Annotated in this window: 120 protein-coding genes; 118 read left to right on the top strand and 2 right to left on the bottom strand. The window is 44.4% G+C overall.

Going from position 1 to position 115,343, the window contains the following annotated elements:
* Positions 1 to 87 precede the first annotated feature (87 nt).
* The 31 genes from EV146_RS10775 to pyrE all read left to right on the top strand — a co-directional run bounded on the left by EV146_RS10775 (position 88) and on the right by pyrE (position 29,402).
* Positions 88 to 879, top strand: a complete 792-nt coding sequence (locus tag EV146_RS10775) for a cell division protein FtsQ/DivIB (protein WP_121609343.1) — start codon at positions 88 to 90, stop codon at positions 877 to 879.
* Positions 869 to 1,561, top strand: a complete 693-nt coding sequence (locus EV146_RS10770; RefSeq protein WP_241993885.1) for a DUF881 domain-containing protein — start codon at positions 869 to 871, stop codon at positions 1,559 to 1,561. The genes EV146_RS10775 and EV146_RS10770 overlap by 11 nt, the downstream gene beginning before the upstream one ends.
* A gap of 54 nt (positions 1,562 to 1,615) precedes the next feature.
* Positions 1,616 to 2,344 (top strand): DUF881 domain-containing protein, encoded by a 729-nt coding sequence (locus EV146_RS10765; protein WP_132005887.1) that lies wholly within the window; start codon positions 1,616 to 1,618, stop codon positions 2,342 to 2,344.
* 2 nt (positions 2,345 to 2,346) lie between these two features.
* Positions 2,347 to 2,697, top strand: a complete 351-nt coding sequence (locus EV146_RS10760; protein ID WP_121609341.1) for a small basic family protein — start codon at positions 2,347 to 2,349, stop codon at positions 2,695 to 2,697.
* A 120-nt stretch (positions 2,698 to 2,817) separates the two neighbouring features.
* Positions 2,818 to 4,101, top strand: coding sequence for a cell division protein FtsA (ftsA, locus tag EV146_RS10755; RefSeq protein ID WP_121609340.1), 1,284 nt, complete (start codon positions 2,818 to 2,820; stop codon positions 4,099 to 4,101).
* 41 nt (positions 4,102 to 4,142) lie between these two features.
* The gene (gene ftsZ / locus EV146_RS10750) at positions 4,143 to 5,288 is read left to right on the top strand and encodes a cell division protein FtsZ (protein WP_132005714.1); all 1,146 of its coding nucleotides are present in this window, start codon (positions 4,143 to 4,145) and stop codon (positions 5,286 to 5,288) included.
* 111 nt (positions 5,289 to 5,399) lie between these two features.
* Positions 5,400 to 5,531 (top strand): hypothetical protein, encoded by a 132-nt coding sequence (locus tag EV146_RS28140; protein ID WP_277873211.1) that lies wholly within the window; start codon positions 5,400 to 5,402, stop codon positions 5,529 to 5,531.
* A 116-nt stretch (positions 5,532 to 5,647) separates the two neighbouring features.
* Complete coding sequence (gene spoIIGA / locus EV146_RS10745) at positions 5,648 to 6,583, top strand: sigma-E processing peptidase SpoIIGA (protein WP_132005711.1); 936 nt, start codon at positions 5,648 to 5,650, stop codon at positions 6,581 to 6,583.
* A gap of 44 nt (positions 6,584 to 6,627) precedes the next feature.
* The gene (gene sigE / locus EV146_RS10740) at positions 6,628 to 7,347 is read left to right on the top strand and encodes an RNA polymerase sporulation sigma factor SigE (RefSeq protein ID WP_121609336.1); all 720 of its coding nucleotides are present in this window, start codon (positions 6,628 to 6,630) and stop codon (positions 7,345 to 7,347) included.
* 153 nt (positions 7,348 to 7,500) lie between these two features.
* On the top strand, positions 7,501 to 8,280 hold the full coding sequence (gene sigG / locus EV146_RS10735) for an RNA polymerase sporulation sigma factor SigG (protein WP_121609335.1): 780 nt from the start codon (positions 7,501 to 7,503) through the stop codon (positions 8,278 to 8,280).
* Between the two features lie 112 nt (positions 8,281 to 8,392).
* Entirely contained in the window at positions 8,393 to 8,662 is a 270-nt protein-coding gene (locus EV146_RS10730) for a YlmC/YmxH family sporulation protein (RefSeq protein WP_121609334.1), read from the top strand.
* Between the two features lie 64 nt (positions 8,663 to 8,726).
* Positions 8,727 to 9,554 (top strand): peptidoglycan editing factor PgeF, encoded by an 828-nt coding sequence (pgeF, locus tag EV146_RS10725; RefSeq protein ID WP_132005708.1) that lies wholly within the window; start codon positions 8,727 to 8,729, stop codon positions 9,552 to 9,554.
* Entirely contained in the window at positions 9,555 to 10,226 is a 672-nt protein-coding gene (locus EV146_RS10720) for a YggS family pyridoxal phosphate-dependent enzyme (protein WP_132005705.1), read from the top strand.
* A gap of 13 nt (positions 10,227 to 10,239) precedes the next feature.
* Entirely contained in the window at positions 10,240 to 10,680 is a 441-nt protein-coding gene (locus tag EV146_RS10715) for a cell division protein SepF (RefSeq protein ID WP_121609331.1), read from the top strand.
* 6 nt (positions 10,681 to 10,686) lie between these two features.
* The gene (locus EV146_RS10710; protein ID WP_121609330.1) at positions 10,687 to 10,947 is read left to right on the top strand and encodes a YggT family protein; all 261 of its coding nucleotides are present in this window, start codon (positions 10,687 to 10,689) and stop codon (positions 10,945 to 10,947) included.
* Between the two features lie 76 nt (positions 10,948 to 11,023).
* Positions 11,024 to 11,797, top strand: coding sequence for a YlmH family RNA-binding protein (locus EV146_RS10705; RefSeq protein WP_132005702.1), 774 nt, complete (start codon positions 11,024 to 11,026; stop codon positions 11,795 to 11,797).
* Between the two features lie 88 nt (positions 11,798 to 11,885).
* Positions 11,886 to 12,407: a DivIVA domain-containing protein gene (locus tag EV146_RS10700; protein ID WP_121609329.1), complete on the top strand. Its 522-nt coding sequence runs from the start codon at positions 11,886 to 11,888 to the stop codon at positions 12,405 to 12,407.
* 418 nt (positions 12,408 to 12,825) lie between these two features.
* On the top strand, positions 12,826 to 15,591 hold the full coding sequence (ileS, locus tag EV146_RS10695; protein WP_132005699.1) for an isoleucine--tRNA ligase: 2,766 nt from the start codon (positions 12,826 to 12,828) through the stop codon (positions 15,589 to 15,591).
* 194 nt (positions 15,592 to 15,785) lie between these two features.
* The gene (locus EV146_RS10690; RefSeq protein ID WP_121609327.1) at positions 15,786 to 16,070 is read left to right on the top strand and encodes a hypothetical protein; all 285 of its coding nucleotides are present in this window, start codon (positions 15,786 to 15,788) and stop codon (positions 16,068 to 16,070) included.
* An 88-nt stretch (positions 16,071 to 16,158) separates the two neighbouring features.
* Positions 16,159 to 16,647 (top strand): signal peptidase II, encoded by a 489-nt coding sequence (lspA, locus tag EV146_RS10685; RefSeq protein WP_132005696.1) that lies wholly within the window; start codon positions 16,159 to 16,161, stop codon positions 16,645 to 16,647.
* Positions 16,622 to 17,533, top strand: coding sequence for an RluA family pseudouridine synthase (locus tag EV146_RS10680; protein WP_132005694.1), 912 nt, complete (start codon positions 16,622 to 16,624; stop codon positions 17,531 to 17,533). Before lspA ends, EV146_RS10680 begins: the two co-directional genes overlap by 26 nt.
* Positions 17,534 to 17,711: 178 nt before the next feature.
* Complete coding sequence (gene pyrR, locus EV146_RS10675; protein WP_132005691.1) at positions 17,712 to 18,254, top strand: bifunctional pyr operon transcriptional regulator/uracil phosphoribosyltransferase PyrR; 543 nt, start codon at positions 17,712 to 17,714, stop codon at positions 18,252 to 18,254.
* A 176-nt stretch (positions 18,255 to 18,430) separates the two neighbouring features.
* Positions 18,431 to 19,729, top strand: coding sequence for a solute carrier family 23 protein (locus tag EV146_RS10670; protein ID WP_132005688.1), 1,299 nt, complete (start codon positions 18,431 to 18,433; stop codon positions 19,727 to 19,729).
* Positions 19,730 to 19,953: 224 nt separating this feature from the next.
* Positions 19,954 to 20,835 (top strand): aspartate carbamoyltransferase catalytic subunit, encoded by an 882-nt coding sequence (locus tag EV146_RS10665; protein WP_241993894.1) that lies wholly within the window; start codon positions 19,954 to 19,956, stop codon positions 20,833 to 20,835.
* Complete coding sequence (locus tag EV146_RS10660; protein WP_132005682.1) at positions 20,798 to 22,084, top strand: dihydroorotase; 1,287 nt, start codon at positions 20,798 to 20,800, stop codon at positions 22,082 to 22,084. The genes EV146_RS10665 and EV146_RS10660 overlap by 38 nt, the downstream gene beginning before the upstream one ends.
* Positions 22,081 to 23,178: a carbamoyl phosphate synthase small subunit gene (locus EV146_RS10655; protein ID WP_132005679.1), complete on the top strand. Its 1,098-nt coding sequence runs from the start codon at positions 22,081 to 22,083 to the stop codon at positions 23,176 to 23,178. Before EV146_RS10660 ends, EV146_RS10655 begins: the two co-directional genes overlap by 4 nt.
* Positions 23,165 to 26,377 (top strand): carbamoyl-phosphate synthase large subunit, encoded by a 3,213-nt coding sequence (gene carB, locus EV146_RS10650; protein ID WP_132005676.1) that lies wholly within the window; start codon positions 23,165 to 23,167, stop codon positions 26,375 to 26,377. Before EV146_RS10655 ends, carB begins: the two co-directional genes overlap by 14 nt.
* On the top strand, positions 26,371 to 27,147 hold the full coding sequence (locus EV146_RS10645; protein ID WP_132005673.1) for a dihydroorotate dehydrogenase electron transfer subunit: 777 nt from the start codon (positions 26,371 to 26,373) through the stop codon (positions 27,145 to 27,147). The genes carB and EV146_RS10645 overlap by 7 nt, the downstream gene beginning before the upstream one ends.
* Positions 27,144 to 28,085 (top strand): dihydroorotate dehydrogenase, encoded by a 942-nt coding sequence (locus tag EV146_RS10640; protein ID WP_132005670.1) that lies wholly within the window; start codon positions 27,144 to 27,146, stop codon positions 28,083 to 28,085. The genes EV146_RS10645 and EV146_RS10640 overlap by 4 nt, the downstream gene beginning before the upstream one ends.
* Positions 28,057 to 28,773 (top strand): orotidine-5'-phosphate decarboxylase, encoded by a 717-nt coding sequence (gene pyrF, locus EV146_RS10635; RefSeq protein WP_132005667.1) that lies wholly within the window; start codon positions 28,057 to 28,059, stop codon positions 28,771 to 28,773. Before EV146_RS10640 ends, pyrF begins: the two co-directional genes overlap by 29 nt.
* Positions 28,770 to 29,402: an orotate phosphoribosyltransferase gene (pyrE, locus tag EV146_RS10630; protein ID WP_132005664.1), complete on the top strand. Its 633-nt coding sequence runs from the start codon at positions 28,770 to 28,772 to the stop codon at positions 29,400 to 29,402. The genes pyrF and pyrE overlap by 4 nt, the downstream gene beginning before the upstream one ends.
* A gap of 165 nt (positions 29,403 to 29,567) precedes the next feature.
* Here the strand turns inward: pyrE and EV146_RS10625 are convergent, their stop codons facing one another.
* Positions 29,568 to 31,280, bottom strand: coding sequence for an Rqc2 family fibronectin-binding protein (locus tag EV146_RS10625; RefSeq protein ID WP_132005661.1), 1,713 nt, complete (start codon positions 31,278 to 31,280; stop codon positions 29,568 to 29,570).
* Positions 31,281 to 31,498: 218 nt separating this feature from the next.
* On the opposite strand from EV146_RS10625, the gene EV146_RS10620 reads away from it, so the two are divergent.
* The 17 genes from EV146_RS10620 to spoVM all read left to right on the top strand — a co-directional run bounded on the left by EV146_RS10620 (position 31,499) and on the right by spoVM (position 49,279).
* Complete coding sequence (locus EV146_RS10620) at positions 31,499 to 34,189, top strand: calcium-translocating P-type ATPase, SERCA-type (RefSeq protein WP_132005658.1); 2,691 nt, start codon at positions 31,499 to 31,501, stop codon at positions 34,187 to 34,189.
* Between the two features lie 109 nt (positions 34,190 to 34,298).
* Positions 34,299 to 35,174, top strand: a complete 876-nt coding sequence (locus EV146_RS10615) for a YicC/YloC family endoribonuclease (RefSeq protein ID WP_132005655.1) — start codon at positions 34,299 to 34,301, stop codon at positions 35,172 to 35,174.
* A gap of 57 nt (positions 35,175 to 35,231) precedes the next feature.
* Complete coding sequence (remA, locus tag EV146_RS10610) at positions 35,232 to 35,495, top strand: extracellular matrix/biofilm regulator RemA (protein WP_121609311.1); 264 nt, start codon at positions 35,232 to 35,234, stop codon at positions 35,493 to 35,495.
* A gap of 10 nt (positions 35,496 to 35,505) precedes the next feature.
* Complete coding sequence (gene gmk, locus EV146_RS10605) at positions 35,506 to 36,120, top strand: guanylate kinase (RefSeq protein ID WP_132005652.1); 615 nt, start codon at positions 35,506 to 35,508, stop codon at positions 36,118 to 36,120.
* Position 36,121: 1 nt separating this feature from the next.
* The gene (rpoZ, locus tag EV146_RS10600; RefSeq protein ID WP_132005649.1) at positions 36,122 to 36,346 is read left to right on the top strand and encodes a DNA-directed RNA polymerase subunit omega; all 225 of its coding nucleotides are present in this window, start codon (positions 36,122 to 36,124) and stop codon (positions 36,344 to 36,346) included.
* Between the two features lie 158 nt (positions 36,347 to 36,504).
* Positions 36,505 to 37,719, top strand: coding sequence for a bifunctional phosphopantothenoylcysteine decarboxylase/phosphopantothenate--cysteine ligase CoaBC (gene coaBC / locus EV146_RS10595; protein ID WP_132005646.1), 1,215 nt, complete (start codon positions 36,505 to 36,507; stop codon positions 37,717 to 37,719).
* Positions 37,716 to 40,130 carry a primosomal protein N' gene (gene priA, locus EV146_RS10590; protein ID WP_132005642.1) on the top strand — a complete coding sequence of 805 codons (2,415 nt, stop codon included), beginning with the start codon at positions 37,716 to 37,718 and terminating at the stop codon, positions 40,128 to 40,130. Before coaBC ends, priA begins: the two co-directional genes overlap by 4 nt.
* A 73-nt stretch (positions 40,131 to 40,203) precedes the next feature.
* The gene (gene def / locus EV146_RS10585; protein WP_132005639.1) at positions 40,204 to 40,689 is read left to right on the top strand and encodes a peptide deformylase; all 486 of its coding nucleotides are present in this window, start codon (positions 40,204 to 40,206) and stop codon (positions 40,687 to 40,689) included.
* A complete protein-coding gene (gene fmt, locus EV146_RS10580) occupies positions 40,686 to 41,642 on the top strand; it encodes a methionyl-tRNA formyltransferase (RefSeq protein WP_132005636.1) in 957 nt (318 codons plus the stop codon). The genes def and fmt overlap by 4 nt, the downstream gene beginning before the upstream one ends.
* On the top strand, positions 41,632 to 42,984 hold the full coding sequence (gene rsmB, locus EV146_RS10575) for a 16S rRNA (cytosine(967)-C(5))-methyltransferase RsmB (protein WP_132005633.1): 1,353 nt from the start codon (positions 41,632 to 41,634) through the stop codon (positions 42,982 to 42,984). The genes fmt and rsmB overlap by 11 nt, the downstream gene beginning before the upstream one ends.
* A 1-nt stretch (position 42,985) precedes the next feature.
* On the top strand, positions 42,986 to 44,077 hold the full coding sequence (rlmN, locus tag EV146_RS10570) for a dual-specificity RNA methyltransferase RlmN (protein ID WP_121609304.1): 1,092 nt from the start codon (positions 42,986 to 42,988) through the stop codon (positions 44,075 to 44,077).
* Between the two features lie 5 nt (positions 44,078 to 44,082).
* A complete protein-coding gene (locus EV146_RS10565) occupies positions 44,083 to 44,832 on the top strand; it encodes a Stp1/IreP family PP2C-type Ser/Thr phosphatase (protein WP_132005630.1) in 750 nt (249 codons plus the stop codon).
* A 4-nt stretch (positions 44,833 to 44,836) separates the two neighbouring features.
* Positions 44,837 to 46,804 (top strand): Stk1 family PASTA domain-containing Ser/Thr kinase, encoded by a 1,968-nt coding sequence (gene pknB / locus EV146_RS10560; protein WP_132005627.1) that lies wholly within the window; start codon positions 44,837 to 44,839, stop codon positions 46,802 to 46,804.
* A 61-nt stretch (positions 46,805 to 46,865) separates the two neighbouring features.
* Positions 46,866 to 47,747, top strand: a complete 882-nt coding sequence (gene rsgA, locus EV146_RS10555; protein ID WP_121609302.1) for a ribosome small subunit-dependent GTPase A — start codon at positions 46,866 to 46,868, stop codon at positions 47,745 to 47,747.
* A gap of 2 nt (positions 47,748 to 47,749) precedes the next feature.
* A complete protein-coding gene (gene rpe, locus EV146_RS10550) occupies positions 47,750 to 48,394 on the top strand; it encodes a ribulose-phosphate 3-epimerase (protein WP_132005624.1) in 645 nt (214 codons plus the stop codon).
* Positions 48,395 to 48,448: 54 nt separating this feature from the next.
* Positions 48,449 to 49,096 (top strand): thiamine diphosphokinase, encoded by a 648-nt coding sequence (locus tag EV146_RS10545; RefSeq protein WP_132005621.1) that lies wholly within the window; start codon positions 48,449 to 48,451, stop codon positions 49,094 to 49,096.
* A gap of 102 nt (positions 49,097 to 49,198) precedes the next feature.
* Positions 49,199 to 49,279: a stage V sporulation protein SpoVM gene (gene spoVM / locus EV146_RS10540; protein ID WP_046522178.1), complete on the top strand. Its 81-nt coding sequence runs from the start codon at positions 49,199 to 49,201 to the stop codon at positions 49,277 to 49,279.
* Between the two features lie 179 nt (positions 49,280 to 49,458).
* Here the strand turns inward: spoVM and rpmB are convergent, their stop codons facing one another.
* The gene (gene rpmB, locus EV146_RS10535) at positions 49,459 to 49,647 is read right to left on the bottom strand and encodes a 50S ribosomal protein L28 (RefSeq protein WP_121609299.1); all 189 of its coding nucleotides are present in this window, start codon (positions 49,645 to 49,647) and stop codon (positions 49,459 to 49,461) included.
* Between the two features lie 305 nt (positions 49,648 to 49,952).
* On the opposite strand from rpmB, the gene EV146_RS10530 reads away from it, so the two are divergent.
* From EV146_RS10530 to tsf, 70 genes are all read left to right on the top strand, one after another.
* A complete protein-coding gene (locus tag EV146_RS10530; protein ID WP_121609298.1) occupies positions 49,953 to 50,315 on the top strand; it encodes an Asp23/Gls24 family envelope stress response protein in 363 nt (120 codons plus the stop codon).
* A 16-nt stretch (positions 50,316 to 50,331) separates the two neighbouring features.
* Positions 50,332 to 51,999: a DAK2 domain-containing protein gene (locus tag EV146_RS10525; RefSeq protein ID WP_132005618.1), complete on the top strand. Its 1,668-nt coding sequence runs from the start codon at positions 50,332 to 50,334 to the stop codon at positions 51,997 to 51,999.
* 813 nt (positions 52,000 to 52,812) lie between these two features.
* Positions 52,813 to 54,861 carry an ATP-dependent DNA helicase RecG gene (recG, locus tag EV146_RS10520; RefSeq protein ID WP_132005884.1) on the top strand — a complete coding sequence of 683 codons (2,049 nt, stop codon included), beginning with the start codon at positions 52,813 to 52,815 and terminating at the stop codon, positions 54,859 to 54,861.
* A 143-nt stretch (positions 54,862 to 55,004) separates the two neighbouring features.
* Positions 55,005 to 55,574 carry a transcription factor FapR gene (gene fapR, locus EV146_RS10515; protein WP_132005615.1) on the top strand — a complete coding sequence of 190 codons (570 nt, stop codon included), beginning with the start codon at positions 55,005 to 55,007 and terminating at the stop codon, positions 55,572 to 55,574.
* A gap of 12 nt (positions 55,575 to 55,586) precedes the next feature.
* Entirely contained in the window at positions 55,587 to 56,603 is a 1,017-nt protein-coding gene (gene plsX, locus EV146_RS10510; RefSeq protein WP_132005612.1) for a phosphate acyltransferase PlsX, read from the top strand.
* A 2-nt stretch (positions 56,604 to 56,605) separates the two neighbouring features.
* Positions 56,606 to 57,556 carry an ACP S-malonyltransferase gene (gene fabD, locus EV146_RS10505; RefSeq protein WP_132005609.1) on the top strand — a complete coding sequence of 317 codons (951 nt, stop codon included), beginning with the start codon at positions 56,606 to 56,608 and terminating at the stop codon, positions 57,554 to 57,556.
* Complete coding sequence (gene fabG, locus EV146_RS10500; protein ID WP_132005606.1) at positions 57,553 to 58,296, top strand: 3-oxoacyl-[acyl-carrier-protein] reductase; 744 nt, start codon at positions 57,553 to 57,555, stop codon at positions 58,294 to 58,296. The genes fabD and fabG overlap by 4 nt, the downstream gene beginning before the upstream one ends.
* A 107-nt stretch (positions 58,297 to 58,403) precedes the next feature.
* Positions 58,404 to 58,637 (top strand): acyl carrier protein, encoded by a 234-nt coding sequence (locus tag EV146_RS10495; protein ID WP_121609291.1) that lies wholly within the window; start codon positions 58,404 to 58,406, stop codon positions 58,635 to 58,637.
* 158 nt (positions 58,638 to 58,795) lie between these two features.
* Positions 58,796 to 59,569, top strand: a complete 774-nt coding sequence (rnc, locus tag EV146_RS10490) for a ribonuclease III (RefSeq protein ID WP_121609290.1) — start codon at positions 58,796 to 58,798, stop codon at positions 59,567 to 59,569.
* Positions 59,570 to 59,597: 28 nt separating this feature from the next.
* Positions 59,598 to 63,164 (top strand): chromosome segregation protein SMC, encoded by a 3,567-nt coding sequence (smc, locus tag EV146_RS10485; RefSeq protein ID WP_132005603.1) that lies wholly within the window; start codon positions 59,598 to 59,600, stop codon positions 63,162 to 63,164.
* A gap of 17 nt (positions 63,165 to 63,181) precedes the next feature.
* Complete coding sequence (gene ftsY, locus EV146_RS10480) at positions 63,182 to 64,168, top strand: signal recognition particle-docking protein FtsY (RefSeq protein WP_241993884.1); 987 nt, start codon at positions 63,182 to 63,184, stop codon at positions 64,166 to 64,168.
* Between the two features lie 107 nt (positions 64,169 to 64,275).
* Positions 64,276 to 64,605 (top strand): putative DNA-binding protein, encoded by a 330-nt coding sequence (locus EV146_RS10475; RefSeq protein WP_132005597.1) that lies wholly within the window; start codon positions 64,276 to 64,278, stop codon positions 64,603 to 64,605.
* Between the two features lie 14 nt (positions 64,606 to 64,619).
* Positions 64,620 to 65,972, top strand: coding sequence for a signal recognition particle protein (gene ffh / locus EV146_RS10470; protein ID WP_121609286.1), 1,353 nt, complete (start codon positions 64,620 to 64,622; stop codon positions 65,970 to 65,972).
* A gap of 98 nt (positions 65,973 to 66,070) precedes the next feature.
* Positions 66,071 to 66,343 carry a 30S ribosomal protein S16 gene (rpsP, locus tag EV146_RS10465; RefSeq protein WP_046522165.1) on the top strand — a complete coding sequence of 91 codons (273 nt, stop codon included), beginning with the start codon at positions 66,071 to 66,073 and terminating at the stop codon, positions 66,341 to 66,343.
* Between the two features lie 11 nt (positions 66,344 to 66,354).
* Positions 66,355 to 66,585, top strand: coding sequence for a KH domain-containing protein (locus tag EV146_RS10460; RefSeq protein WP_121613724.1), 231 nt, complete (start codon positions 66,355 to 66,357; stop codon positions 66,583 to 66,585).
* A 157-nt stretch (positions 66,586 to 66,742) separates the two neighbouring features.
* Positions 66,743 to 67,135, top strand: a complete 393-nt coding sequence (locus EV146_RS10455) for a YlqD family protein (protein ID WP_132005594.1) — start codon at positions 66,743 to 66,745, stop codon at positions 67,133 to 67,135.
* 6 nt (positions 67,136 to 67,141) lie between these two features.
* Positions 67,142 to 67,660: a ribosome maturation factor RimM gene (rimM, locus tag EV146_RS10450; RefSeq protein ID WP_132005591.1), complete on the top strand. Its 519-nt coding sequence runs from the start codon at positions 67,142 to 67,144 to the stop codon at positions 67,658 to 67,660.
* Positions 67,660 to 68,400 carry a tRNA (guanosine(37)-N1)-methyltransferase TrmD gene (gene trmD / locus EV146_RS10445; RefSeq protein ID WP_181215854.1) on the top strand — a complete coding sequence of 247 codons (741 nt, stop codon included), beginning with the start codon at positions 67,660 to 67,662 and terminating at the stop codon, positions 68,398 to 68,400. Before rimM ends, trmD begins: the two co-directional genes overlap by 1 nt.
* A gap of 128 nt (positions 68,401 to 68,528) precedes the next feature.
* On the top strand, positions 68,529 to 68,873 hold the full coding sequence (gene rplS, locus EV146_RS10440; protein WP_132005585.1) for a 50S ribosomal protein L19: 345 nt from the start codon (positions 68,529 to 68,531) through the stop codon (positions 68,871 to 68,873).
* 192 nt (positions 68,874 to 69,065) lie between these two features.
* Positions 69,066 to 69,617: a signal peptidase I gene (lepB, locus tag EV146_RS10435; protein WP_132005582.1), complete on the top strand. Its 552-nt coding sequence runs from the start codon at positions 69,066 to 69,068 to the stop codon at positions 69,615 to 69,617.
* An 84-nt stretch (positions 69,618 to 69,701) separates the two neighbouring features.
* Positions 69,702 to 70,574, top strand: coding sequence for a ribosome biogenesis GTPase YlqF (ylqF, locus tag EV146_RS10430; RefSeq protein ID WP_132005579.1), 873 nt, complete (start codon positions 69,702 to 69,704; stop codon positions 70,572 to 70,574).
* An 89-nt stretch (positions 70,575 to 70,663) separates the two neighbouring features.
* Complete coding sequence (locus EV146_RS10425; RefSeq protein WP_132005576.1) at positions 70,664 to 71,440, top strand: ribonuclease HII; 777 nt, start codon at positions 70,664 to 70,666, stop codon at positions 71,438 to 71,440.
* Positions 71,441 to 71,455: 15 nt separating this feature from the next.
* Positions 71,456 to 72,757 (top strand): hypothetical protein, encoded by a 1,302-nt coding sequence (locus EV146_RS10420; RefSeq protein WP_132005573.1) that lies wholly within the window; start codon positions 71,456 to 71,458, stop codon positions 72,755 to 72,757.
* Entirely contained in the window at positions 72,754 to 73,050 is a 297-nt protein-coding gene (locus EV146_RS10415) for an EscU/YscU/HrcU family type III secretion system export apparatus switch protein (RefSeq protein WP_132005570.1), read from the top strand. The genes EV146_RS10420 and EV146_RS10415 overlap by 4 nt, the downstream gene beginning before the upstream one ends.
* 297 nt (positions 73,051 to 73,347) lie before the next feature.
* Positions 73,348 to 74,508: an ADP-forming succinate--CoA ligase subunit beta gene (sucC, locus tag EV146_RS10410; protein WP_121609276.1), complete on the top strand. Its 1,161-nt coding sequence runs from the start codon at positions 73,348 to 73,350 to the stop codon at positions 74,506 to 74,508.
* Positions 74,509 to 74,529: 21 nt separating this feature from the next.
* Positions 74,530 to 75,432, top strand: a complete 903-nt coding sequence (gene sucD / locus EV146_RS10405; RefSeq protein ID WP_121609275.1) for a succinate--CoA ligase subunit alpha — start codon at positions 74,530 to 74,532, stop codon at positions 75,430 to 75,432.
* Between the two features lie 85 nt (positions 75,433 to 75,517).
* Positions 75,518 to 76,378 (top strand): DNA-processing protein DprA, encoded by an 861-nt coding sequence (gene dprA / locus EV146_RS10400; RefSeq protein WP_132005567.1) that lies wholly within the window; start codon positions 75,518 to 75,520, stop codon positions 76,376 to 76,378.
* 280 nt (positions 76,379 to 76,658) lie between these two features.
* Entirely contained in the window at positions 76,659 to 78,734 is a 2,076-nt protein-coding gene (gene topA, locus EV146_RS10395; protein WP_132005564.1) for a type I DNA topoisomerase, read from the top strand.
* Positions 78,735 to 78,906: 172 nt separating this feature from the next.
* Positions 78,907 to 80,214: an FADH(2)-oxidizing methylenetetrahydrofolate--tRNA-(uracil(54)-C(5))-methyltransferase TrmFO gene (gene trmFO / locus EV146_RS10390; protein ID WP_132005561.1), complete on the top strand. Its 1,308-nt coding sequence runs from the start codon at positions 78,907 to 78,909 to the stop codon at positions 80,212 to 80,214.
* Positions 80,215 to 80,240: 26 nt separating this feature from the next.
* The gene (xerC, locus tag EV146_RS10385; RefSeq protein ID WP_181215842.1) at positions 80,241 to 81,179 is read left to right on the top strand and encodes a tyrosine recombinase XerC; all 939 of its coding nucleotides are present in this window, start codon (positions 80,241 to 80,243) and stop codon (positions 81,177 to 81,179) included.
* Positions 81,180 to 81,199: 20 nt separating this feature from the next.
* On the top strand, positions 81,200 to 81,742 hold the full coding sequence (hslV, locus tag EV146_RS10380) for an ATP-dependent protease subunit HslV (protein WP_132005558.1): 543 nt from the start codon (positions 81,200 to 81,202) through the stop codon (positions 81,740 to 81,742).
* A gap of 13 nt (positions 81,743 to 81,755) precedes the next feature.
* Positions 81,756 to 83,159 (top strand): HslU--HslV peptidase ATPase subunit, encoded by a 1,404-nt coding sequence (hslU, locus tag EV146_RS10375; RefSeq protein ID WP_132005556.1) that lies wholly within the window; start codon positions 81,756 to 81,758, stop codon positions 83,157 to 83,159.
* Positions 83,160 to 83,278: 119 nt separating this feature from the next.
* Positions 83,279 to 84,058: a GTP-sensing pleiotropic transcriptional regulator CodY gene (gene codY, locus EV146_RS10370; RefSeq protein ID WP_121609269.1), complete on the top strand. Its 780-nt coding sequence runs from the start codon at positions 83,279 to 83,281 to the stop codon at positions 84,056 to 84,058.
* Between the two features lie 744 nt (positions 84,059 to 84,802).
* Entirely contained in the window at positions 84,803 to 85,195 is a 393-nt protein-coding gene (gene flgB / locus EV146_RS10365) for a flagellar basal body rod protein FlgB (RefSeq protein ID WP_132005553.1), read from the top strand.
* A gap of 3 nt (positions 85,196 to 85,198) precedes the next feature.
* Positions 85,199 to 85,648, top strand: coding sequence for a flagellar basal body rod protein FlgC (flgC, locus tag EV146_RS10360; protein ID WP_132005550.1), 450 nt, complete (start codon positions 85,199 to 85,201; stop codon positions 85,646 to 85,648).
* 12 nt (positions 85,649 to 85,660) lie between these two features.
* Positions 85,661 to 85,975: a flagellar hook-basal body complex protein FliE gene (gene fliE, locus EV146_RS10355; protein ID WP_121609266.1), complete on the top strand. Its 315-nt coding sequence runs from the start codon at positions 85,661 to 85,663 to the stop codon at positions 85,973 to 85,975.
* A 73-nt stretch (positions 85,976 to 86,048) separates the two neighbouring features.
* Positions 86,049 to 87,638: a flagellar basal-body MS-ring/collar protein FliF gene (gene fliF, locus EV146_RS10350; protein WP_132005879.1), complete on the top strand. Its 1,590-nt coding sequence runs from the start codon at positions 86,049 to 86,051 to the stop codon at positions 87,636 to 87,638.
* Between the two features lie 12 nt (positions 87,639 to 87,650).
* On the top strand, positions 87,651 to 88,667 hold the full coding sequence (gene fliG, locus EV146_RS10345) for a flagellar motor switch protein FliG (protein ID WP_121609264.1): 1,017 nt from the start codon (positions 87,651 to 87,653) through the stop codon (positions 88,665 to 88,667).
* Positions 88,660 to 89,421: a flagellar assembly protein FliH gene (gene fliH / locus EV146_RS10340; protein ID WP_132005547.1), complete on the top strand. Its 762-nt coding sequence runs from the start codon at positions 88,660 to 88,662 to the stop codon at positions 89,419 to 89,421. Before fliG ends, fliH begins: the two co-directional genes overlap by 8 nt.
* Positions 89,422 to 90,735: a flagellar protein export ATPase FliI gene (fliI, locus tag EV146_RS10335; protein ID WP_132005544.1), complete on the top strand. Its 1,314-nt coding sequence runs from the start codon at positions 89,422 to 89,424 to the stop codon at positions 90,733 to 90,735. It begins immediately after the preceding gene.
* 5 nt (positions 90,736 to 90,740) lie between these two features.
* Entirely contained in the window at positions 90,741 to 91,184 is a 444-nt protein-coding gene (gene fliJ / locus EV146_RS10330; RefSeq protein WP_132005541.1) for a flagellar export protein FliJ, read from the top strand.
* Between the two features lie 8 nt (positions 91,185 to 91,192).
* On the top strand, positions 91,193 to 91,783 hold the full coding sequence (locus tag EV146_RS10325) for a MotE family protein (protein ID WP_132005538.1): 591 nt from the start codon (positions 91,193 to 91,195) through the stop codon (positions 91,781 to 91,783).
* A 16-nt stretch (positions 91,784 to 91,799) separates the two neighbouring features.
* Positions 91,800 to 93,131, top strand: a complete 1,332-nt coding sequence (locus EV146_RS10320) for a flagellar hook-length control protein FliK (protein WP_132005535.1) — start codon at positions 91,800 to 91,802, stop codon at positions 93,129 to 93,131.
* Between the two features lie 9 nt (positions 93,132 to 93,140).
* Positions 93,141 to 93,563, top strand: coding sequence for a flagellar hook assembly protein FlgD (gene flgD, locus EV146_RS10315; RefSeq protein ID WP_121609258.1), 423 nt, complete (start codon positions 93,141 to 93,143; stop codon positions 93,561 to 93,563).
* A gap of 17 nt (positions 93,564 to 93,580) precedes the next feature.
* On the top strand, positions 93,581 to 93,973 hold the full coding sequence (locus EV146_RS10310) for a TIGR02530 family flagellar biosynthesis protein (RefSeq protein ID WP_132005532.1): 393 nt from the start codon (positions 93,581 to 93,583) through the stop codon (positions 93,971 to 93,973).
* A 74-nt stretch (positions 93,974 to 94,047) separates the two neighbouring features.
* Positions 94,048 to 94,842 (top strand): flagellar basal body rod protein FlgG, encoded by a 795-nt coding sequence (flgG, locus tag EV146_RS10305; RefSeq protein ID WP_132005529.1) that lies wholly within the window; start codon positions 94,048 to 94,050, stop codon positions 94,840 to 94,842.
* 91 nt (positions 94,843 to 94,933) lie between these two features.
* Entirely contained in the window at positions 94,934 to 95,155 is a 222-nt protein-coding gene (locus EV146_RS10300; protein WP_132005525.1) for a flagellar FlbD family protein, read from the top strand.
* Positions 95,145 to 95,573, top strand: a complete 429-nt coding sequence (gene fliL / locus EV146_RS10295; RefSeq protein WP_121609254.1) for a flagellar basal body-associated protein FliL — start codon at positions 95,145 to 95,147, stop codon at positions 95,571 to 95,573. Before EV146_RS10300 ends, fliL begins: the two co-directional genes overlap by 11 nt.
* Positions 95,574 to 95,614: 41 nt before the next feature.
* Positions 95,615 to 96,613 carry a flagellar motor switch protein FliM gene (gene fliM / locus EV146_RS10290; protein WP_132005522.1) on the top strand — a complete coding sequence of 333 codons (999 nt, stop codon included), beginning with the start codon at positions 95,615 to 95,617 and terminating at the stop codon, positions 96,611 to 96,613.
* The gene (gene fliY, locus EV146_RS10285; protein ID WP_132005519.1) at positions 96,603 to 97,853 is read left to right on the top strand and encodes a flagellar motor switch phosphatase FliY; all 1,251 of its coding nucleotides are present in this window, start codon (positions 96,603 to 96,605) and stop codon (positions 97,851 to 97,853) included. The genes fliM and fliY overlap by 11 nt, the downstream gene beginning before the upstream one ends.
* 20 nt (positions 97,854 to 97,873) lie before the next feature.
* Positions 97,874 to 98,236 (top strand): response regulator, encoded by a 363-nt coding sequence (locus EV146_RS10280; protein WP_121609251.1) that lies wholly within the window; start codon positions 97,874 to 97,876, stop codon positions 98,234 to 98,236.
* A 31-nt stretch (positions 98,237 to 98,267) separates the two neighbouring features.
* Entirely contained in the window at positions 98,268 to 98,930 is a 663-nt protein-coding gene (locus EV146_RS10275) for a flagellar biosynthetic protein FliO (protein WP_241993883.1), read from the top strand.
* Positions 98,927 to 99,592, top strand: a complete 666-nt coding sequence (gene fliP, locus EV146_RS10270; RefSeq protein WP_121609249.1) for a flagellar type III secretion system pore protein FliP — start codon at positions 98,927 to 98,929, stop codon at positions 99,590 to 99,592. The genes EV146_RS10275 and fliP overlap by 4 nt, the downstream gene beginning before the upstream one ends.
* 14 nt (positions 99,593 to 99,606) lie before the next feature.
* Positions 99,607 to 99,876, top strand: a complete 270-nt coding sequence (gene fliQ / locus EV146_RS10265; RefSeq protein ID WP_121609248.1) for a flagellar biosynthesis protein FliQ — start codon at positions 99,607 to 99,609, stop codon at positions 99,874 to 99,876.
* Positions 99,873 to 100,655, top strand: a complete 783-nt coding sequence (gene fliR / locus EV146_RS10260) for a flagellar biosynthetic protein FliR (RefSeq protein ID WP_132005513.1) — start codon at positions 99,873 to 99,875, stop codon at positions 100,653 to 100,655. Before fliQ ends, fliR begins: the two co-directional genes overlap by 4 nt.
* Positions 100,656 to 101,741: a flagellar biosynthesis protein FlhB gene (flhB, locus tag EV146_RS10255; protein ID WP_132005510.1), complete on the top strand. Its 1,086-nt coding sequence runs from the start codon at positions 100,656 to 100,658 to the stop codon at positions 101,739 to 101,741. It abuts the gene before it with no gap.
* Between the two features lie 53 nt (positions 101,742 to 101,794).
* Complete coding sequence (gene flhA / locus EV146_RS10250; RefSeq protein WP_132005507.1) at positions 101,795 to 103,831, top strand: flagellar biosynthesis protein FlhA; 2,037 nt, start codon at positions 101,795 to 101,797, stop codon at positions 103,829 to 103,831.
* The gene (flhF, locus tag EV146_RS10245) at positions 103,828 to 104,982 is read left to right on the top strand and encodes a flagellar biosynthesis GTPase FlhF (RefSeq protein ID WP_132005504.1); all 1,155 of its coding nucleotides are present in this window, start codon (positions 103,828 to 103,830) and stop codon (positions 104,980 to 104,982) included. The genes flhA and flhF overlap by 4 nt, the downstream gene beginning before the upstream one ends.
* On the top strand, positions 104,969 to 105,832 hold the full coding sequence (locus EV146_RS10240; protein WP_158287070.1) for a MinD/ParA family protein: 864 nt from the start codon (positions 104,969 to 104,971) through the stop codon (positions 105,830 to 105,832). The genes flhF and EV146_RS10240 overlap by 14 nt, the downstream gene beginning before the upstream one ends.
* Positions 105,829 to 106,908: a protein-glutamate methylesterase/protein-glutamine glutaminase gene (locus tag EV146_RS10235; RefSeq protein WP_132005498.1), complete on the top strand. Its 1,080-nt coding sequence runs from the start codon at positions 105,829 to 105,831 to the stop codon at positions 106,906 to 106,908. Before EV146_RS10240 ends, EV146_RS10235 begins: the two co-directional genes overlap by 4 nt.
* A 20-nt stretch (positions 106,909 to 106,928) precedes the next feature.
* The gene (locus EV146_RS10230; protein ID WP_132005495.1) at positions 106,929 to 108,971 is read left to right on the top strand and encodes a chemotaxis protein CheA; all 2,043 of its coding nucleotides are present in this window, start codon (positions 106,929 to 106,931) and stop codon (positions 108,969 to 108,971) included.
* 54 nt (positions 108,972 to 109,025) lie between these two features.
* Positions 109,026 to 109,454 carry a chemotaxis protein CheW gene (locus EV146_RS10225; RefSeq protein ID WP_121613721.1) on the top strand — a complete coding sequence of 143 codons (429 nt, stop codon included), beginning with the start codon at positions 109,026 to 109,028 and terminating at the stop codon, positions 109,452 to 109,454.
* Positions 109,455 to 109,482: 28 nt separating this feature from the next.
* Positions 109,483 to 110,130, top strand: coding sequence for a chemotaxis protein CheC (locus EV146_RS10220; protein ID WP_121609241.1), 648 nt, complete (start codon positions 109,483 to 109,485; stop codon positions 110,128 to 110,130).
* Positions 110,123 to 110,620 carry a chemotaxis protein CheD gene (locus tag EV146_RS10215; protein ID WP_132005492.1) on the top strand — a complete coding sequence of 166 codons (498 nt, stop codon included), beginning with the start codon at positions 110,123 to 110,125 and terminating at the stop codon, positions 110,618 to 110,620. The genes EV146_RS10220 and EV146_RS10215 overlap by 8 nt, the downstream gene beginning before the upstream one ends.
* 17 nt (positions 110,621 to 110,637) lie before the next feature.
* Positions 110,638 to 111,399, top strand: coding sequence for a FliA/WhiG family RNA polymerase sigma factor (locus tag EV146_RS10210; protein WP_121609239.1), 762 nt, complete (start codon positions 110,638 to 110,640; stop codon positions 111,397 to 111,399).
* 13 nt (positions 111,400 to 111,412) lie between these two features.
* On the top strand, positions 111,413 to 111,784 hold the full coding sequence (locus tag EV146_RS10205; RefSeq protein ID WP_132005489.1) for a flagellar assembly protein A: 372 nt from the start codon (positions 111,413 to 111,415) through the stop codon (positions 111,782 to 111,784).
* A gap of 4 nt (positions 111,785 to 111,788) precedes the next feature.
* The gene (locus tag EV146_RS10200; RefSeq protein WP_132005486.1) at positions 111,789 to 112,778 is read left to right on the top strand and encodes a FapA family protein; all 990 of its coding nucleotides are present in this window, start codon (positions 111,789 to 111,791) and stop codon (positions 112,776 to 112,778) included.
* Positions 112,779 to 112,800: 22 nt separating this feature from the next.
* Positions 112,801 to 113,307, top strand: coding sequence for a hypothetical protein (locus tag EV146_RS10195; protein WP_132005483.1), 507 nt, complete (start codon positions 112,801 to 112,803; stop codon positions 113,305 to 113,307).
* A 152-nt stretch (positions 113,308 to 113,459) separates the two neighbouring features.
* Positions 113,460 to 114,173, top strand: coding sequence for a 30S ribosomal protein S2 (gene rpsB, locus EV146_RS10190; protein ID WP_121609236.1), 714 nt, complete (start codon positions 113,460 to 113,462; stop codon positions 114,171 to 114,173).
* A gap of 141 nt (positions 114,174 to 114,314) precedes the next feature.
* Positions 114,315 to 115,199, top strand: a complete 885-nt coding sequence (gene tsf / locus EV146_RS10185; protein ID WP_132005480.1) for a translation elongation factor Ts — start codon at positions 114,315 to 114,317, stop codon at positions 115,197 to 115,199.
* Positions 115,200 to 115,343 lie beyond the last annotated feature (144 nt).

Below are 115,343 nucleotides of genomic sequence, written 5' to 3'. Positions count from 1 at the left end.
TTGGCAGCTCTTCTTTGATTTTTGATTTCCTTGCAGGAAGGTTTGACCTGCCAAGGTATCGATTTGCTTTGAAAGAGGTGATGGGGAATGGAAAAAGAAAAAATTGTTTCAATTGAGGAGCGAATTCCCAAACTGAAACTCCAAAGGAGAAAAAAAGCAAATAGAAGACTGATCATCATGTTGATTTTATTTTTCACACTCATCCTTTGCATCATTTACTTCCAATCCCCGTTAAGCAAGGTTAAATCGTTCTCCGTTCATGGAAATGATTCCTACACTGCCGATGAAATATTGAAGTTCAGTGAAATTTCAAGCCAGTCAAATATTTGGAAGATAAATAGAAACGAGGCAGAAAGCAAGCTGGAAAAGCTTCCGGAGATTAAAAATGCGGAGGTTACTGTCCGCCTTCCAAATACCGTAAAGATTGAACTTAAAGAATACGAAAAGCTGGCCTATCTTTCCAAAGGGAAGGATTTCTTCCCTGTATTGGGAAACGGTGAAATACTTGGGAATGATTTGTCAGATGATATGCCTGTCAATGCCCCCATCCTGATTGGGTTCAAGGAGGGCAAGGCTCTTGACGAAATGATTTCTTCTCTTGAACGTCTGCCGGATGAAATCCTCAGTTCCATTTCAGAAATTCATTATAAACCTTCAAAAACGGATGCCTACCGAATAAATCTCTTCATGAATGATGGATACGAGGTTAATGCAACATTAAGGAATTTTACAGAAAAGATGACCCATTATCCTTCTATTATCAGTCAGCTGGACCCTGCTCAAAAAGGGGTCATTGACCTGGAGGTAGGCTCGTATTTTAAAGCGTATCAAGCAGAGGAAGCTGAAGAAGTTGAGCTTAAAAAAGAAAGTGAAGACTAACCGTGTTGTATTGTCATTGGTTTGTATTGTGCTCGGATTCATGATTGCCTTTTCATATCGGATTAATCAGAATGAGAGAAGCAAAGGCATGATCACTGACAGGCAATGGGAGCAAAATATCAGCCTCCGAAATCAGCTGATTGAGCAGGAAGAGACAAATCGGGCTTTACAGAAGGAATTGAACGAAAAGCAGGAAATGGTAAGGAATTACGAAGCCGAGCTGGCAAAGGAAGCGGAAATCTATTTTAACCTCGCTGAAGATGCCGAGAAATACAGGATGTTTCTTGGGAAGGTAAAGGTTAAGGGAAATGGTGTAAAAGTTACCCTTTCAGATGGGGAATATAATCCGAATGAAGAAAACATCAATAATTATCTTGTCCATGAGCATCACGTATTTAAAGTGATAAATGAATTATATATATCCGGTGCTACAGCGGTGGCGATAAATGGGCAGAGGCTGACCCACAATTCCTATATTATCTGTGATGGCCCTGTCATTACAGTTGACGGCTATCAGCATCCGGCTCCTTTTGAAATAACCGCAATTGGCGACCCTGAAGTGCTTGCATCTGCCCTGAACATTACCGGCGGGGTCAAGGATCAATTGGTAAACGACGAGATTATATTTTCCCTGCAGGAACAAGATGGGATTGTCATGGACCCAATTGTCGGAAAAAAATAAAGGTGATGGACAAGCGTTGCCATGGCAAGACTTTAATAAGGATAGGTGAGTGTGATGCGCAGCCAAAAGAACTTCTACTTTGCCTTGACGGCCGCAATAATTGGCTTTATGGTTGCCATCCAATTCAGGACAGTAAGCGAACCTGTTGTCAGGGATACCCGGGATACATGGGAGCTGAGGGAAGACCTGATGGCTGAAAAGGAAATTCAGTCCCAATTGCTGCTCGAGATTCGTTCGAATGAAGAAAAACTCACAAAATATAAAAATGAACGCCAGCAAAGCAAAGCAATGGTTCTTAAGGATACATTAAGTGAGTTGAAATCAGAGGCGGGTTTAACGAAGGTTTCTGGCCCGGGAGTGATTCTGACGCTATATCCCATTGGTGAAGAGCTTGGGGCAGAGGTGCCTGTCAGCTATGTTTCCCCCAGCTTGCTAAAAAGGCTGTTAAATGAATTAAATTTGAACGGGGCCATACATGCAGCTGTGGATGGCCAGAGGGTCATTAATACTACGGTCATCCGTGACATTAATAAAGAAACAAAAATTAACGGCCGTTCGTTAAAAAGATTCCCTTTGGAAATAAAGGTCATTGCAGCAAGTGCACAGGATGCGGAGAAGCTATACAACCGGATGCAGGCTTCCCAGGTGATTGAAGATTTCTTCATCGATAATCTGCAGGTCAGCATCAAGAAACCTCAAACAGATATTGAAATTCCAGCCTATGAAGATACAGTGAGGATCCGGTTCATGGAGCCTGTGGAAACAGCAAAAGGAGGCGGGTAATAATGTGGCTTCCTTTTATGGGGCTCGTCATTGGAGTCATCATTGGATTGTTGACGGATATCAGAATTCCCGAGGAATATTCTAATTATCTGTCGATTGCGATACTGGCTGCATTGGATACAATGTTTGGAGGAATAAGGGCCCAGCTTCAAAATATTTATGATGAAAAAGTATTTGTTTCAGGTTTCTTTTTTAATATTCTGCTTGCCGCAAGTTTAGCTTTTCTAGGTGTTCATCTTGGTGTAGACTTGTATTTAGCAGCTGTATTTGCCTTTGGGGTAAGGCTGTTTCAGAATATTGCCGTTATTAGGAGAATCCTTTTGGCTAAATGGTCCTCAAACGGTGAAAAATAGAAAAAAAAATGATATTTTAAAAGGGAATCATTTAATTGTGACGAATAAGGTCTATGTAATAAAGAGGAGAGAATCGGTTGTTGTTCTAAAAGATGTAATTGTTGAAGGAGGTGCCACAGAATGAACAGCAATGATATATATGTCAGTCTTGACATCGGTACATCCAGTGTAAAAGTTATCATTGGGGAAATGGTCAACGACTCTTTAAATATAATTGGTGTTGGCAACGTTAAGTCTGAGGGCTTAAGGAAAGGCTCTATTGTTGATATAGATGAAACCGTTCATTCTATTAAACAGGCAGTGGAACAGGCTGAAAGAATGATAGGCATGGAAATACGCCGGGTGATCGTGGGAGTAACCGGGAACCATGTATCCCTTATGCCCTGCCATGGTGTAGTTGCCGTATCCAGCGAAAACAGGGAAATCACAGATGAAGATGTCGCCAGGGTAATTGACGCTGCCCAAGTGGTTTCGATTCCACCGGAACGGGAAATTATTGATGTCATTCCAAGACAGTTTATTGTCGATGGATTGGATGAAATAAATGATCCTCGAGGCATGATTGGTGTCCGGCTTGAAATGGAAGGGACAATCATAACTGGTTCAAAAACCATCTTACATAATACACTTCGCTGTGTGGAACGTTCGGGTCTTGAAGTGCTGGATATCGTCCTGCAGCCCCTGGCAGCCGGGGCATTTGCCCTTTCCAAGGATGAAAAGAATATGGGTGTCGTGCTTATTGACATGGGAGGCGGCTCCACCACACTTGGGTGGTTCGATAATGGGCAGCTCGCTGGCACTTCAGTCATCCCGGTTGGAGGGGAGCATATCACCAAGGATTTATCAATCGGTCTCCGAACTTCGACAGAAGATGCTGAAAAGATTAAAATAAAACATGGGCATGCGTTTTATGACCATGCTTCCGAAGATGAGGTTTTTAGCGTTGGCATCATTGGCAGTGACCAGCAGCAGCAGTTCAATCAGCTTGAGATTGCCGATATCATTGAGGCCCGTATTGAGGAAATTTTTGAATTGGTTCAAAATGAACTGAGGGCGCTGAAGGTTCGTGATTTGCCAGGAGGATTTGTCCTGACCGGCGGTGTTGCCAATATGCAGGGAGTGCTGGAACTGGCACAGGATATGTTCCAGAGCCGTGTAAGATTAGCGGTTCCGGATTATATTGGCGTACGTGAACCGCAGTTCACAACAGCTGTAGGCCTTATTAAATTTGCTTATAAAAATGCTAAACTGCAAGGCAGAAAAATGGAAGCTACTTTTGGAGAACAGGAATTCAAAGAGAAACGGGTTCAAAAACAGCCGCATCCAAAAGCGAAGCCGGAAAAACAACCGGAAGAAAAGGCATCATCAAGAGTTAAGAAATTTCTTGGCTACTTTTTTGAGTAACCAATGCTATCCGGAATTTCGACGAATTAGGAGGATTTGTCATGTTGGAGTTTGATACAAATTTAGATTCACTAGCAACGATAAAAGTTATCGGCGTTGGCGGCGGTGGGAATAATGCGGTTAACCGAATGATAGAGCATGGGGTGCAGGGTGTTGAATTTATCGCAGTCAATACAGATGCACAGGCATTGAATCTTTCCAAAGCGGAAATTAAAATGCAGATCGGCGGCAAGCTCACAAGGGGACTGGGAGCCGGTGCAAATCCAGAGGTAGGCAAAAAAGCAGCTGAAGAGAGCAAGGAGCAGATTGAAGAAGCTCTAAAAGGGGCTGACATGGTATTTGTAACTGCCGGAATGGGAGGCGGTACAGGTACAGGAGCGGCTCCTGTCATTGCACAAATTGCCAGGGATTTAGGCGCTTTGACTGTCGGCGTAGTAACTCGTCCGTTTACGTTCGAAGGAAGAAAGCGGGCTACTCAAGCGGCTGGCGGAATAGGTGCTATGAAAGAAGCAGTGGACACGCTGATTGTCATTCCTAATGACAGACTTCTTGAAATTGTTGATAAAAGCACTCCGATGCTTGAAGCATTCCGTGAGGCGGACAATGTCCTTCGTCAGGGTGTTCAGGGGATCTCAGATTTGATTGCAGTCCCAGGGCTAATCAATCTTGACTTTGCCGACGTTAAAACAATTATGTCCAATAAAGGTTCTGCTTTGATGGGCATCGGCGTTGCAGGCGGAGAAAACAGGGCTGCAGAAGCTGCGAAAAAGGCGATTTCATCTCCATTGCTTGAAACATCCATCGATGGAGCTCAAGGTGTACTGATGAATATCACCGGAGGAAGCAACCTTAGCCTGTATGAAGTACAGGAAGCAGCTGACATCGTGGCATCGGCTTCGGACCAGGAAGTAAATATGATTTTTGGTTCAGTTATCAATGAAAATTTGAAAGACGAAATCGTTGTAACGGTTATTGCCACCGGCTTTAATGATGTACCGGTTCAGCAAAAGCCTTCGCGTCCCGTATTTGGCGGACAGACTAAACCGTCTGTAGGTGCCGTTAAGAGGGAGCCAAAGCGTGAGGAACCTCAGCATGAAGCTCCAAGATCCAACCCGGCACCACAGCAGCAGGTCGAAGATACATTGGATATTCCAACCTTCCTGCGCAACAGAAATAGAAGAAGATAAACAACAAACACGGCGATCCAGCCGTGTTTTTTTTATGCTTTTTTTAAATACAGCCTATAAAACAGGCGGGGGAAAAGTGACAAAATCCGAATAGAAAAGTTAAAATTTCCAATGTTTTGTATACAGAAAGTGACACACTTCCTAAATGGATGTACGTTATACTTTGTCGTAACAGAGAAAAGCGGAGGCGACTGTTCAGTCCCGACAAGCGGTGCAGGGCCGGCCGATGAAGTCGTTCTTTGACTTCAACGGCAGGACCGAAGCGATCGAGGGACTAGGAGCCGGAGCTGAACAGAGAAAAGCGGAGGCGACTGCCTGGCAGAAGAAAACGGGTGTAAAGGTTTTTAAGGGGGGTAGGAATGGTTGTCTATCTTGATATTATTTGGGCCTTAAATCTGTTTTTTGATGCCTTGCTGCTTTATTTAACATCACTGATTTTAAAACGCGGGGTAAAACCCTGGCGCGTGTTCCTGGGGGGATTGATCGGCTCGCTGCTGATCCTGCTAACCCTGACGCCATTTGAACATACAGGGCATCCTGTGGTAAAACTGATTTTCTCCGTCATGATGGTTCTATCTGTATTTGGCTATAAGCGATTTCCATTCTTTTTCAAGAGCCTGATGACTTTTTATTTGGTTACCTTTTTAATCGGTGGTGCTCTGACAGGTGTTCACTACTTTATCCGATTTGATATGGATTTAACATCATCCGTTGCAGTAGCCAACATCCAAGGCTTTGGCGACCCTGTCAGCTGGCTGTTCGTGCTTTTGGGTTTTCCACTCGCCTGGCATTTTTCCAAACAAGGTATCGAACAGATTGATATGGTAAAAATCCAATACGATCAAATTGTCGAAGTTAAAATTGAAATCGGCGAGCTGAGGCTGGAATTGAAGGGGTTAGTTGACAGCGGAAACCAGTTGTATGATCCCATCTCGAGGATGCCTGTGATGTTTGTGTCTTTGAAATCGATCCAGGATATCATTCCTGATCCCATTAGGCGGATCGCGGAGAACCCTGATTTAATCTTGACCGGAAGTGAAACTATTCCAGAGGATTTTGAAAGCAGGATGAAAATCATTCCCTGCCGGGTTGTGGGACAAGAGCATCAGCTCGTCGTTGCAATGAAGCCCGACTTCCTGTCAATTAACCGCAAGGGAAATATTCATGCAGTAGAAAGGGCTTTGGTAAGCTTTACCGCTCAGCAGCTTTCTGCCGATGAAAGCTTTCACTGCATCGTACATCCCAAAATGCTGGCTGGCATATCCAGTGAAGAAACGGGAGTAAGAGTAAGTTAATATAACTATACTCAGCAAAACATAATTTAGAAGGAGGACAATTCATGAAAAGTTTACGGCTGCGCTTATCCTATTACTGGTATAAATTAATGTTAAAGCTCGGAATCAAAACGGATGAAATATACTATATCGGCGGAAGCGAAGCGCTGCCTCCTCCTTTAAACAAAGAAGAAGAAGAACTCCTGCTAAAAAAACTCCCAAATGGCGATAAAGCAGCACGGTCCATCTTAATTGAAAGAAATCTCAGGCTTGTCGTATACATTGCAAGAAAGTTTGAAAACACTGGAATAAATATAGAAGACCTGATTTCCATTGGAACCATCGGCCTTATAAAAGCAGTAAATACATTTAACCCGGAGAAAAAAATTAAGCTTGCTACTTATGCCTCGCGATGTATTGAAAATGAAATTTTAATGTATCTCAGAAGAAATAATAAAATTCGATCCGAAGTTTCATTTGATGAACCATTAAATATCGACTGGGACGGAAATGAATTGCTGTTGTCAGATGTACTGGGAACTGATGACGATATCATTACGAAAGACCTGGAGTCAAACGTCGATAAGAAGCTCCTGATTAAGGCTCTTCAGCAGCTTTCTGACCGCGAAAAACAAATCATGGAGCTTCGCTTTGGTCTTGGAAGCGGGGAAGAAAAGACACAAAAAGATGTCGCAGATATGCTTGGTATTTCACAGTCCTATATTTCCCGGCTTGAAAAAAGAATCATTAAGCGGCTCCGTAAAGAATTTAATAAAATGGTTTAAAAATTTTTTTCAGCTTTAATATCCAATAACGACACCGTTTTGTCGACAATTCATGACTAATTTGGAAATCACGCCCAGTTCCAATGTGCATATTTTTCCTTCCTGCGGAGATACTGAATTTTGTACAGCAGCTCCTGTAAGGAGGGAAAATGATTGACTCGAAACAAAGTGGAAATTTGCGGTGTAGATACTTCAAAATTGCCAGTTTTGAAAAACGAAGAGATGAGAAAACTTTTCAAACAAATGCAAAGCGGTGAGTTATCAGCAAGGGAGAAACTTGTAAATGGAAACCTGAGGCTTGTTTTAAGTGTTATACAGCGCTTTAACAACCGGGGGGAATTTGTTGACGATCTATTCCAGGTTGGCTGTATTGGACTCATGAAATCCATAGATAATTTCGATTTAAGTCAAAATGTAAAGTTTTCAACCTACGCTGTTCCAATGATTATTGGAGAGATTAGAAGGTATCTCAGGGATAACAATCCAATCAGGGTTTCCCGATCGCTAAGAGACATTGCTTATAAAGCATTGCAGGTGAGGGAAAAGCTGATGAGCCAGGTTTCAAGGGAACCGACTGCTGAAGAAATTGCCAAAGTGCTTGAAGTGCCGCACGAAGAAATTGTTTTTGCTCTAGATGCTATCCAGGATCCCGTCTCCCTTTTTGAACCAATTTACAATGATGGCGGAGACCCGATCTATGTAATGGATCAGCTTAGTGACGAACGCAATAAGGATACAAATTGGATTGAAGAAATAGCACTCAAAGAGGGTATGCGCCGCCTGAATGAACGGGAAAAACTGATTTTGAGGAAACGTTTCTTCCAGGGGAAAACGCAAATGGAGGTAGCCGAGGAAATAGGCATATCTCAAGCCCAAGTGTCAAGGCTGGAGAAAGCAGCCATAAAACAGATGAATAAAAATATCCAGAATTAATAAAGGAGCTGCCTGCAGGGCAGCTTTTATTTTTGTGGCCGGAAATAAAGCTATCATGAAAATTCGTCCTGCTTTCATATATTCTAATAAGTGATGGCAGGGAGGAAGATACATGCTGAAAGTCTCTGAGTTTCAAATTAAGGATGTTGTGAATGTTTCGGATGGGAAAAGATTAGGAAATATTGAAGATATCGAAATAAATCTAAATACCGGGAGAATTGAAGCTGTTATCATCGGCGGTGCCGGAAAGGTCCTGGGCCTTTTTGGGAAAGATGAAGAAGTGGTAATTCCCTGGCAGAATATCCTGAAAATAGGAGAGGATGTAATCCTTGTAAGGTTTAGAGATTACGGAGAAATAAAGGAAGTAAAGGACAATGAATAGGGGCTTTTGTTTCCCCCGGAAACGCTTGTTATGCTACACTAAAGAAAATGACTAGGGGTAGGGTATGGAACCATTTAGCTTAACTTCAAAAGAATTCTTTACGATTGAATCATGGATGGAACAATCACCAGGTTTACTCGCAGGATTTTCAACCAAAAACGGCGGAATAAGCAATGGGGATTATTTCGGATTAAACTTTGGGTTTCATGTTGGGGACGCGGAAAAAGCAGTGTGCGGGAATCGCGTCCTTTTCTCGGAAAAGGTCGATTTCCCATTAACCTGCTGGATTGGAGCCGAGCAGACACACGAAGTCTATATCCAAAAAGTGTCAAAAGCCGACAGAGGAAGAGGAGCTAATAATTACCATACTTCATTCAAGGCGACTGACGGATTTTATACAAGGGATAAAGGCACACTGCTGACTCTTTGTTTCGCCGACTGTGTCCCGCTTTATTTTTTTGATGTGAAAGCTGGCATCATTGGACTTGCACATGCCGGCTGGAAAGGGACAGTTGCAGGTATTGGAAAGGAAATGATATCGCTTTTTGTGAAAAATGGAAGTTCACTGGAGAATATTTCTGTGGTCATTGGCCCATCTATATGCAAAAAATGTTATATTGTAGATAGAAAAGTTATCGATTTAGCAGAAAAAATACTAGTAGGTGTCGAAAAAAAACCATATAATCAAATTAGCGAGGGCCAGTATTCTCTTGACCTCAAAGAAACTAATAAACTAATACTTATGAGTGCTGGCATTAAAGAGGATAACATTTTGCCAACGAATTTATGTACTAGCTGCAATAGCAACCATTTTTATTCTCACCGGAAGGATGGGGGAAATACAGGTCGCATGATTGCTTTTATCGGTTGGAAGGAGGATTTTCATCCATAAATGAGCGTGAAGGTAAATTTGGATAGGGTAATGGATTCTATAGCAGCCGCGTGTAAGGCTGCAGACCGTAACCCTGAAGAAGTGAAAATAATTGCTGTGACGAAGTATGTAAGCATTGATCGGGCTGCTGAAGCTGTTGAAGCCGGAATCATTGATCTGGGTGAGAACCGGGATGAAGGGCTGGTTGAAAAATGGGGACACCTTGGAGACAAGGCTGTTTGGCATTACATAGGAACCCTTCAAACCCGCAAGGTCAAAAATGTAATTGATAAAATCAGCTATCTTCATTCTCTGGACAGGCTGTCACTGGCCAAAGAAGTTGACAAACGGGCAGCTTCGCCCGTCAATTGCCTGATTCAGGTTAACGTATCCGGCGAGGAATCCAAGCATGGACTTGAACCTGATTCCGTCCTGGATTTTGTGAGGCAGCTAAGGGAGTTCCAGAATATTCGTGTAGCAGGATTGATGACCATGGCTCCCCATACAGACGATGAAAAAGTATTGAGGAATTGTTTTCGGAAATTAAAAACTTTACAGCAGGAAGTACAGGAGTTAAAGCTTGATTATGCTCCTTGCAGCGAGCTTTCAATGGGAATGTCCAATGATTATCATGTAGCTGTTGAAGAAGGAGCTACAATGGTCCGCATAGGCACTGCTTTGGTTGGTAAATAGGAGGTGCAGGAAAATGAGCCTGAAATCAAAAATTAAGACATTTTTCTTTCTTGAAGATGAATATGACTATAATGATGAGGAAATGATCGAAGAAGAAAGTCAGCCGGTAAAACCATCAAAGCAGCAGCCAGCCCAGAAACAGAATGTTGTAAGCCTGCAAAGTGTGCAGAAATCTTCAAAGGTCATCCTGATGGAACCAAGGGTCTACGCGGAAGCACAGGATATTGCCGATCACTTGAAGAGCAGGCGTGCAGTGGTTGTAAACCTTCAGCGAATTGAAGCGGACCAGGCCAAAAGGATAGTCGACTTTCTTAGCGGGACTGTGTATGCCATTGGGGGAGATATCCAAAAGATTGGTACAAATATCATTTTGTGCACCCCGGACAACGTAGAGGTATCAGGCAATATTTCTGAACTGATGCAGGAACGGGATTTTCAGGAGTCGAGGTGGTAGGAGTTAATGGATTTTTTGCTTTCAATATTGCTTAATTTAATACAGCTTTACCAATGGGCGCTGATTATTTATATTTTCATGTCCTGGTTCCCTAATGCAAGGGAGACCGCAATCGGACAGTTTCTGGCACGAATTTGTGAACCGTATCTCGAGCCGTTCCGAAGGTTTATTCCATCACTTGGCATGATTGATATCTCGCCTATTGTTGCATTTTTAGTGCTGCGCTTTGCCAGCGGTGGATTGATTCAATTGTTTAATTGGATTTAACAAATAAAATAATGGACATTAGGGTCTTGTTCAAGGCCCTTTTTGTTTTATGAACATACTTAAGGAGCAATCATGCATGAATATTTATCAGCATTTTCGCCCGGAGGAACGGGATTTTATCGACCAGGCTATCGGCTGGAAGGAATATGTGGAACATTCGTATGCCCCGAAGCTGACAGATTTCCTCGATCCCAGGGAACAGCAGATTGTTAAAACGATCATTGGCAGCCATTCGGAGGTAAAGTGGAAATTATTCGGCGGGAATAACGGTGCGGAGCGTCAGCGTACCCTTATCTATCCTGAGTATTTGGAACCTGACACGGAAGATTTCCAAATTAGTTTATTCGAACTCGTTTATGCTAAAAAGTTTATCTCCATCGAGCACCGGCAGGTTTTGGGAAGCTTGATGTCTTTAGGTCTGAAACGGGGAAAGTTCGGTGATATCCTGTTAAAAGGGGATCAGGTACAATTTTACGCTGCAGCTGAAATAGCCGACTATGTCAGGATGAATCTCGAGAGTATAGGCAGAGCTGGAATCAGCCTCAAAGAAATTTCGCTTTTAGATGCTATTCAACCTGAAGAGGTTTGGAAAGAGCTTTCAGTAACAGCGTCCTCACTGAGGCTTGATACCATGATTTCTGCTCTGTATAATATCTCCCGGCAAAAATCGCAGCTCTATGTTCAACAGGGTGCAGTTAAAGTGAACTGGACAAAAATTGAAAATCCAGCCTTTGAATGCGGGGAAGGCGATATTATTTCAGTACGCGGCCTAGGGCGTTCGAAAATTGCGACAATCGAAGGAAAAACAAAAAAAGAAAAATGGCGGGTTATTGCCGGAAGACAAAAATAAAGATATAGTAGAAAATAGCAGGATTTTTAGTTTTCTTGTCGAATTATTCTTCTATACATACTAGTTAAACTTAATGGGAGGTGGCGTCATGCCTTTAACGCCGTTAGATATACACAACAAAGAATTTAGTAAAGGATTTCGTGGTTATGATGAGGACGAGGTCAATGAGTTCCTGGACCAGGTGATCAAAGATTATGAAATGCTCATACGTGAAAAAAAAGAGCTTGAAGAGAAGCTTAATGACATGAATTCCCGTCTTGGCCACTTCACCACTATTGAAGAAACTTTGAATAAATCGATCGTAATTGCACAGGAAGCGGGAGAAGAAGTTAAAAGAAACGCCCAGAAAGAAGCGAAGCTGATCATTAAAGAAGCGGAAAAGAATGCAGATCGCATCATCAACGAGTCATTGTCCAAGGCCCGTAAAATCGCACTGGAAATTGAAGAATTGAAAAAACAATCCAAAGTCTTCCGTAATCGGTTTAAAATGCTGGTTGCGGCGCAGCTTGACATGCTTGATAATGATGACTGGGATCACTTGCTTGAATACGAGCTTGATGCAACTGAACTAAAATCGGCTGCAAGAGAAGAAGAAGATTCATTGGCTTGACGCTGCCATGAATATTGGCATATAATTTCTTAAAAGTGCTATACATGATTGAAACGGTGACAGGGACAGTACGATTTTCTTTACACTTATGGAAAAGCGAGCCGGGGATGGTGGGAGCCCGGGATAAGTGGAAAATCCGAAGATCACCCTGTAGTTCCCAACTGAACATTCCGCATGGGATAATTAAGTGCAGGCGAATCATTCACGTTAAGAATGCTAAAGCGGACTATTCCTGCAAGTGCAGAAATGTCCAATTAGGGTGGTACCACGGGAAAAAACCTTCTCGTCCCTTTCTGGGATGAGAAGGTTTTTTTATTTATTTAGGCTCTTGTTAAAAGGTATCGTGTTTAACAGAGGTTTTATGAAATAACACTTCAGATCATGTCTAGTTGCAAGTTAACTGTAGGAGGAAAAAAGAATGGATTTCAAAGATACATTGCTGATGCCGAAAACGGATTTTCCAATGCGCGGGAATCTTCCTAAGCGGGAACCGGATATCCAGGCGAAGTGGGAAGAAACGAATATTTATGAAAAAGTACAGAAGAGGACCGAGGGACGGCCACACTTTATTCTGCACGATGGACCTCCATATGCAAATGGAGACATTCATATCGGGCATGCCTTAAATAAAATCCTCAAGGATTTCATTGTCCGCTATAAATCCATGACAGGCTACTCCTCTCCATACGTTCCTGGATGGGATACTCATGGACTTCCTATTGAACAGGCTTTAACAAATAAAGGCGTTAAGCGGAAAGAAATGACCGTCGCTGAATTCCGCAAGCTGTGTGAAGAATATGCTTACGGCCAGATTGAAAGCCAGAGAACCCAATTTAAGCGTCTTGGAGTACGTGGAGACTGGGAAAACCCATATATCACATTGAAGCCTGCGTATGAAGCGCAGCAAATTAAAGTGTTTGGAGATATGGCCAAGAAGGGCTATATCTATAAAGGGCTAAAGCCGGTTTACTGGTCCCCTTCCAGCGAATCAGCACTGGCTGAAGCTGAAATTGAATATCAAGATAAGCGTTCCGCTTCGATTTATGTAGGCTTCAAGGTGAAGAACGGCCAGGGAGTCCTGTCAGATGATATTGAGATTGTTATCTGGACAACAACTCCTTGGACTATTCCGGCGAACCTTGGTATTTCTGTCCATCCTGAATTAACATATGTCGTTGTTGAAGAAAGCGGAAAGAAATACCTTGTTGCGGAGGCACTGCTAGAGAGTGTTGCGGCTGAAATTGGCTGGGAAGATCCAAAGGCAGTTCAAAAAGTGGAAGGAAAAGAACTTGAAAATATCGTGGCAGAGCACCCGCTTTACGGCCGTGATTCCCTTGTCATGCTAGGTGAACATGTTACAACCGATGCAGGAACAGGCTGTGTCCATACGGCACCAGGCCACGGGGAAGACGACTTTTATGTTGGTCAAAAATACGGCCTCGGAGTGCTGAATCCTGTAGATGATAAAGGGTATATGACGGCAGAAGCTGAAGGTTTCGAAGGCCTGTTCTATGATGAAGCCAACAAACCGATTACAGAGAAGCTCCAGGAAAAAGGCGCCTTATTAAAGCTATCTTTTATCACGCACTCCTATCCGCATGACTGGAGAACAAAGAAGCCTGTTATCTTCAGGGCAACAGCACAATGGTTTGCTTCAATTAAAGATTTCAGGACTGACCTTCTTCAGGCGATTAATGATACAAAATTTGTTCCGGCGTGGGGAGAAACGAGACTTTATAATATGGTCCGCGACCGCGGAGACTGGTGTATTTCAAGACAGCGTGCATGGGGTGTGCCAATCCCGGTGTTTTATGCTGAAAATGGAGATCCGATCATCACAGACGAAACCATTGACCATGTATCAAATCTATTTAGGGAAAATGGGTCTAATATCTGGTTTGAACGGGAAGCCAAGGATTTATTGCCTGAAGGATTTACACATGCAGGCAGTCCAAATGGACAATTTACGAAAGAAACCGATATTATGGATGTTTGGTTTGATTCCGGTTCATCTCATCAGGCTGTTCTTGAAGAGCGGGATGACCTTGAGCGTCCGGCAGACCTTTACCTTGAAGGATCTGACCAGTACCGCGGCTGGTTCAACTCTTCGTTGTCCACTTCTGTGGCCGTTACAGGGAAAGCACCGTATAAAGGAGTACTAAGCCACGGATTCGTCCTCGATGGCGACGGCCGAAAAATGAGTAAATCACTTGGGAATGTAGTAGTTCCTGCAAAAGTGATGAACCAGCTTGGGGCTGATATCCTGCGTCTGTGGGTAGCATCTGTAGACTATCAGGCAGATGTCCGCGTATCGGATGCGATTTTAAAGCAGGTTGCCGAGGTTTACCGTAAAATCCGCAACACCTTCAGGTTCCTGCTTGGAAATCTTTCTGATTTTAATCCTGCAACTGATGCTGTCCCATTTGAGGAACTTCGCGAAGTTGATCAATTTATGCTCGTTAAGCTGAACAAGCTGACTAAGCATGTCCGCGATTCCTATGAAAAATATGAATTCGCAGGTGTCTACCATGCAGTCAATAATTTCTGTACACTGGATCTGAGTGCGTTCTACCTTGATTTTGCGAAGGATATCCTGTATATCGAGGGAGTCAATCATCCTGACCGCCGTGCCATTCAGACTGTTCTGCATGAGAGCCTTCTATCGCTTGTTAAACTGGTTGCTCCAATTCTTTCCCATACGGCTGATGAGGTCTGGTCATTTATCCCGTCTGTGACTGAAGAAAGTGTCCAGCTGACTGATTTGCCGGAAGCGAAGGAAATTCCTAATGAGAAAGAGCTCGAAGATAAGTGGAATGCATTCTTAAACCTGCGCGATGATGTCTTAAAAGCATTGGAAGAAGCACGTAATGAAAAGGTAATTGGAAAGTCCCTGGCTGCGAAAGTTTCTCTTTATGTAAACGGCAGGACAAAGGAACTTCTGGATTCGATTGAAGAAAATCTGGGCCAGCTCTTTATTGTCTCTGGCTTTGAAATTGCCGGATCCTACGAAGAAGCTCCTGAAAATGCGGTTAAGCTTGAACATGCTGCTATCGTGGTAACAAAGGCTGAAGGCGAAACTTGCGAACGCTGCTGGGTTGTCACTCCAGAGGTGGGAAAAGTGGAAGAATTCCCAACTGTTTGCCCGAGATGTGCCAGTGTATTAAAAGAACATTATTCCAATTAAGAGTGATCTTCCAAGTTGCTCCAATTGAATTAAATAAAACGAAGTAATTGTATGACTCCGGCTTGGTGCCGGGGTCATTTTTTTTTAAATATTTCCTTCTCCGACAATTCCTGTACTGCTTGTCAAAAGTTTAAGCGTGTTGAAGGGAAACTACAGGCAATAATAGCTTTAAACAGGAACGGAGGCAGCGATATATGAAGAAATATCACTTTATCTATGAAGAGCTCCGTCGAACCAAAGAAGAACTGTTAAGCTGCATAGAGAATGCGGAGCACAATAGTACCATTCTGTTGTATATTAAAGCGGAGCTGGATGATGTAGAAAGAGCCCTGTCGAAAATTGAATCAGGCCAGTTTGGAAAATGTGAAATGTCCGGAGAATTGATTCCGGATGGCTTGCTCGGGATGGTGCCTACCGCCCGGACGGAAGAGGATTTCAGGCAAATGGGGTTCTTCCTGCGCAAACCGCTCTATTCTTAAACGGAAAATGCAGAATCACTGTCGTTTTCCAAAACATTATGCTAAAATGCAAAAGTAATGATTTCCAGCCGATATGGAGGTTGCTTTTGTGTTTTATTACATAATTGCCTTATTTATTATTCTGCTTGATCAGCTTACTAAATGGCTGATTGTAAAAAACATGGAACTTGGTGAAAGTATCCAGATCATTGAGAACTTCCTGTATATAACTTCCCATCGGAATCGTGGCGCAGCATGGGGAATTTTAGAGGGACAAATGTGGTTTTTTTATATTATTACTTCTATAGTGGTGGTTGCCCTGGTTTATTACATTCAGAAAGAAGCGAAGGGCAAACGGCTATTGGGTACTTCTCTTGCATTTATGCTTGGAGGGGCAATCGGCAATTTTATCGACAGGATTTTTCGAGGCGAAGTTGTTGATTTTATTAACACCTATATTTTTGGTTATGATTTCCCGATTTTTAACATTGCGGACTCTGCACTTGTGATTGGTGTTGGGATATTAATGCTGCAAATGCTAAGGGAAGAGAGAGAGGCGAAAAAGAAGGCATATGGAGAAAATAATACGAAAAATTGACGAAAGTCTGGCCGGCGAGCGGATCGACAAGGCGATTTCTTCCATGAATGGGGAATGGTCCCGAAGCCTTGTCCAGCAATGGTTAAAAGATGGACAGGTCCTTGTTAATGGAAAGGCCGTAAAGGCTAATTATAAATGCAGCTTGAACGATGAGATTGAGATAGAGATTCCAGAACCAGAGGAGCTTGATGTCGTCCCAGAAGATATGGACCTGGAAATTTTTTATGAAGACAGTGATGTTCTGGTGGTCAATAAACCAAAAGGGATGGTTGTACATCCGGCACCTGGCCATATGTCAGGAACGCTAGTCAACGGCTTGATGGCTCACTGCAAAGATCTTTCAGGCATCAATGGTGTTCTTCGTCCGGGGATCGTCCACCGAATCGACAAGGATACTTCGGGGCTTTTAATGGTTGCTAAAAATGATTTAGCCCATGAAAGCCTTGTGAATCAGCTGGTGGCTAAAACTGTAACCCGGAAATATAAGGCGATCGTCCATGGAACCATTCCGCATGATTACGGGACCATTGAAGCGCCGCTTGGTCGTGATCAGAAGGATCGCCAGAGCATGGCTGTAGTGGATAATGGAAAACATGCAGTAACCCATTTTAATGTACTTGAGCGCTTTAAAGATTTTACATTTATTGAATGCCAGCTTGAAACAGGCAGAACCCATCAAATCCGTGTCCATATGAAATACATCGGCTATCCGCTGGCAGGGGATCCAAAGTACGGACCGCGGAAAACGCTTGACATTGGAGGTCAGGCGCTTCACGCAGGCGTGCTTGGATTCGAGCACCCACGGACAGGGCAATACCTTGAGTTTGAAGCTCCTCTGCCTGCATATTTTGAGCAGCTTCTGGAGGACCTTGAAAATAATCATTGACTTTTCCACTTGGATGACATACGATTACTATAGTTAAATAAGACCTTTAAGACAGTCCCGTGAGGCTGGGAAGGTGACGGAAAACGGCAGCAGGCACACTTTAAGCCTGTTTAAATGTAGAATTCCTCTACCCTCTCACCCAAACGGTGAGAGGGTTTTTATTTTAAGGAGAATAACAATGACGGAAAAAGCGACAGTTTTAGATGAACAAGCAATTCGCCGGGCATTGACAAGAATTGCCCACGAAATCATAGAACGAAACAAGGGGATAGAGGATTGTGTCCTTGTTGGCATCAGGACCCGGGGCATCTATATTGCCAACCGCCTGGCAGAACGAATTGAGCAGATTGAAGGAAATGCCATTGAAGTGGGTGAACTTGATATCACCCTTTACCGGGATGATCTTTCTGTTAAAACTTCGAATCAGGAGCCGCAGGTGAATGGATCAGACATTCCCGTAAGGATTGCCAATAAGAAGGTTATCCTGGTTGACGATGTTCTGTATACAGGAAGGACCGTACGTGCGGCAATGGACGCGTTGATAGACATTGGGCGCCCGGCAGCCATACAGCTTGCGGTGCTTGTGGACAGGGGGCACAGGGAGCTTCCCATCCGGGCAGACTTTGTCGGCAAGAACATCCCAACGTCAAGTGCCGAACAGATAGTGGTTGAACTTGCAGAGGTTGACCAGCAAGATCGTGTCTCCATTTATGAAAAATAAATATTGCCCTTTTTAAAACAGTCCAGAGAGGCTGAAAAGGGGGGACGTACAGAAGAATGCTCCTGTGCAGACATTCGTGCCCTCTTTGTGTATAGACAAAGAGGTTTTTTTGTAAAATAAGATAGTTTACCATTTCATTCCTTTACACTTTAATGCAACAGGGGGAGCTAACAACAATGAATAAAATCATATTAGATGTAAAAGACGTCCCATCTCCCGTTCAATGGGTCACACTTAGCCTGCAGCACTTATTTGCCATGTTTGGCTCAACTATTCTAGTCCCTTACCTTGTCGGGCTGAGTCCTGCAATAGCGCTGATATCAAGCGGACTTGGAACCATTGCATTTCTTCTTATCACAAAATGGCAGGTTCCTGCCTATCTCGGTTCATCGTTCGCATTTATCGCTCCAGTCATAGCGGCCAAGGCCAGTGGAGGCCCGGCCGGTGCGATGATAGGCACCTTCCTGGCAGGCCTTGTTTACGGGATAGTAGCACTGGTAATCAAAAAGGCAGGCTACCGCTGGATTATGAAGCTTCTTCCTCCCATTGTAACTGGGCCAGTGATTATAGTAATCGGGCTGGCTCTTGCCGGCACAGCCGTCAGCATGGCAATGAACAACCCGGCAGGGGAATATAGCATCCTTCACTTTTCAGCTGCCCTTGTCACGCTTGCTGCAACCATAATTTGCTCTATATACGCCAGAGGAATGTTAAGCATGGTTCCAATCCTGATCGGGATTGTTGTTGGATACCTTTACTCCCTGGCCGTCGGGATTGTAGATTTCAGTCCTGTAAAAGAAGCAAACTGGTTTGAAATGCCGGACTTTATCATCCCGTTTGTAGATTATGAAATAAATGTAACGCTCGATCTCGCTCTGCTGATGGTTCCTGTGGCAGTCGTCACGCTCTCCGAACATATCGGCCATCAGCTTGTGTTAAGCAAAGTAGTCGGCAGGGATTACATCAAGGAACCTGGTCTCCATCGCTCCATTCTTGGAGATGGAACAGCCACAATCATTTCGGCTCTCATCGGCGGACCTCCCAAAACTACTTACGGGGAAAACATCGGTGTCCTGGCCATCACCCGAGTGTACAGTGTATATGTCCTGTTCGGGGCAGCGGTGGCAGCAACCCTGTTTGGATTTATCGGAAAAATAACAGCCCTTATCGGGACGATTCCTACTCCGGTTATGGGCGGGGTATCCATCCTCCTCTTCGGAATAATTGCATCTTCTGGCTTGAGGATGCTGGTTGATAGCAAAATCGATTTTGGGGATAACCGAAACCTGGTTATTGCTTCTGTAATCCTGGTTCTTGGGATTGGCGGGGCCTATATCCAAGTATCCGATCAATTCCAAATACAGGGAATGGCTCTTGCGGCAATCATCGGAATAATCCTGAATCTCATCCTTCCAGGCAATAAAGAAGGAGCCGAAGAAATGTTTGATAAAGAAGATAAAAATAGCATAGCGTAATCACCTTTTAATACTGGTCCAGAGAGGCTTGAAAGGGTGTAGATGTGTTTTTCGCAACAGTTTTGCACTGTCCGGATTCCACATCGCGGGGGAGCACCCCTGTTAAGCACCCTGATACCCTCAGGGTGCTTTTTTTACGGAAATAAAAGGAGGCGGACACATTGAAAAAAGATTTGCTGACAACAACTGAACTTTCGACAGGCGAAATAGCCAGGATCCTGGATATGGCTCAAAGTTTTGCTGAAGGAAAAGAATGGCGCCCAAAAGGGCTGAGGTTTGTGGCCAATCTGTTCTATGAACCAAGTACCAGAACAAAATCCAGCTTTGAAGTAGCAGAACGTAAACTTGGCCTTGAGGTCATCCCGTTTGAGGTCCAGACATCAAGCGTCCAGAAAGGGGAAACCCTTTACGATACGATCAAAACACTGGAGTCCATTGGAGCTGATGCGGTTGTTATCCGCCACAGCATCGACAACTATTTTGAAGAGCTGAAGGGAAGGCTGAAAATCCCGGTGATCAATGCGGGTGACGGGTGCGGCCACCATCCTACACAATCACTGCTCGACCTGCTGACCATACGTCAGGAATTTGGAGGTTTTCAGGGCTTAAAGGTGGCTATCGTTGGTGATATAGCCCACAGCAGGGTAGCGAGATCCAACGCGGATGCATTAACCCGGCTTGGTGCAGAAGTCGTGTTCTCCGGACCGCCTGAATGGTTCGATCAGGACGCCCACTCAAAAGGATACCGATTCGTAAACATTGATGAGGCGGTTTCGAGTTCAGACGTAGTGATGCTATTGCGCATTCAGCACGAGCGTCACGGGGGGAATGAAAATGTCTATTTGGACAGCTACCACCGGCATTTTGGACTTACTGCCGCCCGGGAAAGAACAATGAAAAAGGGAAGCATCATTATGCATCCGGCACCAGTCAACCGCGGCGTGGAAATCGACGATGCGCTGGTAGAATGCAGCCGTTCACGCATTTTTAAACAAATGCAGAATGGAGTTTTTGTCCGGATGGCAGTTTTACAAAGAGCTTTAGAAAATAAAGAAGGGGGAAATAAATATGTCATTGCTAATCAAAAATGGCCGGTTGCTTACTGAAACAGGGGAAATTAGCCAAATTGAAATTTATATAGAAAATGGAACAGTTTTAGAAATTGGAAATGAACTGAACAGGGCAGCAGCGGAGACCATTGATGCAGCAGGGATGCTGATCGCCCCGGGCCTGGTTGATCTGCACGTCCATCTTCGTGAACCGGGCGGAGAGAAAAAAGAAACAATCGAAACAGGTACGAAGGCAGCAGCCAGGGGCGGTTTTACAACAGTAGCCGCGATGCCAAATACACGACCAGTGCCGGATTCAGCAGAGCAGCTTAATAAACTTCAGGAAAGAATCGCCGAAACGGCTGCAGTGAGGGTTTTGCCATATGCTTCAATAACTGTAAGAGAATTAGGCAAGGATTTGACAGACTTTGAAGCCCTAAAGGAAGCCGGAGCTTTTGCATTTACAGATGACGGTGTCGGGATTCAGGCTGCAGGGATGATGCTTGAAGCAATGAAACAGGCGGCTAAGGTCGACATGGCCATTGTTGCTCATTGTGAGGACAATACTCTTATAAATAAAGGATCGCTTCATGAAGGGAAAAAGTCTGCCGAACTAGGTATCAACGGAATTCCTTCAGTATGTGAAGCTGTACATATTGCGAGGGATGTCCTGCTTGCCGAACAGGCAGGGTGCCACTACCATGTTTGCCATATCAGCACGAAAGAATCTGTCCGTGCCGTACGCGATGCAAAGCGCCATGGAATTAGAGTCACAGCAGAGGTCACTCCGCACCATTTATTATTGAATGAAGATGATATTCCAGGGCATGACACAAATTATAAGATGAACCCGCCATTAAGGGCCAGGGAAGATCAGCAGGCTTTGATTGAAGGACTGCTGGATGGCACTATTGATTTCATTGCCACAGACCATGCTCCTCATACGAGCGAGGAAAAAGCCGAAGGGCTGGAGCTGGCACCATTTGGGATTGTCGGCCTGGAGACAGCTTTTCCGCTGTTGTATACAGGTCTGGTCGAAAAAGGAGTCATCACCCTGAAACAGCTGATTGACTTTTTGACCATCAAGCCGGCAGAAGCCTTCTCCCTTCCATATGGAAGACTGGAGGAAGGTTCACCAGCTGATCTAGTATTGATTGACATAACTCACGAAGAAAAAATTGACCCTTCCAAGTTCTTGTCAAAAGGGAAAAACACGCCATTTGCTGGCTGGAGCTGCAAAGGCTGGCCTGTACTGACAATTGCTGAAGGAAAAATAGTTTGGAGCAAAGGGAGTGTAACAGCATGAAAAGGCTGCTGATTTTAGAAGATGGAACAGTTTTTGCCGGTGAGGCTTTTGGGAGCAATTCAGCCATTATTGGAGAGGTGGTCTTTAACACAGGAATGACTGGATACCAGGAAATCCTTTCGGATCCATCGTATTGCGGACAGATTGTGACATTGACTTATCCATTGGTGGGCAACTACGGAATCAATCGCGATGACTTTGAATCTATTAATCCAGCAATTGCAGCGTTTGTTGTAAAAGAAGCAGCGGATTTCCCTTCCAACTGGAGAAGCGAAATGTCCCTTGATGAATATTTGAAAATGAAAAATATCCCGGGGATTTCAGGAATAGACACTAGAAAATTGACTAAAATAATCCGCCATTACGGAACGCTGAAGGGGGCAATTTGCAGCGCAGAAGAGAAAGTGGAGGAAGTAATCGAAAAGCTTCGTGCTTCCAAGCTACGGAACGACCAGGTCAAACAGGTATCCACAAGAAGGCCGTTTCCAAGCCCAGGGAGAGGGAGCAGGATCGTGCTTGTCGATTTTGGAATGAAGCACGGTATTCTCAGAGAATTGAATGATAGGAACTGTGATGTGATCGTGGTCCCTTATAACTCCACAGCACAGGAAATTTTAAGCCTTAGCCCAGATGGAGTGATGCTCTCAAACGGACCTGGGGACCCAAAGGATGTCCCTGAAGCGATTGAAATGATTAAAGGGATTCTTGGCAAGGTGCCATTGTTCGGAATCTGTCTGGGACACCAGCTGTTTGCACTGGCTTGCGGAGCAGACACAGCCAAGATGAAATTTGGCCACAGAGGATCCAATCATCCGGTTAAGGATTTAAAGACTGGGAAAGTAGCCTTAACATCACAGAATCATGGTTATACGGTAGAAGAAGACTCCATCTCAGGAACAGACCTTGAAATTACCCACATTGCCCTGAATGACGGGACAGTCGAAGGGCTTGCACACAAGAGTGCACCTGCCTTCACGGTGCAGTACCATCCAGAGGCGTCACCAGGACCTGAAGATGCCAATGGTTTGTTCGAACAGTTTTTAAGTTTAGTAGAGACAGAAAAACAGGAGGGTACAGTTTATGCCAAAGCGTAAAGACGTCAAAAGTATTCTAGTCATCGGGTCCGGCCCAATCATCATCGGCCAGGCCGCAGAGTTTGATTATGCAGGAACACAGGCATGCATTGCCCTCCGTGAAGAAGGCTATAAAGTAATCCTAGTCAATTCCAATCCGGCAACCATCATGACGGATACAGAAATCGCCGATGTTGTTTATATAGAACCGATCACGCTTGAGTTCGTCAGCAGGATTATCCGCAAAGAGAGACCGGATGCCATCCTTCCAACCCTGGGAGGCCAAACAGGCCTTAATATGGCAGTAGAGCTTGCCAAGGCAGGGATATTGGAAGAATGCGGTGTTGAAATCCTTGGTACAAAATTAGATGCTATCGAGAAAGCAGAGGACAGGGAGCTTTTTAGAAACCTGATGAATGAATTGGGTCAGCCGGTTCCGGAGAGTGAAATCATCCATAACCTTGCAGAAGCCTATCAATTTGTTGAGCAAGTAGGATACCCTGTCATCGTCCGTCCTGCCTACACCCTTGGAGGAACAGGCGGAGGAATCTGCAGCAATGAACAAGAATTGATTGAGATTGTTACAAGCGGTTTGAAATACAGTCCTGTAACACAATGTCTGCTGGAGAAGAGCATTGCAGGATTTAAAGAGATTGAATATGAAGTAATGCGCGATTCAAATGACAACGCGATCGTTGTATGTAATATGGAAAATTTTGACCCGGTTGGAATCCATACTGGAGATTCGATTGTCGTTGCTCCAAGCCAGACCTTAAGTGACAGGGAATACCAGCTTCTGAGAAATGCCTCGTTAAAAATTATCAGGGCATTAAAAATTGAAGGAGGCTGCAACGTGCAGCTAGCTTTGGACCCGAACAGCTTCAACTATTATGTTATTGAGGTAAATCCAAGGGTCAGCCGGTCATCAGCTCTTGCATCAAAGGCAACAGGCTATCCGATCGCCAAGCTTGCAGCAAAGATTGCGGTCGGGCTGACGCTTGATGAAATGATGAATCCTGTTACCGGACGCACTTATGCTTGTTTTGAACCAGCCCTTGATTATATTGTGACGAAAATCCCGCGCTGGCCGTTTGATAAATTTGAATCAGGTAACAGGACTCTGGGCACACAGATGAAAGCCACAGGAGAGGTAATGGCGATTGGCCGCACCTTTGAGGAATCGCTTTTAAAAGCAGTCCGTTCACTTGAAGCAGGTGTATATCATCTGGAATTAAAAGACAGTGCGGAATTCAACGATGCTTTAATCGAGAAAAGAATTAGAAAAGCAGGGGATGAGAGGCTCTTTTATATCGGGGAAGCTCTTAGAAGAGGGGTCAGCATCCATACCATACATGAATGGAGCAAAATCGATCTGTTCTTCCTTCATAAGCTTGATAAGCTGATCAGGTATGAGGATGACCTTAAAATGAAACCTTTTGATGAAGAAGCAGGAAAGAAAGCCAAGACGCTGGGGATTGCAGATTCCATTCTTGCAGCGCTGTGGAATACAAGCGAAACAGAGGTATACAAATGGCGCCTGGAGGCAGGAATTGTTCCAGTTTATAAAATGGTGGATACCTGCGCAGCGGAATTTGAATCAGAGACACCTTATTTTTACAGCAGCTATGAGGATGAAAACGAATCTGTCCGAACAGACCGGGACAGCGTCGTTGTTCTTGGATCCGGCCCAATCAGGATCGGGCAAGGGGTCGAATTTGATTATGCAACCGTTCATTGCGTCAAGGCAATAAAAGAGGCAGGATACGAAGCAATCATCATCAATAATAATCCCGAGACGGTTTCTACAGACTTCAGTATTTCTGACAAACTATATTTTGAGCCTTTGACTGTCGAAGATGTAATGAGCGTGATCAACTTGGAAAAACCTGTTGGTGTTGTAGTCCAGTTTGGAGGGCAAACCGCTATCAATCTTGCAGCAGGGCTTGCTGCAAAAGGCGTGCGCATCCTGGGAACATCGCTTGAGGATGTGGACCGGGCAGAAAACCGCGATAAATTTGAACAGGCTATGACAGAGCTGAATATCCCTCAGCCGACAGGAAGCACAGCAATGTCGGTCTCCGAGGCCTCTGCAATTGCAAAAGAAATTGGTTACCCGGTATTGGTAAGACCGTCTTATGTTCTTGGCGGAAGGGCAATGGAAATTGTTTATAAAGAGGAAGAATTACTCCACTATATGGAAAATGCTGTGAAGGTGAATCCGGAACATCCTGTGCTGATTGATCGTTACTTAACTGGGAAAGAAATCGAGGTAGATGCAATCTGCGACGGTGAAACAGTTGTGATCCCAGGAATTATGGAACACATTGAGCGCGCTGGTGTCCACTCCGGAGATTCCATTGCGGTATATCCTCCTCAAAGCCTGAGTGTGGATATAAAGGAAAAGCTAGTCTCTTATACGGAAAGGCTGGCAAGAGGGTTAAATATTATTGGACTGCTTAATATTCAGTTTGTTGTCTCAAAGGGTGAGGTGTTTGTGCTTGAAGTGAATCCGCGCTCAAGCCGTACAGTGCCTTTCCTGAGCAAGATTACCCATGTGCCGATGGCGAAAATTGCAACAAAGGCGATACTCGGGCAATCAATCGCATCCCAAGGCTACAGTTCCGGCCTTGTTCCTGAACAAGAAGAAGTCTATGTAAAAGTTCCGGTATTCTCTTTTGAAAAACTAAGAAGAGTAGATATCACGCTTGGACCGGAGATGAAGTCAACTGGAGAAGTAATGGGCAAGGACATCACTTTGGAAAAGGCGCTTTATAAAGGCATGGTTGCAGCGGGAATGAAATTTAAGACGTTTGGAACAGTCCTGATGACAGTAGCTGACAAGGATAAAGAGGAAGCCCTTCACCTGGCAAAGCGCTTTGTCGAGATTGGATACCAGCTATTCGCTACAAGTGGTACGGCCAGCTATCTTCAGAATGCCGGGGTTAAAGTAAAAACAGTTGGAAAAATTGGTTCAGAAGGACCTGATTTGATTGATGTCATCCGCGGCGGGCAGGCTCAGCTTGTTGTCAATACGCTGACCAGAGGAAAACAGCCAGAGCGTGACGGCTTCAAAATCCGCCGGGAATCGGTTGAAAATGGAGTGCCATGCCTGACTTCCCTTGATACTGCTGAAGCCATCCTGAGAGTCATTGAATCCATGACATTCTCTGCAGGGTCCATCCAGCCAGCATCAAGCAAAGAGGGTGCCGGGGTATGTTAAAAGAGCATTGTTCAGTGGTCAGCCATACTTGTATTGCCGATTCTGTATATGAACTGGTACTGGAAGGCGAAATGACTAAACAAATGCAACAGCCCGGACAATTTGTCCATGTAAAAGTTTCGGATGGACTCGATCCAGTGCTTAGAAGGCCGATTTCAATTGCTAATATCAACCAGGAAAAGAGCCAGTTTACGCTTATATACAGAAAGCAGGGGAGGGGAACCTCCCTTCTTGCTGAAAAGAAACCCGGGGACCAGGTCGATATCCTTGGTCCGCTTGGCAATGGTTTCCCTGTCGCAGAAGCAGGGAAAGGGAATCTCGCTGTACTGGTTGGCGGCGGCATAGGAGTTCCTCCGCTGTACGAACTGGCAAAGCAGCTGGTCAGCAAGGGAGTAACAGTGATCAATATTCTCGGATTCCAGACACAGGGATCTGTTTTCTATGAAAGCAAGTTTGCGGAGTTAGGCCAGACCTATGTAGCAACTGTCGATGGGACACACGGGACAGAAGGCTTTGTCACGAGCGTACTGAATAACGAAAAGTTTCATGCGGACATTGTCTATTCATGCGGGCCTACTCCCATGTTGAGAGCAGTAGAAGAAGGGGAGTTTGCAAAAAAAGTTTACCTGTCACTGGAAGAGCGGATGGGCTGCGGAATAGGGGCCTGCTTTGCATGCGTCTGCCATTTGAAAGATGATCCTGAAGGCTATTCCTATAAAAAAGTATGCAGCGATGGACCGGTATTCCGCGCTGGGGAGGTGGCAATATGAGTATGTTGAATATAGACCTGCCAGGTTTGTCATTAAAAAATCCCGTCATGCCAGCTTCTGGGTGTTTCGGCTTTGGAAAGGAATTCAGCAATCTGTTTAACCTCGACATTTTAGGTGCAATTATGGTGAAGGCAACAACACCTGAGCCAAGGTTCGGAAATCCGACTCCCAGGGTGGCAGAAACACCAGGAGGGATGCTGAATGCCATCGGACTGCAAAATCCGGGACTGAAAAAGGTCCTTTCCGAAGAGCTGCCCTGGCTTAAACGGTTTGATGTACCCATCATTGCAAATGTAGCGGGATCGACAGAAGAGGACTATGTGCAAGTTGCCAAAGAAATCTCCCATGCTCCCAATGTTCATGCGCTGGAGCTGAATATTTCCTGCCCGAACGTCAAGACCGGCGGCATTGCTTTCGGTACCGATCCTGAGATGGCGAAAAGCCTTACTCAAAAGGTAAAAGCAGTTTCGAGTGTGCCCGTATATGTCAAGCTTTCTCCAAATGTCACGGATATTGTGAGCATAGCGAAAGCAGTGGAGGCCGGCGGGGCCGACGGTCTGACGATGATTAACACTCTTTTAGGGATGAGGCTTGACCTTCAGACTGCCAAACCGATATTGGCCAACCGGACAGGAGGATTGTCAGGTGCAGCTGTAAAGCCTGTTGCCCTAAGGATGATTTATGAGGTAAGCCAGCAGGTTTCCATTCCAATCATCGGGATGGGCGGAATTCAATCGGCGGAGGATGTGATTGAATTTTTCTACGCAGGGGCCAGTGCTGTTGCTGTCGGAACTCAAAACTTTGTGGACCCTTTTGTATGCCCATCGATTATTGAAGAACTCCCGGCACTTTTAGCAAAGCTCGGTTATAGCCATATTTCTGAATGTACAGGAAGGAGCTGGAAGAAAGTTGAACAATTCGCTCATCATCGCGCTTGATTTTCCAGATAAAAGGACGGTTGTTGATTTTCTGAAACCCTTTGAAGAAGAAAAGCTGTTCGTAAAAGTTGGAATGGAATTGTTCTATGCGGAAGGGCCGGGAATTGTCCAGTATCTGAAAGAACAAGGCCATGAAGTCTTTCTTGATTTGAAGCTCCATGATATTCCAAATACCGTTCAAAGCGCCATGAAGAGCCTGGCCAGGCTTGGAGCCGATATGGTGAATGTTCATGCAGCCGGGGGACGGGAAATGATGGAAGCTGCTCTTGAAGGGCTGGAAATCGGTACAGCTGCCGGAAGCAGCCGCCCGCTCTGCATTGCTGTCACTCAATTAACGAGTACATCAAAGGCACAGATGAAAAGTGACCAGCTGATTTCGGTTCCTCTTCAGGAATCCGTCCTGCATTATGCAAAAAGGGCTCAGCAATCAGGACTTGATGGGGTTGTATGTTCAGCCCAGGAAGTGAGCCTGATTCGTTCAGGATTAGGAGCAGGCTTTCTGACTGTAACACCAGGCATTCGCCCGTCCGGGAACCAGGAAGGTGACCAGAAAAGGGTAGCCACTCCGCGATTTGCAAAAGAAGCAGGGGGATCTGCCATTGTAGTCGGGCGCCCGGTAACAAGATCTGCTGCTCCGCTGGAAAGCTATTATACGATAAAAAATGAATGGGAAGGTGTATTGCAGTGAAAAAAGAAATTGCCTCAAGATTACTAGAAATTGAAGCCGTCAGTTTAAGGCCCAATAATCCTTTTACATGGTCTTCCGGTCTTCAATCACCGATTTATTGTGATAACCGCCTTACCCTGTCTTATCCGGAGGTCCGGAGAGAAATTGCCAATGGTTTAAAGGAATTGATTTTAGAGCACTTTCCTGATGCTGAATCTGTTGCCGGGACGGCAACTGCGGGAATCCCGCATGCAGCCTGGGTGAGTGAATTGCTATCTTTGCCAATGTGCTATGTCCGGTCGAAAGCAAAAGGGCATGGGAAAGGGAACCAGATTGAGGGAAAAGTAGCGCCCGGTCAAAAGGTTGTTGTGGTAGAGGATTTGATTTCCACAGGCGGAAGTGTCATCAATGCGGTTGAAGCATTAAGAGAAGCGGGCTGCGAGGTTCTTGGTGCAGTCGCCATTTTTACATATGAGCTTGATAAAGGCAGAGATCTTCTTGACCAAGGGGGAGTAGAGGTGTATTCATTGACTGATTTCACGACGCTTGCTGAAGCAGCGAGCGAAAGAGGGGATATTGCCAATGAAGACCTGGAAACGCTGGCACAGTGGCGCAAAGACCCTGCACAATGGGGAGCGGTAAAAAGGTAACACAGAGAAATCTAATAAAAAAACAGATTAATTTGCTTAAGGCTGCAGCCGGGTAATTGGGCCCCTAGTATAATATAAAATTCTATTAAAAATAGGGGTTCGGAATGTTATCTTTCCGAACCCCTTTTGTCTACAAATTGAAGCAGCAGATTGATGCCTTTTTGATCAGCTTTCTTTTAGAGCGAGGACCATTTCTTCATCTGGGGTCACATATACCGTCTGCTGGTGATCATAGATGACAAAGCCAGGTTTAGCTCCTGCAGGCTTTTTGACATGGCGCACCTTTGTAAAATCGACAGGGACAGAACCAGAGTTCCGTGCCTTGCTGAAATAGGCAGCAAGATTGGCTGCTTCCAGTATTGTGCTTTCAGCAGGCTCCTTGCTGCGGATGACCACATGGGAGCCGGGAATATCTTTTGTATGAAGCCAGATATCATCCCGTGCTGCGGCCTTGTTGGTCAAGTAGTCATTCTGCTTATTATTCTTTCCAACGAGAATTTCTGTTCCGTCTGTCGCATAGTAGCGTTCGAGAGTGACTTTGGAAGCCTGCTGCTTTTTGTTTCCCCTTTTTTGTCTCTGGCGGATGTAGCCCCCTTCGGTTAATTCTTCCCTGATTTCCTCGATATCTCTTGGAGAGGCTGCTTCTAGCTGCTGCTGAAGACCATCAAAGTAGGCTGCTTCCAATTTTGCGTTTTCAATCTGCTCTTCAACGATTTTCAACGCATTTTTTGCTTTTTGGTATCGGGTAAAATATTTTTGGGCGTTCTCTGAAGGAGTTTTTCTTGGGTCAAGAGGAATGGAAATGCTTCCTCCATCTTCATCATAATAGTTTAAAACCGTAATTTCCTTCATCCCTTTTTCAGCTGCATACAGATTTGCGGTCAATAGTTCTCCGAAAAGCTGATATTTGTCTGCATTTTTTGCCTCTGTCAGAGTTGCCTGCAGCTTCTTGATCTTTTTCTCATTTTTTTCCCTCTCGTTCACTATGAATCGTTCAAGGTCATTTGCCTGCTGCTTGACCCGGTCACGTTCGGCTTTTCCAAAATAAAAACGGTCGAGAAGGCTGCCAGTGGACTCAAAGGATTTTACCTCACCTTTCAAGTGTTCCAGGGGCAGTAAATAAAAGTACTCCTTCCCTTTTGAAATCGTTATGGCCGGCTGGTACCGGTGTTCCTTTAAGGTATTAATAACAGACAGAAAAGCCTTTGGAAGAGTGGTCCGATTGGCGAGACCTGCCTTATGCACGATTTCTTTTGCAGCGATTGGAGACAGACCGGCAAAGCTCGCAACAAGCTGCTTATCAAGATTGCCGGCATTGAAGTCAATCCTCTTTAAAATGTCCTCCTCATCAGCCTCAAAAGGATTCATTTTATCCTGGACCGGCGGCATGATGTATTCCTGCCCTGGCTGAATGGCCCTGTGTGTATTAACAGCAAAGGATACATGCTTAATGCTGTCAAGAATCATATTACGTCCTTTTTCAACAAGAACAATATTGCTGTGGCGCCCCATGATTTCAACGATCAGCTGCTTGTAGCTAAGATCACCAATTTCATTTCTTCCTTTTACTTCAAAAATGATCATTCGGTCGAGACCTGCCTGGTGAATATCCTCAATAATATAACCCTCAAGATGTTTGCGCAGCAGCATGCAGAACATTGGCGGTTCACTTGGATTATCATATTGATCGGTCGTCAGCTGCACCCGTCCATAGCTGGGATGGGCTGAAAGCAATACTTTATGGTTGACCCCGCCTGCACGTACAACCATTAGAATTTCATTTTTATAGGGCTGGTGGATTTTATTGATTCGTCCGCCTTTAAGCAGAGTGGAAAGTTCGTTTGTAACGGCTCTTGTAAATAAACCATCAAATGACATGGGCAAAACATCCTTTTCAAAAAATAAAATGGGTAATGAGTTCAAATGCACCTTTCAATCAGATTCCTCTGGCGGATCCATTCTTAAGGGCTTTCCGGAACTTTTTAATGATTTTGCTTCTCTTTAGTTTAGCATTTTTTTGGACAGGGCTGAATAAGCTTTCACTAGAGTAATTATGACTTACTGTTAATCCGCGAAGGGGGAAGTGAGATGGCCCGATGAAGTTCCATGAAATGGATGAAACGAAATTAGCCGAAGTATTAAAAACAGATTTTACAGAAGGATTAAATGAAAGGGAAGTGGAAATCCGTCATAAGCAGCACGGGCACAACGCTTTGGAGGAAGGGGAGAAACAGTCCGCACTCCTCTTGTTCTTCAGTCAGTTCAAAGATTTTATGGTCCTGGTCCTGCTGGCTGCAACCCTGGTATCAGGCCTTCTTGGCGAAATTATTGATGCTGTGGCCATAATAGCCATTGTCATTGTAAATGGTTTCCTTGGTTTTTTCCAGGAAAGGAAAGCGGAGAAATCACTAGAAGCTCTTAAGGAACTTTCCGCGCCGCAGGTCCAGGCGCTAAGGGAAGGAAAATGGGAGAAGGTTCCCTCAAAGGACGTAGTACCCGGAGATATCCTAAAGTTTTCAAGCGGGGACAGAATAGGGGCGGATGTGAGGCTGATTGAATCTAAAAGCCTTGAAATAGAAGAATCAGCATTAACAGGAGAATCTCTGCCGGTCCAGAAATTTACAGGTGCTTTAAGAGTTCCGAATCCAGGAATCGGTGACATGGAAAATATGGCTTTTATGGGGACATTGGTTACGAGAGGAAACGGGATTGGTGTGGTCGTAGCTACAGGAATGAAGACCGCCATGGGTCAAATTGCCGGGTTGCTTCAATCTGCGGAGACAATGGATACTCCTTTGCAGCGCAGGCTGGAACAGCTGGGAAAGATTCTCATTACGGTCGCTTTACTGCTGACTGTGCTGGTCGTTGGAATCGGAGTTCTGCAAGGACATGACCTATATACGATGTTCTTGGCCGGTGTTTCACTTGCGGTGGCTGCCATTCCTGAAGGACTTCCCGCCATCGTGACAGTCGCTCTGTCCCTTGGAGTGCAGCGAATGATCAAACAAAATTCCATTGTCCGAAAGCTTCCAGCTGTCGAAACCCTTGGGTGTGCTTCTGTCATCTGTTCAGATAAAACTGGAACCATGACCCAGAATAAGATGACCGTTACGCATGCATGGAGCGGAGGGAAAACCTGGACGGTTGATGGAGTCGGCTATGAACCAAGAGGAAGATTTTATTCAAACAGCGAGGAGGTTTCTCCCGCTGACGCAAGACCCCTGCAGCAGCTCCTGACGTTTGGGATGCTGTGCAACCATGCCGAGATGATCGATAAAAACAATGAATATATGATTGATGGAGACCCGACAGAAGGAGCCCTGCTTGTAGCAGGCATGAAAGCCGGCCTGACAAGGAGCGGATTGCTGGCTCAGTTTGAAATTGTCAACGAGTTTCCCTTTGATTCTCAGAGGAAAATGATGAGCATCATTGTGAAGGATAAGAGTGGACGCCAGTTTGTTGTAACCAAAGGGGCCCCGGATGTCCTGATTGGTTTAAGCACTTCCATCCTCTGGAATGACAGACAGCAGCACCTCACTAAAGAACTCACCCAGAAGGTGCAGGGAGCCATAGATGGATTAGCAGGCGACGCCTTAAGGACCATTGCCATTGCCTATAAGCCACTTTCGGCATCTACCGTAATTTTAAGTGAAAAGGAAGCAGAAAAGGACTTGACCTTCATTGGCCTGCAGGGGATGATTGACCCGCCGAGGCCGGAGGTCAAGACAGCTGTAAGGGAATGCCGTGATGCCGGAATTAAAACGGTCATGATTACAGGCGATCATGTGATTACCGCAAAGGCGATCGCTGTACAGCTTGGAATCCTGACGGATGGCAGCAAGGTTATTGATGGCAAGGCGCTTTCCGGAATGTCTGTTGAAGAGCTAGAGGATATAGTTGAAGATGTTTCAGTTTTTGCGAGGGTTTCTCCCGAGCATAAATTAAAAATTGTAAAAGCTCTGCAAAATAAGGGTCATATCGTGGCCATGACAGGTGACGGGGTTAATGATGCGCCGGCAATCAAGGCAGCCGATATTGGAGTAGCAATGGGAATAACCGGCACGGATGTAGCAAAGGAAGCTTCTTCGCTGGTTCTTCTTGATGATAACTTTGCGACCATTAAAGCAGCCATTAAGGAAGGCCGGAATATTTATGAAAATATCCGCAAGTTTATCCGCTATCTGCTCGCATCAAACGTCGGGGAAATCCTTGTGATGCTGTTTGCCATGATTCTTGCGCTGCCGCTGCCGCTGGTGCCGATTCAAATTCTCTGGGTAAACCTTGTCACAGATGGGCTTCCGGCCATGGCGCTGGGATTGGACCAGCCAGAAGGGGATGTGATGAAGAGAGCACCTCGGCACCCAAAAGAAGGAGTCTTTTCCCGGGGTCTTGGGTGGAAGGTCGTATCCAGAGGTTTCCTGATTGGTCTTGCTACCCTGATTTCCTTTATGACCATCTATTATCGAAATCCGGCTGATTTGGATTATGCACAAACAATTGCTTTTACAACTTTGGTAGTGGCTCAATTAATCCATGTATTTGACTGCCGAAGTGAAAAATCTATTTTTTCACGTAATCCATTTGAAAATAAATTTCTTGTCTGGGCAGTCATTTCTTCTATGGCATTAGTGCTTGTTGTCATCTATTATCCGCCATTGCAGCCGATCTTCCATACGGTCCCTATTGAGGCAAGGGATTGGCTGTTAATTATCGGAATGTCCGCTTTGCCGACTTTTTTACTTGCAGGAACATTTTTAGCAAGAAAAACCAAGAAGAATATGTTATAATCCGTAAGGTAATAGAGAAGGCTCTATTGCCTTTCTTTTTTATGTGCTTTTTTAGTATATTAATGAAAGTATTAAATTTTCTACTTCTTTAAGAATGGATGTGTCCTGAATGGTCGTAAGCATGACTGGCTTTGGACGGAGCAGGGCGGACTCGGATCGTTATGGGGTAACGGTTGAGATCAAGACGGTTAACCACCGTTTTTGCGAATTTCATATACGCATGCCCCGCCAGCTTATGAATTTGGAAGATAAAATAAAAAAGGGTATAGCGAAATATATACAACGAGGAAGAGTAGAAGTTTATGTAACTCTTGAAGGCCAGGGGACTGCAACCCGCAGCGTTCAGGTCGACTGGGATCTGCTTGATCAATATATCCAATACATATCAGATATAAAAGAAAAGTATGGCTTGACCGGAGAATTGAGCCTTCAGGAATTAGTCAGCAGGGAAGAGCTTATTCAGATAGAAGAAAAAGAAAGTGATAATGAAGAGCTGGAATCACTTGTTCTGGAAGTGATCATGCAGGCGGCTGCCGAGGCCAGGAAGATGAGGGACAGGGAAGGTCTTGCCCTTGAAACAGACCTTAAAGGCAACATTAACGGTTTAAAAGACCGGATAGACCAGGTGAGGCAGCTTGCCCCGCTTGTCGTTGAACAATACAGGGAAAGACTTTCCAAACGAATGGCTGATTTCATCAATGGCGACGTGGACGAAAGTCGAATCCTCACCGAAGTGGCAGTGTTTGCTGATAAGGCCGACATCAATGAAGAACTGACAAGGCTTGAAAGTCATATAGGTCAATTTTACAAAATTCTCCTTCTTCAGGAACCAGTGGGCAGGAAACTCGATTTTCTGGTACAGGAAATGAACAGGGAAGTAAATACAATTGGTTCCAAAGCAAACGACTCAAAAATTGCGATGGAAGTTGTCGAGATGAAGAGCCTGCTGGAAAAAGTAAAAGAGCAGGTTCAAAATATCGAGTAAAGTTTAGAAAGCAGTGCACACGGTCAAAATAAAAAGAATGGGAATTGGGGGACCATCATGGCGATTAAGCTTATTAATATCGGGTTTGGCAATATAGTTTCAGCCAACCGGATTATTTCGATTGTCAGTCCGGAGTCTGCGCCGATTAAACGAATCATCCAGGATGCGCGTGATCGGGGATCCTTAATAGATGCAACCTATGGAAGAAGGACACGTGCGGTCATCGTGATGGACAGCGACCATGTGATCTTGTCTGCTGTTCAGCCGGAGACTGTCGCAGCACGCTTAAATGACCGCGATGATATCATTGATGAAGGGTAGGATTTGATAAATGCAGGAAAAGGGATTGTTGATTGTTCTTTCCGGTCCTTCCGGAGTAGGGAAAGGCACTGTCAGGAAAGAGCTGTTCTCACAGCCGGATACAGCTTTTGAATATTCAGTGTCTGCTACCACCAGACTGCCTCGCGAAGGAGAAAGGAACGGGATTGATTACTTCTTTAAAACAAGGGAAGAATTTGAAGAAATGATCAAACATGATAAGCTGCTCGAATATGCTGAGTTCGTAGGGAATTATTACGGTACACCAGTAGATTATGTCCGTGAGACTCTCGATTCAGGAAAAGACGTTTTCCTGGAAATAGAGGTCCAGGGGGCGAGCCAGGTCCGAAGCAAATTCCCTGAAGGACTGTTTATCTTTTTGGCACCGCCAAGTTTATCCGAACTGGAAAACAGGATTGTGACAAGGGGAACAGAAACGGAAGACTTAATTAGAAGCAGGATGAGAGCTGCCAGGGAAGAAATCGAAATGATGGAACTGTACGATTATGTTGTGGAAAATGATCAGGTGGAACTTGCGAGTGAGCGAATTAAAGCCATTGTTGTAGCTGAGCATTGCCGGCGTGAAAGAGTACAGTACCGCTATAAAAAAATGCTGGAGGTTGATTGAATTGCTATATCCTTCTATTGATTCATTGTTAACGAAAATTGATTCTAAATATTCACTTGTGTCTGTTGCTGCGAAGCGTGCCCGCAAGATGCAGGTCCAACAGGATTTAAGGCTCGAAAAATACGTTTCTCACAAATTTGTCGGAAAAGCGCTTGAAGAAATTCATGCTGACAAACTCCATTACAAGACTTCTGCTGATGAGGACGGCTCATATTCTGACGAATAATAAAAATAACAACCTAAATTTTTAGGTTGTTATTTTTATTTTAACTGTGAAGGAATGATGTATTTCACTCAATTTTTGCTTAAAAAGATGAAAAAATCCGTATGTTGAATCATAATGAAAGAAAGAAATATGCTAGCAATTGGGGGTTCTGCTCTTTTATGAACGGAAAAAGAATATTATTATGTGTAACTGGTGGGATCGCTGTCTATAAAGCTGTGGCTCTTACCAGCAAACTTACTCAGGCAGGCGCAGAAGTAAAAGTCATATTGAGCGATTCTGCAGCAAAATTCGTAACGCCCCTGACATTTCAGTCAATGTCGCGAAATGAAGTATATACAGATACATTTGATGAAAAAGACCCAAAAGGAATCGCCCATATCAATCTTGCCGACTGGGCTGATTTAATTTTAATAGCCCCCGCAACGGCTAACATTATCGGCAAGCTTGCAAATGGAATTGCTGATAATATGATTTCAACGACTCTCCTGGCAGCAACTTCTCCTGTCTGGATTGCCCCGGCCATGAATGTCCATATGTACGACCATCCTGCAGTGAAGAGGAATATAGGCATACTCTCTGGGTTTGGTTGCAAATTCATTGAACCGAGTGAAGGCTATCTGGCCTGTGGCTATGTGGGCAAAGGGCGCCTTGAGGAACCTGAGACCATTGTTGAATTAATGAAAAAGCATTTTGCAGGAACTGAAAAAACAAGCGATCTTGCCGGCAAGAAGGTTATTATTACTGCAGGTCCGACAAGAGAGAAAATTGATCCAGTCAGGTATCTTACGAACCATTCCACCGGAAAAATGGGCTACGCCATCGCCGAGGCCGCCCGGCAGATGGGTGCCAATGTGGTACTGATCACAGGTCCAGTAGCACTTGCTCCTCCACAGGGAGTACAGACAGTTGCAGTCGAAAGTGCCGAGGACATGTATCGGGCTGTACTTGACCGATACGACGAGGCCGATATCGTCATTAAAACAGCTGCGGTTGCGGATTACAAACCTAAAACTGTTTATGATCATAAGCTCAAAAAGCAGATTGGCGGGCAAACACTGGAATTGGAACGGACGAAAGACATACTCCTGGAGCTTGGAAAGCAGAAGAAAAATCAGCTGTTAGTAGGCTTTGCTGCTGAAACAGAGAATGTAGAGGAGTACGCAAGGAGAAAACTGCAGAAAAAAAATGCAGATATGATTGTTGCCAACAATGTTAAACTAGAAGGCGCGGGATTTGGTACGGATACAAATATCGTGACGATCTTCAAACAAGACGGCTCTGCGGTAAAACTCCCGATGATGCCAAAGATAGAGGTTGCCAGATATTTATTGGAAGAGATTGCAAAAGAGATTAAAAGGGACAGAATAATATGAACATTGCTAGTGTTATTGTGGATGTACCGGCAAAACAAACGGACAAACCCTTTGATTACCTGATCCCGGAACAATATAAGGAAGTAATTGTTCCGGGGGTGCGGGTAAATGTCCCTTTTGGCCCGCGAAATATCCAGGGATTTGTCACAGGATTAAAGACGGAATCTAATTTTAAAAAGCTTAAATCCATCGCTGAACCACTTGATTTAACGCCAGTATTAAATCCCGAGCTGCTTGAACTTGGTGACTGGCTTACCGAGCATTCACTTTGTTATAAAATTTCCGCGTTTCAGGCAATGCTCCCAGCTGCTCTTAAGGCAAAATATGAAAAAAAACTGATTTTGGCTCCTAAAGCCGCCTTGAACGATTTGCCCGAAGAAGTTAGACATCTTTTTGCTGGCGGGAAAGAAGCGAAGTGGGAAGAAGCAGTGGAACAAGGATTAATTGACACACTTAAAAAAGTGGCTGCCCGGGGACTGGTGGAGGTCGTCTACCAGGTGAAGGATCGTGTCCGAAAGAAACGGTTGAGGCACATATCGCCAACCGTGGACCAGTCAGTCATGAAAAGCCAATTCGACCAGCTTGCTGCCAATGCAAAGGGACAGAGGGTCCTCATTGAATATTTCCTTCAGCATCCGGAGCCTGTTGAGCTAAGAGCCTTGCTTTCCAGCTTGTCCATCTCGCAGGCTTCTGTTAAAGGCCTTGTGAAAAAAGGAATTCTCGGGGAACAGGACCTTGAAGTTTACAGGGATCCCTATGAGGCGAGGGAGTTCCAGAGGAAAGAGGCTCTGCAGCTTACGTCCGCTCAAAAGGATGCAATTGAGCCGGTTCTTTCTTCCATTAATGAGGACAGGCATGAGGTTTTTTTGCTTTATGGGGTAACCGGAAGCGGAAAAACAGAGATTTATCTTCAATCGATCCAGAAGGTATTAAGCAAAGGACAAGAAGCCATTGTGCTTGTTCCGGAAATCTCCCTGACTCCGCAGATGGTTAAAAGGTTTAAAGAGCGGTTTGGCGATCTTGTTGCAGTCATGCACAGCGGGCTGTCAGCGGGAGAAAAATACGATGAATGGCGGAAAATACAGCGGCGGGAGGTCAAAGTCGTCGTTGGCGCCCGTTCAGCGATTTTTGCGCCTTTTGAAAATCTTGGCATCATCATTATTGATGAAGAGCATGAAACAAGCTATAAACAGGAAGAAAATCCTCGTTATCATGCCCGGGATGTTGCCATTCAGCGTGGTCTGACCCATCGCTGCCCCGTGGTCCTTGGCAGTGCCACACCTTCGCTGGAATCATTTGCGAGAGCGCAAAAAGGCGTATACACTCTGCTCAGTCTGCCTGAAAGAATGAATCAGCAGCCCCTGCCAAAGGTCGAACTCGTCGATATGAGGGAGGAGCTCAGACAAGGGAACAGGTCGATGTTTTCCAGCTTGCTGTTTGAAAAATTGCAGGACAGGCTGGAAAAAGGAGAACAAACCGTGCTGTTCCTGAATAAAAGAGGTCATTCTTCCTTTGTGATGTGCAGGGATTGCGGGTATGTGATCAATTGCCCCAATTGTGATATCACCCTTACCTACCATCGGCACAAGGAACAGATGAAATGCCATTATTGCGGGTTTGAAGACATTGTTCCGGCCGTCTGTCCGGAATGTGCCAGCGAACATATCAGATACTTTGGAACTGGTACCCAGAAGGTTGAAGAGGAGCTGAATAAACTTCTTCCTGAGGCACGGGTCATCAGAATGGACGTGGATACTACGGGAAGAAAAGGATCGCATGAAAAGCTTTTGAATGCTTTTCAGGAAGGGGCAGCGGATATCCTGCTGGGGACCCAGATGATTGCGAAAGGGCTGGACTTTCCAAACATAACTCTCGTAGGTGTTCTTAGTGCAGATACGATGCTCCATTTGCCCGATTTCCGTTCATCGGAAAAAACCTTCCAGCTTTTAACTCAGGTCAGCGGAAGGGCAGGCCGGCATGAGCTCCCAGGTGAGGTCGTCATCCAGACCTATACGCCTGAACATTATAGTATTGAACTTGCAGGAAGCCAGGATTTTGACCGCTTTTATCAACAGGAGATGGTGGCAAGAAAGGTTCATAAATATCCTCCCTTTTATTATTTATCATTAATAACCGTCAGCCATGAAGAATTGATGAAGGCTGTATCCATTACGGAAAAAATAACGAGGTTCATCGCTTCTAGGCTTTCACAGGAGGCGGTAATTCTTGGACCAGTCGCTTCGCCAATTCCCAGGATCAATAATAGATATAGATATCAATGTTTGATAAAATACAAAAAGGAACCAGAGCTGAAATCTGCTCTTAAAGCCATTCTCGATCATTATCAGCAGGAGTCTGCATCAAGCACACTCCAAATATCAATGGATCTGAACCCATATATTTTGATGTAATGGCGTAAAAGTAATTCGTTTTGTGGAAACATTAAGTATTAGAATGAAGTAACTGGATAATGGAGGAAATGAATTGGCAGTACGAAAGATTGTTATGCATCCAGCAGATATTTTGGAGCAGGAATGCGAACAAGTTACTGTGTTTGACAGGAAGCTTGGAAAATTGCTGGATGATATGTATGATACAATGATTAAATTTGATGGTGTGGGATTGGCAGCCCCCCAAATTGGCATAAATAAACAGATTGCCATTGTCGATATTGACGATGAGCACGGAACGATCGAACTGATCAACCCTGAAATCATGGAGGCCTCAGGTGAACAGACAGGACCTGAAGGCTGCCTCAGCTTTCCGGGGCTCTTCGGTGAAGTGACTCGCCCTTATAAGGTAAAGGTCAAGGCCTTAAACCGGAAAGGCAAGGCTTTCCAACTTGAGGCGGATGACTTTCTGGCAAGGGCAATTCAGCATGAAATCGATCATCTGCATGGGATTTTGTTCACTTCTAAAGTCAGCAGATACCTGAATGAAAAAGAGCTAGAGGAGCTGAACGGAGAATGACAAAAATAATCTTCATGGGCACCCCTGATTTTTCGGTGCCAGTTTTGCGGCAGCTAATCACAGACGGCTACGATGTCATTGCTGTCGTAACCCAGCCTGACCGGCCTGTTGGCAGAAAAAAAGTGATGACTCCTCCCCCTGTAAAAGTGGAAGCTGTGAAACAGGGAATTCCTGTTTATCAGCCGGAAAAAATACGCCAGAAGGAAGAACTGGATAAAATTCTTGCTTTAAATCCTGATTTAGTGGTGACGGCTGCTTTCGGCCAGATTTTGCCGGAAGAATTGCTTGAAGCGCCAAGATTTGGCTGTATTAATGTACATGCCTCATTGCTTCCTGAACTTCGCGGGGGTGCCCCGATACACTATGCCATCATAAATGGGAAGGATAAGACAGGAATCACAATCATGTATATGGCAGAGAAGCTGGATGCCGGGGATATTTTAACCCAGGTCGAGATCCCGATTACAGAAACCGATAACGTTGGAACCTTGCATGATAAACTAAGTACAGCGGGAGCCAGACTTTTATCCGAAACAGTTCCAAAATTGTTGAACGGTGAAATCACTCCTGTTAAACAGAACGATGAGGAAGCTACTTTTGCATGGAATATCAAGCGGGAGCAGGAAAAAATTGATTGGACAAAGCCAGGGATTGATATATACAACCATATCCGCGGGATGAATCCATGGCCAGTAGCCTACAGCACATTAGAAGGTAGTGTTGTGAAAATATGGAATTCATCAAAGGTTGGACATACTGAAACAGGCAAGCCGGGTGAAATTCTTTCAATTGAAGAGGATGGCTTTATTGTAGCCAGTGGAGATCAGACGGCTATTAAAATAACTGAACTTCAGCCGGCGGGAAAAAAACGCATGGATGCCGGACAATTCCTCCGCGGTGCGGGGGCACACATTCAAACAGGCATGAAGTTGGGAGAAAGATATGAAGGGTAACAGGAAAAATGTCAGAGAAACTGCCCTCGAGCTTCTGGATTCGGTTGAAAAGAATCAAGCCTACAGCAACCTTCTGCTTAACAATGCCATTGAAAAAAATAAAATCGATAAAAAAGATACTGGACTGCTTACAGAGTTGATTTATGGGACACTTCAACGTAGGATGACTCTTGACTTTTATTTAGACCCGTTTATCAAAAATAACTCCAAGCTTGAAAAATGGGTTCTGCAGCTGCTGAGATTAACTCTGTATCAAATGGTCTATCTCGATAGGATCCCGGACCGTGCGGCAATCTTTGAGGCTGTTGAAATTGCCAAGCGGCGCGGCCATAAAGGTATTGCAGGGGTGGTTAATGGAGTCCTCCGAAGCATTCAGAGACAAGGGCTTCCCAGCCTTGGTGCCATTAGCGATCCAACTGAAAAGCTTGCTATTGAAACCAGCCACCCGGTTTGGCTGGTCAAACGCTGGGTCAGCCAGTTCGGCTACGAAAAAACAAAAGAAATGTGCGAAATGAACCTGACTGCACCTTTACAGACAGCCAGAGTGAATGTAACGCGCATTTCCGTGGAAGACTGCTTACTGCAGCTGGAAAAGGAAGGGTTCCTGGTCGAGCCAAGTCCCATCATTCCCGAAGCCATTAAATGCCTCCGGGGAAATTTGGCGGCATCAAACACGTTTAAGGAAGGACTTTTGACGATCCAGGATGAAAGCTCCATGCTTGCTGCTTATGCGCTTGGGGTAAAAAAGGATGACAGGATCCTTGATGCTTGTGCGGCACCGGGCGGAAAGTCCACCCATATTGCCGAAAAGCTGCAAAACTCGGGGAAAGTCCTTTCCCTCGACCTTCATGAGCATAAAGTAAAATTGATTGCAGAAAATGCCGGCAGGCTGGGTCTCACCAACATTGAAACAAAAAAACTGGACAGCAGGACCATACAGGGACATATTGAAGCTGAAACATTCGATTCCATCCTGCTTGATGCCCCATGCTCGGGCCTTGGGGTCATGAGAAGGAAGCCGGATATGAAATATACTAAGCGAGAAGAAGATCTGTCCCGCCTGCAGCAGATCCAGCTTGATCTGCTTGAAGCGGTTTCACCCCTGGTCAAGAAAGGCGGCACGATCGTATACAGTACATGTACAGTGGACCGCGAGGAGAACCAGGAGACTGTAAGATTATTTTTAGAAAAGAACCCGGGTTTTGAAGGGGATCTTTCCCTTGCAGACAGAATGCCCGAGGCAGTCCGTCCCTTGATCAGAGGATATGACATTCAGATACTGCCGCAGGATTTGGGTTCAGATGGATTTTATATAGCATGTTTACAAAGGAAGGTGGATTAACATGGAACAACCAGCAACTTCACAGAAAAAAACAGCAAATGAACAAGGGAAACCTTCCATTTATTCGCTTCAGCTTGATGAATTAAAGAATTGGCTCACCGAGCACGGGGATAAAGCCTTCAGGGCCGAGCAAATTTATGACTGGCTTTATAAAAAGAGGGTGACATCCTTTGAGGATATGACCAATCTTTCAAAGCAGCTTAGAGATAAGCTGGAGGAAAGTTTTGCACTGACAACACTCAATACAATCATCCAGCAGACTTCCGCGGACGGTACGATTAAATTTCTCTTTGAACTCCATGATGGAAAATCAATCGAGACCGTCTTAATGAGGCATGAGTATGGTAACTCAGTTTGTGTTACTACCCAGGTTGGCTGCCGTATTGGCTGTACTTTTTGTGCATCAACACTTGGCGGGCTGAAAAGGAACCTTGAAGCAGGAGAAATTGTGGCCCAGGTAGTTAAGGTACAGCAGGCTCTTGACGAAAGTGATGAGCGAGTAAGTTCTGTAGTTATCATGGGAATTGGGGAACCGTTCGACAACTATGACCAAATGCTTTCCTTTCTAAAAATCATTAACCATGAAAAAGCCTTAAATATTGGTGCCAGGCATATTACTGTATCGACAAGCGGCATTATTCCGAAGATCTATCAATTTGCCGACGAAAATATGCAAATCAACTTTGCCATCTCACTGCATGCTCCAAACAACGAAATCAGAAGCGGCCTGATGCCCATTAACCGTGCCTATAAGCTGCCGGACCTGATGGAAGCAGTACGCTACTATATCGAGAAAACAGGCCGGCGCATTTCCTTTGAATACGGTTTATTTGGCGGCGTGAATGATCAGGTTGAACATGCGGAAGAACTCGCGAAACTGGTTAAAGGCCTGAAATGCCATATCAATCTGATTCCAGTCAACTATGTGCCAGAACGGGACTATGTCCGAACACCGAAAGCACAAATTTTCAAATTTGAAAAGACGCTGAAAGACCGCGGGGTAAATGTGACCATCCGCCGTGAACAGGGACATGACATTGATGCGGCCTGCGGACAGCTGCGGGCGAAGGAACGCAAAGAAGAAACGAGGTGAAATTTTTGAACGCAGTTTTCATGACTGATAAGGGAAAGGTACGTCTTCATAATGAAGACAACGGAGGGATATTCACCAACCAGTCAGGCCAGCGCCTTGCCATCGTAGCAGATGGCATGGGCGGCCACAGGGCTGGAGATGTTGCGAGTGAAATGACGATTCAGTCTCTAAAGCCGGAATGGGAGAAGGCTGACAAGATTCATACTGCAGAGGAAGCGGAAAAATGGCTTGAAACTGCCATTGACCATGTAAATAAACGATTATTTCAGCATTCGCAGGAAAACATGGATTGCGAAGGAATGGGCACAACCGTAGTAGCTGCAATCTGTACGGATCTGTTTGCGACCATAGCCAATATTGGGGACAGCCGAGGCTATATCCTCAATGAATCGGGGTTTCAGCAGATGACGGAGGATCATTCCCTTGTAAATGAATTAGTTAGATCAGGGCAAATTTCCAGGGAGGATGCTGAGCATCACCCGCGCAAGAATGTCCTGTTAAGGGCTGTGGGAACAGAAGAAAATGTGGAAATGGACGTCAAAACGATTATGTTTGAACATGGCGATTGTCTGTTGCTGTGCTCAGATGGACTGTCAAACAAGGTGAACCAGGAAGAAATCGAATCAATCCTAAAACAGGATGTAAGCTTGGAAGAAAAGGCGTCGAAGCTTGTCTCTCTTGCCAACCACAATGGCGGCGAGGATAATATTACTCTTGCCATCGTCGAATATTCAGACGTCACAGAGGGCAGGTGAAAACATGATCAGAGGAAAAAGAATTAGCGGGCGCTACAAAATTCTTGATATGATCGGCGGAGGCGGCATGGCAAATGTCTACCTTGCCCATGACATGATCCTTGACCGGGATGTCGCTGTCAAGATGCTTAGACTTGATTTCGCTAATGATGAAGAATTCATCCGGAGATTTCACCGGGAAGCGCAGTCTGCTACAAGCCTTGCCCATCCGAATATCGTCTCTATTTATGATGTCGGAGAAGAGGACGGATTATACTATATTGTTATGGAGTATGTTGATGGCCCAACACTAAAACAATACATACAGCAAAATGCCCCCGTTCCGGTTGAAAAGACTTTGGATATCATGGGACAATTAACATCCGCTATCTCAAATGCTCACCATAACCATATCATCCACCGGGACATCAAGCCCCAAAATATCCTTATTGACCCAGAAGGGAATGTAAAAATAACAGATTTCGGCATAGCGATGGCCTTAAGTGCGACCAGTATAACCCAGACAAACTCGGTGCTGGGGTCTGTCCATTATTTGTCCCCGGAACAGGCAAGAGGGGGGATGGCCACGAATAAATCCGATATTTACTCCCTTGGGATCGTCATGTTTGAACTGCTGACGGGGAGGCTCCCTTTTTCGGGGGAATCTGCTGTTTCCATTGCATTAAAGCATTTACAGTCCGAGACACCTTCACTAAAACGGTGGAACCCGGACATCCCTCAAAGTGTAGAAAATATCGTATTAAAAGCAACGGCCAAGGACCCATTTCACCGTTATGAAAATGTTTATGCCATGGAAGAGGACTTAAGGACATCACTTAATCCTGACAGGCTAAACGAGCCCAAATTTACAATCCCTGAAGATGATGAAGCGACCAAGGCGATTCCCATCATCACGGATGACAGGCCTTACCGGAATCTGGATGAAACAATTGTTCATAAGGAGCAGACGACAGAACCAGGCAAGGCGGACATCAATAAAGAAAAGAAGAAGCCTGAAAAAAAGAGTCGAAAAAAGTGGCCTCTGATTTTATCGCTAATATTTGCTTTCCTTGTCATTGGAATAGCCGGTCTTATGATCTTTGGTCCAGAACTTTTCGGGCCAAAGGAGGTTACAGTCCCTGAAGTGGAGGGAATGGAACTGGAAGAGGCGGTAGCCGACCTGTTGTCGGCGGGCTTTGTGATTGGAAATCAAAAAGAAGTCAGTGACCAACAAATCGAAGAGGGCAGCATAATCAGGAGCAGTCCGAAAGCCGGAAGAGTGGTCAAAGAAGGAACAGCTATCGATCTTTATATCAGTACGGGAAAAGCGAAGGTTGTGCTTTCGGATTATCGGGGCAGGATGTACGAGGAAGCCCTTCGTACATTGCAAGATAAAAATTTCAAAGATGTTGAAGCAATAGAAGAACATGATGACAGTGAGGCAGGAACGATTCTTGCCCAGTATCCTTCTGGCGGCGAAGAAGTCATACCAGATGAAACGGTTGTTGAATTCACTGTGAGCAAGGGGCCCGAATTAATAGAATTGATTGACCTCACAGATTACAACGAAAAAAGCGTCAATGATTATGCAACTACCAATGGACTGGTGATCGAGAAGGCGGAGGAATTTCATGAAAGTGTGGAAAAAGGGCTTGTGATCTCACAGGATCCCGAGCCAGGAACACGGCTGAATCAAGGAAGCAAAGTAAAGATTACGATTTCAAAAGGGAAAGAATTAATTCCTCCAAAATCCGTTACTGAAGAAATTGAAATTCTTTATGATGAAAGTCTGAATGGGGAACCTCAAAAGGTTCAGCTTTATATCGATGACGTGCATTATGATATGAATGAACCGGCAGACGTTTTTGAAATCAAGGAAACAACCACGAAAAAGATAACATTGGACATTCCCTATAAAGGCAAGGCGGGATATAGGATCATCACCAACAACCAGGTTGTTTCGGAAAAAGAAATCCCGTATTCTGAAGACTAGCAATGCTTGGACACAGGATGGGTGACAAAAGAAAAATGGTTTTAAATAAAGGAGGCATGCTATGCCGGAGGGTAAAATCATTAAGGCGCTGAGCGGTTTTTATTATGTGCTCGGGCCGGACGGAATGATTCAGTGCAGAGGGCGGGGTATATTCAGGAAGAATAAAGTTACCCCGCTGGTCGGAGACGAAGTGGTTTATCAGGCAGAAAATGAAAACGAAGGTTATATCATGGAAGTCAAGGAACGAAAAAATGAGCTTGTCCGTCCTCCCATAGCGAATGTGGATCAGGCCATTCTGGTTTTCTCTGCAGTTGAACCAGAGTTCAGCACGATGCTCTTGGATCGATTCCTTGTGTTAATTGAATATAACCATATTCGACCACTTATTTGTATTACAAAATTGGATCTTGCACAATCCGAAACACAGAAGCTAGAAAAGTTTGCTTTAGAATACCGGGACGCAGGCTATGAAGTGCTATTCACATCCTCGGAAACATCTCAAGGCATAGAGGAATTGTCTCCATACCTTGAAGGGAAAATTTCTGTGTTTGCCGGCCAGTCCGGGGTAGGGAAATCTTCCTTGCTAAATGCCCTGCGTCCGGATCTGGATTTAAAAGTAAACGATATTTCCCAGCACCTTGGGAGGGGAAAGCATACAACAAGGCATGTTGAATTGATTAAAATCGGCAGGAATGGCCTTGTGGCAGATACCCCAGGATTTAGTTCGCTGGAATTTACAGAAATAGAACCCACCGAACTTAATTTTTGCTTTCCTGACATCGAGAAGTTGAGCGAAGACTGCAAGTTCAGAGGATGCCTTCATGTCTCGGAACCAAAATGTGCTGTCAAGGCTGCAGTGGAGGCAGGCAGTCTGCCTGGATACCGGTATGAACATTACAAGGTGTTCTTACAAGAAATAAAAGATAGGAAGCCGAGGTATTAACTATGGTAAAAATAGCTCCCTCAATCTTATCCGCTGATTTTTCACGGCTGGGAGAGGAAATTCGGGATGTTGAACAAGGAGGAGCGGACTACATTCATGTTGACGTAATGGATGGCCACTTTGTACCGAATATAACGATTGGTCCTTTAATCGTTGATGCGATTCGCCCGGTAACAAACCTTCCGCTCGATGTCCACTTGATGATTGAAAACCCGGACCAGTATATTGAAGCATTTGCGAGGGCGGGTGCTGACTTTATCACTGTTCACGTGGAGGCATGCCGCCATTTGCACAGGGCAGTACACCTTATAAAATCCCTCGGGAAAAAAGCAGGAGTGGTGCTCAATCCTGCGACTCCGGTTGAAAGTATTCAGCATGTTATCGAGGATATTGACATGGTGCTGCTGATGACTGTAAATCCAGGCTTTGGAGGACAGAAATTCATCCATAGCGTCCTTCCGAAAATCCGCCAGGTGAAAGAAATGGCGGAGTCACGCAGCTTATCCATAGAAATCGAAGTGGATGGCGGTGTAAATGAAGAGACAGCCCGGCTTTGTGTCGAAGCTGGTGCTACAGTCCTTGTGGCAGGATCAGCGATCTATGATAAAGAGGACAGGAAACAAGCGATTGTTTCACTAAGAGGGTAAGTGAAAGCCAGCCGGCGTGGCTGGCTTTTTATATAGGAAGGAAGGGACTGGACTATGATTATCAATATTTTGGCGGGGGGGCCTGAATCTCTGCTGCCGGACTTATCTTCATATGCATCTGTTGAAAGTGTTTGGCTTGGTGTGGATAAAGGGGTGTTTACTCTGTTGGAATCCGGGATTGCCCCTGATTACGCTTTTGGAGATTTTGATTCAGTAACAGAAAAGGAATGGGAGGTCATTGAACAAAGAGTCAGGAATTTAAAGAAATTCAGTCCTGAAAAAGATGAAACGGATATGGAACTGGCAATTAACTGGGCATTGGAGCAATCACCGAAACAAATCAATCTCTTTGGTGCAACAGGAGGAAGGCTGGATCACATGTTTGGGAATGTACAGCTGCTACTAAAGCCTGCGCTGGCAAATTTACCATCTGAAATCCAAATGATCGACAAACAAAACCATGTTTTCGCAAAAGCTCCTGGCACCTATTCATTAAATGAACTGGCCGGAAAGAAATATATTTCGTTTGTTCCAGTTACACCATCTGTTAAAGGTCTTACGCTTGAAGGGTTTAAATACCCTTTGATTAATTGCGATTTGCCGATTGGCTCGACCTTATGCATAAGCAATGAACTGCTTAACGATTATGGTACTTTTTCTTTTTCAGAAGGCATATTATTGGTTGTAAGAAGCGGTGATTGAAAAGTCTTCTGCAATTAGCAATTATTTCATCTTCCCGAATATATATGTAAAGGATGGTAATCCTGAAGCTTGGCTGCGCGAGAGATAGTGAGGAGGGACATTATGAAATTCTATACAATCAAACTGCCTAAGGTTTTGGGCGGGCTTGTTAGAGCGATGTTGGGGGCTTTTAAAAAAGGCTGACAGATAGTGGAAAAATTATATATGTTTGAGGCACCCATGTGCGGGTGCTTTTATTTATCCATTAAAAAAAGACATCCAGGAGGATGTCTTTTTTGGCGCACCCGAAGGGCGCCCCGCTATTTTTTAGCGTCCAGCCTCAGTGCCCGCTATGGTCTTAAAGCTGGCACTTTTGCTATTAATTAAACGCGCTCTACTTTACCTGATCTTAGAGCTCTTGCAGAAACCCAAACACGCTTAGGCTTTCCATCTACAAGAATACGAACTTTTTGAAGGTTTGCACCCCAAGTACGCTTGTTAGCGTTCATAGCATGGGAACGTGCGTTACCTGAACGAGTACCTTTACCAGTTACAACACATTTACGTGGCATGTATATTTCCCTCCTAACATACAAAAGCTAATACTATTTTCGCATGCATTTATCATTGCATTTTTTCGTCAGAACAGCCGAATGAACGATGTTGCTGTATTTCTGACAGTCAAACATACTTTAATAATTTATCACACAACCATTTCAAATGCAATACTAAAGCGAAACGATATCAAGAAAAAAACCTTGACATATAGTGCCAGGACTTGCTCTATAATAAGATGGGGCAGATTGACTTTTAAAATTGCCGAGCTTATAGTAAAATATCTTTAGTCTATAGCTATTTTCCAAAAGGGGGAACGACCATGTCCATCGAGCTAAAAACAAAGTACGGACAAATCGATATATCAAATGATGTCATTGCAACAATTGCAGGCGGTGCCGCTGTTGATTGCTATGGCATTGTCGGAATGGCTTCCAAGCAGCAGTTGAAAGACGGAATCGCCGAAATCCTGCGCAGGGAAAACTTTACGCGCGGGGTAGTCGTTCGCCAGGAAAACGAAGAAGTACATATTGATATGTATATAATTGTCAGTTATGGAACGAAAATTTCCGAAGTAGCCCACATGGTTCAATCAAAAGTAAAGTATACACTTGAAAAAACGGTTGGGCTGGCTGCAGACTCGGTCAATATTTACGTTCAGGGAGTTCGTGTCACGAACCCGTAGTGAGGAGGAAAGTTTTGTGTCAAATACAGTTCTAGACGGAAAACGTTTTGCGGAAATGGTGATACAGGGTGCAAACCATCTGTCAGCCAATGCCAAGATGGTCGATGCTTTAAACGTCTTCCCTGTTCCTGATGGAGATACCGGAACAAATATGAATCTATCCATGACTTCCGGTGCCAAGGAAGTGAAAAATAATGTCCAGGAGCATATTGGGAAAGTAGGCGCTGCACTCTCAAAAGGATTGTTGATGGGAGCAAGAGGCAATTCCGGTGTTATTCTGTCCCAGTTGTTCCGCGGATTTTCCAAAGCCATTGAGCAAAAGCATCAAGTTACTGCCCAGGAATTTGCCGACGCACTTGAATCCGGCGTTGAAACAGCTTACAAGGCGGTTATGAAGCCGGTTGAAGGAACAATTTTGACGGTCGCCAAGGATTCAGCAAAAAAGGCTGTACAGGCGGCAAAGAATCAAAAGGATATTGCACTGCTGATGGAAGATGTATTAAAAGAAGCACGTGCTTCCTTGAATCGCACACCTGACCTGCTTCCAGTCTTAAAGGAGGTTGGGGTGGTCGACAGCGGCGGACAGGGACTTGTCCTTGTTTATGAGGGGTTCCTTGCCGTCCTTAAAGGGGAAGAACTGCCGGAAACACCATCTGCTCTTGCAACCATGAACGATCTGGTTAGTGCTGAGCATCATAAAAGTATCCAGGGCCATATCAACACCGAAGATATTGAATTTGGCTATTGCACAGAATTCATGGTTAAGCTTGAAGGGAAACGGCCATTTTCCGAGGAACAATTCCGTCAAGATCTAAGTCATTACGGGGATTCTCTTTTAGTTATTTCCGACGATACACTTGTCAAGATCCATATTCACTCTGAGCAGCCAGGCGAGGTCCTGACATATGGACAGTCCTATGGAAGCCTCGTTTCAATGAAGATTGAGAATATGCGTCAGCAGCATACGGATATTATTGGAGAACAGGGTGAAGCTGCTGTTCAGGAGAATAAAGCGAAGGCAGAGAAGCAGGAGTATGGTATTGTCGCGGTATCCATGGGCCAAGGAATTGGCAGCCTTTTCAGGAGCATCGGTGCTAATGAAGTTATTGAAGGCGGCCAAACCATGAATCCCAGCACGGAAGATATTGTGAAAGCCATTAAAGAAGTCCATGCCAGCAAGATCATTATCCTTCCTAATAATAAAAATATAATCATGGCTGCCGAACAGGCTGCTGAACTTGCTGAAGAGGATGTGATCGTCATCCCTTCAAAGACGGTTCCACAGGGAATGTCGGCTCTCCTTGCGTTTAACCCGGGAGCTGATTTGCTGGAGAATAAAGAAATTATGTCTGAAGCGATGCAGCATGTTAAAACCGGCCAGCTGACATTTGCTGTGCGCGATACCAGCATTGATGGCCTTGAAATCGAAAAAGGGGACTTCATGGGGATTTCAGAAGGCAAAATTGTCCTCAAAGATAAAGATAAAGTCAGCGCAGCGAAAAACTTATTAGAGAAGATGCTTGATGAAGAAGCAGAAATCCTCACCATTTTAAAAGGAGAAGACGCCACACAGGAAGATGTGGAAAGTCTGAAGGAGTTCCTTGAACAGAATTATGGGGATATCGAAATCGAAGTTCATGATGGCGGGCAGCCTCTTTATGCCTTCATTTTTGCGATAGAATAATTTCTTCAGTATGGCCTTGCCAAACCCAAAATTCATATAACCACACAAAATAGAAGGGAACCCCCCTTCTATTTTTTCTTTTCACTGGGTCATACAGGGAGGAAGGGATTTACAAGAGTGTGTTTGACATTGTGGGTGATGTATTTGACATATGGAAATCGTAAGAAAAGTGAAGCTAGAAGCTAATTGCGGGAAATGATCCAGTCAGTCAGAATTGTCATTAAATGATAAAAAACAGCGTCGTGACTGCTAATATTTTGCTGTAAATATACCTTATTGTTAATATAAGGAGAGATACTTCTTGTTCTAAAATATATCGAAAATGCTGGAACTGGCAAACAGTCCAGACAAACAGATATAGGAAATGATGTTCAGCGGCAAATGGAGGTCATTACCTGTGCAAGGGATGTAATTCTCCCGCAAATAGAATGCAAAAGGCAGTTGGACGGGGATTCGCGGAGTATAATTTCACTCGAGCATAATGGTCGGGAACGCGGTCCTCTTACAGAAATATATTCAAAAAGAAAAATCTTATCAGGACAGAACTGTTTGGACGCTGTCAGCAAAGCGGCAGCGAAAAATATGGTGGATGTAGCAATGTGAAGTGCTGTGTGTGAAGAGAAATGCGGCGGGTGCTGTGACTCGTTTGGAACTGATGATATTCCCTTGACAGACATAACCAGCACCATACCAATAGGCGATAATTAAAATAGCACATACAACCTGAACTAAGAGTAACCGGAGAGGGAGGGCTTGCGGCAATGCCGGCCGGAAGAAAGCTGGCAGCAAAAATATTTGGGCCGCGTCATTAAAGTGAATCCATTACTAAAACAACCTGTAACAGCTGTGAAAGGAATTGGTCCAGAAAAAGCTGAAACATTAGCAGAAATAAATATTTTAACGATTGAAGAATTACTTGAATATTTACCTTACCGATATGAAGATTACAGGCTCCGCGATCTCTCCGAGGTAAACCATGAAGAAAAAGTGACGGTGGAGGGAAAGGTTCATGGGGAGCCGTCACTTGTTTACCATGGCCGGAAAAAATCCAGGCTTACTGTCAGGCTTCTGGTAGACCGGTATCTTGTTAAAGTGGTTTTTTTCAATCAGCCCTATTTAAAACAAAAAATGAGTATTAATGAGATTATTACTGTAACGGGCAAATGGGACCAGCACAGACAAACGATAACGGCTAATGAAATGACATCAGGTCCTTATTCGAAGGAAAAAGAATTTGAGCCTGTTTATGCAGTCAAAGGGACCATCACCGTTAAAATGATTCGAAGGCTGATCAAGCTCGCCTTTTCCCAATATGGAAACCAAGTAGAGGAAATCCTTCCTGACGAACTTCTAAAGCAATACAAACTGATGAGCCGAAAGGATGCCCTCAGGACCATGCATTTTCCCTTAGGTGCGGAGGAAGCCAAACAGGCGAGAAGAAGGTTTGTCTACGAGGAGTTTTTGTTATTTCAGCTAAAAATGCAAGCGCTCAGGAAGATTGAACGAGAACAGACTCCTGGCAAGAAGCAGAATTATGATCTGGAAAGATTAAAGAAATTTATCGACAGTCTTCCCTTTCCATTAACACATGCTCAGAAACGAGTTGTGAACGAAATCCTTGGTGATATGAAACAGCCTTACCGGATGAACAGGCTTTTGCAGGGGGATGTTGGATCGGGAAAAACAGTGGTGGCAGCGATTAGTCTATATGCGGGAATAACGGCAGGATTTCAAGGGGCGCTTATGGTGCCGACTGAAATATTGGCAGAACAGCATGCTGAATCTCTGTCAGGGCTGCTCTCTCCGTTTGGGATAAATGTTCAGCTGCTGACTAGCTCGGTGAAAGGAAAACGGCGGAGGGAGATACTCGAACTCCTGAAAAATGGTGACATCGATGTGCTGATTGGAACACATGCACTAATCCAGGATGAAGTCTATTTCAGTAATCTTGGGTTGGTGATCACAGACGAACAGCACCGTTTTGGGGTTGAACAGCGGCGTATTTTAAGGGAGAAAGGCGAGAATCCCGATGTACTGTTCATGACGGCAACCCCGATTCCCAGGACTTTGGCCATAACAGCTTTTGGTGAAATGGATGTTTCTGTGATCGACGAAATGCCAGCCGGGAGGAAGGCGATTGAGACCTACTGGGCGAAGCAGGAAATGCTGGACAGAGTACTGGGATTCATGGATAAGGAATTGTCCCAGGGAAGGCAGGCATATGTGATCTGCCCGCTGATCGAGGAATCCGATAAACTGGATGTTCAGAATGCAATCGATGTGCACAGTACGCTAAGCATGTATTTTCACGAACGGTACAAAGTGGGTTTAATGCATGGACGCCTAAGCTCTGCTGAAAAAGAAGAGGTTATGAAAGCGTTCAGTGCCAACCAGGTGCAAGTCCTGGTTTCCACGACAGTAGTGGAGGTAGGTGTGAACGTTCCGAATGCTACCTTCATGCTCATCTATGATGCCGAACGATTTGGCCTGTCGCAGCTTCATCAGCTGCGTGGCCGAGTTGGCCGCGGAAGCGAGCAAAGCTATTGTATCCTGCTGGCTGATCCGAAAAGCGAAATCGGAAAAGAACGGATGCGAATTATGACGGAAACAAATGATGGGTTTGTTTTAAGCGAAAAAGACCTGGAGCTCAGAGGACCAGGAGATTTCTTCGGGAAAAAGCAGAGCGGCCTTCCTGAATTCAAAGTGGCTGACATGGTTCACGATTACAGAGCGCTGGAGACAGCAAGGGCTGATGCGGCTTCCCTGGTTCAGTCAAGTGCTTTCTGGACCTCCGAAAAGTACCTGGGTTTAAGGATGTACCTTGAAGGAACAGGTGCATTGGCTGGTGAGAAGCTGGATTAATACAAGTAAAGATTTTTATAACCAAAAGCAGATTCAAGAAGGGGTGCGGCAGGTGCTCCCACTTTTCTTCTTGCAATCTGCTTTTTTTTTTAATATATTACTATTAGTACCTAGTCATAATACTTCGGATGGTGTGATGATCCATGAGACGGAATAAACGAGAAAGGCAGCAAATGCTTGTCGATACAATAGCGGATAATCCGTTTGTTACGGATGAAGAGCTAGCGGAAAAGTTTTCCGTCAGCATCCAGACCATCAGGCTGGACCGCCTGGAGTTATCGATACCGGAATTAAGGGAAAGAATAAAGAATGTCGCGGAGAAACGTTTTGAAGACGAAGTCCGATCATTGCCGCTCGATGAAGTGATCGGTGAAATTATACATATTGAACTAGATAATAATGCCATATCTATTCTGGATGTAAAAAGTGAACATGTATTTGTCCGAAACCGCATTGCGCGGGGGCACCATTTATTTGCCCAGGCCAACTCCCTTGCAGTTGCGGTCATTAATGATGAACTTGCCCTGACCGCAAAAGCGAATATCCAGTTCACCAGGTCAGTTATGGAAAATGAACGTGTCATTGCCAAGGCGAAAGTAACAAAGATTGATAAAATAGCCGGCAGGACTTTTGTTGAAGTTAACAGCTTTGTAAATAATGAATTAGTATTTAAAGGCGATTTTGAGATGTACCGTTCACAAAAAACTTACTAAAGGATGAAACATATGAGATTTGCAATCGATGCGATGGGCGGCGATCATGCCCCGAAAGAAATCGTCCTTGGTGCTGTGAAGGCCGTTCAGGCATTTAATGATATACATATCATCCTTGTCGGGGATGAAAGAAGAATCAGGGAGCATCTCACTGAAGAGGACAGAATTGAAATCCTTCATACCGAAGAAGTGATACTGAGCACTGATGAACCAGTCAGGGCAGTCAGGCGCAAGAAGGATGCCTCAATGGTTCTGGCCGCAAGACAGGTTGCGGAAGGGAAAGCGGACGCGTGTGTATCTGCAGGCAATACAGGGGCCCTGATGGCAGCCGGCCTGTTTGTTGTAGGCAGGATTGAAGGGATTGAGCGTCCAGCGCTGGCTCCTACACTGCCAACTTTGGGCGGAGAAGGCTTTTTGCTTCTTGACGTAGGCGCAAACGCAGATGCCAAAGCAGAGCATCTGCTGCAGTATGCCCTAATGGGATCCATATACAGTGAAAAGGCCAGGGGCATAATCAGGCCGAGGGTCGGATTGCTGAATATAGGCACAGAAGAAAAGAAGGGAAATGAATTAACCAAAGGTGCATTTTCGCTTTTAAAGGATGCGGATATCCACTTTGTTGGGAATGTTGAAGCCAGGGACCTTCTTGATGGAGTCGCGGATGTCGTGGTCACAGATGGCTTTACAGGAAACATGGTGTTGAAGACAGTTGAGGGAACGGCTATGTCTGTTTTTAAAATGATGAAGACCGCCCTGACGTCAAGCCTGAAAAGCAAGCTTGCTGCGGCTGTCCTGAAGCCAGATTTAACCGTTTTAAAAAATAAAATGGATTATACGGAATATGGCGGTGCAGGCCTGTTCGGCTTAAAAGCACCAGTGATCAAGGCGCATGGCTCCTCAGATGCCAATGCGATCTACAATTCAATCCGGCAGGCAAGAGAAATGGTTCAGAATGATGTTGCCGGAACCATTAAAAAGGCCGTTGAACAGCACAATGCACGTCAGGATAGTGAAAATAAAGGAGGATGAACATGGGGAAAATAGCGTTTCTATTTCCGGGTCAGGGTTCGCAGCAGGCAGGAATGGGAAAAGCCCTTGCTGAATCAAATGAGTCTGTCTCCTCGTTCTTTCAAAAGGCAGACGAAGTGTTAAAGGAAAACCTGAGCACCCTTATTTTTGAGGGACCCCAGGACAAGCTTACCCTAACGGTTAATGCCCAGCCGGCTCTGCTGACCACCAGCATTGCCCTGCTCGAATATTTCAGGCAATCAGGAATCCAGCCGGATTATACGGCAGGCCATAGTCTGGGAGAATACTCTGCGCTTGTGGCAGCAGGAGCATTTTCTTTTGAAGACGGAGTGTATGCGGTCCGCAAGCGCGGGGAATTGATGGAGAAGGCCGTGCCGAATGGTGAAGGCACAATGGCTGCAGTACTTGGTCTTGACCGCGAAAAATTGTCCGCTGTTTGTGAGGAAGCAACAGCGGAAGGAACACCGGTTCAGCTCGCAAATTTGAACTGTCCTGGGCAAATTGTGATTTCAGGCTCTAAACAAGGGGTTGAATCAGCAGCTTCAAAAGCGAAAGATGCGGGTGCGAAGCGGGTGATTCCTCTGGATGTAAGCGGCCCGTTCCATTCGCAGCTGATGAAGCCTGCAGCGGATGAATTCAGGAATGTCCTTGACGGTCTCAGCATCAGCAGGGCCAGTATACCGGTGATTGCAAATGTGACTGCAGCTCCGATGCAGGATGCGGGTGAAATTAAGGAGAAGCTAATACAGCAGCTCTATTCTCCTGTTCTATGGGAAGATTCGGTTTCCGCGATGATTGAGCTTGGTGTGGATACGTTTGTAGAAATTGGCCCGGGTAAAGTACTTTCCGGCCTAGTCAAAAAAATTAATCGTTCAGTCAAAACCTTCTCAGTTTATGACCAGGAAAGCTGTGAGGCAGCGATTGCGGCTTTAAAGGAGGATAACCAGGCATGAGGCTCGAAGGAAAAGCAGTCCTTGTTACAGGGGCATCAAGAGGAATAGGACGCGAAGTTGCCCTTGAACTTGCTAGGGAAGGTGCAAATGTCGCGATTAATTATGCCGGCAGTGAGGCAAAGGCAGCTGAGGTTGCAGAAGAAATCAAGACCATGGGCAGAGAAGCGATTGTTATCCAGGCGGATGTTTCCAATCCAGAAGCAGTTGATGCCATGGTAAAAGAAACAATTGAGGTATTTGGCAAGCTAGATATCCTTGTCAATAATGCCGGAATTACAAAAGATAACCTATTAATGCGTATGAAGGAATCTGATTGGGATGATGTTATAAACATTAACTTAAAAGGAGTCTTCCTATGTACCAAGGCTGTAACAAGGCAGATGATGAAGCAGCGCTGCGGAAGGATCATAAACATTTCCTCCATTGTCGGCGTTAGCGGAAACGCCGGCCAGGCAAATTATGTAGCAGCTAAAGCTGGTGTCATCGGCTTGACAAAAACAACGGCAAAGGAGCTGGCAACTAGAGGGATTACCGTAAATGCAGTTGCTCCAGGCTTTATAACGACTGATATGACGGATAAGCTTAATGATGACACAAAAGCTGAAATGCTGAAGCAAATTCCGCTTGGCAAGCTTGGAGAACCAAGTGATGTTGCCAAAACGGTCGCTTTCCTGGCTTCTGAAGACAGCAGGTATATGACCGGACAGACACTGCATGTAGACGGCGGAATGGTCATGTAAACAGTGATGCTTCAGGTATATTGACGAATCCTGCTGCATGTTGTCTGATTTACACTTTATTATTTAATTTAAATCATCTATAATGGCTTGAGGGGAGGTGAGCAGGCATGGCAGAAGTATTAGAACGCGTAACAAAAATTATTGTTGATCGTTTAGGAGTTGACGAAGGCCAGGTAACTCTTGAAGCATCTTTCAAAGATGACCTTGGTGCAGATTCCCTTGATGTAGTTGAACTGGTTATGGAATTAGAGGATGAGTTCAACACAGAAATCTCCGATGATGATGCTGAGAAAATCGCTACAGTTGGTGACGCTGTAAATTACATAAATAGCAAAATGTAACTGTGGATTTGATCTAAAAGCTCCGTTTTTAACGGGGCTTTCTTCTATATAGAGGCAGCAGCTGATTCGAAATATATTTTGAAGGTTTTTTTGCGTTTTACCCGTTTTTTTTTGTAAACTAGATTTAGTGTGTAAATTTTGAGCAAGGTGGAATTGTGATGCGCAATATCGGCAAAGACAAGGATAAAAAATTTTTTCGCGCAAAGGATCAAAAATTTAAGGAATTCCAGGCAAGAATTGGGATTCAATTTCAAAATGAGAAACTCCTGAAACAGGCATTCACCCATTCATCTTATGTGAATGAGCATCGCCGCAAGCCCTATGAAGATAACGAGAGGCTCGAATTCCTTGGGGACGCTGTACTCGAACTGACTGTTTCCCATTTTCTGTATAAAAAATACCCGATGATGTCGGAAGGTGAGTTGACAAAGCTTAGAGCAGCGGTTGTTTGTGAACCATCCCTCGTAGCATTTGCCAACACTTTGAACTTTGGGGAAGTTGTTCTCCTTGGGAAAGGGGAAGAGATGACAGGTGGCAGAACGAGACCTGCACTCCTCGCGGACGTCTTTGAAGCGTTTATTGGGGCTTTATATCTTGATAAGGGAATTGATACAGTTACTTCCTTTCTGGAAAAAGTGGTATTTCCAAAGATTGACGCTGGTGCTTTTTCTCATGTGATGGATTTTAAGAGTCAACTGCAGGAGCTTGTCCAGCGTGATGCCGGCGGAATGCTCGAGTATAAAATTTTAACGGAGACCGGTCCTGCCCATAATCGGGAATTCGAATCCAGGGTCTCCCTTAACGGAGAAGAACTGGGTACGGGCAAAGGAAGGTCCAAAAAGGAAGCGGAACAGCATGCAGCCCAAAAGGCACTCGAAAAACTAAAAACACATATGGAAGCGATCTCGAAGAAAAACGACAGCCAGAATTAAGATAAACTTAAAGGGGAGAGCGCAAGTAGTGTATTTAAAACGTTTAGATGTGGTAGGCTTTAAATCCTTTGCCGAGCGGACTGGCGTTGAATTTGTTCCGGGAGTCACTGCAGTGGTGGGCCCGAATGGGAGCGGTAAGAGCAATATCACGGATGCCATCCGCTGGGTTCTTGGGGAACAATCGGCAAAATCGCTGCGCGGGGCAAAAATGGAAGATATCATTTTTGCAGGCAGTGATACAAGGAAGGCTCTGAATTTTGCTGAAGTCACGCTTACACTTGATAATGAGGATCAGGCTCTGCCGGTCGATTACAATGAGGTAAGTGTAACTAGAAGGGTTTACCGCTCAGGCGAAAGTGAGTTTCTGATCAATAAGCAGAGTTGCAGATTAAAAGATATAATTGAGCTGTTTATGGACTCGGGCTTAGGCAGGGAAGCATTTTCAATTATTTCCCAGGGGAAGGTTGAAGAAATTCTTAATAGCAAACCCGAGGAAAGAAGAACCATTTTTGAAGAAGCCGCCGGGGTTCTAAAATACAAAACCAGGAAGAAAAAAGCAGAGAACAAGCTCTTTGAAACCCAGGAAAATCTCAACAGGGTGGCAGATATAATCCATGAGCTTGAAAGCCAGGTAGAGCCATTAAAAATCCAGGCTTCCATTGCTAAAGATTATCTTGAAAAAAAGGAAGAGCTTGAAAAGATTGAGGTGGCGCTCACTGCTTATGAAATTGAGGAACTCCATGGCAGATGGGAACAGCTTTCAAAACAGGTAGAAGAACATAAGAGACATGAAAACGAACTGTCGTCCTCCCTGCAAAAAAAGGAGGCGGCAATCCAAAAGCTTCGCAATCAATTGACTTACCTGGATGATTCTATCAGCAGTCTTCAAAATGACCTGCTTCTTGCAAGTGAAGAGCTGGAAAAGCTTGAAGGGAAAAAAGAAGTCCTGAAGGAACGGAAAAAAAATGCTTCCCAGCATAAAGAGCAGCTTAAAAAGAATATCGAGGATATCTCTGCACGAATTGAACACCTGAACAGCATTAGAGCGGGGCAGGAAGAAGCCGTTGCAGTTCTGGGAAAAGAATCAGCAAAACTCCAGGAAGACCTTCAAGAGCGCCAACAAAAGCTCAAGCTATACAGCGAGGACATTGAGTGGAGAATTGAATCATTAAAAAGTGACTATATCGAATTATTGAATCAGCAGGCCAGTGCCAGAAACGAGTTGAGCTTCATTGGGCAGCAGCTGGAACAGCAGGCTTCACGAAACAGCCGGCTGGACGGGGAAAATGAACGGTTTCTGGTAATTCGGGATGAGATTGCCAGCAAGAAAATTGAAACGAAAAAATTGCTGGACAGCCTTCATCTGGAGCTTGAAGCCCAAGGTAAGGAATACTATAAAGAGCAGCGAAAGCTTGAATCATTGAGGGGCAATTATGACAAGCATGAAAAAACCCTGTATCAGGCTTATCAGTTCCTTCAGCAGGCTAAGTCCAAGAAAGAAATGCTCGAGGAATTAGAAGAAGAATATTCAGGTTTCTTCCAGGGAGTCAAAGAGATCTTAAAAGCCAGAGGAAGGAAGCTAAAAGGGATTGAGGGGGCCGTTGCTGAATTAATCAAGGTACCGAAGCAATATGATATTGCTCTGGAAACAGCCCTTGGCGGTGCCATGCAGCATATTGTTGTCGGCACTGAGGAGGATGCCCGTGCAGCCATCCGTTATTTAAAGCAGCAAGCTTATGGGCGTGCCACCTTCCTTCCTTTGAGTGTGATAAAAGGCCGGATGCTGGCAAACCATCAGCTTTCTTTACTTTCCCAGCATGCTTCATTTGTTGGGACTGCAGTCAGTCTGGTGGGGTTTGACAAGAAGTATGAGGAGATCATAAGCAGCCTTCTCGGCAATGTAGTCGTGGCGAAGGACTTGAAAGGGGCAAATGAGATTGCCCGCCTTTTGCATTACAAGAGCCGGATTGTCACCCTTGAAGGGGATGTGGTAAATCCGGGAGGCTCAATGTCCGGGGGAACAGCAAAAAAGAATTCCTCATCACTATTAAGCCGAAAAGCCGAACTGGAAGAATTAAAAGTAAAGCTTTTTGATATGGAAGAAAAAACAAAAGTTCTGGAAGTCCGGTTCAGGGCCATGAAATCTGAATTGCAGGAAGCGACAGCTAATTTAGATTCCATGCGGAAAAGAGGCGAAGAGCTTCGGTTAAAGGAGCAATCTCTCAAGGGTGAATTGCGTGAGGTAGAGATTGAGGAAAAAAATATAAATGAGCGTCTGGCTGTTTACGATGCTGAAAAATCCCAGTTCAGCGAAGAGAAACACCGTCTGATGGAAAGGGAAAAGGAACTGGAAGCACTCGTTAAGCAGCATCAGGAAAAGCTGACTGCGCTGGATAGCCAGATTTCTAATCTGACACTGCTAAAAAACACCAATCTTACTTCAAAAGAGACCCTTCTTTCTGAAATAGGTGATTTAAAGGTAGTGTTTGCCGCAAATAAGGAACAGTTGAGCCATGCAAAAGAAAAGCTGGAAAGTGCCATTCAGGAATTGCGTGAACAGGAGGAAAGGCTAATCTCCTTCAAGGAAGACCTAAACCTGCTCTCTTCAGAAATGACTGATAACTCTTCGGGTGAAAACCAGCTTGTAGAGGCGGCAAGAAAAAAACTTGAGGACAAAAATTCCACACTAAGGCTCATCTCTGCCAAAAGGGAAGAGCGTTTGGCTGGACAATCCAAATTGGAGGACGTGGAGCTTGAAGCAAAAGAATTAAAACGTCAATACAAGGGTCTGACAGAGGCCCTGAAAGATGAGGAAGTCAAGCTTACCAGATTGGATGTGGAGCTCGATAACCGAATTGCCCATCTGCGTGAAGAGTATCTCCTGTCTTTTGAAGCAGCCAAAGAGCAATATCCTTTGCCTGTCCCGGCTGATGAAGCCCGAAAAAAAGTGAAGCTGATCAGGCTTGCAATTGAGGAATTGGGCACGGTTAATCTCGGAGCAATTGATGAGTATGAGCGTGTATCAGAACGCTATGAATTTCTTCTCGAACAGAAGAACGACCTTCAGGAAGCAAAAGACACACTTTTCCAGGTTATTGGTGAAATGGATATGGAAATGAAGAAACGGTTTGAGGAAACCTTCGCAGCGGTCCGTTCCTATTTTGAATCGACTTTCCAGGCTTTGTTTGGAGGCGGCAGGGCTGACCTTAGGCTCACACAGCCTGATGACCTGCTGAATACAGGAGTGGAGCTTGTTGCCCAGCCTCCAGGGAAGAAGCTGCAGAATCTTGGGCTGTTATCAGGCGGAGAGCGGGCTTTAACAGCCATTGCTCTGCTATTTTCAATTTTAAAGGTTCGGCCTGTGCCATTCTGTATTTTGGATGAAGTGGAGGCGGCTCTCGATGAGGCAAACGTATTCCGTTTCAGCCAATACCTGAAGCGCTACAGCTCGGACACGCAATTCATAGTGATTACGCATCGGAAAGGTACGATGGAAGAGGCAGATGTACTGTACGGTGTCACGATGCAGGAGTCCGGAGTATCCAAGCTTATATCAGTAAAGCTGGAGGAAACGAAAAACCTGGTGAAATCCTAAAGGAAGGCAGTGAGACAGTGAGTTTCTTTAAAAAGTTAAAAGAAAAAATTACAAAGCAGACAGAAACTGTCAGCGAAAAATTTAAAGATGGCCTAACAAAGACAAGGGATAACTTTTCAGGTAAGGTAAATGACCTTGTTGCCCGTTACCGTAAAGTGGATGAGGACTTTTTCGAAGAACTGGAAGAAATCCTGATTGGTGCGGATGTAGGTTTTGAAACAGTAATGGAGCTGATCGATGAGCTCAAAATGGAAGTGAAGCGGAGAAATATCCAGGATCCAAGGGAAGTCCAGGCAGTTATTTCTGAAAAGCTTGTCGACATTTATGAAGGAGCCGGCGAAGAAAAGAGCAGCCTGAACATTCAAAGTGAAGGGCCGACAGTGATTTTATTTGTCGGGGTGAACGGAGTCGGGAAGACCACAACAATTGGAAAGCTTGCCCATAAATTTAAGGAAGAAGGCAAGAATGTACTTCTTGCTGCTGGAGATACATTCCGTGCAGGAGCGATCGATCAGCTTGAGGTTTGGGGTGACAGAGTAGGAGTGGGTGTCATTAAACAGGCGGAAGGTTCGGATCCAGCTGCCGTGATGTATGATGCTATACGTGCGGCCAAATCCCGCAATGTGGATGTCCTGTTATGCGATACCGCAGGCCGCCTGCAAAATAAGGTGAACTTAATGAAAGAGCTTGAAAAGGTAAAGCGCGTGATTGAGCGGGAAATTCCTGGCGCTCCTCATGAAGTCCTTCTGGTTCTCGATGCCACAACCGGACAAAATGCACTGATCCAAGCGAAAACCTTTAAAGAAGCCACAAATGTAAGCGGGATTGTACTGACCAAGCTTGACGGAACCGCCAAAGGCGGAATCGTCCTCGCTATTCGGAATGAGCTGAACATCCCGGTTAAGTTTGTTGGATTAGGGGAAAAGCTGGATGATCTTCAAGAATTCGATGCAGAAAAGTATGTTTATGGTCTTTTTGCGGATTTGGTGGAGAAAGCTGAGTAGCCAGGGAGAGCCCGGGCTCTTCCTTTTTCGCTATCTTGACAGAATCAACCTTACTGTGTAGACTATTTCTATGTAAAGGCTTTTCACTTAACATTGGGGGTGTGAAGATGCTTGAGAAAACAACCCGCATGAATTATCTTTATGATTTTTATCAGGCACTATTGACTCCCAAGCAGCAAAGCTATATGTCCCTCTATTATTTAGATGATTATTCTCTTGGTGAAATTGCGGAAGAATATGATGTTAGCCGCCAGGCGGTCTATGACAATATAAAAAGAACGGAAGCAATGCTGGAGGAGTATGAAGAGAAGCTGATGCTGTTCCAGAAATTCCAGGAGCGAAAAAATCTGATTGCGAGAATGAAAGAAAACCTGGCTGAGGATGCCGATCTTGAAGCCTTGTCAGGGTTAATCGCTGAGATCGAGAAATTAGATTAGGAGGCGGCGATATAATGGCATTTGAAGGATTGGCCGACCGACTGCAAAATACAATGCAAAAAATCCGCGGGAAAGGGAAAGTATCCGAAGCGGATGTGAAAGAAATGATGCGTGAGGTCCGCCTGGCTCTATTGGAGGCAGACGTAAACTTCAAGGTAGTCAAAGATTTTGTCAAAAAAGTAAGCGAAAGGTCTGTCGGTCAGGAGGTCATGAAGAGCCTTACTCCAGGCCAGCAGGTTATTAAGGTTGTAAAGGAAGAACTTACTGAGCTCATGGGCGGAGAGCAAAGTAAAATTGCCGTTGCGAACCGCCCCCCAACCGTCATTATGATGGTGGGACTGCAGGGGGCCGGTAAGACGACCACTACAGGAAAGCTTGCCAACCTCCTTCGTAAAAAATATAATCGCAAGCCAATGCTGGTGGCGGCCGATATCTATCGCCCCGCAGCTATCAAACAGCTTGAAACGCTGGGCAAACAGCTGAATATGCCAGTATTCTCACTGGGAGATCAGGTCAGCCCGGTTGAAATTGCGAGACAGGCAATTGCCAAGGCAAAAGAAGATCATCATGATTATGTCCTGATTGATACAGCCGGCCGTCTGCATGTAGATGAAAAACTGATGGACGAGCTGAAAGAGATTAAGGAACTCTCAAAACCGGACGAAATATTCCTGGTGGTCGACGCAATGACGGGACAGGATGCTGTCAATGTCGCCCAAAGTTTTAATGAACAAATGGGATTGACGGGAGTAGTCCTGACAAAGCTTGATGGAGATACCCGCGGCGGTGCGGCCCTTTCTATCCGTGCGGTTACCGGCACACCAATTAAATTTGTCGGTCTTGGGGAAAAGCTGGATGCTCTGGAAACCTTCCATCCTGAACGGATGTCGTCCCGTATTCTGGGCATGGGTGATGTGCTTTCCCTTATTGAGAAAGCACAGGCAAATGTCGATGAGGAGAAGGCAAAAGAGCTCGAGCAAAAAATGCGTACAGCTTCTTTTACTCTTGACGACTTCCTTGAGCAGCTGGGACAGGTCCGCAATATGGGACCGCTCGACGAACTGCTGAAAATGATGCCCGGAGCCAATAAAATTAAAGGCTTGAACAATCTGCAAATTGAAGAAAAACAAATTTCCCATGTCGAAGCAATCATTCAGTCGATGACAAAGGAAGAAAAGACTCATCCTGAGATTATCAATGCAAACAGGCGGAAACGGATTGCAAAAGGAAGCGGGAGAACCGTTCCTGAAGTCAATCGCCTGCTTAAGCAGTTTGAAGATATGAAGAAAATGATGAAGCAAATGACGGGAATGCAGCAAAAAGGGAAGAAAAAAGGCGGTTTCAAGCTTCCTTTCAACCCTTTTTAACGGCAAAATTAACCTGTAAAGAAAAAAACCTTTACAACAAAAAAACAATTTGGTATTATTTTATCTTGTGTGAAACTATTCGGAGGTGCTTATTTAAAATGGCAGTAAAAATTCGTTTAAAGCGTATGGGAGCTAAAAAGTCTCCTTTCTATCGTATTGTTGTAGCAGATTCTCGTTCTCCTCGTGACGGACGTTTCATTGAAACAGTGGGAACTTACAACCCAGTTGCCCAGCCGGCAATCGTGGACATCAACGAAGAACTTGCTCTTAAGTGGCTGCAAGATGGTGCAAAGCCATCTGATACAGTTCGCAACTTGTTCTCTAACCAAGGCATCATGGAAAAATTCCATAATGCTAAGCTTAGCAAGTAATTGTGAACAGCATGAAAGAATTAATTGAGACAATCGTAAAGCCCCTTGTTGATTTTCCTGATGATATTCATGTCGATTCCGTCGAAGAGGATCAAAAGATCACTTATAAACTATCCTGTAATAAATCGGATATGGGCAAAGTGATCGGCAAACAGGGGCGAGTTGCAAAGGCCATCAGAACTGTCGTCTATGCAGCAGGATCCTCACAGCAAAAGAAGATCTTTTTAGAGATTGTTGAATAATAACCGGAAGCTAAAAGCGAAGGTTAAAAAAAAATGGAGGGGATCCCCTCCATTTTTTTCATTCCTGGAACTTTTCATATATAATAGGTGTGCGCGCCATGAATGTGTCTTTACATAGTAGAAAAAATAGAATAGATGAACCTGGGGAGGGTTGGCTGTGAAAGTGCTGCAAACTGTTGTGGTAAAACAAGTGTTGACGGAAACCAGCAAGCAAGGGCTCCTCAAAAAATATCAGGAAAGAAAATTTCAATTGCAGAAAGAATGCCATCAGCTAATATTTGAATTAAAAAAACAGGAAAAATCAAAAAAATTCCCTTCCGAAAGTCTAAAAAAACATTTTGGAAATGAAATGAACTCATATAAGGAAAAAATAAAGCTGCTAGACTTTCAGATTGAGCAATTACATATCCTTCCGCTTGGAAGTGAGCTGAAAGAAACAGAACTGCAGTCAATAGTCGACTTAAATGAGGGAGATGCCTGGGACGGATTCCTTTCAGGGAAGGCCGTTATTATAAAAGACGGCATCGTGGTTGAAATACGCGAGAGGTGATGAAGAATGGAAAAATGGTTTAATGTCGGGAAAATCGTCAATACTCATGGCATAAAAGGCGAAGTCAGGGTGATTTCGAGGACGGACTTTCCGGATGAAAGGTATAAAAGAGGGAACATTCTTTTTCTATTTATGAAAGGATTAAAGGAACCGCAGGAGCTGGTCGTAAATAGTCACAGGAGGCATAAAAATTTTGATTTGCTTACGTTTGAAGGGTACGACAATGTGAATCAAGTCGAGCACATGAGGGACGGGATCCTCAAGGTCCCGGAAAGCCAGCGAGGAACTCTTAAGGAAGGAGAATATTATTTCCAGGATATCATCGGCTGCCAGGTCTCGACGATTGATGGAGGAGAAATTGGCAAGGTATCCGAAATCTTGACTCCAGGAGCGAATGATGTTTGGGTGATTAAGAATCCGAAGGGCAAAGAGATATTAATTCCGTACATTGAGGACGTTGTCAAAAAGGTTGATGTAAAAGAAAAGGTTATTATCATTGAACCTATGGAAGGCCTTTTATCATGATGAAAATCGATATATTATCCATTTTCCCGGAAATGTTTGATGGGGTACTCGGACATTCCATCCTCAAGAAGGCAGCTGACAAACAAGCAGTGAACTATCAGATCGTGAATTTTCGTGAATATGCCGACAATCGCCATCAAACGGTGGATGATTACCCTTATGGCGGAGGGGCAGGCATGGTATTGAAGCCGCAGCCCATATTTGATGCTGTCGAGGATTTAATGCAGAAGGCCGTGAGCAAGAAGCCCCGCGTCATTTTAATGTGCCCGCAGGGGGAGCGGTATTCACAAAGGAAAGCAGAGGAACTTTCGAAAGAAGATCATTTGATTTTTATATGCGGCCATTACGAAGGCTATGATGAAAGGATACGGGAGCATCTTATTACGGAAGAAATCTCGATTGGCGATTATGTGTTGACAGGTGGGGAATTGGGAGCCATGGTTGTGATAGACAGCGTTGTCCGTCTGCTTCCGGGTGTTCTGGGAAGTGAGGAATCCCATATTCAGGATTCCTTCAGTACAGGCTTGCTGGAGCATCCCCATTATACAAGGCCTGCTGATTTTCGCGGCATGAAGGTTCCTGATGTCCTGCTTTCCGGAAACCACCGCCTTATTGAGGAATGGAGGGTCAAAGAATCCCTGCGACGTACCCATACTCGCCGTCCGGACTTGTTTGAAGATATTGACCTTCCTGACGAACATCAAAAATGGCTCTCGGAAATAAAAAAACAAGATGAATAGCTATTGCAGTCACATAGTCAATATGGTATGATACTATTTGTGGCTTGGGCCAATAGGCTCGCGTCATTGATAACGATGTTCCGCTGTACAAGAACGTGCAAGAGCATCTGTGGGAGGAGTTGAAAACGATGCAACAGTTAATTCAAGAAATTACAAAAGAACAGCTTCGCAGCGATCTTCCTGCGTTCCGTCCTGGTGACACTGTACGTGTACACGTTAAGGTTGTCGAGGGAACACGTGAACGTATTCAGATCTACGAAGGTGTTGTTATTAAGCGTCGTGGTGGTGGAATCAGCGAAACTTTTACAGTGCGTAAAGTTTCTTATGGTGTAGGCGTAGAGCGTACATTCCCTGTTCATACACCAAAAATTGCGAAGCTTGAAGTAATCCGCCGCGGTAAAGTCCGCCGTGCGAAACTTTACTACCTGCGTAACCTTCGCGGTAAAAAAGCTCGTATCAAAGAAATCCGCTAATATAACGCATGCAGAAAGGAGCTTGTCTGACAAGCTCCTTTTTCATAGGAAAAAACCATTATTTGCACCGTGTTCAGTTGGCCATATGAGTAATTTACATAAAAAAACACTCCCATCGTGTTTAACTTAAACAACTTATGTAAAATAAAGCTATAATGAGGTATTGATTATCTGAGAAATGGTGGGAAAAGAATGGCGAAAAAAAAGAACGAATTCTGGGAATGGACAAAAGCGTTAATTATAGCCGTGGTGCTCGCGGCTGTCATAAGATATTTTTTATTTGCACCCATTGTGGTTGACGGACTGTCAATGATGCCAACTCTTCATGACCAGGACAGGATGATTGTCAATAAGCTGAGCTATAAAATAGGTGAGCCGGAAAGATTCGATATTGTGGTCTTTCATGCGCCGGAGAATAAGGATTACATAAAGCGGGTGATCGGCCTCCCGGGCGACACCATTGAATATCGTGACGATACCTTATATGTGAATGGCAAAGCATATGAAGAACCTTATTTGGAAGAATATAAACAGCAGGTGATTGATGGTCCGCTAACAGATCCATTTACGCTTGAAGAAAAGATTGGCAGGGAAACAGTTCCTGAAGGCCATATTTTCGTAATGGGAGATAACCGCAGGTTCAGCAAGGACAGCCGCCATATTGGGACGGTTCCCCTGGAAGAGGTCCTGGGGAAAACGAGCATTATTTATTGGCCGTTAGAGGACATTAGAACAATCGATTAGTTATTGGCGCCTCGTTTAAGCCTGATCAGTGTAGATTGGTGCTGGACAGGCGCTTTTACATTTTTTTAAAGGAGGGTTTCTTCTTTGACAATTCAATGGTTTCCGGGACATATGGCAAAAGCCCGGAGAGAAGTTACAGAGAAGCTGAAGCTTGTCGATATTATATTTGAACTGGTGGATGCCAGAATTCCTTTTTCATCACGGAATCCCATGATTGATGAAATCATTCAGCACAAGCCAAGGATCGTGCTGTTAAATAAAGCGGACATGGCGGACAAGGAAATTACCGCAGAGTGGATCCGCTATTTTAAAAACCAGGGAATTACCGCCCTGGCCATTAACTCGCAGGCCGGAACGGGATTGAAGCAAATTGTCACCGAGGCTAAAGGGCTGTTAAGTGAGAAGTTTGAGCGTCTTAAATCAAAAGGTGTCAAGCCTCGAGCAATCAGGGCCATGATTGTGGGGATTCCCAATGCTGGAAAGTCGACTCTGATTAATCGGCTCCACGGAAAAAATATTGCGAAGACGGGCAATATGCCAGGAGTGACTAAATCCCAGCAGTGGATTAAGGTGGGGAAGGAGCTTGAACTCCTGGATACACCCGGAATCCTTTGGCCGAAATTTGAGGACCAGCAGGTTGGCTTGAAGCTGGCGGTTACGGGAGCAATTAAAGATGCCATCTTAAATTTGCAGGATGTGGCCGTATATGCTCTCAGGTTCATGGGGAACCATTACCCGCAACGCTTGGAAGAAAGATTCGGGATTAGTGAAATACCTGATGATATCGTGGAATTATTTGATAAAATCGGCAACTCAAGAGGGTTCAAGCTTTCGGGTGGAGACATTGATTATGATAAAGTATCAGAGACTGTAATCAGAGAAATCCGCGGGGAAAAACTGGGATCGTTGTCTTTCGAGAGACCTGCTGATTTAATGGCTCAAGAGGAAGGCCAATGAGTTTAAAAGGAATGAGGTCCCTCGGCGGGGCCTTTATTTTTTTTCGAATATGCCGATAAAAAAGTGATCACTAGTTTAGGGAGTAGAGTATGAAGAATTTGACGATTGAAGAAATTGAAAGGAAGCTTTTCCTGGAAACAAAGGCAGATAAAGAATTTATTGAGCTGCTGAAAAAAGATGGGCGCAAAGGGGTCCATCGGGTACTTGAAAAATGGCTGAAGGAGCAGGAAAAGGAACAAATGCTCCTTGAAAAATTCAAGGAAATGACATCTTTTGAACGTAAACTAAGAGCGCAGGGGTTCCAGCAGATTGCAGGTATCGATGAGGCAGGACGAGGTCCTCTGGCCGGGCCCGTAGTGGCGGCAGCTGTCATTCTCCCGGAAAACTTCAATTTGCCTGGAATTAACGATTCTAAAAAGCTGAGTGTGCAAAAAAGGCAAGAATACTTCCGAGTGATTGAAAAAGAGGCGACAGCAATTGGGATCGGCATTATTGGAGCTGAGGAAATTGACTCCATCAATATTCTTCAGGCTGCCAAAAAGGCAATGCTCAATGCCCTGGCAGAACTGACGGTTAAGCCGGATTATCTGCTGATTGATGCAGTCAGCCTTGAGACTCCTTACCCTGCCGAAGCACTGATTAAAGGGGATGCACGCAGTGTTACTATTGCCGCTGCTTCCATTATTGCGAAAGTAACACGGGACCGGCTGATGAAGGAAATCGGTGAAAGGTATCGTGAATATGGATTTGCATCAAATATGGGATACGGGACTAGCGAGCATCTGGAGGCATTGCACAGGTATGGAGCTAGCCCATGCCATCGAAAAAGCTTTGCCCCTGTAAGGGATTCTCTGGGGAGGATTTAAAGAGAAGGTGGAGGAATGTTAGAAGCAGGAGCTATTCAGGCATTGCTGAATCAGACTCGAAGTCTTGAGGGAAACACGGCTATATTCAGGCCAGGACAGATTATTACAGGCAAGGCAGACAAGCTTTATCCAGATGGGCTGGCCGTGATACAGGTTGGAAGCCAAAAGGTAACAGCGAAGCTGGAAACGGGTCTTTCGGTCGGACAGCGGTACTGGTTCCAGGTCCAGCCTGGCAATGGAAAAGTCCATTTGAAGATGCTCATGCCTGATAACAAAAGGAAACCGGACGAAGAAGGAATTGCTGGATTGCTTTTAAAGCTGTCCATTCCTTCAACCAGGGAGAATATCGAAATGGCTCGCTATTTCATAAAAGAACGTCTTCCGTTAACGAAAGAGGTGCTTGTGAAGGCAGCGGAATTGACAAAGGGTGATAAGGCCGGAGAAGTCCTCGAAATCTTGAAATTTCTTTTATTGAGAGGAATTACTCCCACAAAGGACACTCTTACAGCCCTTCAGATAGCCCGTAATGGCCACCCTCTGCCTAGCCTGATAGAAAGCCTTGATAATGCCCTGGAGGCTTACTCAGAGGACTCTGAGACCATATTAGAGCTAAAGAAGGTACTGAAAGACCTGAAGGAGTCCGGAAGAAGCGGATTTAATGAGGAAAATGGGACCAGTAAACCAGGACATATAAATGAGGGAAGAATAAAGCAATTTTTAACTAAGCTTGGGCTTAACTATGAGTCCAGAGTCTCAGAAGTGTTAAACAGCAGTTCGGGGCCCGCGGAGCCTGTGGAGGCGGTAAAGCCTTTGCTCTTGAAGCTTCTTTCGGAGAATCCGCCGCAGCCTTTAAAGGACGCAGCAGAGCAGCTTGTAGGAAAAATTACCGGACTGCAGCTGCTTTCCCATGAATCCGGGCCCGTACAGCAGCTGATGTTTCAAATTCCTTTTTCCCCGAGTACTAATGGAGAAATAACCATGCAATGGAGCGGAAAGAAGCAGCCTGATGGAAGTATTGATCCCGATTATTGTCGGGTGCTTTTTTACTTGGAACTTAAGGAACTTAATCACACAATTGTCGACCTGCAAATTCAGAATCGGATATTGTCTGTTTATGTCATAAATGAAAACGAGAAACTAAAGCAGCTGGCGTCGCCCTTGATTGGCACATTAAAAGCCAGCCTTGCCAAAATCGAGTATCAGCTGTCGGCTGTGAGCTTTATAAAACCGAAAGAAGCATGTATACAGCATGCCGCAAAACAAATGGGTAATTACGCCCATCAGAACAAATACAGCAGGATGGACTTGAGAATATGAGAGAAGTGAAGCAATATCAGCGAAGGGCAGCAGTAGCGCTGGGATATAATCACGGGCAGGAAGCTGCTCCTAAAGTATTGGCAAAAGGAAAAGGGCACACAGCTGAGAATATTATCCAGAAGGCAAAAGAAAATAACTTGCCGATCCAGGAAGACCCTTCCCTTGTAGAAATGCTGAGCCAGCTGGAATTGAACCAAAGGATTCCTGAAGAGCTTTACGAGGCGGTGGCGGAAGTCTTTACTTTTATCTATAAAATTGAGGAGAAAACGGCCGCAGGCAATAGCAAGGAATAATACCAGGATAATATTTTAAAGCCATTAGGTGGAATCGATATAATTCCAAATCAGGAAACGGGGCGTTCGTTCGTCTCGTTTTATTTGTGTCCCGGCACGCATATGTTAGGTATTTTTGCAATATTTAAAATGACATAATATTTAAACCATAATGGTAGACAAGCAATATATCATTATATACAATGAAAGCGCAGTCTATTTTTTGTAAAATATAAGAGTATAAAAATCTCTATCTAGGCTGGCGATTCAGAAAGAATTGATAGCCATCTTGCACGGAGATTGATAGGAGGATGGGAAATGAATATCCATGAGTATCAAGGGAAAGAGGTCCTCAGACAATACGGAGTTGCGGTTCCGAACGGAAAAGTTGCTTTTAGTGTCGAAGAAGCTGTCGAAGCTGCAAAAGAATTAGGGACCCAGGTATGTGTAGTCAAGGCGCAAATCCATGCTGGCGGACGCGGAAAAGCCGGAGGAGTAAAAGTTGCAAAAAACCTTGATGAGGTACGTACATATGCAAGCGAAATTTTAGGGAAAACGCTCGTCACTCACCAGACAGGCCCTGAAGGCAAGGAAGTTAAACGCCTGCTGATTGAAGAAGGCTGTGACATAAAAAAGGAATACTATGTGGGCCTTGTACTTGACCGTGCAACTTCACGTGTTGTTTTAATGGCATCCGAAGAAGGCGGAACAGAAATTGAGGAAGTAGCAGAACAGACTCCCGAGAAAATCTTCAAGGAAGAAATCGACCCTGTAGTCGGTCTCACACCATTCCAGGCGCGCCGTGTGGCGTTTAATATCAATATTCCCAAGGAGCTTGTCAACCAGGCGGTCAAGTTCATGATGGGTCTTTATAATGCATATATCGACAAGGATTGCTCCATTGCAGAAATCAATCCCCTTGTTATCACCGGAGACGGAAAGGTTATGGCTCTTGACGCCAAGCTTAACTTCGATTCCAATGCACTGTACCGCCACAAGGACATTCTGGAGTTCCGTGATCTTGAAGAAGAGGATCCAAAGGAAATTGAAGCTTCGAAATATGACTTAAGCTATATATCACTTGATGGCAACATCGGATGCATGGTTAACGGTGCCGGTTTGGCAATGGCGACGATGGATATCGTCAAGCATTACGGCGGCGAACCGGCCAACTTCCTTGATGTTGGGGGCGGTGCAACTGCCGAGAAAGTTACCGAAGCATTTAAAATCATCCTTTCTGACCAGAACGTAAAAGGGATTTTTGTCAATATCTTTGGCGGAATCATGAAGTGTGACGTCATCGCTACGGGTGTCGTGGAAGCGGCCAAACAAATTGGTCTCGAAGTGCCTTTGGTTGTACGTCTTGAAGGTACAAATGTTGATCTGGGCAAAAAGATTCTGAATGAATCCGGCCTTAATATCGTTGCAGCAGAATCAATGGCTGACGGCGCACAGAAAATCGTTTCATTAGTAAAGTAGGATAGGAAGGAGAAAGTTGTCATGAGTGTATTCATTAATAAAGATACAAAAGTGATCGTACAGGGAATCACTGGTTCAACAGCCCTTTTTCATACAAAACAGATGCTGGAATACGGGACAAAAATTGTTGGCGGAACAACTCCGGGAAAAGGCGGCCAGGAAGTGGAAGGAGTTCCGGTATTCAACACAGTCAAGGAAGCCGTTGAGGCCACAGGTGCAACTGCATCCGTAATCTATGTACCGGCACCATTTGCTGCTGATGCCATCATGGAAGCTGTTGATGCAGAGCTTGATCTTGCTATTTGTATTACAGAACACATTCCAGTATTGGATATGGTTAAAGTTAAACGTTATATGGAGGGCAAGAAAACCCGTCTCGTGGGTCCAAACTGCCCTGGTGTCATCACTGCGGACGAATGTAAAATTGGCATTATGCCAGGATATATTCATACAAAAGGCCATGTAGGTGTCGTATCCCGGTCAGGAACGCTGACTTATGAAGCCGTTCATCAGCTTACGCAAGCTGGAATTGGCCAGACAACAGCTGTCGGAATTGGCGGAGACCCGGTAAATGGGACAAACTTCATCGATGTATTGAAAGCTTTCAATGAGGATCCCGAGACTTATGCGGTTATCATGATTGGTGAAATCGGCGGTACAGCAGAAGAAGAAGCTGCTGAGTGGGTGAAAGCGAATATGAAGAAACCTGTAGTTGGCTTTATCGGCGGACGTACCGCACCTCCGGGGAAGCGCATGGGCCATGCTGGCGCGATTATTTCCGGAGGAAAAGGAACAGCAGATGAAAAAATCCGCGTCATGAACGAGTGCGGAATAAAAGTTGCTGAAACTCCTTCGGTCATGGGTGAGACGTTAATCGGTGTCCTTAAAGAACAGGGACTATATGACAAATGTAAAACACACTAATGAATAAGGCAAACTGGTCCCTCTGATATTGGAGGGGCTGTTTGCAATTATCTTTTTCCCGATTAAAATCAAAGGAGACCTATGAATGGATGAATTTAAAAAAAGGCTGGTCCATTTGGTTCACTGTAAGCATATAAGCTGGAAAACAATTGCTGCTTTTTTGAAGGAAGACCCTGAACTCTCTTTCGTTTCTTCTTCCCACTCCAATTCCTCTGCTACTAAACACTCTTCGAAAATCCCGCCTTCGATGATGAAAAACATTCCCATTGACAACCTGCTTGAACGGTATCAACATGATGAAGTCAAGATAATCAGTTTTTTTGATTGCGAGTATCCTGCAATTTTAAAGTCAATCTACCAGCCCCCTTGGGTACTGTTTGCAAAAGGCCATACCAGCCTGCTGGAAGCAGATTTCCCGCTGGCTGTAGTAGGGAGCAGGGAGGCTTCGCTATATGGGAAACAAGTAATTGACTTCTTGTTTCCGGAACTAATTAAGCACGGGGCAGTCGTTTTCAGCGGGCTGGCAAAAGGGATCGATACTTTAGCCCATCTTTCGGCGATAAATCATCACGGCAGGACTGTTGCTGTGATTGCAGGAGGGTTTGAACACATTTACCCTAAGCAAAATAAAGAACTGGCGGAGAAGCTGATGAGAGAGCATTTAATTATATCAGAATATCCTCCTGGCACAAGGCCCGAAAAGTGGCATTTCCCGTTCAGAAACAGAATCATTAGCGGTCTTTCGAAAGGCACGCTTGTCATTGAAGCTAAAAGAAGGAGCGGATCATTTATAACCGCCGATTTTGCTCTGAATGAAGGCAGGGAGGTATTTGCTGTGCCAGGAAGCATACTGTCACCCTCCCATACAGGAACAAACGACCTTATTCAGATGGGGGCCAAGCTAGTGAAGGAACCAAAAGATATAATAGAAGAAATTTTTTTGTAGAAGCAGGTATTTTTCAAAGAAATTCCTGTATATTTAGTCATAATTAGAAGAAATATTACAGGCATGAACAATCGTTTTCTGAAAAATAAACTACAAAATGGTTGAAATTATTTTAAATCTGTTATACATTTTGCATCAGGAAACAAAAGTGTAAAGGCATTTTCGCGTTAATTGATAAAAAACGAATGAGAAAACGGTTACTTTACCCAAGTATTGACAATGGGGAGCACCATATTAAATAATAGTGGTAATTTTATTCCCTCTAAGGAGGACTAACTGGATGTCGGAATTTTTAGTCATCGTTGAATCACCCGCAAAGGCGAAAACGATTGAGCGTTATCTTGGAAAGAAATATAAAGTAAAAGCTTCCATGGGCCATGTCATAGATTTGCCAAAGAGCCAGATGGGAGTCGATATAGAGCGGCAATTTGAGCCGAAATATATTACTATTCGCGGGAAAGGCCCAGTTTTAAAAGAATTAAAAACTGCGGCGAAAAAAGCAAAAAAGATTTTTCTCGCGGCCGACCCTGATAGAGAAGGGGAGGCCATTGCATGGCATCTGGCTCACAGCCTTGATGTTGATGTAAACTCAGACTGCCGGGTTGTCTTTAACGAAATTACAAAAGATGCTATAAAAGATTCCTTCAAGCATCCAAGACCAATTAACAAGGATCTTGTAGATGCCCAACAGGCTCGCCGCGTTTTAGACAGGCTGGTTGGATATAACATCAGTCCATTGCTCTGGAAGAAAGTAAAAAAGGGTTTAAGCGCAGGCAGGGTTCAATCCGTTGCACTCCGATTGATTATTGACAGGGAAAAAGAAATACAGAAGTTTGAGCCGGAAGAATATTGGACTATCGGGGCGGAGTTCTTAAAGGGAAAATCAATGTTTGAGGGGTCCTTCTATGGAATAAACGGCAAGAAAGCGGAACTGAAATCAGAAAGTGAAGTTCAAAACATCCTAAAGCAAATCAAAGACAATAAATTTAAGGTGGTATCGGTAACCAAGAAAGAGCGGAAACGCAATCCGGCACCTGCATTTATTACATCCTCCCTTCAGCAGGAAGCAGCCAGAAAATTAAACTTCAGGGCCAAAAAGACCATGATGCTTGCCCAGCAGCTTTACGAAGGGATCGATTTGGGCAAAGAAGGAACTGTCGGTTTAATCACTTATATGAGAACAGATTCCACCAGAATTTCCGAGGTCGCCCAGGGAGAAGCCAGCCGTTATATTGAAACAGAATACGGCAAGGAATATCTTAAAACAGAAGCAAAAAAAGAAAAGAAACAGACAAATGCGCAGGATGCACATGAAGGTATCCGACCAACAAGTGTACTCAGGGAACCAAATACCCTCAAGGAGTTTTTGTCCCGTGACCAGCTTCGCCTGTACAAATTAATTTGGGAGCGGTTCGTAGCCAGCCAGATGTCACCTGCTGTCATGGACACGATGAGTGTGGATCTCGATAATTCAGGGGTCATCTTCAGGGCTACAGGTTCAAAAGTTAAATTTCCAGGCTTTATGAAGGTCTATGTAGAAGGAACGGATGACCAGGTGGAGGAAAAAGACCGTCTGCTTCCTGACCTTAAAGAAGGCGATGAGATCTTGAAAAAAGATATCGAGCCAAAACAGCATTTTACTCAGCCGCCGCCAAGGTACACGGAAGCGAGGCTTGTGCGAACTCTTGAAGAGCTTGGGATCGGAAGGCCGTCCACCTATGCTCCAACACTCGATACCATTCAGAAGAGAGGGTATGTCAGCCTTGATAACAAGCGCTTTGTACCGACTGAACTGGGAGAAATCATTCACGAGTTAATGCTGGAGTTTTTCCCGGACATCATTGATGTAGAATTCACGGCGAAAATGGAACAGGACTTGGACAATGTGGAGGACGGGAAAAAGAATTGGGTAAAAATCATTGATGACTTCTATCAGGAGTTTGAACTGCACCTCAAGAAAGCGGAACAGGAAATGCAGGAAATAGAGATCAAGGATGAGCCTGCAGGCGAAGATTGTGAACTGTGCTCCAGCCCTATGGTATTTAAAATGGGCCGATACGGCAAATTCATGGCATGCAGCAATTTTCCGGACTGCCGCAACACCAAAGCAATTGTTAAGGAGATTGGCGTAAAATGTCCTAATTGCAAGGACGGGAACATCATTGAAAGAAAGAGCAAGAAACGCCGGATTTTCTACGGGTGCGACAATTTCCCTGAATGTGAATTCCTCTCCTGGGATAAGCCGATTGCCCGCAGCTGTCCTAAATGTGACAGCCTGATGGTAGAGAAAAAGCTTAAAAAAGGTATCCAGGTCACATGTACAGAATGTGATTATAAGGAAGCCCAGCAAAGCTAGAGTGAGCAAAAATGCTCACTCTTTTCCTTTTGATTGAATGTATGTTAAAATCAAATTTTCTCAGTTTGAAACTTTTTTCTTTTAATTTCGTACTGTAAAGTGCAAAATGGACTATTGAGGGTAAAATATTATCATTGTATTTTTAATATAAGAAACAACTGGAGGATTTGAAATGACAGAAGCAACAGTTACCGTCATTGGCGCAGGCCTTGCAGGCAGCGAAGCAGCCTGGCAGCTGGCCAAGAGAGGAATCAAGGTCAGGCTTTATGAGATGAGGCCTGTCAGGCAGACACCAGCCCATCATACAGATAAATTTGCAGAATTGGTTTGCAGCAATTCACTGAGAGCCAATACGCTGACAAATGCAGTAGGTGTTTTAAAAGAAGAAATGAGGCTTCTGGACTCCGTCATCATTGGGTCGGCTGATGCCTGTTCCGTCCCTGCCGGCGGAGCCTTGGCAGTGGACCGCCATGAATTCGCTGCCAGGGTGACAGAGCTTGTAAAAAATCATCCCAATGTGTCAGTCGTTAATGAAGAAATGACTGGCATACCCGAAGGTCCTGTCATCATAGCAACGGGCCCGCTGACAAGTGAAGCACTGTCCAAAGGGCTGAAGGAACTTACAGGGGAAGAATATCTGTATTTTTATGATGCTGCTGCTCCAATTCTGGAGAAGGACAGTATTGATATGGACAAGGTTTACTTGAAGTCCAGGTACGATAAAGGAGAAGCGGCATACTTAAACTGCCCGATGACCGAGGAAGAGTTTAACACTTTCTATGAGGCGTTAATAGCAGCTGAAACGGTGCCTCTGAAAGAATTTGAAAAAGAAATTTTCTTTGAGGGCTGTATGCCGATCGAAGTGATGGCAAACCGAGGAAAAAAGACAATGCTATTCGGGCCGATGAAGCCAGTGGGTCTTGAGGATCCTAAAACAGGAAAGCGGCCTTATGCGGTTGTTCAACTTCGCCAGGATGATGCAGCGGGAACTCTTTATAATATTGTGGGCTTTCAGACACATCTTAAATGGGGACCGCAAAAAGAAGTGATTCGCTTAATACCTGGACTTGAAAATGCAGAAATTGTACGGTATGGAGTCATGCACCGAAATACCTTCATTAATTCACCGAAAGTGTTAAAAGCAACCTATCAATTTAAAGACCGCGACGACCTATTCTTTGCCGGTCAAATGACAGGGGTTGAAGGTTACGTGGAATCTGCAGCAAGCGGCCTGATTGCCGGTATAAATGCAGCAAGGCTGGTTAAAGGCGAAGATCCTTTAGAGTTCCCTGCTGAAACAGCCATGGGAAGTATGGCTCACTATATAACAAGCACAAATGCGAAAAACTTCCAGCCGATGAATGCTAACTTTGGGCTTTTTCCAGATCTGCCAATGAAAATTAAGGCCAAACAGGAAAGAAACGAGCAGCATGCCAAACGCGCGTTGGAAACAATTCAGAACTTTGCGAAAAATTTGTAAATAATATTGCACAGGGCTGCTTGAATATGTTACTATTTAGTAGCCCTTGTGAGGTGATTATACTGAGTGAAAATGTGAACATTTCTTTAAAGTTATTTATAGAATATTTACAAATCGAGAAAAATTACTCACAATATACTATTGAGCATTACCATCATGACATTAGTAATTTTTTCATGTTCATGAATGAGCAAGCCATTGACCGACTGCAGGATGTTCAATATTCAGATGTGAGAATTTATCTTACAGGGCTGCATGAGAAACAGCTTGCAAGAAAAACAGTGGCACGAAAAATTTCCTGCCTTCGAACCTTTTTCAAGTTTTTGCTCCGGGAAAAAAAGGTGGAGGAAAATCCTTTCGCACTTGTTTCCATTCCTAAATCCGAAAAACGGCATCCAGGATTTTTTTATGAACAGGAACTGGAGCTGCTTTTTGCTGCATGTGAAACGGAAACAGCCTTGGGCAGGAGGAATAAGGCAATACTTGAATTGCTTTATGCCACCGGTATTCGTGTTAGTGAATGCTGCAAGATCCGTCTTTCCGATCTTGATTTTTATTTGTCTACTGTCCTTGTGCACGGCAAGGGCAGCAAAGAAAGGTATGTCCCTTTTGGGAGCTTCGCCCATGATGAACTGGAGAGGTACATAAAAACAGCCAGGAAGGAATTGCTGAAGGACAAAGAAGATCATGGTTTCCTTTTTGTTAACTTTCGGGGAGGGCCCTTGACAGACAGGGGGCTCCGAGAGGCATTAAACAAAATTTTTGAGAACTCGGCTTTACGCGGGAAAATCCACCCGCATAAATTAAGGCATACATTCGCAACCCATATGCTCAGCAACGGTGCCGACATGAGAACCGTCCAGGAGTTGCTGGGCCATGCTTTCCTTTCGTCAACACAGATCTATACACATGTTACCAATGAACATTTAAGACGGACCTATATGTCCACCCATCCAAGGGCATAGGAATCCAAGGAGGTAAAGGGATGTCTCAATTTCATGCAACCACCATTTTTGCTGTGCAGCATAAAGGAACGTGCGCTATGTCAGGTGACGGACAAGTCACCTTCGGAAATGCAGTCGTAATGAAGCATACGGCACGCAAAGTTAGGAAACTTTTCAACGGAAAAGTAATTGCAGGGTTTGCTGGATCCGTTGCAGATGCATTCACATTGTTTGAAATGTTTGAAGCAAAGCTTGAAGAATATAACGGCAGTCTTCAGCGTGCTGCTGTGGAGCTCGCGAAGCAATGGAGAGGGGACAAAATGCTTAGGCAGCTTGAAGCCATGCTTATTGTTATGAATGCCGATGGAATGCTGCTGGTTTCCGGTACAGGAGAGGTCATTGAACCGGATGACGGCATACTGGCAATCGGTTCGGGCGGTAATTATGCATTGGCAGCAGGCAGGTCTTTGAAACAATATGCCGGAGACCACCTCACAGCCACAGAGATAGCCAAGGCAGCTCTTGAAATTGCTGCCGATATTTGTGTGTACACGAATACCAACATTATTGTGGAAGAATTGTAGGGGAGGGAGCAACATGAAAGTGATGGGCAATTTAACTCCAAGGCAAATCGTTGAGCGTCTTGATCAATATATTATTGGCCAAAAGGAAGCGAAGAAAGCTGTTGCTGTTGCATTAAGGAACCGCTACCGCAGAAGTTTGCTGCCTGAAAACCTCCGAGATGAAATCAGCCCCAAGAATATCTTGATGATTGGGCCTACAGGTGTCGGGAAAACCGAAATCGCCAGGAGAATGGCCAAGTTGGTCCGTGCGCCTTTTATTAAAGTTGAAGCCACTAAATTCACTGAAGTGGGCTACGTGGGCCGCGATGTGGAATCCATGGTAAGGGACCTGGTTGAGACTTCAGTGCGGCTGGTTAAGGAAGAAAAGATGCTTAACGTAAAGGAACGTGCGGAAGTTAATGCTAATCGCCGTCTCGTTGAACTCCTGGTGCCTTCTGCAAAGAAAAACGCAAATTATAAAAATCCTCTCGAAATGCTGTTTGGCGGCAATGCTCAGCCAGAACAGGATTCATCAAGCACAGAGGATTTGAATCTGAGTGAAAAGCGAAAAGCAATTAAACAAAAGCTTGAGCTTGGAGAACTTGAAAACGAATTAGTGACCGTTGAAGTGGAAGAGCAGGCACCATCCATGTTTGATATGCTTCAAGGGTCAGGCATGGAGCAAATGGGCATGAATATGCAGGATGCATTGAGCAACCTGATGCCAAAGAAGCGAAAGAAAAGAAAGCTGGCGGTCCACGAAGCAAGAAAAGTTCTTATCAATGAAGAAGCCCAAAAGCTCATCGACATGGACGAGGTGACTCAGGAAGCGGCAAACCGTGCTGAACAGTCAGGGATTATTTTTATAGATGAGATTGATAAGATTGCCAGCCGCAGTTCGGGCGGCTCATCGGCTGATGTGTCCAGGGAAGGGGTTCAGAGGGATATTCTCCCTGTTGTAGAAGGTTCAACTGTCGTGACTAAATACGGACCGGTCAAAACAGATCATGTCCTGTTTATTGCCGCAGGGGCCTTCCATATTGCGAAACCGTCAGATTTAATTCCAGAGCTGCAAGGGCGCTTCCCAATTCGGGTTGAGCTGACAAAGCTGACGGTAGATGATTTTTATCGTATCCTGGTTGAACCGGATAATGCCTTGATAAAGCAATATCAAGCATTATTGGAAACAGAAGGTATACAAATTGAATTTTCTGACGAAGCTATTCGTAAGGTAGCGGAAGTAGCATTTGAAGTGAACCAGAATACGGACAATATAGGCGCAAGACGCCTCCATACGATACTGGAGAAACTTCTCGAAGACCTTAGCTTCGAAGCTCCAGATATTTCAATGGAGAAGATCGTCATCACCCCTCAGTATGTTGAAGAAAAACTTGGTGCCATTTCACGCAACAAAGACCTAAGCAGGTTTATATTGTAAACAGCTTGGTTTAGGTAATTAGGTTGAGGGTAGAGACATAACGTACCTGCCTGCAATCAAAATGTAGATAAAATTTAAACATATAGAAGATTTGCCAATGCAAATAGGAGGAAGAATTAATGGACTTACTTTCAAAAACTAGGAAAATCAATGCTATGCTTCAAAAAGCGGCTGGGAAGCCTGTTAACTTTAAAGAAATGGCCGAAACCTTATCCGAAGTGATTGAAGCCAATATTTTTGTTGTCAGCCGCCGAGGGAAGCTTCTGGGATTTGCTGTCAACCAGCAAATAGAAAATGACCGTATGAAACAGATGCTTGAGGACCGCCAATTCCCTGAGGAGTATACTAATGGGTTGTTTAATATCCAGGAAACTTCATCAAACCTGGATGTTGATAGCCAATACACGGTATTCCCTGTTGAAAACAAGGATCTGTTCCAAAATGGATTAACAACCATTGTTCCAATTATCGGCGGCGGTGAACGTCTGGGCACCCTGCTGCTGGGCCGGCTTGAAGAGCCTTTCCAGGATGATGATCTAATTCTTGCTGAATACGGTGCCACTGTTGTAGGGATGGAAATTCTTCGAGAAAAAGCAGAGGAAATCGAGGAAGAAGCCCGCAGCAAGGCAGTCGTACAGATGGCGATCAGTTCCCTGTCATACAGCGAGCTTGAAGCCATTGAACACATCTTTGAAGAGCTTAATGGCAAGGAAGGATTGCTCGTCGCTTCTAAAATAGCTGACCGCGTGGGCATTACTCGTTCTGTAATCGTAAATGCCCTTCGCAAGCTCGAAAGTGCCGGCGTTATCGAGTCCCGATCACTTGGTATGAAAGGAACCTACATAAAGGTTCTGAACGATAAGTTCCTGTTTGAACTTGAAAAACTGAAAGCAAACTAAGGCACTGAAAAAACCCGTCTTTAAATAGGCGGGTTTTAGACTGTAGACAATCTTGACTAAGATCGAGATTGCCTCTGCAGTCTTTTTTGCATCTAAATAGAGGATGTTGATATGCGTTCCACACGCTTTCGAAAAAAACAAACCTCCGAAATCAATAAGATAGGGTTGCCTTAGACTAGCTTGTTTTAGTTTCGCTGTCTTGAACCTGAAACAGATGGGCAACTGGATCTAGTGACACTAATCATGGAAAACTCGATAAAGTTCTATTAACCAACAAAAGGGGTTTGGAATGGGAAGCGTTCCGAACCCTTTTGTCTGCAATCTGAAACCGTCTTTGGATAGACGGTTTTTTTTGTGACAATTTTATTACAAAATTATGATCGATGTATGAGTGGTATAACTTTCCAAAGGCAAAATAGTGGATTTTTTTATGTAGTATAAAAGTAATGCTCGATTCATAGTGTTGGGTAAAAAGTATGATAACAGAGGTGGTTTTCATCAAAAAATGTCGAAATGTAGTAGGGATTTAGTGCTTTTCGGGGCTTGAAAATGTCTGTATTTCAACAATTAGTACTTTAGACCTATACTTGCTGCGCTCGATATACGTGAAGAAAATAATAATAAACTGCATAGACATATTATTTCAGATTCATTACAATTAGGAAGGTAACGACGCGAGTCTGCAAATATCTACAAATTTCTACAATTAATTAAGTTTTTAGATTTATACGAGGAGTAAAGAAAATGAGTTTATTTTCCGGAACAATTTCCACTTTGGAGAGTGCGATGAACTATTCATCCATGAAACAAAAAGTGATTTCACAAAATATCGCCAATGTAGATACTCCAAATTATAAAGCAAAGGACGTCAGCTTCAGGTCATCCTTGCAAATGGCTGTTAACGCACAGTTTGAAGGCAGGCGCACAGACAGCAGGCATTTTAATTTTCAGGGATACGCAGGTTCGGGCGCCCCTGTTAAAATCAGGAATGCTGCTTATAACCATAATGGAAATGGCGTGGACCTGGATAAAGAAATGGCTGATCTTGCCACTAACCAGATTTACTATAATGCATTGACTGAACGAATAAACGGGAAATTCAATACTATCCAGACTGTAATTAAAGGAGGAAAGTAACGAATGACTATATTTCATAGCATGAATACTACGGCTTCGGCGTTAAGTGCCCAGCGATTAAGAATGGACATCATTTCCTCCAACATGGCTAATGTAGACTCAACCAGAGCAGCCAATGGTGAGCCATATCGACGTAAGCTGGCAGTTCTCCAGCCGCAAGAAGGGCAGTTTTCCTCCTTCCTGAATAAGGCTATGGGTCGGTCTGATTCAGAAGGCGCCGGAGAAGGTGTCAAGGTTTCCAGGATCATCGAAGATCGGGAAACCCCTTTAAAAATGGTTTATAACCCCGAACATCCAGACGCAGATGCTGAAGGCTATGTGGCATACCCAAATGTAGATCCTTTAAGGGAAATGGTTGATTTAGTGAGTGCAACGAGATCTTATGAAGCAAATGTAACAGTTTTTAATGCATCGAAGAGCATGATGATGAAGGCTCTGGAAATCGGTAAATAAGGAGAAACCTAAATGAATATTGGTCCATTCAATCCAGTATCACAGTCGATAAAGCCACTATCGGCTGGTGCTCAAAAAATCAACTCTACTACACCATTCGAAGCACAGAAGAGTTTTGCGTCCGTATTAAAAAAATCTCTTGAAAATTTAAATGAAACTCAGGCAAAATCAGATCTTATGACAAATAAGCTGGCCAATGGGGAAAATGTGGACCTCCATCAGGTCATGATTGCTTCACAAAAAGCGAGTGTCACCCTGCAGGCCACACTGGAGGTTCGGAATAAAGTTGTTGAGGCATACCAGGAAATGATGAGAATGCAAGTCTGATAGAAAAGCTAAGAACTAACGAAGCGGTTATTAGCTGTAAAAAAAGATGAGACATAATAACCGGGGGATTATGATGAAAGAAACACTTCAAAGGTATTTAAGTCCAATTCAGGATTTTTGGAAAAGGCGCACAGGGAAGCAGCGAGTCGGGCTGATTGCGTCTCTTTTGTTTGTTTTATTGATTGGGATAAGTGTCGCCTATTTTACCAGCAGGACAACTTTAGTTCCCTTGTACAGCAATCTGTCTCCATCTGAAACAGGGGCAATTAAAGAAAGTCTTGATGGCAGAGGAATTGTTTCCGAGATAGCGGATGGCGGAACAACCATAAAGGTTCCCTCGGAGTCAGTGGATACATTAAAGGTCGAGCTTGCAGCAGAAGGTATCCCAAAATCTGGCAGTATTGATTATTCGTTTTTCAGCCAGAACGCGGGTCTTGGCATGACAGACAATGAATTCAATGTTTTGAAAGTGGAGGCTATGCAAACAGAGCTGGGAGACCTGATAAAAGGCATTGAGGGAGTTAAAGATGCAAAAGTCATGATCAACCTGCCGGAAAAAGGGATCTTTGTAAGGGATGAAACTGAGCAGGCCTCTGCTTCTATCGTCCTGAATACGAGTCCTGGTTACAATTTTAAAGAAGAACAGATACAGGCACTTTACCACCTTGTCGGAAAAAGCGTTCCTAATCTTCCTACTGATAATATCGTCATTATGAATCAATACTTTGAGTATTTTGATTTGAAAAATGAAGAAAATTCCAGCGGCGCTTCTTTTGCTTCACAAAATGAGGTGAAGCTTGAAGTTCAGAGGGATGTGCAGCGCCAGGTACAGAATATGCTTGGAACGCTGATTGGCCATGACAAAGTGATCGTATCAGTTACAGCCGATATTGATTTCACCCAGGAAAACAGGGAAGAAAACCTTGTTCAGCCAGTTGATGAAGAAAATATGGAAGGCATCGCAATCAGTGCGCAGCGGATTACGGAAACTTTCACTGGCAATGGAGAACAGGCTGGAGGAGTTCCGCAGGCAGAAGACCCTGCCGATGCGGGCACTACCTACCTTGAAGGCACCAATGGCAATGGAGATTACGAGAAAGTAGAAGAAACGATCAATAATGAAGTAAATAGAATACGGAAAGAAATAGTAGAAAGCCCTTATAAAGTCAGGGACCTTGGCATCCAGGTCATGGTTGAGCCGCCAAATCCCGAGGATCCAGCCTCACTGCCGCAGGACCGTGTAGACGATATAACAAAGATACTTGGTACGATCGTTAGGACAACAATCGATAAAAGCACAACTGGCGAAGCGCTTACGGATGAGGCCGTACAGGAAAAAATTGTGGTATCGGTACAGCCCTTCAATGGCAAAATCGAATTCAGCGATCAGCCTGAAGCAAGTATCCCTTGGTGGATATATGCGGCAGGCGGGGTTCTCCTGGCAGCACTATTGACTGTACTCTTCCTCTTCATCCATTCGCGGAGAAAGGCTGTGGCAGAAGAAGCCGTAATAGATGAAATACCGGAACCAATACATGTGCCAGATGTCAACCGAGAGAATGATAATGAAGGAACACTTAGGAAAAAGCAGCTAGAAAAAATGGCGAAAGAAAAACCCGAGGATTTTGCAAAATTATTGCGGACTTGGCTAACCGAGGAATAGGAGAAACAAATCATGGCAAAACAGGACCCAAATAAACTAAACGGAAAACAGAAGGCAGCTATTCTTTTAATTTCGATGGGCCCCGACGTAGCTGCTTCCGTTTACAAGCACTTAAGTGAGGAAGAAATTGAAAAGCTGACCCTTGAAATATCAGGGGTCAGGAAAGTGGACTCGCTTGTAAAAGAAGAGATACTTGAGGAATTCCATAGTATCGCTTTGGCTCAGGATTATATTTCCCAAGGGGGAATTGGCTATGCCAAGACCATTCTTGAAAAAGCGCTGGGGACCGATCAGGCTGCCGTCATTATCAACAGGCTTACATCTTCCCTTCAAGTAAGGCCATTTGATTTTGCGAGAAAGGCAGATCCGGGTCAAATCCTGAATTTTATTCAAAATGAACACCCGCAAACAATTGCCTTGATCCTTTCCTATCTTGATTCAGCGCAGGCTGGCCATATTCTGTCTGAACTTCCACAGGAAATGCAGGCGGATATCGCGAAACGTATCGCACTTATGGACAGTACGTCCCCCGAAATCATCAGCGAGGTCGAACAGATTCTCGAACGGAAGCTGTCTGCAAATGTCACGCATGATTACACGCAGGCTGGCGGAATTGAGGCGGTCGTGGAGGTTCTTAATGGAGTCGACAGGTCCACGGAACGGACAATCCTTGACGCTCTTGAAATCCAGGATCCAGGACTAGCCGAGGAAATCAAGAAGCGAATGTTTGTATTTGAAGATATCGTGACGCTTGACAGCCGGGCAATCCAGCGGGTGATCAGAGACTGTGAAAACGAAGATCTTCTGCTGGCATTGAAAGTTTCAAGCGATGAAGTGAAAGAGGTTGTCTTTAAGAATATGTCAACCAGGATGGTTGAAACCTTTAAAGATGAAATGGAATTCATGGGTCCTGTTCGTCTGCGCGATGTAGAGGAAGCTCAATCAAGGATTGTGGCCATCATCCGCAGGCTTGAGGAAGCTGGTGAAATCGTGGTAGCACGAGGCGGAGGAGACGATATTATTGTCTAGGCTGATAAAATCTTCTAACCATGATGGTGCCGTAAAAGAAAAGGTGATAGAAATCCGGATGATAGGAAGTTCCGTCTCGGGAGAACAACAAGTACTGCTCCAGACTGCTTCTGCTGATGCAGAGAAAATGATCCAAAGTGCGTCGCGGAAAGCGGAGGAAATACTTTTTCAGGCTGCCAAACATGAAGAAACCATAAAAGCACAGATCATAGCGGAACAGCAGAACTGGGAAGCGGAGAAATCCAGACTCATAGAGGAAGCCTATGAGGAAGGGATGAAACAAGGGCTGCAGCAAGGCCGTAAAAAAGGCCGGGAAGAGTATAGTGACCAAATTGCTTTTGCCCAGGGAATCATTGCGTCGGCTGAACGGGACTACCACCAAAAATTAGAAGCTGCCGAACCCGTCATACTTGACCTTGGATTGAAGGTTGCCGAGAAAATCATTGGGGAAAGTGTTTCCGGCAAGTCGGAGGAATTCTTGCCGCTGGTCAAAAGAGCTTTGAAAAATGCCAGAGGCAATAAAGAAGTTGAGCTACATGTCCATCCAGTTCATTATGATTTTCTTCTGTCCCATGCGGCGGAATTGGAGGCTGTATTTCCTAGGGATTGCCTGTTATTTATTTATCCAGAAGATGAACTTTCAGAGACAAGCTGCATCATTGAAACCGGGAACGGCCGAATTGATGCCAGCGTGGACAGCCAGCTTGAAGAAATTAAGCAAAGGCTCTACGAAATGCTGGAGAGTGAGCAATAAATGAAAGCTGCAGACCTAATTGAACAGATTGACACGATAGACAGTTATAAACGCTATGGCCGGGTAAAAAGAGTTGTCGGGCTTATGATCGAATCTCAAGGACCGGAAAGCTCGGTTGGGGACGTTTGCTTTATTCACGTTGGTAAAAAGAGGAAGCACATGATTCAAGCAGAAGTCGTGGGATTTAAAGAGGAAATGGTCATCCTGATGCCATATACAGCGATTAATAATATTGCTCCTGGCAGCCTGGTGGAAACAACCATGAAACCACTAGAGGTAAAAGCTGGTGTTGGTTTGATCGGGAAGGTTGTTGATTCTCTTGGGTTCCCGCTGGATCACTCTCTTTTACCCAAGGGGCTGGCATCTATACCCACCGAACAGGAACCTCCAAACCCAATGAGCAGACCCCCGATTTCGGAACCGATTGAAGTGGGAGTGCGCATGATAGACAGTCTTCTGACTGTAGGCAAGGGGCAGCGGGTCGGAATTTTTGCCGGAAGCGGTGTAGGAAAAAGCACACTGATGGGCATGATTGCACGGAACACAACCGCAGACTTGAATGTAATCGGGTTGATTGGCGAACGGGGACGCGAAGTTCGTGAGTTTATAGAAAAAGACCTTGGGCCGGAGGGACTAAAACGTTCGATTGTTGTTGTGGCAACTTCTGACCAGCCAGCATTAATGAGAATAAAAGGTGCGTACACAGCAACTGCTATTGCGGAATACTTCCGCGATAAAGGCTTGAATGTCATGCTGATGATGGATTCGGTGACAAGAGTTGCGATGGCTCAGCGGGAAGTTGGCCTTGCCGTTGGCGAGCCGCCGACAACCAAGGGATATACGCCTTCCGTTTTTGCTGTTCTTTCGAGACTGCTTGAACGGACAGGAACAAACCAGCATGGATCGATTACTGCTTTTTACACAGTCCTTGTTGACGGTGATGATATGAATGAACCGATTGCCGATACTGTACGGGGAATACTGGATGGACATTTCGTATTGGATCGGAATTTGGCGAATAAGGGTCAATACCCCGCGGTCAATGTTCTTAAAAGCATAAGCCGGGTTATGAACAACATTACCGGCACCGGGCATCGAGATGCTGCCGAAATGCTTAGAGAACGTCTAAGTACCTACCTGAATACCGAGGATCTTATCAATATTGGTGCATACAAAAAGGGGACCTCTCAAGAAATAGACGAGGCCATCCGCCTTTACCCCCAAATTATATCATTTTTAAAACAGGGAACAAACGAAAAGGTCTCAATCAGCGAGAGCATTATGAGTTTGCAGGAACTAACAGGTAAAGGGTGAGCCTCATGCAATATCAATATAAGTTTGAAAAAATCATGTCTCTTCGAACTAGAGAAAAGGACGAGGCTCAATCAGTCTATCAGGATGCTGTCCGTAAATTTGAGGAAGCAGCAGACCACCTCTACCAGCTTCTAAAGAAAAAGGAAGTGTTAGAGTCACATCAATCTGAGAAACTTTCAAAAGGGCTGGCAGTTTCGGAAATTCGCCACCATCAACAGTTTATCGGAAATTTGGAAAAGACGATTGACTATTATCAAAAGATGGTTATCAATGCCCGCAACCGCATGAATTATCAGCATTCACAGCTCATGGAGAAAAATATTGAAGTAAAAAAGTATCAAAAGATTAAAGAAAAGGATTATCTGCATTATCTGACAATCGAAAAAGAAGAAGAAAATAAAGTGATGGACGAAATCTCGATTCAGCAATTTATGAGCCGAGGGAATTAGGTGAACAAATGGTGAAGCAAATAGAGGGAGAAGATGTGAAAAAAAGCAGGTTTAAAGGGTTCCTATTTGTTGTAGTGGTACCTTTGGTTTCCGCTGGTGCCCTCGCTTTGGTGGTCCTGTCGTTATTAGGGATTAATATATTTGAATCAGCAAAGGGCCTGGGGTCAAAACTGCCTGTCATTTCTCAATATGTTAACGGGGACGATTCCTCAACTGCCAAGGAAGAGGAACAAAAGGTGATCAGCCTTGAGGCAGAAATAAAGAATAAAGAAGCCAAACTGGAACAGCTTCAGTCGCAGTTGAAAAATAAAGATTCAGAAATTGAACGTCTCAATTTGGAGAAAAAGCAGCTCGAAGAACAAACCGAAGAACTTACAGCCATTCAAACAGAAAATAAACGGGCGTTTAAGGATATCGTAAACACCTATGAGACGATTTCCGGCAAAAAAGCAGCCCCGATTATAACAAAACTTAAAGATGAAGAAGCATTAAAGATCTTAACTAATATAAAAGCGGAAAATCTTGCTGACATACTGGAAAGCATGTCTCCGCAGGATGCAGCAAAGTATACCGAAATGCTGACAAATGAAAGTAATTGAAAGGAGGTGAATAAAATTGCAGGTTGGGAACCTTAGTTCTCTACAGGCAGCACTGGTGCCAAAGCAGTCCGTTACAGCTAGTCCTGATGGAAATTTCAGCGGTTTGCTAGCCGCATTAAATCTTCCAATACCTTCTGCCAGCGGCCAAGAATCACTGAATAGTCCTCAAAGTGTAACGATGGAAGATTTGGAAGGCCTTCTTGAGTTTCTGTTAGAGAAAGATCTGCCGGAACTGGAAGCAGCAGGTCTACCAATTCAAAGACAAGAGGGCACAGAGTTTCTTGTTCCTTCGGAAACAAAAACACAGAATGAAACATTGGGCACAGAACAAGGTATATCTTCTGTTGGATCAGTAAATAATGGTTTGCTTTCATCTGATACGGCAGAGCTTTTTGAACAGGTTCTATCAGTTCTAGGACTTTCTGCCGACGATTTTAATGAAGTTCTGGAAAAGGATGCAGAAGCGGCGCAGGTTTCCATAAACGAAGAATTAAGTAATCTCCTGGCTGCGTATTTATCACAGCAGATGAACAGCAAAACGCCAGATGAATGGATAAACAAGCTTAGCCTGTCTGATGTTCAGTTTGTAAAGGCAGTTAAACTATACAGTCATATTATCCAAGAGCCTGAAAAACTCTACGGAAAGAAAGATTCCAAGCTTGAACAGGTGCTGCTTGATTTCTCGGACAGACTTGCAAAAATCGTGAAGGGGGAAACCCATAACCCGAGACTCGCATATATCCAAAATAGATTTACCCCTTTGGTTGGGGAGATAAACTTGATTTCTAAAAATAATCAACAGATTTCTCAGCAAGAAAAAGAGCAGCCGGCCAAGCCTGATATTTTACCGGGGGCAACGTTTACTGTCGGGCTAGTCCAAAGATCTCTGCCGTTTAGCCTAACATCGGTTAATAAGGGTGCGCCTGTTTCAGCAGAGCAGCTCATAAAACAATTTGAGTCGATCCTTTCCCGTGCAAGCTTCCATACAGTTAATGGCACTCAAAAACTCACTATAAAACTATTTCCTGAACACCTGGGAAGTGTCAGGGTAGAGCTAATTCAAAAAGATGACGCCATGATTGCCAGAATTTTAACCTCCAGCGGTACAACAAAAGAAGTACTGGAATCGCAGGTATCCAGCCTGAGACAGGCTTTTGCCAGTCAGGGGATTGGGATTGAACGAATTGAGATAGCTCAGCAGCAGCCTGCCCAACAAGAGAGATTTACCCGTGATTTCCAGCAGCAGCATGGAAAACAGGAGAAGCATGAAACCGAACGGGATCATGAAAACAACAGCAAGGAAACGGATGCTTCCTTTGAGGAAATTCTTCTTAATACCGAAATGTAGGTGAAAGATATGACGAATACAATTGATCCATCCTATCTGCTGTCAAGTATCCAAAATGACAGAAAGACAACAGGATCTAATGTCCTGGGGAAAGATGATTTTTTAAAAATCCTTATGACACAGCTTCAGAACCAGGATCCGATGAATCCTTTGCAGGACAAGGACTTTATTGCCCAGATGGCAACTTTTTCATCACTTGAACAAATGACGAATATGAATAAATCTCTTGAATCGTTCCTAAAAACCCTGGAAAAAAACAATTTACAGGATGCAAGCATGCTGATAGGGAAAACCATTGCCTATCTGGATGATCAAGGGGGAGAAAAAACAGCAAAGGTCAAGTCCGTTTCTTTAAAGGAAGGGCAGACGCTCTATCAGCTTGATGATGGAAAAACATCGTTAGTGGCTGGTGAAATAATAAAAATTGAATAGAACAAGGATGTGATGTGTTGGATAAACCAATCTTTCGTCCAATCCAAGCTGAACAGGTCAGGCCGAACCCATACCGATCAGTTAAGGCCAACCGTCCTGGTATTACTTCCTTTTCCAAGCATTTACAAAAGGCTCTGAGTCCTTCGGAGGAGCTTACCCTTAGCAAGCATGCAAAGGAACGCCTCAATCAGAGGGGGATACATATCAATCAGGAGCGCTGGTTAAAAATTGGTGCAAAGGTCCAGCAGGCAAAAGATATGGGGATCAATGATTCACTTGTTTTATTAAAGGATGCGGCATTGATTGTAAGTGCCAAAAACAATACGGTTATTACTGCGATGAACCGACAGGAAGCTTCAGAGCAAATATTCACGAATATTAACGGCACAATCGTGCTGGATTCTGACTAACGGCTGGACCTAATAAGGGGGCCTGGGCTGTGGACCGACAGAAGCAGTCCGAAAAATGAGAGGGGAAAATATACATGTTACGTTCAATGTACTCAGGAATCAGCGGAATGAAAAACTTCCAGACAAAGCTAGATGTGATTGGGAACAATATTGCCAACGTCAATACTTTTGGGTTCAAAAAAGGAAGGACAACCTTTAATGATCTTATGAGCCAGACTATTGCCGGTGCGACTGCACCAGGTGCTAATGGAGGTACAAATCCGAAGCAGGTTGGCCTTGGTTCCCAAATTGGCACAATTGATACCGTAAATACCCAAGGGAGCCTTCAAACGACCGGGCGTCCATTGGATCTGGGAATTACCGGGGAAGGTTATTTTACGGTGAGGGATGAGGCTACACAGTCGAATTATTACACAAGGGCCGGGAACTTTTACCTGGATGCCAAAAGGAATATTGTTAACGGTGACGGGCTGAAATTGCAAGGAGCAACTGGTGGGGCCATTACAATCCCAACTACTGCCCAGAGCTTAAGCATTGGACAAGATGGAGTTGTGACCTATGTGAATCAGCAAGGTACAACAACGAATGCAGGCAGGATTCAGCTACGGGTATTTGATAATCCAGAAGGCTTGGAAAAGGTTGGGGGAAATCTATTTCAGTCCACCGGGAATTCCGGGGCTGGTACTTCAGTAAACGTTGGAACCGGCGGATCAGGAACTTTAGTCAGTGGCGCCCTCGAAATGTCCAACGTGGATCTATCTGAAGAATTTACCGAAATGATCGTCGCCCAAAGAGGTTTTCAGGCAAATACAAGGATCATTACAACTTCTGACGAGATTTTACAGGAACTCGTCAATTTAAAACGATAGATTAAGAGAGGAACGGTGCTGACCTAAAGGAGAGAACCATCCAGTATGAATAGCTGGAGTTTGTTAAGGCCGGCCAGTCAAGGTATTTCATGTGATAAATGTTACGAGATTAAATGGGAAAAGCTTTATGATTAATGCGCTTTTTATTGAAACCATAGAGTCTTTCCCTGATACGACCATTACACTGACAAATGGCAAAAAATTTGTAGTGAAAGAGACTGAATTCCAAGTCTGCCAATTAATAATAGAATTCTACCAATCGGTAAACCTCTTTGGCATACAGATTCCGGAGGCAAATAAATATGAAGAATAACAAGCTTGTCATGTCCCTGGTAATCATGCTGGGTATCGTCATACTTGCAGCCGCCGCCGCAGTTTTTTTCCTGATGAGGGGACAGGCTGAAGGCGGCCCTAAGGAACCAGGGATAGACGAGGTGCTTGAATCCTCGGTAGATGTTGAGGAAATCACGGCTAACCTTGCCACTGATGATTATATCCGGGTTTCGTTTAAAATCCAGACCGACAGCAAGAAAGCAAAGGAAGAACTGGAAAAAAGAGATTTCCAGACACGGAACGTTATTATCTACGAACTTTCTGAAAAAAAAGCGGAAGATCTCCAGGGCAAGGATGGAAAGCTTCTGCTTGAGGATACGATAAAAGACAAGTTAAATGGCGTTATGCAGGAAGGCAAGGTCGTAAAAGTCTATATAACCGAAGCTCTCCTCCAATAAGGCAGTTCAGTAGAAAAATACACCAGACGGAGGTGAGAAGATTGTCGGGAGAAGTTCTGTCACAAAGTGAAATTGATGCCCTTTTATCCGCTTTGTCTACCGGGGAAATGGATGCAGAAGAATTAAAGAAAGAACAGAATGAAAGGCGGATCAAATCCTATGATTTTAGGAGGGCCCTCCGTTTTTCGAAAGACCAGATCCGCAGTTTGACAAGAATTCATGAGAATTTCGCCAGGCTGCTGACTACTTACTTTTCTGCGAAGCTTAGAACCTATGTCCATATCAGCGTCGCTTCAGCAGACCAGATACCGTATGAAGAATTCATCAGGTCCATCCCAAAGATGACCATCATGAACGTATATGAAGTTCCGCCGCTGGATGGACGGATTCTTATGGAAGTCAATCCAAATGTTGCTTATGCCATGCTTGACCGTTTGCTTGGCGGAAAAGGTACAAGCCATAACAAAGTAGATACACTAACAGAAATTGAAACAAAAATCATGTCAACCATGTTTGAACGGGCATTTGAAAATTTCAGTGATGCCTGGGATACAGTTGCTGAAATGGATCCGCAGCTTACAGAATTTGAGGTAAATCCCCAGTTTCTTCAAATGGTCTCACCAAATGAAACGGTTGTTGTGATTTCATTGAACACAACGATTGGTGAAACAAGCGGAATGATTAATATTTGTATCCCGCATGTTGTTCTTGAACCAATCCTTCCCAAGCTTTCGGTTCACTACTGGATGCAATCCGAAAAAAAGGAAAATCAGCCTCTGGAAAACGCATTCCTTGAAAAGGAAATTCAGAAAGCGGATGTGCCGATAATAGCCGAGCTTGGAACGTCAGAAATTTCCATAGAGGACTTCTTGATGCTTGATAAGGGGGATGTAATTGAATTAAACCAGCGGATAGACTCTCCGCTTATCCTCAAGGTTGGCGGTATTGCAAAATTTATTGGACAGCCAGGAAAAATGAACAAAAAAATGTCTATCCAGGTATTGGATACATTTAAGGGGGGAGACGAAGATGGTGAGTGACGAAATGCTTTCGCAAGAGGAAATAGATGCCTTATTAAGGGGCACCCAAAATGAAGAAAAGGAAGAGACCATAGAAATTCAGCAATATTTTTCTTTTATGGAACAGGATGCGCTGGGGGAAATAGGAAATATTTCTTTTGGAAGTTCGGCTACCGCACTTTCCACCCTGCTGAATCAGAAGGTGGAAATTACAACTCCATCGGTTTCTGTTGTTGATCGGAAGAAGCTGCCGCAAGAGTTTCCGGATCCCTATGTGGCCGTTCAGGTCCATTATACGGAGGGATTTCTTGGAAGCAATATGCTCGTCATACAGCAAAAAGATGCTGCAATTATCGCGGATCTAATGCTTGGCGGTGATGGGCAAAACCCGAGGGAGCTGCTGGATGAAATCCAGCTAAGTGCTGTTCAGGAAGCAATGAATCAGATGATGGGCTCGGCTGCTACCTCAATGTCTACGATATTCAGCAAACGTGTGGATATCTCGCCGCCGGCGATTGAACTGCTGGATGTTCTTGAAGGAAAAGGGACAGGTGCTATCCCGGATAATGATGTTTTAGTCAAAGTATCATTTTCCTTAAAGATTGGTACCTTAATTGACTCAAACATCATGCAGCTGTTTCCAATCAGCTTTGCCAAAAGCTTGGTGGATGAGCTCCTGAATCCTGGCCAAAGCCAGGAAACGGACCGGAACATAACCAGCCATAATGATGGATATGGAAGCAGTCCAAATAGGGATACAAGCGCTCAAAGCACGGAAAGTTATACTGGCAGCCCGGTTCAGGAGGGGGCTGCTGCACATGGAACCGGAGCGCATCAGCAGTACGCTGGTACAGAGGAGCCTGTCAGCCGGCATCACCAAGTGAACAGCCAGCATTTTGGCCCGCAGCATTACGGAAGTTCAGCTTCCCATATGCAGCAAGCTTCCGTTCAGCCGGCGGTGTTTTCTAATTTTGAAAACTTCCAGCCGAGGGGTACCGAAACAAAGAATCTTGATATGCTGATGGACATTCCATTGCAGGTAACCGTTGAGCTTGGCAGGACAAAACGTTCCGTCAAGGAAATCCTTGAACTGACTGCAGGTTCCATAATCGAATTGGACAAGCTTGCCGGGGAACCGGTAGATATCCTAGTCAATAATCGGCTTGTTGCTCAAGGGGAAGTAGTCGTGATTGATGAGAACTTCGGAGTTCGCCTGACGGACATCATCAGCCAAAGTGACCGCATTAAAAAACTGAGATAAGAATACAGGGGGAAATAAAGATGGCACATAGAATTCTAGTCGTTGATGACGCAGCATTTATGAGAATGATGATTAAGGATATTCTGACGAAGAATGGGTATGAAGTGGTAGCCGAAGCTGCTGATGGGGCGCAGGCAATCGAGAAATATAAAGAGTTCAGTCCAGACCTTGTGACGATGGATATTACAATGCCTGAGATGGATGGTATCAGCTCTCTGAAGGAGATTAAAAAGCTGAATCCGAATGCCAAGGTCATCATGTGCTCTGCGATGGGACAGCAGGCAATGGTTATTGATGCAATCCAGGCAGGGGCAAAGGACTTTATTGTTAAACCGTTTCAGGCAGACCGCGTAATTGAAGCGATTTCCAAGACATTGGCCTAAAATGAAACAAACTAAACAGAGGGTGCGAAATTTGTTCAGCGTAATACGTACTGTCCGGGTATTGCTCTTCATAATGGTTGCTCTGCTAAGCTCACAAAACTGGGTGCAGGCAGAGCAGCTGAATAATAGTGTTAAAGACTACCTGGAACATCCTGATGCATATGAAGATAAAAGTTCAAAGGAAAAGAATGAAAAGGTAGACCAGCAAGATGAAAAAACAGTCGGCGTTACATTCGGGGACTTTGCCCGAATGATTGCCGCGCTTGTATTTGTCGTAGGACTTCTATATTTTTTACTGAAATTTATCAACAAAAGAAGCATGACTTATAAAAGGTCACAGCTTGTTGAAAACCTGGGCGGAACCAGCCTTGGCGGCAACCGTTCCATCCAGGTTGTAAAAGCTGGCAATACATTATTGATTGTCGGTGTAGGAGAAAACATACAGCTTTTAAAAGAGATAGACAACCCTGAAGAATACCAGAATATAATTTCTGATCATAACAATAATATTGAACAGCTTATCCAGCCCGCGGATCTTTTTTCCAGGCTCTTGAGCCTGAAAAAGGATGTAAAGGATGAAAAAAAACAACCAGAAAAGTTCTCCCTGTTGCTTAAGTCGCAATTAGAAGATGTGAAAAACGGGAGGAAAAGGCTATTTGAAGAGATTGAGAAGAAAGGAACAGACTCACAATGAATGAATTTATGGAGTTTTTTAACAGCAGTGCCCCGGAAAATGTAAGCACTTCGGTTAAACTCATGCTCCTGCTGACTGTCCTTTCATTGGCGCCAAGCATTTTAATCCTTATGACAAGCTTTACCCGGATTATCATTGTTCTCTCGTTTGTGAGAACTGCTCTGGCGACTCAGCAAATGCCGCCAAACCAAGTATTAGTCGGGATTGCTTTATTTTTGACCTTCTTTATTATGGCTCCCACCTTCCAGGAGGTTAACGAACAAGCTTTAACCCCGCTATTTAATGAGGAAATTAATTTAGAACAGGCTTACGACCGTGCCTCGATCCCTTTTAAAGAGTTCATGAGTGCGAATACGAGGCAAAAGGACTTGGCTCTGTTCCTTGACTATATGCAGGCGGATGCACCGGAAACAGTGGAAGATATTCCATTGACCGCGCTTGTTCCGGCGTTTGCCATCAGTGAAATTAAGACAGCATTCCAAATTGGATTTATGATTTTTATACCTTTTTTAGTGATAGATATGGTAGTGGCGAGTGTCCTGATGTCCATGGGGATGATGATGCTTCCGCCAGTGATGATTTCCCTGCCTTTTAAAATCCTGCTGTTTGTTTTGGTAGATGGCTGGTATTTGGTAGTGAAATCTTTATTACAAAGTTTTTAAGCAGGTGATGATAAATGACGGCTGAATCGGTTATTTCAATAGCAGAACGAGGGATATATACAGTCATGATGATTTCCGGCCCGCTTTTGCTTCTCGCATTAGTTGTCGGGCTCATTATCAGTATCTTCCAGGCAACAACTCAAATACAGGAGCAAACACTCGCTTTTGTTCCTAAAATAGTGGCTGTATTAATCGGAGTTGTCTTTTTTGGCCCCTGGATGCTCAGCCATATGCTTTCATATGCCAATGAGATATTCTCGGATCTTACAAGGTTTGTAGGATGATATCAATTGAGATTCTTGAGGGATTTCCGGCTTTCCTGCTCGTTTTTGTAAGGGTGACCTCCTTTTTCCTGATGATGCCGCTATTTTCCTATCGCTCCATACCTGCTTCACATAAGATGGGACTGGGCTTTTTCCTTGCAGTCATCATGTTTTCGACCATTGAGGCACCTGTGCTTCAAATCGATAGAAAATATTTTTTATTGATCATCAAGGAAATCCTTGTTGGAGTTTTCATAGGATTTATAGCGTATCTTGTTTTATCTGCCATTCAGATTGCCGGAGGCCTGATAGACTTTCAAATGGGCTTCGCGATTGCAAATGTCATCGATCCCCAAACAGGTGCTCAAAGCCCGCTGACCGGACAATATTTATATACAATCGCTTTGCTGCTCCTGCTGGCAACAAATGGGCATCACCTGCTGCTTGATGGCATCTTTTACAGCTATCGGTTTATCCCAATTGAGCAGCTCTGGCTTCACTTTGGAAACGATAATGCCGCTGAATTTGTGCTCAGGTCTTTTAGCTCGATGTTCTTGATTGCCTTTCAGATGTCTCTGCCTCTGGTAGGGAGCCTTTTCCTCGTTGATGTTGCCTTAGGGATTGTCGCCAGGACTGTGCCTCAATTAAATATCTTTGTCGTCGGCATTCCGGTGAAAATAGGAGTCAGCTTTATCCTGCTCATTGCTGTAATGGGAATTTTAATGATGATGGTGACCGAGTTATTCCAAACAATGGCAATGACCATGAAAGGCCTTATGGAACTATTGGGAGGCAAGTAAATGAAATTACTATCTTTAGATCTTCAGTTCTTTGCCGGAGAAAAAACAGAAAAAGCCTCCCCTAAAAAAAGGCAGGATTCGCGGAAGAAGGGGCAGGTAGCCAAAAGCCAGGACGTTAATACGGCTGTCGGCCTTCTTTCAGTGTTTTTGTTTCTGATGTTTTTTGGACCGTTTATCACACAACACTTGCTAAAGCTTCTCAGGCATACTTTTCAAGAATATATGCTGCTGGATGTTACAGAAAAAAATGTGGAAATGGTCATGATGGAGATCTTTGCAGAAATCGGTTATATCCTTGGTCCGGTCCTCCTGATTGCATTGATTGGTGCTGCGGCTGCAAATTATGCGCAGATAGGAATCCTTTTTTCCTCCGAAGGGCTACAAATGAAACTTGAAAAGCTTAATCCGATTACAGGATTTAAACGCATTTTCTCCATTAGGGCGCTGGTAGAACTTCTGAAATCCATACTTAAAATCGGTTTTGTCGGTTTTGCAGCTTTTGCTGTCCTGTGGGGGAGCATGGATGAAGTTCTCAGCCTTGCAAATAAATCACTTGGCGGAGCGTTGGCAACCGTAGCCGGCCTAACGCTTAAAATGGGGCTTTTTGCTTCGGGTGCCCTGCTCTTTCTAAGTCTGCTGGATTATCTTTATCAAAAGTATGACTTTGAAAAGAGCATCCGAATGTCAAAGCAAGATCTTAAGGATGAATATAAAAATACCGAAGGGGACCCTGTCATCAAATCACGAATCAAGCAACGGCAGCGGGAAATGGCCATGCGAAGGATGATGCAGGAAGTTCCGAATGCCGATGTAATCATTACGAATCCAACCCATTTTGCCGTCGCGTTAAAGTATGATGAGCAAAAATCACATGCACCGATTGTTGTAGCAAAAGGAGTAGATTTGATTGCACAAAAGATCAAGCTGATCGCTAAAGAAAATGAGGTCATGACAGTCGAGAACAGGCCTTTGGCCAGGTCCCTGTACAGCCAGCTTGAAATTGGAGACAGCATTCCGGAAGAATTTTTCAAAGCAGTTGCCGAAATTTTGGCTTACGTCTATAGAACAAAGAATAAAGTGCTTTAATCATCGGCAATTGAATCCTTGCCGTTCAGATATGCTTTAAGGAGAGAAAGATTATGCGTGCAAGAGATTTAATTGTCTTAATAAGTGTGATATTAATCGTAGCAATGTTGATCATTCCGCTGCCATCGTGGCTGCTTAGCATCCTCATTATGATGAATATTACCCTGGCTTTGTTAGTCCTTCTGGTTTCAATGAATATGACAGAGCCGTTGCAGCTATCTGTATTTCCTTCATTGCTGCTTTTAATGACATTATTCAGGCTCGGGCTGAACGTTTCAACAACGAGGTCGATCCTTTCCCATGGCCATGCAGGCGGTGTCGTTGAAGTCTTCGGTTCCTTCGTAGTTGGAGGGAATGTTGTTGTGGGTATAGTCATATTCCTGATTCTAATTATTATTCAGTTTATCGTCATCACGAAAGGGTCCGAGCGTGTATCGGAAGTGGCGGCCCGCTTTACGCTGGACGCGATGCCAGGAAAACAGATGAGCATCGATGCCGATTTGAATGCAGGAATGATATCCGAACATGAAGCACGGGCACGCCGTGAGAAGGTCGGGAGAGAAGCTGATTTTTACGGTGCAATGGATGGGGCGAGCAAATTTGTCAAAGGAGATGCCATCGCCGGCATTATCATCGTTATGATCAACCTGATTGTCGGGATTGTGATTGGAATGATGCAGCAGGGACTGGGGATAGCAGAGGCTGCAAACCGATATTCCCTCCTGACAGTAGGAGACGGAATCGTCAGTCAGATTCCAGCCCTACTCATTACGACAGCAACAGGTATCGTGGTAACTCGCGCTGCTTCTGATGGCAACCTCGGGAGTGATATAACCTCCCAGCTGATGGCCTACCCCAAAATGCTGTATGTTGCAGGGGGGACGATTTTCCTGCTTGGGCTTTTCACGCCCATTCATGACATGCTTACCATCTCCATTGCTGCTCTCCTAGTATTTGGAGGCTATTCTTTCTCCAAGGTACCGGATGGTGAACCTCCTGATTTATCGGAAATGGAGGAGGAAATTCAGGCTGATGATATGAAAAGTCCGGAAAGTGTCGTCAATTTGCTTAATATTGACCCAATTGAATTTGAGTTTGGCTACGGTTTGATTCCTCTTGCTGATGCAAATCAGGGTGGGGACCTTCTGGACAGGATTGTCATGATCAGGCGCCAGCTGGCTATCGAACTTGGCCTGGTCATCCCGGTTGTACGCATCCGTGATAATATTCAGCTGCAGCCGAATGAGTACAGATTGAAAATTAAAGGCAGTGAAATGGCTCGGGGAGAAGTTCTTTTGGACCATTATCTTGCGATGAGCCCAGGGGTGGAAGATGAATCTGTCGAGGGAATTGATACGATTGAGCCTTCTTTCGGTTTGCCGGCTAAATGGATTACCGAGGATATGAAGGCTCAGGCGGAAATTTTTGGTTATACGGTTGTCGACCCTCCATCTGTGGTATCGACCCATATAACAGAAATTATAAAATCGAACGCAGGAGAACTTCTGGGAAGGCAGGAGACGAAACAGCTTATTGAACATCTCAAGGAGAGCTACCCAATTTTAGTTGAAGAGGTCACACCAAATCCTCTAACAATCGGGGAAATTCAAAAGGTGCTGGCAAAGCTTTTAAAAGAAAAAGTATCGGTTCGAAACCTGCCGGTCATTTTTGAGACCCTGGCTGACTTTGGGAAAATCACATCAGATACAGATGTTCTTGCTGAATATGTCCGTCAGGCACTTGCCAGGCAAATTACAAGCCAGTATGCAAACCCGGGTGACTCCCTGAAAGTGGTCACTCTTTCAGGGAGGGCTGAAAAGGTAATGGCGGAAGGTGTCCAGCAGACGGAGCATGGGAATTACTTATCGCTTGATCCAGCTGTTTCACAGCAAATTCTGGAATCCATTGCTTCACAGGTGGAGCAGCTAAGTCTAATGGAACAAACACCAATCATCCTCTGCTCTCCGGCAGTCAGGATGTATGTTCGCCAGCTGACAGAAAGATATTTTCCGCATATCCCAATCCTGTCATATAACGAACTTGAAGCAAATGTCGAAGTACAGAGTGTCGGGGTGGTGACAATCGAATGAAAATAAAAAAATATACTGCATCTTCTATGCCTGCAGCTATGAAACAGGTTCGGGAAGAGCTTGGCGGTGACGCTGTGATCCTGAATTCAAGAATAATCCATTTTGGAGGAGTTTTTGGTCTATTCCGGAAAAAGGGGATTGAAGTCCTAGCTGCTGTCGATCCCATTCAGGAGCATAGCACGGCTTCTGCGAGGGTACCTGATAAAATAACAATTTCAAAATCAGCTGCCAAGATAATGAAGGATCAGCAAATCCCTGAGGAGAAAGAATCCAAAATTCTTCAGGAGATTAGTGAACTCAAAGCGTTGATGAGAACGCAGACAGAAACCGGCCGGCCTGTCTCGATTTTGCCAAATCCTCTCCAAACACTTGCTGCTTTTCTGAAGAAACAGGAAATAGACTATAAGATCAGAGAAGAGCTCCTTGCTTCAGTTCTTGGCACCTGGTATCGGACAGGGGCCAATGCATCTGCGTCCGAAGTTGAAAACTGGGCAAAGGAAGCTATTGAGAAAAGACTATCGGGCATGTCGTATGGCGGGGTGTCATTTAAGAAGAAATACGTAAACGTAATCGGCCCTACCGGGGTTGGCAAGACTACTACACTTGCCAAGATTGCCGCAGAGTGTGTTCTAAACCATCAAAAAAAAGTTGCTTTTATTACGACAGATACCTACCGGATAGGTGCAATTGAACAATTGAAAACCTATGCAAATATACTTGGTGTTCCAATAGAAGTATGCTATAGCAAAGAGGATTTTAAAGCTGCGGCTGACAAATTTCATGAATATGATGTTGTGCTGATTGACACCGCCGGGAGAAATTTCCGAAATCGGAAGTATGTAGATGACCTGAAACAGATCATCGATTTTGACAGGGAAATGGAAACCTTTCTGGTCCTGTCCCTAACTGCCAAACAGCTTGATATGGAGGAAATCTGCAAGCAATTTTCCCTGGTGCCAATCGACAAATTTATTTTTACAAAGACGGATGAAACATCTGTTTATGGAGCTTTGATCAATCTTCCAGAAAAGTTTTCAAGAGGGATTGCCTATTTGTCGAATGGCCAGGATGTTCCAGATGATCTACTGTCAGCTGAACCGGCGCAAATTGCTAAATTATTGTTTGGAGACGGAAAAGATGGATCAAGCTAATCAATTGAGAGAACGACTGAGAGAACAAGCTAGTCTGAGAACAGCCAAGACGATTGCAGTCATTAGCGGTAAAGGCGGGGTTGGAAAATCTAATATCTCTTTAAATTTTTCAATCGGGCTAAAAAGGAAAGGTTATCGTATTCTGCTGTTTGATTTAGATATTGGAATGGGAAATATCGAGATATTAATGGGAAGGTCTTCGCCTCTATCGATTGCAGACTACTTTGCCGGAACGGCGGGAATCAGGGACCTTTTTACGGAAGGCCCTGAAGGAATCCAGTATATTTCAGGAGGGACGGGTCTAAACCAGCTGGTGAAGCTGGATTCTGAGTCTGTATCAACATTTATTGATGATTTAAAGAGCGTTTGGGTGGAATATGATTATGTCATTTTCGACATGGGTGCAGGAATGAACGAAGAAACAATGAATCTATTGCTGGCTGTCAATGAAATGATTGTTGTCACCACTCCTGAACCAACAGCCATTATGGATGCCTATGCTGCTATTAAGTATATTCATATGAATGACAGGGACATCCCCTTTTCAATTATTGTCAATCGGGCCAGGCCGGGAAGAGAGGGAAGAGAGACTCTCGATCGGCTGGAGGATGTTTTAGTGAAGTTTCTTGGGAAAAAACCGGTGAAGCTGGGTGTACTTCCAGAAGATACCCATGTGTTCCAGGCTGTAAGGAAGCAGGTTCCCTTTATCCTCGAGTGTCCCAAAGCGCCGATTACCCAGGAGCTCGAAACTCTCATAGCCCGTTTCGAGAACAGACAATCTTATCAGGCTGCTCCCGAGCACTTTTTTGTGAAATTAAAGCGGCTGTTTGAAAAGAAGTGGCAAGTATGAAAAAGATTGGAGTATTAGTAGTCGACGATTCGGCATTCATGAGAAAGCTCATTACCGATTTCCTGTCTCAGCACCCCGAGATCGTGGTGGTGGGCACAGCGCGAAATGGAGAAGAAGCAGTTAAAAAATTAAAGGACTTGAATCCTGATGTCATGACTCTGGATGTGGAGATGCCTGGTCTAACCGGGCTGGAAGTATTAAAGATCGTCATGGCCGAACAGCCTGTGCCAGTCATTATGTTATCGAGTACAACAAATCAGGGTGCAGAGAATACCTTGCAGGCCATTCAGTATGGAGCAGTGGATTTCATTGCAAAGCCCTCGGGTTCTATTTCAATGGACCTTTATAAAATAAAAGAGGAACTGACAGCTAAGGTCATTTCGGCAAGCAAAGCCAACATGAAAAGAATCGGGTTAACAGTTAACAAGAAGGTATCTCCTCTCAAGCCAGAGGTTAAACCAGTCAAAAAGGAGCTTTCTCCTGCTCATGAAAGTTTGGGCTTAAATTCGAAAAAGTTGATATGTATTGGCACCTCGACAGGAGGACCAAGGGCACTGCAGGAGGTCTTAACTAAATTGCCCGGTAATTTGCCTGTTCCTGTCCTTGTGGTCCAGCACATGCCAGCAGGGTTCACCAAGTCCCTGGCAAGCAGGCTTGATTCCTTGAGCAGCATCCATGTGAAAGAAGCGGAGGATGGGGAAATTCTTCAAAAAGGGACTGCGTACATTGCACCGGGAGGGTTTCATATGCTTGTAAAGCCTATGGGCACGGCCACCACAGTAATGCTGGAAACTAGTGAGCCGAGAAATGGACATCGTCCGTCTGTGGACGTCCTGTTTGAGTCGGTCAGCCAATTCAATCATTTTTCCTGTATTGCTGTTGTCATGACAGGCATGGGGAGCGACGGGGCAAAGGGGCTTGAAAAATTAAAATCTTCAGGAAGAGCGAAGGCCATCGCTGAATCAGAACAGACATCTGTTGTATTCGGCATGCCAAAGGCAGCAATTGCAACCGGAAAAGTGGATGAAATTAAGGAAGTACAACAAATCGCGGAAGCAATTATGGCCTACATATGAGCCCAGGGGGATAAATGGAAATGGAAATCAATCAATACCTAGAAGTTTTTATAGAGGAGAGTAAAGAGCATCTTCAAGCATGCAACATGAATTTGCTTGAGCTGGAGAAAAATCCTTCCGATCTGCTCATCGTGAATGAGATTTTTCGTTCAGCCCATACGCTAAAAGGAATGTCAGCAACTATGGGTTATGAAGACCTGGCAAGCCTTACGCACCAAATGGAAAATGTGCTGGATGAAATCAGGAATGGCAATTTGATTGTGACTCCGGAGATTCTCGATATTGTATTTCTTGCAGTTGACCACTTGGAGGAAATGGTTGAATCAATTGCTTCAGGCGGTGATGGGAAATTGGATGTTACTGCAACAGTAGAAAAATTGCACAGGATTGAAACGGGTAACCAGGATGATGGATCCTTTGAGGAAACTGCTGCTGCCGTAGCTGAAGCGCCTCCCTTTGCAAAAGACGGCTGCCCTTCTTATGAATTTGATGAATTTGAACGAACCGTCATCCGGCAGTCAAAAGAGCAGGGATTCGAAGCTTATAATGTCCAGGTTTCTCTTCGGCAGGATTGTCTGTTAAAAGCGGCTCGGGTTTACATGGTTTTTGAGGTGTTTGAACAATCAGGTGAAGTAATAAAATCTCTTCCTTCTGTTGATAAGCTCGAAGAAGAACAATTTGACAGCGACTTCACTGTCATTCTTCTTTCCACGGAAAATAAAGAGGAAATCAAAAGAAAACTGCTAAACGTGGCAGAGGTAGAAAATGTAGAGATAAACTCCATCCTGCTTCTCGAAGACTTTCCGGAAAAAACAGAGACCAGCGATGAGGAAAAAAAAGCTTCCGAGCTATCTGATTCTTCTGGCTCCGCGGATAAATCTGAAGATAAGAAAGGTATGAAGCCACTAAATTCCAATAAGACCATACGTGTCAACATTGAACGACTTGATATTCTGATGAACCTTTTTGAGGAACTTGTGATTGATCGGGGCAGACTTGAACAAATCTCACGGGACCTCAGTAACAGCGAGCTTAATGAAACGGTCGAACATATGTCGCGAATATCAGGTGATCTGCAAAATATCATTTTAAATATGCGCATGGTTCCGGTGGAAACAGTATTCAACAGATTTCCTCGTATGATCCGCCAGCTTGCACGGGATCTTAATAAGAAAATTAAGCTTGAAATCACCGGTGCTGATACCGAACTGGATCGAACGGTTATCGATGAAATCGGCGATCCCCTCGTCCATTTGCTCCGGAATTCAGTTGATCATGGTATTGAAACTCCCGAAATCAGGGCTGCAAATGGCAAGGAGGAAGAAGGGACTGTAGTTCTTCGTGCCTACCATAGCGGAAACCATGTCTTTATTGAAATTGAAGATGATGGTGCCGGCATTAATAGAGATAGAGTGTTGAAAAAGGCAGTCAGCAAAGGAATCCTGTCAGAGGAAGCAGGTGAGGCACTAACGGATAAACAAGTGTATGAGCTTCTATTTTCATCAGGGTTTTCTACTGCGGAGCAGATTTCGGATATCTCTGGACGAGGTGTTGGTCTGGATGTAGTTAAAAACACGATTGAATCACTTGGCGGTGAAATTTCCATTGAATCAACAGAGCATAAAGGGACCATTTTTTCCGTCCAGCTTCCGTTGACCCTGTCCATTATTTCCGTGATGTTAATTGAAACGGGCAAGGAAAAATTTGCTATCCCGCTGTCGTCCATTATTGAAACGGCGATTATAAAAAAAGCTGAAATTTTGAATGCCCATGATCAAAAGGTGATTGATTTTAGAGGGAAAGTGGTTCCGCTGCTGTTTATGAAGGAGATTTTCCAGGTCCCCGGAAAAGAAGATGAAAATAAAAATGTATGTTCTGTCCTGATTGTCAGAAAAGGTGAAAAAATGGCCGGTCTTGTGGTAGATTCATTCATTGGACAGCAGGAAGTGGTCTTAAAACCGCTGGGGAACTACCTGACAAATGTATTTGCCATTTCCGGTGCAACCATCCTGGGAGACGGCCAGGTTGCACTGATCGTGGACTGCAATGCATTAATAAAATAGATGAAATCACAAGCTATTCGCTTTATAGCTCAGGAGGAGAATGAAATGGCTGATATGCCAATGCTAAAGGTAATTGTTTTTCAATTGACGGATAAAGAATATGCTATACCTGTCAGTGAAGTAAAAGGGATTGAAAAGCTTCACCCGATCACAAGGATTCCGCGTACATCACCTTTCGTTAAAGGGGTCATCAATCTGCGTGGCGTTGTGACGCCTATCATCGACTTAAGGCTTCGCCTGGGGCTTGAAGAAGAAGAGTATGGTGATCATACAAGACTGATCATTGTCATGGCCGAGGATAAAGAGGTCGGACTTATTGTAGATGCAGCCAATGATGTAATGGATATTCCGCTTGAGGCAATCGAGCCGCCTCCAGAAATCATCGGCAGTACGACTGCTGAATACATCAGTGGAGTAGCAAAGCTTGAAAAGAGGCTGCTGATTATGATTAATCTTGAAAGCATTGTTGATACAGAAAAATAAAATCGGATAAAGGATAAGTAAAAATATTATGTTGTCTATCAATGAAATATCCGATCTCAAGCTTGATATATTAAAAGAAATTGGGAATATTGGAGCGGGACACGCAGCAACATCTCTTTCTGCCCTGCTTAATAGAAAAATAGATATGAGGGTGCCGGGTGCACGCATTGTTTCATTTGAAGAAATGATGAATCTTGCCGGAGGGGCAGAAACTGTTGTAGCTTCGATATTTCTGCGTATTGAAGGGGATGCGCCCGGAAGCATGTTCTTTATCCTTTCAATAGCCCAGGCCGAGAGATTTGTCCAGCAGCTGCTTGGGGACAAGAGTTTTACACTGGCGGAACCACCTTATGATGAATTGGGGGTATCTGCATTCAAAGAATTAGGAAATATCCTGTCAGGCTCTTACCTTACTGCCCTTTCTGAATTTACAAAGCTTTCCCTTTATCCTTCTGTTCCCGGAGTGGGGATCGACATGGCTGGGGCTATCATTAGCTATGGGCTGCTTGAGATTTCGCAAACAAGCGATTTTGCCATTGTTATTGACACAATTTTGAAGGAAGAGGATACAGAAAACAATCCTGCAGGGGATGTTAAGGGACATTTTTTCCTGCTGCCTGACCCTGAATCATTTGAAATCATCTTTCAGTCGCTAGGGGTTACTTCGAATGACTAGTGTTCTTAATATTGTAAAAGTCGGGATTGCGGACCTGAACATAGTTAAAGCCCCCGATCTCATTCGTACAACTGGACTCGGTTCGTGTGTGGGGGTTGTCATCTATGATAAAGCACGCAGGATTGCAGGGATGGCCCATGTGATGCTGCCTGATTCAGCCTTGGGGAAACAAGGGCTAATGAATAAAGCAAAATATGGGGACACCGCTGTCAAGGAGCTCACTGAAATATTGGTCGCAAACGGTGCAAGGCTGGCAGCCCTCCAGGCTAAACTGGCAGGAGGAGCGCAGATGTTCCAATTCTCCGGCAGCAGTGATGTCCTCAGGATTGGCCCTAGGAATGTGGAGTCTGTCCTCCTTGCTCTGAAAAAACTGAACATCCCTGTAACCGGACAGGACGTAGGAGGAAATAACGGGAGAACGATCGAGTTCTCACCGGAAACTTGTATTCTATCTATCAGGACAATAAACAAAGGAAACAGTGAACTGTAAGGAGAAGGAGGATTCGCATGGTACATGCATCAACATCCGATGAAAAGGCCATTTGGGATGGCTGGGTCCAAACCCGTAATCCAGAGGCAGGAAATCTGCTAATAAAAAAATATATGCCCCTAGTCTCCTATCATGTTCAAAGGATATCCGTCAGCCTGCCTAAAAGTGTTTCGCGGGATGAACTCAAAAGCCTTGGGATGATTGGGCTGTACGATGCGCTGGAAAGGTTTGAACCCGACCGTGATTTAAAATTCGATACTTATGCGTCTTTCCGCATCCGCGGAGCCATCCTCGACGGTCTTCGCAAAGAGGACTGGCTCCCCCGGAGCACCAGGGAAAAAGCAAAAAAGATTGAATCCGCGATTGAAAGACTTGAACAGAGGTATCAGAGAAATGTGACTTCAGAAGAAATTGCTGCTGAACTGGATATGGAAGAAGGAGACATTCATACTGTGATGAACGAACACTTCTTTGCCAATGTACTGTCTATCGATGAACAGCCAGGTGATGATGAAAGGGAAAACCATTCCTTTGTAGTAAAAGACACGAGCACACCCACTCCGGAAGAGACAGTATTGAAAACAGAAATGCTTAAGGAAATGGCTTCCGTCATCTCCCACCTGAATGAGAAAGAACAGCTTGTACTCAGCTTGTTTTACAGGGAAGAACTCACTTTGACCGAAATAGGACAGGTAATGGGTTTATCTACATCTAGAATATCCCAAATTCATTCTAAATCTCTTTTTAAACTGAGAAGTTTACTCGAAAAGGCTTTATAGGGGCAGCAAAACGATGGAAAAGCCGTTTCAAGCCCGTTTATCAAAGGATGGACTTTCAGCCAGCCTGGTCTGGAGGGCCAAAGAGGCAAAGGATTTCTCGGAGGAAGAAATCAGGCATTTTCTACTAGAAGAGAATGTCGTCTATGGAATAAAACAGGATGCAGTCGAAACTATTTTGAAGAATTCGCTTTCGTTTGGAGAAGCTATTCTGATTGCTGAAGGAAAACGGTCATTGCCAGGTACCGACGCCTATTTGCGAAAGGAATGGTTACAAAGTCAACATGCTGGAACGGATCAATTCGATTTTCGAAATATCCTTACTATACCCTCAATAAAGAAAGGTCAGCTGCTTGCAACAGCAATCCCCCCCGGGCAACGGGACTGAAGGCATGACAGTTTCTGGGAAACCAATCCCTGCCCGGAAAGGGAAACGGCTTAAAATCAAGCCGGGCAATCATGTTTTGGTAAATGGGAGCTCGTTGTATGCGGCCATCGATGGCCTGGTAAGCATCACTCACAATTCTGTTTCAGTGAATCCCATATATGAAGTGGACGGAAATCTCGATCTTAGGACAGGGAATTTGAACTTTCCAGGTTCAATTGTGATCAGGGGGAATGTTCCGGGAGGCTACGTGCTGAAGGCCGGCGGGGATATTATTATTTCCGGAATGGCAGAAGGGTCGACCGTAAAAGCTGGTGGGAACATCCATGTGGCCGGAGGAATAGCAGGCGGAAATAAAGGGAGTTATGCCTCTGGGGGGAATATCCGGGCGGCATACCTGAATCAGGCCGAGGTCATTGCATCTGGTGATGTAATGATTGATTCTTATATCCTGAACAGTAGAGTTATGGCAGGCGGCTCAATCAATTGTCCAGACGGGAAAGCAGTTGGAGGGATCCTTACTTCCGGAAGAAATATATTATGCAAGGACCTGGGAAACCGACTTTATGCAAAGACAGAAGTGGCAATCGGCTGGGATCCTCTGCTTGAAAAACAGCGTAAAGTGCTCTATAAAGAGAGACAGGCGGCAAAAGAAAGTTTGGTGAAAATAGATATCATTGAAGCGAAACTTCTTGAAGCGGTCCACCAGGCAATGAGGATGACAGATGAGAAAGCCAGGCTGCTGTCTAAACAGCGTGCAACCAGACAACAGCTTGAGGGCCACATCAGACTGATTGAGAATCAGCTGGAAGAAATTAATGTGGAGCAAAAGGAAAATATGAAGTCAATCCTTTCTGTAAGGGGCACAATTTACCCTAATACAAAGGTTTATTTTGGCAGATACTCGTATAAGGTGAATCAGTTATTTTCATCTGTCCAATTCCATTTGGATAAAAGTGAGATCATCATCAAGCCGATTCAAATTTTTCCCGGCTAAGGGAATGGAAGGATGGGGTGGAATGACCACAATCCTGTTACTATTAAGCTTTCTGCTTAACATTGTCATTATATTTGCGATTATAGTTTTATACTTAAGGCAGAATCGTCTTTTACAATCAGAGAAAAAACAAGAAAAAATGATCAGTGAATTTGAGGAGCTTTTTTCCGGGTATTTGTTTGAAATGAAAGAAGAGAACGATCAATTCCTCCAAAAAATGAATTCTATTGATTCTAAAGATGGCAAAAAAGAAACAAAGGAACCAGTTCCCAAAAAAGGAAAGGTCAGCTACCGAATGGTGCAGGATGCCTACGCCCCTAAACAACAGCAAGAAGCATTATTTGAAAACGGCGGCGGGGGGGAAGAGCATGTTCCTGAATCAAAGGGAAAAAATGCTGCAGGGGAATCCTCCCTTTTAAACCGAATCCAGGATCTTAAAAGAGAGGGAGACTCTATTGACGAGATTGCCAAGAAACTGGGTAAAGGAAAGACGGAAATCGAGCTGCTTTTAAAATTTCAAAAGAATTAATGGTATTACTTGATTGTCATTTTTACTTATGCTATATTATTAAACGGTGTTAATACACACGGCTATGGATTTGAGCGAATGGTGCTGTTTCGGCAGTTCTCGCTTAAAGATGAAATGGCCGGAGGAAAACAAACCATTAGGAGGAAAAAAACATGTCAGTAATTTCTATGAAGCAATTGCTTGAAGCTGGTGTACACTTCGGTCACCAGACTCGCCGCTGGAACCCTAAGATGAAGAAATATATCTTCACAGAGCGTAACGGCATCTACATCATCGACCTTCAAAAAACAGTTAAGAAAGTGGAAGAAGCTTATAACTGGGTGAAGGAACTTGCTGGTGAAGGCGGAACAGTACTTTTCGTTGGAACTAAGAAACAAGCTCAAGATTCCGTTAAGGAAGAAGCTCAGCGTTCCGGAATGTACTATGTTAACCAACGCTGGTTGGGTGGAACTTTAACAAACTTCGAAACAATCCAAAAGCGTATTGCACGCCTTAAAGATATCGAGAGAATGGCTGAAGATGGTACTTTTGAAGTACTTCCTAAGAAAGAAGTTGTTCAACTAAGAAAAGAGCAAGAACGCTTAGAAAAATTCTTGGGTGGAATTAAAGATATGAAGGGCCTTCCAGATGCTCTTTTCATCATCGACCCACGCAAAGAGCGTATTGCGGTTGCTGAAGCACGCAAATTGAACATTCCTATCGTTGGTATCGTTGATACAAACTGCGATCCGGACGAAATCGATGTTGTTATTCCTGCGAATGACGATGCAATCCGTGCTGTTAAACTTCTAACTGGTAAAATGGCGGATGCTATCCTTGAAGCAAAGCAGGGAGAAGAAACTGCTGAAGCTGTTGTTGAAGCTTAATAGTAGTTTTTTGAGCTAGAATGGGGAAAGGTGATATAGGGATGCCCTTTATCACCTTTTTTTCAAGTTTAAATATGGTTCATTTTAGTAAAAATATGGTATAGGTACATAACCACTCAATTTAAAGGAGGATATAACATTATGGCAATTACTGCACAAATGGTTAAAGAACTTCGTGAAAAAACTGGTGCTGGCATGATGGACTGCAAGAAAGCTCTTCAAGAAGTAGATGGAGATATGGAAAAAGCAATTGACTTCCTTCGTGAAAAAGGAATCGCTAAAGCTGCTAAAAAAGGCGACCGCATCGCGGCAGAAGGTCTTGTATCAATCGTTGCTGAAGGCAACGAAGCAGTTATCTTTGAAGTGAACTCCGAGACAGACTTCGTTGCAAAGAACGAAGGCTTCCAAACTCTTGTTAAAGAATTGGGAGAGCATATTCTTAAGAACAAGCCGGCTTCTGTTGAAGAAGCAACTGCTCAGACGATGGAAAATGGTGCAACAGTAGAAGCTCATATTAATGCTGCTATTGCTAAAATTGGAGAAAAACTTTCTCTTCGCCGTTTTGAAATCAAAACAAAGACAGATACTGATGCATTTGGTGCTTATCTTCATATGGGCGGACGCATTGGTGTTCTGACAGTTATTGAAGGAACTACCGACGAAGCAGCTGCAAAAGATGTTTCTATGCACATTGCAGCCATCAACCCTAAGTATGTATCTCGTGACGAAGTTTCTGCTGAAGAAGTAGAGCGTGAGCGCCAGGTTCTTACACAGCAGGCACTTAACGAAGGCAAGCCTGAAAACATCGTTGCCAAGATGGTTGAAGGCCGCTTAAGCAAGTACTTTGAAGATGTTTGCCTATTAGATCAGACTTTCGTTAAAAACCCTGACCAAAAAGTGCGCCAGTTTGTTGAATCAAAAGGCGGCACTGTTCGTGAATTCGTACGTTACGAAGTTGGCGAAGGAATCGAAAAGCGTGAAGACAATTTCGCTGAAGAAGTAATGAGCCAAGTCAACAAAAAATAATTCATATACGCTGCAAATCTTAAATGATTCCAGGGAACACATTGTGTTCCCTGTTTTTGGAACTGAGCATTTCAGTGACAGGTTCCGGTGCCTCCATGGCACAAGCACTTTTAATCTAGTTCCAGCGCCTAGCCCCTCGGGGTC

It is taken from the genome of Mesobacillus foraminis (assembly GCF_004340465.1).
GTDB classification, from domain to species: domain Bacteria; phylum Bacillota; class Bacilli; order Bacillales; family Cytobacillaceae; genus Mesobacillus_B; species Mesobacillus_B foraminis.
Note: the sequence above shows the minus strand (reverse complement) of the source record. Positions and strands in the feature narration are given on the sequence as shown.

Coding starts and splice junctions, on each gene's coding strand:
- EV146_RS10775 (WP_121609343.1), top strand. CDS start 88: ATGGAAAAAGAAAAAATTGTTTCAATTGAGGAGCGAATTCCCAAACTG.
- EV146_RS10765 (WP_132005887.1), top strand. CDS start 1,616: ATGCGCAGCCAAAAGAACTTCTACTTTGCCTTGACGGCCGCAATAATT.
- EV146_RS10760 (WP_121609341.1), top strand. CDS start 2,347: ATGTGGCTTCCTTTTATGGGGCTCGTCATTGGAGTCATCATTGGATTG.
- ftsA (WP_121609340.1), top strand. CDS start 2,818: ATGAACAGCAATGATATATATGTCAGTCTTGACATCGGTACATCCAGT.
- ftsZ (WP_132005714.1), top strand. CDS start 4,143: ATGTTGGAGTTTGATACAAATTTAGATTCACTAGCAACGATAAAAGTT.
- EV146_RS28140 (WP_277873211.1), top strand. CDS start 5,400: ATGTTTTGTATACAGAAAGTGACACACTTCCTAAATGGATGTACGTTA.
- spoIIGA (WP_132005711.1), top strand. CDS start 5,648: ATGGTTGTCTATCTTGATATTATTTGGGCCTTAAATCTGTTTTTTGAT.
- sigE (WP_121609336.1), top strand. CDS start 6,628: ATGAAAAGTTTACGGCTGCGCTTATCCTATTACTGGTATAAATTAATG.
- EV146_RS10730 (WP_121609334.1), top strand. CDS start 8,393: ATGCTGAAAGTCTCTGAGTTTCAAATTAAGGATGTTGTGAATGTTTCG.
- pgeF (WP_132005708.1), top strand. CDS start 8,727: ATGGAACCATTTAGCTTAACTTCAAAAGAATTCTTTACGATTGAATCA.
- EV146_RS10720 (WP_132005705.1), top strand. CDS start 9,555: ATGAGCGTGAAGGTAAATTTGGATAGGGTAATGGATTCTATAGCAGCC.
- EV146_RS10715 (WP_121609331.1), top strand. CDS start 10,240: ATGAGCCTGAAATCAAAAATTAAGACATTTTTCTTTCTTGAAGATGAA.
- EV146_RS10710 (WP_121609330.1), top strand. CDS start 10,687: ATGGATTTTTTGCTTTCAATATTGCTTAATTTAATACAGCTTTACCAA.
- EV146_RS10705 (WP_132005702.1), top strand. CDS start 11,024: ATGAATATTTATCAGCATTTTCGCCCGGAGGAACGGGATTTTATCGAC.
- EV146_RS10700 (WP_121609329.1), top strand. CDS start 11,886: ATGCCTTTAACGCCGTTAGATATACACAACAAAGAATTTAGTAAAGGA.
- ileS (WP_132005699.1), top strand. CDS start 12,826: ATGGATTTCAAAGATACATTGCTGATGCCGAAAACGGATTTTCCAATG.
- EV146_RS10690 (WP_121609327.1), top strand. CDS start 15,786: ATGAAGAAATATCACTTTATCTATGAAGAGCTCCGTCGAACCAAAGAA.
- EV146_RS10680 (WP_132005694.1), top strand. CDS start 16,622: ATGGAGAAAATAATACGAAAAATTGACGAAAGTCTGGCCGGCGAGCGG.
- pyrR (WP_132005691.1), top strand. CDS start 17,712: ATGACGGAAAAAGCGACAGTTTTAGATGAACAAGCAATTCGCCGGGCA.
- EV146_RS10670 (WP_132005688.1), top strand. CDS start 18,431: ATGAATAAAATCATATTAGATGTAAAAGACGTCCCATCTCCCGTTCAA.
- EV146_RS10665 (WP_241993894.1), top strand. CDS start 19,954: ATGGCTCAAAGTTTTGCTGAAGGAAAAGAATGGCGCCCAAAAGGGCTG.
- EV146_RS10660 (WP_132005682.1), top strand. CDS start 20,798: ATGTCATTGCTAATCAAAAATGGCCGGTTGCTTACTGAAACAGGGGAA.
- EV146_RS10655 (WP_132005679.1), top strand. CDS start 22,081: ATGAAAAGGCTGCTGATTTTAGAAGATGGAACAGTTTTTGCCGGTGAG.
- carB (WP_132005676.1), top strand. CDS start 23,165: ATGCCAAAGCGTAAAGACGTCAAAAGTATTCTAGTCATCGGGTCCGGC.
- EV146_RS10645 (WP_132005673.1), top strand. CDS start 26,371: ATGTTAAAAGAGCATTGTTCAGTGGTCAGCCATACTTGTATTGCCGAT.
- EV146_RS10640 (WP_132005670.1), top strand. CDS start 27,144: ATGAGTATGTTGAATATAGACCTGCCAGGTTTGTCATTAAAAAATCCC.
- EV146_RS10625 (WP_132005661.1), bottom strand. CDS start 31,280: ATGTCATTTGATGGTTTATTTACAAGAGCCGTTACAAACGAACTTTCC.
- EV146_RS10620 (WP_132005658.1), top strand. CDS start 31,499: ATGAAGTTCCATGAAATGGATGAAACGAAATTAGCCGAAGTATTAAAA.
- EV146_RS10615 (WP_132005655.1), top strand. CDS start 34,299: ATGGTCGTAAGCATGACTGGCTTTGGACGGAGCAGGGCGGACTCGGAT.
- remA (WP_121609311.1), top strand. CDS start 35,232: ATGGCGATTAAGCTTATTAATATCGGGTTTGGCAATATAGTTTCAGCC.
- gmk (WP_132005652.1), top strand. CDS start 35,506: ATGCAGGAAAAGGGATTGTTGATTGTTCTTTCCGGTCCTTCCGGAGTA.
- coaBC (WP_132005646.1), top strand. CDS start 36,505: ATGAACGGAAAAAGAATATTATTATGTGTAACTGGTGGGATCGCTGTC.
- priA (WP_132005642.1), top strand. CDS start 37,716: ATGAACATTGCTAGTGTTATTGTGGATGTACCGGCAAAACAAACGGAC.
- fmt (WP_132005636.1), top strand. CDS start 40,686: ATGACAAAAATAATCTTCATGGGCACCCCTGATTTTTCGGTGCCAGTT.
- rsmB (WP_132005633.1), top strand. CDS start 41,632: ATGAAGGGTAACAGGAAAAATGTCAGAGAAACTGCCCTCGAGCTTCTG.
- rlmN (WP_121609304.1), top strand. CDS start 42,986: ATGGAACAACCAGCAACTTCACAGAAAAAAACAGCAAATGAACAAGGG.
- pknB (WP_132005627.1), top strand. CDS start 44,837: ATGATCAGAGGAAAAAGAATTAGCGGGCGCTACAAAATTCTTGATATG.
- rsgA (WP_121609302.1), top strand. CDS start 46,866: ATGCCGGAGGGTAAAATCATTAAGGCGCTGAGCGGTTTTTATTATGTG.
- rpe (WP_132005624.1), top strand. CDS start 47,750: ATGGTAAAAATAGCTCCCTCAATCTTATCCGCTGATTTTTCACGGCTG.
- EV146_RS10545 (WP_132005621.1), top strand. CDS start 48,449: ATGATTATCAATATTTTGGCGGGGGGGCCTGAATCTCTGCTGCCGGAC.
- spoVM (WP_046522178.1), top strand. CDS start 49,199: ATGAAATTCTATACAATCAAACTGCCTAAGGTTTTGGGCGGGCTTGTT.
- rpmB (WP_121609299.1), bottom strand. CDS start 49,647: ATGCCACGTAAATGTGTTGTAACTGGTAAAGGTACTCGTTCAGGTAAC.
- EV146_RS10530 (WP_121609298.1), top strand. CDS start 49,953: ATGTCCATCGAGCTAAAAACAAAGTACGGACAAATCGATATATCAAAT.
- fapR (WP_132005615.1), top strand. CDS start 55,005: ATGAGACGGAATAAACGAGAAAGGCAGCAAATGCTTGTCGATACAATA.
- plsX (WP_132005612.1), top strand. CDS start 55,587: ATGAGATTTGCAATCGATGCGATGGGCGGCGATCATGCCCCGAAAGAA.
- fabD (WP_132005609.1), top strand. CDS start 56,606: ATGGGGAAAATAGCGTTTCTATTTCCGGGTCAGGGTTCGCAGCAGGCA.
- fabG (WP_132005606.1), top strand. CDS start 57,553: ATGAGGCTCGAAGGAAAAGCAGTCCTTGTTACAGGGGCATCAAGAGGA.
- EV146_RS10495 (WP_121609291.1), top strand. CDS start 58,404: ATGGCAGAAGTATTAGAACGCGTAACAAAAATTATTGTTGATCGTTTA.
- rnc (WP_121609290.1), top strand. CDS start 58,796: ATGCGCAATATCGGCAAAGACAAGGATAAAAAATTTTTTCGCGCAAAG.
- EV146_RS10475 (WP_132005597.1), top strand. CDS start 64,276: ATGCTTGAGAAAACAACCCGCATGAATTATCTTTATGATTTTTATCAG.
- ffh (WP_121609286.1), top strand. CDS start 64,620: ATGGCATTTGAAGGATTGGCCGACCGACTGCAAAATACAATGCAAAAA.
- rpsP (WP_046522165.1), top strand. CDS start 66,071: ATGGCAGTAAAAATTCGTTTAAAGCGTATGGGAGCTAAAAAGTCTCCT.
- EV146_RS10460 (WP_121613724.1), top strand. CDS start 66,355: ATGAAAGAATTAATTGAGACAATCGTAAAGCCCCTTGTTGATTTTCCT.
- rimM (WP_132005591.1), top strand. CDS start 67,142: ATGGAAAAATGGTTTAATGTCGGGAAAATCGTCAATACTCATGGCATA.
- trmD (WP_181215854.1), top strand. CDS start 67,660: ATGAAAATCGATATATTATCCATTTTCCCGGAAATGTTTGATGGGGTA.
- rplS (WP_132005585.1), top strand. CDS start 68,529: ATGCAACAGTTAATTCAAGAAATTACAAAAGAACAGCTTCGCAGCGAT.
- lepB (WP_132005582.1), top strand. CDS start 69,066: ATGGCGAAAAAAAAGAACGAATTCTGGGAATGGACAAAAGCGTTAATT.
- EV146_RS10425 (WP_132005576.1), top strand. CDS start 70,664: ATGAAGAATTTGACGATTGAAGAAATTGAAAGGAAGCTTTTCCTGGAA.
- EV146_RS10420 (WP_132005573.1), top strand. CDS start 71,456: ATGTTAGAAGCAGGAGCTATTCAGGCATTGCTGAATCAGACTCGAAGT.
- EV146_RS10415 (WP_132005570.1), top strand. CDS start 72,754: ATGAGAGAAGTGAAGCAATATCAGCGAAGGGCAGCAGTAGCGCTGGGA.
- sucC (WP_121609276.1), top strand. CDS start 73,348: ATGAATATCCATGAGTATCAAGGGAAAGAGGTCCTCAGACAATACGGA.
- sucD (WP_121609275.1), top strand. CDS start 74,530: ATGAGTGTATTCATTAATAAAGATACAAAAGTGATCGTACAGGGAATC.
- dprA (WP_132005567.1), top strand. CDS start 75,518: ATGGATGAATTTAAAAAAAGGCTGGTCCATTTGGTTCACTGTAAGCAT.
- topA (WP_132005564.1), top strand. CDS start 76,659: ATGTCGGAATTTTTAGTCATCGTTGAATCACCCGCAAAGGCGAAAACG.
- trmFO (WP_132005561.1), top strand. CDS start 78,907: ATGACAGAAGCAACAGTTACCGTCATTGGCGCAGGCCTTGCAGGCAGC.
- xerC (WP_181215842.1), top strand. CDS start 80,241: ATGTTACTATTTAGTAGCCCTTGTGAGGTGATTATACTGAGTGAAAAT.
- hslV (WP_132005558.1), top strand. CDS start 81,200: ATGTCTCAATTTCATGCAACCACCATTTTTGCTGTGCAGCATAAAGGA.
- hslU (WP_132005556.1), top strand. CDS start 81,756: ATGAAAGTGATGGGCAATTTAACTCCAAGGCAAATCGTTGAGCGTCTT.
- codY (WP_121609269.1), top strand. CDS start 83,279: ATGGACTTACTTTCAAAAACTAGGAAAATCAATGCTATGCTTCAAAAA.
- flgB (WP_132005553.1), top strand. CDS start 84,803: ATGAGTTTATTTTCCGGAACAATTTCCACTTTGGAGAGTGCGATGAAC.
- flgC (WP_132005550.1), top strand. CDS start 85,199: ATGACTATATTTCATAGCATGAATACTACGGCTTCGGCGTTAAGTGCC.
- fliE (WP_121609266.1), top strand. CDS start 85,661: ATGAATATTGGTCCATTCAATCCAGTATCACAGTCGATAAAGCCACTA.
- fliF (WP_132005879.1), top strand. CDS start 86,049: ATGAAAGAAACACTTCAAAGGTATTTAAGTCCAATTCAGGATTTTTGG.
- fliG (WP_121609264.1), top strand. CDS start 87,651: ATGGCAAAACAGGACCCAAATAAACTAAACGGAAAACAGAAGGCAGCT.
- fliI (WP_132005544.1), top strand. CDS start 89,422: ATGAAAGCTGCAGACCTAATTGAACAGATTGACACGATAGACAGTTAT.
- fliJ (WP_132005541.1), top strand. CDS start 90,741: ATGCAATATCAATATAAGTTTGAAAAAATCATGTCTCTTCGAACTAGA.
- EV146_RS10325 (WP_132005538.1), top strand. CDS start 91,193: ATGGTGAAGCAAATAGAGGGAGAAGATGTGAAAAAAAGCAGGTTTAAA.
- flgD (WP_121609258.1), top strand. CDS start 93,141: ATGACGAATACAATTGATCCATCCTATCTGCTGTCAAGTATCCAAAAT.
- flgG (WP_132005529.1), top strand. CDS start 94,048: ATGTTACGTTCAATGTACTCAGGAATCAGCGGAATGAAAAACTTCCAG.
- fliL (WP_121609254.1), top strand. CDS start 95,145: ATGAAGAATAACAAGCTTGTCATGTCCCTGGTAATCATGCTGGGTATC.
- fliY (WP_132005519.1), top strand. CDS start 96,603: ATGGTGAGTGACGAAATGCTTTCGCAAGAGGAAATAGATGCCTTATTA.
- EV146_RS10280 (WP_121609251.1), top strand. CDS start 97,874: ATGGCACATAGAATTCTAGTCGTTGATGACGCAGCATTTATGAGAATG.
- fliP (WP_121609249.1), top strand. CDS start 98,927: ATGAATGAATTTATGGAGTTTTTTAACAGCAGTGCCCCGGAAAATGTA.
- fliQ (WP_121609248.1), top strand. CDS start 99,607: ATGACGGCTGAATCGGTTATTTCAATAGCAGAACGAGGGATATATACA.
- fliR (WP_132005513.1), top strand. CDS start 99,873: ATGATATCAATTGAGATTCTTGAGGGATTTCCGGCTTTCCTGCTCGTT.
- flhB (WP_132005510.1), top strand. CDS start 100,656: ATGAAATTACTATCTTTAGATCTTCAGTTCTTTGCCGGAGAAAAAACA.
- flhA (WP_132005507.1), top strand. CDS start 101,795: ATGCGTGCAAGAGATTTAATTGTCTTAATAAGTGTGATATTAATCGTA.
- flhF (WP_132005504.1), top strand. CDS start 103,828: ATGAAAATAAAAAAATATACTGCATCTTCTATGCCTGCAGCTATGAAA.
- EV146_RS10240 (WP_158287070.1), top strand. CDS start 104,969: ATGGATCAAGCTAATCAATTGAGAGAACGACTGAGAGAACAAGCTAGT.
- EV146_RS10235 (WP_132005498.1), top strand. CDS start 105,829: ATGAAAAAGATTGGAGTATTAGTAGTCGACGATTCGGCATTCATGAGA.
- EV146_RS10230 (WP_132005495.1), top strand. CDS start 106,929: ATGGAAATCAATCAATACCTAGAAGTTTTTATAGAGGAGAGTAAAGAG.
- EV146_RS10225 (WP_121613721.1), top strand. CDS start 109,026: ATGCCAATGCTAAAGGTAATTGTTTTTCAATTGACGGATAAAGAATAT.
- EV146_RS10220 (WP_121609241.1), top strand. CDS start 109,483: ATGTTGTCTATCAATGAAATATCCGATCTCAAGCTTGATATATTAAAA.
- EV146_RS10215 (WP_132005492.1), top strand. CDS start 110,123: ATGACTAGTGTTCTTAATATTGTAAAAGTCGGGATTGCGGACCTGAAC.
- EV146_RS10210 (WP_121609239.1), top strand. CDS start 110,638: ATGGTACATGCATCAACATCCGATGAAAAGGCCATTTGGGATGGCTGG.
- EV146_RS10205 (WP_132005489.1), top strand. CDS start 111,413: ATGGAAAAGCCGTTTCAAGCCCGTTTATCAAAGGATGGACTTTCAGCC.
- EV146_RS10200 (WP_132005486.1), top strand. CDS start 111,789: ATGACAGTTTCTGGGAAACCAATCCCTGCCCGGAAAGGGAAACGGCTT.
- EV146_RS10195 (WP_132005483.1), top strand. CDS start 112,801: ATGACCACAATCCTGTTACTATTAAGCTTTCTGCTTAACATTGTCATT.
- rpsB (WP_121609236.1), top strand. CDS start 113,460: ATGTCAGTAATTTCTATGAAGCAATTGCTTGAAGCTGGTGTACACTTC.
- tsf (WP_132005480.1), top strand. CDS start 114,315: ATGGCAATTACTGCACAAATGGTTAAAGAACTTCGTGAAAAAACTGGT.